The organism is Acetobacterium paludosum (genome assembly GCF_008086595.1).
Classification (GTDB): Bacteria; Bacillota; Clostridia; order Eubacteriales; family Eubacteriaceae; genus Acetobacterium; species Acetobacterium paludosum.
Window position 1 is genome coordinate 57,672 of the sequence record NZ_RXYA01000011.1, and the last position, 104,858, is coordinate 162,529.

Here is a 104,858-nt window from a genome sequence, read left to right on the forward strand (position 1 = left end):
TAGAACGAGATGAATTTCGAGATGAATTTTTAGAGACAAATCATGTCAATCACAAAATAAATATGAACAGTAAAAAGAAGAAGACCTTTAGAATGAGAGGCTCAGCGGTTGTAGCCAGTGTTTTTTTAATGTTGGCAGGTGCAGGAGTTGTTGATGCACAAACCCGAGCTTATGAAATTTTATATAATGGTAACAGCATTGGTTATGTTGACAGTCCGGCGGTTTTAGAAACGGCACTCAACAGTATTGGTGAAGCTAACAGTGGCAATAGCGATGTAAATCTTGGTGATTATGAAATACGGGTAGCCCGATTTGTTGATTGTATGACAACCGAAGAAATTGCACAGGCAATTGCGGGAACAAAAACGAATAAGACTGTGCAGGTTGCTCAATCGGTAAATTACAATCAAACACCAGTTAATCAGGCGGCTGAAACTCCGGTAGCTGAAACTCCGGTCGTGGAAAATCCGACCGTGGAAGCACCAACCGTGGAAACACCAGCCGTGGCAACTCCGACCGTGGTAGTAGCCCCGACAGCTGAAACAGCGACAGTGGCAGTTGCGGCAGCCGAAACCCCAGCAGTGGTAGCACCGGCAACAGAAACCCCGACCGTGGAAAGAAAGTCGGCTGAAATTTCAGTAGCAGAAGTTACCCCGGCAGAAGAAACTCCGGTAGCGGAAACACCAGCCGTGCAGACGCCAGCCGTGGAATCTCCAGTAGTGGAAACCCCAGCAATACAGACCCCGGCAGTAGAAACGCCAGCCGTGGAATCTCCAGTAGTGGAAACCCCGGCAGTGGAGACCCCGACAGTGGAAACGCCGGCAGTGGAGACCCCAGCCGTGGAAACGCCAGCAGTCGTAACGCCGCAAGCACAATTTGTTCTTCCGGCCAGTGGTCGGGTGGGCGAAATTTTCAGAGATTATGACAGCGGATACTATAGCAATCATAGTAATGGCGCAGCGGTTGATATATTAAATAGTGAAGGAACTTCCGTTCACGCAGCCGCATCCGGGACAGTTACTTTTGCCGGTTGGTATGGCGGATACGGAAATTGTGTCATGATCGATCATGACAATGGTTATTCAACCCTTTATGGACACTTTAGCGCTTTGAATGTTGCTGCAGGTCAGACCGTCGCTCAGGGACAAATCATTGGCAGTATGGGATCGACAGGATCATCGACAGCCAATCATGTTCACTTTGAAATCCTACTCAATAATGTTGCTCAGCCAATCAATAACTTTTTCAATATCAGTACCGGAGATAACGTATGACAAAGTGATATATTAATATAGACATACCGACCAATTGTTAATCAGTTGTATGCGCACAATTCGTACAGGCTATGCCTGTACGAATTGTGGCACACAACATGATGTAGCAATTGTCGGTATTATATTTAGTGAATCTAATTTATAAAAAAAGATGTCTTTAAAATGGCATCTTTTTTTTTGTAAATAAAACGTTGATTATCTTTCTAAAATATGTTATTATGTAACAAATATGTAACGATTAACAACATGAGGTAAAGATATGAATGATATTGTAAAGACAGAACGTGAAAAACGAAGAAAAAAACGGCTTCGCAAAAAACGACAAAGTACCATTGTGACGATAACACTTTTGGTTATAATAGCATCAGTTGGGGTCGTAAATGCGCAGACACAAGGTTATCAAGTATTTTATCATGGCGAAAGTCTTGGTTATGTACAAACAGCCAGTGTCTTTGAATCGGCAGTGGACCATATTCAGAATAGCTTGGGTGAGTCCTATAACAACAAGAATATCCTTCTTGGCGATGGCTTTAAGCTTGTTCCGGCGAGACTGGATAATCCCATGGATTTTGATGCCTGGGTCCAGGTCTTGAGTAATAAAGGTATTGAGCTTTATGTAAAAGGAACAGTGATTGAGTTTAATGGTCAGGAAGTCGGTACAATGACATCTTCAGATGAAGCTCAGCGTGTGATTGAAACTTTTCAGAGTTTATACACGGTTGACTCAAGCAAAAACGGATTTAATTGTATTGAAAAAACAGTGCTGCTTTCTGAAACAAAAGATTTCGCAACCATACTGAAAAGTATAAAAGCATTAAAAAAATAAATATAAAACCAGAGAAGCACGCTTTGCGTGTTTCTCTGGTTTTAAGGAGAAAGCGGTAATGAGTACGCAAACAGAAAAAGCCATGGATTTGGCGGTTAACTACTTGTCATATAAATCCCGGACCTGCTTTGAAATGGTGACCTATCTTAAGAAAAAAAATATTGAGGATGCTGTAATCGCGCATGTCATGGGAAAACTCCGGGAGTATCGTTATGTGGATGATGAAATTTATCTTAAAAATTATGTGGAAAACAATCGTCAACTGACTTATTATGGCACCAAGCGAATATATCAGGATCTTAGAAAACGCGGCATCAGTGATGAGTTATTGCTCACCTTAGCGGATCTTTATCCAGAAGATACCGAGTATCGATGCTGTTTGCTGGTGGCGACGAAAAATCTGAAGCTTTTAAAAGGAAAAACAGTTTTAGAAAAGCGAAAAAAAATATACGATAAACTGGCCCGGATGGGATATCCGATGGATATGACAATTGATGTGATTAAAGAACTGGATTTAGAAGAAGAACCGATCGCATTATCGGAAGCTGAAATTGAATTTGAAGAAAAAAAAATCCGGGAAAAATTAAATTGCGATTATGAAAAATATGAGCGACAACATAAAAAAAAGGGCTTCCTCGGTAGAGATTTGGAAAATCGGATCATTAAGAGTTTGATGGGTCGAAAATATCCCTATGAAATGATAAGAGCAAAACTGGATCAGATGAAAGAAGACTAACCAATAAAGGCCAACATTTATCAGAATGATAATGTTGGCCTTTATTGTGGAAATTTATCACGTTTCCGGGACTTCTGTTTTTATAGTCCTAATCGTTTGATCAGATAGGGGAGCGCTCTTTCAAAGCAAACACCGTATCGCTTTTCCTGGTTGAGTGCGACGGTCTTGATGATACATTCTCGCGTATAATCAACGGCGATTTGGAGCGAATCCTTTAGGCTGAAATCATTTAAGATGCCGGCTAACAGGGTACTGCCAAAAATGTCACCGGTGCCGTGAAAATTATCGTGGATACGTTCGTTAAAAGCGTAGTCAAAGGTATTGGCTTCCGAGTCATAGGCAACAGCCCCAAGTTTTGTATCCGCAAAGGAAATGCCGGTTAAAACCACTTTTTTCGAACCCAGCTGAGAAAGACTGACCAATAAATTTTCGACGTAGGATTGATTGTAGCCTTCACCAATATATGGTTCCTCCAAAAGAAAAGCCGCCTCGGTGAGGTTTGGAACAATGATGTCGGCCTTGGCGCAAAGCCGGGTCATCCCGTGTGCCATTTCTTTGGAGTAGATGGAATACAGTTCACCATTGTCGCCCATCACCGGGTCGACCAGAGTGAGGGTGCTGTCAGTTTGAAAGGTGTCAAAAAGGCTGCCAACCAAATCAATTTGCTCATAGGATCCTAAGAATCCGCTGTATAACGCATCAAATTCCAAATTGAGAGATTCCCAGTGATTGGCAATCGGGGTGATATCGGCAGTTAAATCGCGGTAGGTGAAATGCTCGAAACCGCCGGTATGGGTTGATAAAACAGCTGTTGGCAAAATACTGGTGTCAAATCCAGCTGCTGATATAATCGGCAGGGCAACCGTCAGGGAGCATCTCCCGACACATGAAATATCATGAATGGCGGCGACTCGTTTTTGTTTTTCTATCATTAAATTCTCCTTGCTATGAATTATCTTCTTGATTTTCAAATACTCTTATTATAAGATAAAGGTGAACCCATTAAAAGAATCAGTTTTACACAATATGTTAGGATCAAACAAGGAGAGCCGATGATTACGATACCGTTTAAAAATGAAGGACAGTTCCTTTATGAGGAAATATATGAATTCCTGAAAAATGAAATTATTCTGGGCAATTTAAAAAACAGTGAGAAATTACCGTCCAAACGGAATATGGCCAGTCATCTGGCAGTGAGTGTTAATACGGTTGATGCGGCTTATGGCCAATTAGTAGCTGAAGGTTATGTGGAGGCTGTTCCTAAAAAAGGATATTACGTCTGTGAAATTGATACTTATCTGCAGAATGAAAAAAGAGCCGTCTCGAAAAATAAAGTTGAGACTGAAAAAAATGAGATCGATGGTATCGATTTTTCTCCGAATATGATTGATCAACGGATTTTTCCATATGATGCGTTTAGAAAAATATTTAAAGCAACTTTTAATGAATATGATCTGAATTTATTGAACAAACCGGATATTCAGGGAGAACCTGAATTAAGAAAAGCTTTGGTAAATTTATTGTACCGTTCCAGAGGGGTGGTTTGTACGGCAGACCAGATCGTTATCGGTTCTGGTACCGACCATCTGCTGCAAACCCTGGATCTGCTTTGGGGAAACAGTAAAGAAATTATTCTGGAAAATCCGGTCTATCTTAAAGCCTATAATATTTTTGAAAAAATGGGAAATAAAGTCATCTCAGTGGATATTGACAAAAAGGGGATTCGCATCGAGCCGTTAAAGAATCATAAAAATGTAGCCATTTACGTGACACCGTCGCATCAATTCCCGTTGGGAATCAGTATGCCGATTGATCGTCGAATCAAACTACTCAATTTTGCAAATAAAGAAGAGCAGATCTATATTATCGAAGATGATTACGACAGCGAATTTCGTTATAATGAAAAACCATTACCGTCATTGCAAAGTATCGACAAGAATGGGAAAGTCATTTATATCGGTACTTTTTCAAAATCAATTGCACCTTCGATGAGAATCAGTTACATGGTTTTGCCGGATTCGCTACTAAAGACGTATTTGGAAATTGCCGATCAAATCAGTTCTCCGGTTTCAAGTCTTGAACAAAGGATGATTGCGGCCTTTATTTCAGGCGGCTTTTTCGAAAAACATGTCAATAAAATGCGTAAGGTGTATAAGGAAAAACGCATTACCCTGATGGATGCGCTGGGCCAATTGGGTGATCAGGTTAAGATCACCGGAGAAAATGCCGGGCATCATCTGCTGATCCAATTAAACAAGGGGTTAAGTGAGAAAGAAATGTGTGAACGCGCCCTGGCTTTGGGCGTCAAGGTCTATCCGGTGTCACCCTATTTTATTCATGGGGTTTCAAAGAAATTTGAAAGCATGGTTTTATTGGGCTACGGCTCGTTAACGGCAGAGCAGATTTATGAGGGCATCAATTTGTTAAAAAAAGCATGGGAATTGTAATAATATGTTATAATAATTAATTGCATAGAATTGTGAGAATATGAGATTAAAAATAAAGAAACAAGAGGTAAGAATGAATAAAAAACCAGAACTGCTTGCACCTGCCGGAACCATGGATGCCATTATTGCTGCTGTAAACGGCGGAGCAGATGCGGTGTATTTTGGTGGAAAAGCCTTTAATGCTCGTCGTAATGCCGAAAACATGACGGAAGATGAAATCAGAACGGCCGTGGCGCTTTGTCATTACCGTGGGGTAAAGGTGTATGTCACACTTAATATATTAATAAAAAACAGCGAATTTGAGGCGCTTATCAAGACCCTTAATTTTTTGAAAAATCTCCATGTCGACGGGCTGATTGTCCAGGATATGGGAGTGATTTATTTAATCAAACATTATTTTCCGGAGTTTAAACTGCAAACCAGCACCCAGGCCTCGGTTTATGGGCTGGAAGGCGTGTTGTTTTTTCAGGAACAGGGTTTTTCCCGCGTCGTACTGCCCCGAGAAATGCCATTAACTCAAGTGGCTGAAATTAAAAAAAAGGCGCAGATCGAATTAAAAATATTCTGTCACGGCGCCCTGTGCTACGCTTATTCGGGACAATGTTTAATGAGCAGTATGATCGGAGGACGAAGCGGCAATCGGGGACTTTGTGCCCAGCCCTGCCGGAAAACCTATCAGCTTTTCGATGAACAAGACAGGCTAATCAATGAGGGCTATTTATTAAGCCCGAAGGATTTAAAAACCCTGGAGGAGATGGAGGCGATTGTCGCCGCTGGTGTGGATGCGCTAAAAATTGAAGGCCGGATGAAAACTCCGGAGTATGTTTATGGGATTACCCGGGCTTATCGGGAGCGGATTAATGAGGTCTTTGGTGAGAAACCCGAAAAAACCATCAATGACCAGGCGGTTATGCAGGTTTTTAACCGGGATTTTACCCGCGGTCATTTGTTCAATGAAGCGGATATCTTGAATCCTCAGGTTGGTAAAAATAGAGGCGTTTTGATTGGCCGGGTCATGGCCATGCCAAAATCACAAAACAGCAGAAATTACGGGGCTTATCCTCATTTAGCGCTCAGTTTGAATCAGGATGCCGAGCTTTCGCTGGGGGATGGCTTATCTTTTGGCGAAGACGGTAAAATCGGGACGAAGGTGGATGGAATTTTCACTTTGGATGGCAGTCGGCTGGAAAAGGGCCACGGTGGAGAAACCATTGCCATTCCCTGTCGCTACGGGGTTTCGCCGGGAACCTTACTGTACAAGAATTTTGATAAGGGCTTAATGGATCAGCTGCATCAATGGGGTTCGGTGCCGGTGAATTTGCCGGAGGCGGTTGTGGATTTCAAGCTGACGATAAAGGCGGAGCTGCCAGTGAAAATCGTTGCCGCATCCCAGGGGATTGAGGTATCTTATACGGCGGATTTTGAGCCGGAAATACCGCTGCGAAAGCCGTTGGATGAAGCCCTCATCAGCGAACAGATTTCACGCCTTGGCGCAACGGATTTTGCACTGGGAACAATCGTAATTGATATGGATACAAATCTGTTTTTATCTCGAAGTCAGCTGAATTTGCTCCGAAAAGAAGTTATTGGAAAGCTGGCGGCTAAAATCACAGCGGCGTCTGAAACGAGTGCCGACGACTTGATTACGATCGTTCCGCTGGAAAAAGAACTGCATGGCAATCAAAAATCGCTTGATAATGAAACCGGCAGGAAGCGAATTTCGCTGGAATTCAGAGAAATGCCGTCACGCGAGTGGCTGTCGCAACTGACCAATCTTGGTGTTGCTGAGGTGGTAATGCCATTGCTGGGAGAAGGCGCTACTGAAATGGCGGCTTTTTCAAAAGAATGTGGCTTAAACGTTTTGCTGAAAACACCCAAAATAATGGATGATGCCGGCTCGCAAAAAGTGCGGCGATTATCGAATCAGGATATTAAACATGACGGGTTTCTGATTGGAAATTATGAAGCCCTGCAACTGCTGAAAAATCGGTCCGATTATTTGGAAGCGGATCAGTCATTTAACCTGTTTAATACCCTGGCGGCACGGGCATTAAAAGAATGGCAGGTCAAGGGCGGGGTTTTGTCTCCGGAACTGGATGAAATACAATTAAAGGAAATTTCAGAGTATTCGGATCTTGCCATGGTGTTGCCGGTTTATGGCACGCAGGAGTTGATGGTGAGCAAAAAATGCCTGTTCAACTGTGCCAACTGTCCGGAGAAAACCAAAGGAACAACCGGCCTTTGTCAGATGGAAATGACTGGAAATCTCGAGGATGAGCGCGGCGGATATTTCCCGGTAAAACGCGATAATCAGGGGCTTATTCACATCTATAACCGGGATACACTGTTCTTACGAGAAGAAATTCTGGATTTGCGGGGGGTGGATACCTGGCGGATTTACCACCGCAACGAAGCACTGGAAACTATGAAAACCATCATCAATTATTACCGCCGGGATATTTATGAAAAGCATTGGGGTCTTCCGGAAGGGTTAAGTACCGCAGGGACGACCCGAGGAAGTTTTAAACGAGGAGTGAAATAAGGACATGGATCAAAGAAGTCTTAAAGTCTTAGAATATCATAAAATTTTAAAAAGTCTGATGGAAAATTGTGTGACCCAGGGGGGGAAAGAGCAAGTTGAGGAGTTACGGCCCCTGGAAACCTTACCCGCGGTGAATCGCGGCCTTGATTTAACCAATGAAAGCCTGGGCATGATTCTGCGAAATGGGAGACCGCCGTTAGCGGATGTGCCAAACACCAGTGATTATGTCAAACGCGCGGTCATTGGCTCGATGCTTTCGATGAAGGAACTTCTTTCCATTGCCACCTTGCTGCACATTGCCAGGGATATGGACGATTACTATCATGGCGATACCCAAATGGACAGCCTGATTTTATTGAAAGAGCTTTTTGAGTCCCTGGAAACCTGTGAAGAACTGGAAAAAGAAATCAACCGAAAAATATTAGGCCCCGAGGAAATGGCCGACACGGCTTCCCGAGAACTCGCCCGAATCCGTCGGGAAATGCAGTTTAAAAACAATCGGATCAGTGAAAAGCTTAACCATATGGTGAGCTCAACGGCCTATGAAAAAATTCTTCAGGAAAAAATTGTCACCATTCGGAACAATCGTTACGTGATTCCGGTCAAGCAAGAATACCGCAGCCAGGTTCCGGGGATTGTTTTGGATAAATCGGCCAGCGGCGCCACTTTGTATATTGAGCCGATGGCGGTAGTGGAACTGAATAATGATATCAAAATTCTGGTGGCAGAAGAGGAACAGGAAATCATCCGAATCCTCAAAGATCTGACCCAAAAGGTTGCCGACAGCCGTGATAACATTATCGGTAATTATGATGTGCTGGTGGATCTGGACTTTCAATTTGCCAAAGGGAAATACGGCTTGGCGGTTAATGGCGTCAGGGCCGCGGTGACCGAGACCGGACCGATTGAACTGTTGCGGGCAAAACATCCGCTGATTCCCGAGGATCAGGTGGTGGCATCGGATATATATTTTGACGAGTCAATCAATACCATGGTGATTACCGGACCGAACACCGGGGGGAAAACCGTTTCCTTAAAAACCATCGGGCTTTTGAATCTGATGGTACAGTCGGGACTTTTTATTCCGGTTCGGGAAGGCAGTAAAACCAGAATTTTCAAAGATATTTTCGCAGATATTGGCGATGAACAGAGTATTGAGCAGAGCTTGAGTACCTTTTCCTCCCATATGACAAATATTGTCGAAATCATGAGTAAAGCGGATCAAAACAGCCTGGTTCTTTTTGATGAATTGGGAGCCGGAACCGATCCGACGGAAGGGGCAGCCCTGGCAATATCGATTCTTAATACGTTGCATCTTCGTGGCGTGACCAGTATCTCAACGACGCATTACAGCGAACTCAAGGAGTTTGCCCTGGTGACACCGGGGGTGGTTAATGCCAGTGTGGAATTTGATGTCAGGACCTTGAGGCCAACCTATCGTCTGCTGATCGGGGTTCCGGGGAAATCCAACGCGTTTGAAATTGCCAGGCGGTTGGGGCTGGGTGATGACATTATCAAACATTCACGGGAACTCATTAAAAACGAAGCCATTCGTTTTGAAGAAACCCTGATAAAAATTGATGAAAAGCGCCGCCGAACCGAAGTGGAACACGATGCCATGATTCGTTTGAAACGAGAAACCGAAGAATTGAAACGTCAAATGGATCGGGAAATGGAACGCTTCGAGGAAGAGAAAAAGGCCTTGGTTTTAAAGGCTCAGGAAGAAGCCCTGGAGATTGTTCGAAAGACCCGCGAGGAAACGGAAGAAATTTATCGGGAAATCCGAACGATTCAGGAAACAACAATCAATACGGTTAAAGACAATAAAGAGCTTGAAGCCATTCGTAAACGCATCAAGGAAAAAGAAAAAAACATTTATCAATTTGGAAATATTCCGAAAGATTATCAGGGTCAGGCGCTGCGCATGGAAGACTTAAGCATGGGTATGAAGGTCTTTGTTATCAGCCTCCGTCGCGAAGGGGAGATTATCAATCTTTTACCCAATGAAAACAAGGCCATGGTTCAGTCGGACATGATTAAGCTCAAGGTTGATGTTAAAGACCTGACGCCTTCAACCGCGCTTGCCAAACCCGAAGAAAAAATGGTTACATACAAAAAAGTCGATCGTCATGTGATGAATACAAAACTGGATCTGCGAGGAAAAAATGGTGAGGAATCGCTATTCCTGGTTGAAAAAATGATCGGGGATGCGATGCTGTCGGGAAACAAGCAGATCGTGATTGTTCACGGCAAGGGAACCGGGCGGCTGCGCCAGATCATCCATGAATACCTCAAAGGGAATCCCTTGATCGAAGACTTCCGTTTGGGCGCCATGAATGAAGGCGGCTCCGGGGTCACGATCGTTAATCTCTAGCAAAAGATTGACATTGGATACCGCCCATAATACAATTAATAGGAAAATTTTTACGGAAGCACAATTATATTTTTTGGAGGAGTCATGATATTATCGGATAGAACCATTTATGAATATTTAGAAAAAGGGGAGCTGGTTATTGATCCGTTGGAAAAGGGTCAGGTTCAGCCGGCATCAGTGGACATTCGTTTAGGAAGCAGTTATCTGAAGCTGGATGAAAATCATTTTGAGACCATGACTTTAACGGATGAAATTAAATATGTTTCAATGGAAGCCGATGAGATCATCATCCCGTCCAACTCATTTCTATTGGCAACGACAATGGAATACATAAAACTCCCCTGTAATCTGACGGCCTTTGTAGAAGGGCGAAGCTCTGTTGGCCGGATGGGATTATTCATCCAAAATGCCGGTTGGGTTGATCCGGGCTTTGAAGGCGAAATCACGCTTGAACTTTACAATGCCAACCGGCTGCCCATTAAATTGGAAAAAGGCCGACGGATTTGTCAATTGGTATTTGCCCAAATGGATGCGGTGGCATTAAATCCGTATCACGGAAAATATCAGAAACAGCGTTCGGCGGTGGGCAGTCGCATCTTCATGGATGATGAATGCTAGCTGCTATCGTCAAAATGCAGGCCTTGGTGAATGAAGGGACAGGATTATGAAAGAAATATATTTAGATAATGCAGCAACAACCAGGGTTCATCCCCAGGTGGCGGAAAAGATGATGGATACGATGTTAAATAATTACGGGAATCCTTCATCGCTTCATCGGCTGGGAATCCGGGCAGAACAGGCGGTCAAAGAAGTTCGCGAACTTGTTGCTGCCACAATCAACTGTCAATCTCAGGATATTTATTTTACTTCTGGCGGTACCGAAGGAAATAACATGATTATCAAGGGCATTGTCGAGAATAAACAGCGCAGTCGGATGCGGATCATTACTTCAGCCACTGAACACCCCTCGGTATTGGATGTTTTTTCATTTTATGAAGAGCATCAGATTGAAGTGGTTGTTTTAGGGGTGGATGAACAGGGGCATATCGACTTGGACGAACTAAAAGCCACGATGAATGCCAGTACGATTTTAGTCAGCATTATGGGCGTGAACAATGAACTGGGCACCATCCAGGATCTCAAAGCGATTGGGAGGATTGTCAAGCAGGCAAATCCCAATTGTGTCTTTCATTCGGATTTCGTCCAGGGATATATGAAAATTCCCATTGATGTGGAGGCCTGTCAGCTGGATGCCCTGACCATGTGCAGCCATAAGATATTTGGCCCCAAAGGGGCGGGTGCGGTCTATATAAAAAAGGGCATCAATTTAAAACCGCTGCTTCGCGGTGGCGGTCAGGAAAACAATATGCGTTCCGGAACCGAAAATGTTCCCGGAATTGTTGGCTTTGGAGAGGCGATTCGGCTTCGAAAAGAGTCGTATCTGGATGAGTTGGAGGCTATTCGCGAGCTTCGCAGCCGCCTCATCAGGGGACTCGAAGATCAGGTCGAGGATATTAAAGTCAACGGCGATCCTAACGGCAGTCCGTATGTGCTAAATGTATCGTTTAACCGGGTTCGCGGTGAAGTGCTGTTGCATAGTCTGGAAGCAAAAGGTATTTATGTTTCTACCGGCTCGGCCTGTTCGTCTCATAAAAAAGAAAAACAATATGTGCTCAAAGCCATCGGGCTTTTAGAAGAATATAAAGAAGGAACCATTCGCATCAGTTTTTCAAAAGATATCACAAAAGAAGATGCCGATGAAACAGTGAGGGCCATTGCTGAAGCAGTGGCGAGCTTGCGGCTTTTGATAAAAGCGAGACGAAAAAATAAATCACAGGAGAAAAATTAATGGAACATGTTATTCTGGTTCGATATGGCGAAATTGCCTTAAAAGGACTGAATCGTAATTATTTTATAGAATTATTGGCAAAAAATATCCGCAACACGCTTTGGTGTGTGCCTTCGGCAAAGGTGAAAAAAATTCAGGGGCGAATTATCGTCAATGTGGAAGAAGAAGATCTTAAACTGGGTATGGAACGGATTCAAAAAGTATTCGGCATCGTCTCCGTCAGCCCGGCGATTGTGATTGACAGCGACATGAAAGTGATTGAGGAAAATGCCATTGAGCAGGTCCGATCAGCTGAAGGAATCAAAACCTTTAAAATCACCGCTAAACGCGGCGATAAAACCTTTCCGATTAAATCACCGGATTTGAATTATCGTCTGGGAGAAACGGTTCTTGACGCCGTCGAAGGCATTTCGGTCGACATCCATGACCCAGATTTGAATCTCTGGGTCGAAGTCCGAGAAAAAACCTATATGTATCATGAATTTCTTAAGTGCAACGGCGGCCTGCCGGTTGGTTGCAGCGGCAAAGGCGCGTTGTTATTATCCGGCGGAATCGACAGTCCGGTGGCCGGTTATATGATGGCCAAACGGGGCGTCGAGGTGATTGCGGTTTATTTCCACAGTTTTCCGTTTACCAGTGACCGGGCCAAACAAAAAGTAATCGATTTGGCTAAGATCATGAGTCAGTATTGCGGCCGGATTAAATTATATGTGGTGCCCTTTACCGAGGTCCAAACCAAAATTGTGGAGCTGTGCCCGGACCGCCAGACGACGATTATTATCCGCCGGTACATGATGCGCATCGCCGAAATGATCGCTGCAAAAGAAGGGGCCAAAGCCCTGATCACCGGAGAAAGTTTGGGACAGGTGGCAAGCCAGACCATGGAAGGGCTTGGCGCCACGAATGCCGTAGCCAATCTTCCGGTTTTCAGACCGCTGATTGGTTTTGATAAATCGGATATTGTTAAAATTGCTCAAGAAATCGGTACTTTTGAAACCTCGATTTTGCCTTATGAGGATTGCTGCACGATATTTGTCCCCAAGCATCCGGAAACAAAGCCAAAGATTTCCGAAATGATTCGTTCTGAGGAAGCCATCGCTGAAATGATGGTGGATATGATGGCCACGGCGGTGGAAAACTCCGAAATTGTTAAACTGTAAAATAGTTATATGCTAAGAGTTTATTAGATATAGTCCCACAAGTATAGGAGAGGCGATCCTTAAGCATAACAGTGTAGGGGCTTAAGCATTATACAGTGTAGGGGCTTAAGCGTTACAGTGTAGGGGCGATTCCCAATCGCCCGAAGATATTTGCTTTAAAACTTACGTTCCGGGCGATCATGGATCGCCCCTACGAGCCCAAATTAACGTTAGTATCTTAAAAACAGTCTTAACCAGGCAATGATTGCCTGGTTTTTGTGTTATAATGAAGCATTCTATTGATTAAGGAAAAAGTGATGACTGATAATAAAAATAATGGCATTCGCCAAAGTTATATGAATGAACTCAATGATCTAATTGGCTATGAAATGGAAAACCAGGTGCTTCTGGATGACTATGTACTTGAAATCATGAGGCGTTTAACCCTGACAATCAAACGGGAAATATTGATTGCCACTAATGAAAAAAACCGTATTCAGTGGGTCAATGTCGGTGATGCGGCAACGGTTAGCATTGGCAATGAAGACATGGAGTACCATATAAAATCGCTGAATAAATACCGCGTGATTCATACCCATCCCGGCGGAAATCCGCGGTTATCCGCTGAGGATTTTTCAGCGGCAAAGAAACAGAGTCTCCAGTGCATTGTCGCAATTGGCGTAGATGAAGTGGTACCGCTTGGCTTTAGTATCGGGGTGCCGGTTATTGAGGAAGAGACCATGATGTATCGACAGGGACTCTTAAAAAGTCTTAAAGAACTCAAAGCCTTTCCCTTGGAGCATTATATTCTGCAAGCCAATCGGTTTATCAAAAATGATCCGAACAATCGCTTTGATGTAGAGGATGATGAAGAAAGAGCGCTTTTGATTGGGTTGGATCTGCCGGGAAATAAAGGCGTTGACCTTAAAGATTCCATGGAAGAGCTGGTTCAATTGGTTAAAACAGCGGGTGGCGTGGTGGTTGAACAGGTGTGTCAGGCAAGGAGTCAGATTGATTCCACATTTTATGTGGGCAAAGGAAAACTTCAGGAGTTGATTAAAGTTATCCAAAACAATGATATTAATTTGATTGTCGCCAATGACGAGCTTAATTCCAAGCAAATTGCCAATATTGAAGCGGCTACCGGAACGAAAACGGTCGATCGAACGACGATTATTTTGGATATCTTTGCCCGGCATGCCACCACCCGGGAAGGAAAACTGCAAGTTGAACTGGCACAGCAAAAGTATCGAATGAGTCATCTTAAAGGTTTGGGGATTGTCATGTCCCGGACCGGTGCCGGCATCGGAACCCGGGGTCCCGGTGAAAAAAAATTAGAGACGGATCGTCGCCATATCCGGAAACAGATTGATGAACTGGAAGCGAGAAATGAACGGATTAATAAAAGCAATCAGCTGAATGCCCTGCAGCGCAAAAAAAATAAGGTGAAAACGGTGAGTCTGATCGGCTATACCAACTCTGGTAAAAGCACGTTGTTCAACCGCTTAACCCAAAGTGAAGCGATAACCAGGGATGGCTTATTTATCACCCTGGATTCAACCCTTCGCAAGGTGGATCCGGAATACGGTGATTATCTGGTTTCGGATACGGTTGGCTTTATTGAAAAGCTGCCCCATGATTTAATTACCGCGTTTAAAACCACGTTAAAGGAAGTTGAAACGGCTGATTTGCTTCTTCATGTGGTGGATGTCTCCAATCATAATTATGAGGCGCAAATTCAGGTGGTTGATCAGGTGCTGACTGATATTGGCGTGGGTCATAAAAAAGTAATGATGATTTACAATAAGATCGACAAGCTTTCGCTGGCGGAACAGGAAACCTTTTTGTTGAAAAATCAGGCCGCTAAGGAGGAACTGAAACTCTATATTTCAGCTAAACAGGGTCTGGGGATTGATGCTTTGTTTGAAGCCGTCAGTACCGTTTTAATCGGTGAGAAACGTGAAATGAAGCTGCTGATTCCCTACGATGACAATAAGTCCATGGCTCTTCTTCATGAAATGAAGGTGGTGTTGGATATTGATTATCAGGGAGAAGGTAATTTGGTGACCATTGAAATGACGGATGGATTTCCCATCCATCTTTTTGAGAAGTACAAGGTTTCAGAGGTGTAGGCTTTGGAGGATTACAAAACCGTATTAATTTCAGATGAGACCGAAATAGAAATAAAAAAGTCCCGTTTTATCAATATGGTGTTTCATATTGAAAATGAAGAAGCGGTGGAAGCGACGCTAACGCAAATAAGAAAGAAGCATTACAAGGCCACGCATGTCTGTTGGGCCTATGTCCTTAACACCAACCCGAAGCGCCAGAAGTCCAGTGATGATGGGGAACCGCCCGGAACGGCGGGAAAACCGATTTTAGACATCATCAACCATCGGGAACTAAAGGATGTTTTAGTGGTGGTGGTCCGCTATTTCGGCGGCATCAAACTGGGCGGCGGTGGGCTGATTCGTGCTTATGGGGGTGGTGCCGGCGATGTGATAAACCATTGCAGCATTATCAAGAAACAGTATTCAGATCAGTTGCGGATTGTGATTCATTACCCGGCCTATGGCAGTTTAAGCAATGGCCTGTTGGAAAAAGGAATCATGCCGGCCAGTGAGGACTTTGGCGAAGAGGTGACCCTGGGTTTTCATATTGCCGTTGCTGAAACAAAGGAATTTCTGGCCCGGGTTGAGGATCAGACCAATGGAAATGTTCAGGTAATCATGGGGGAGCCAGCCTATGTGGATGTACCGGAGATCGTTATATAAATAACAATTGGTGCAACCTCTTTACAATAAATGCAACTTTATGTATAATAAGTAACTAGAATGATAAAAAGTCCTAAATTTGTATGGATACAATAATGTATTTTAATTTAAGACACCGAAGAGAAAATATCGAAGGGTTACTTTCGGTATTTTTTCTTTTTCCTAAAAATGAAGATCTGCTGTGATGAATGGAAATATGGTGGAATAAATAAGAAATATCGGTGACTTATTAAAGGTTTGTTGGTTATAATGTCAACGCTGTTATAATCGACAATTGAGATAGAGAGGAAACAACCTATGGCAAAAAACAACCGCGCGGCATTTTTGTTTAAACTGATTTTTCTGGTTTATTTGGGATGCTTATTGATGATGACCTTGTTACCGGATACCAGTAACATTACATATGAAACAACTTATAATCTCATTCCGTTTACGAGTATCGATAATTTCTTTTTTGACATAATGAAGAACGGGATTATCAACTGGGTATTCCTGGCCACCAAGCCGACGGATTTTCAGGATATTATTATGTATACTTTTACCGATTCCTTTAAAAATTTGATGGGAAATATTTTACTGTTTGTTCCTTTTGGCTTATTATATCCATTAGCCAGGAAAAAGAAAGTAAAGTTTTTCGAAGCTTTTGTGCTGATTTTAGGCACCACCTGTGCGATTGAAGTCCTGCAATATTTATTTCTGACCAGTCGTCGGGCGGATATCGATGATGTGATTCTTAATTTGATTGGTGGTTTGATTGGTTATGGAATTTACAAATGGATTGAATAGAGATGCAGTCCGTTAGGAGGAAGAATGGCTAAGAAAAAAAGTATTTTTGTTTGTCAGAACTGCGGTTATGATTCCCCAAAATGGATGGGAAAATGTCCGGAATGCAACCAATGGAATACCATGGTTGAGGAGCTTGATCTTTCAAAGCTGGCCGGGAAGGAAAACACCAGAGAACGGGGCGTGTATTCCAAACCCAAATCTTTAGCGGAAATCACTTATTCGGGAGATACCCGGTATCCCACGCAAAATGAGGAATTCGATCGGGTTCTCGGCGGCGGTATTGTTCCGGGGGGGATGATTCTGCTGGGCGGAGATCCGGGAATCGGAAAATCCACGTTGCTTTTGCAAACAACCGAAGCCCTGGGAAATCAGGGCTATAAGATTTTGTATATTTCAGGAGAAGAGTCGGAACAACAATTAAAAATGCGCGGAGAACGGATGAATGTGAAATCGGAGAATATCTTTTTCCTTTCTGAAATTAACATTCCCTATCTCTTGACTATTATTCTGGAAGAGCGGCCGGACATTGTCATTATCGATTCCATTCAGACCATGTACAGTCCAGATATTTCTTCGGCCCCCGGCAGTGTCAGCCAGATCCGGGAAAACACCGGTGCGCTGATGCAGCTGGCGAAGAAGGATAATATTTCCATGATTCTGGTGGGTCATGTCACCAAGGAGGGGAACATTGCCGGCCCTCGGGTTTTAGAACATATGGTGGATACGGTGCTTTATTTTGAGGGTGAGAAATACCACACCTATCGGATCCTCCGGGGCGAGAAAAACCGCTTTGGTTCCACCAATGAGATCGGTATTTTTGAAATGACTGAAAGCGGCCTTCAGCCGGTGGCGAACCCTTCAGAAATGATGCTGGACAGCCGCCCCGAGAACACCTGCGGCTCAGTGGTCGTGCCTTGTATGGAGGGCAGTCGGCCCTTACTCATTGAGCTTCAGGGACTCATCTCCCCCTGTGGATTTGGAAATCCCCGCCGGATGTCTACGGGAATGGACTGCAACCGCATGGTTTTACTGATGGCGATTATGGAAAAGCGTCTGGGTATTCAGATGCAGTCTGTGGATGCCTACATCAACGTCGTTGGCGGTATAAAAATTGATGAGCCGGCCCTGGATCTCGGCGTCATAGCGGTTCTTTATTCCAGTTTGAGAAATTTTCAAATACCGGCTGATTTAATGATTCTCGGCGAGGTCGGCCTGACCGGTGAGGTTAGAAACATTCAGAACATGGAGAAGCGGTTGATTGAGGGAAAAAAGCTGGGTTTTAAGCGATGTATTATTCCCAAGGGAAATCAAAAGGGCTTGAATTTCCATGAGATGGAAATTTTCCCGGTGGATAATATCCGATCGGCGCTGGATAGCTTGCTTTAAAAGAGACGCGGCACGGTCTATCAGTTGCCAACAAAAATTTATCCTTTGATTTCAAGCGGTAATCGTGTATAATGGAATTGTCCCAAAGTGATCGTCACATACTTTATTTTTGAACCTACATCATTTTAGAGGGAGTCTGATTGTTCGCTATCAGATGTCGGGCCGCATAATATCAGCGGAAGGCAGAAGCTAGAGACAAGACACCCACCTGGCCACGGCTAGGGCGTCAAAAATAGAGGACGTCACAATGGGACAAGCACCTAAGGGTGCTTTTTTTGGTTGAATTATTTTTTTGTTTTGGTACAATAGATGGGATATGCATAATTGGTATGAGATAAAAACAAGAATTTGAAGGAGAGCGGATGTACGAATATATAATGGGAAGCTTAGAGGAACAGGCGCTGGATTATGTGGTCATTGATTTGAATCACATGGGATATAAAATAAAAGTATCCGCCAATACACAAAATGAGCTGCCATGTCTGCATTCGGAGGTGAAGCTGTTTCTTCATCAGGTTATTAAAGAGGATGAAATGGCTCTTTATGGTTTTGCAACAACGGATGAACGGGAAATATTCCGGACCATGATTGGCATTTCCGGCATTGGGCCGAAGGCAGCAATCGGACTTTTATCCCAGTTCAGCAGTAATGAGCTGATCAGCCATATTATCAATAATGATCCTAAAGCGATTTCAAAAGCGCCGGGAATTGGTTTAAAAACGGCCAATCGGATTATTTTGGAGCTGAAGGATCGCTATAAGGATTTTGCGGGAGTGGATTTTAAAGCCGTCAATCCTCGTGAAATAAACGATACCGCAACCCAGGCGATAAATGGACTGGTGGGATTGGGGTATAGTGTTTCTGAAGCTTCGGAAATGGTGTCAAGGGCTTATGTTCCGGATTGCGGGCTTGAAGATTTAATAAAGAGTGCGCTCCGGTCCACTAATCCGTTGAAGGGACGGTAATACATGAAAGAACGTATCATTACCTCTGATTTTATTGAATTAGATGTAGAAATTGAAAAAAATTTAAGACCCCAGGGCATGGACGAATATATCGGCCAGGAACGCGTCAAAAAGCAGATGGGTATTTTCATTAAAGCGGCTCAAAAAAGGAAAGAAAGTCTGGATCATGTGCTGCTTTACGGACCGCCCGGTCTGGGAAAAACAACGCTGGCCAATATTATCGCCCGGGAGATGGGCGTGGGAATTAAAACGACTTCCGGTCCGGCCATTGAAAAGGCCGGGGACTTAGCGGCAATTCTGACCAGTTTAAAGGAAGGTGATATCCTTTTTATTGACGAAATTCATCGGTTGCAACGATCGGTTGAAGAGGTACTGTATCCGGCCATGGAGGATTTTGCGCTGGATATTGTGATTGGAAAAGGGCCGGGGGCCCAATCCATCCGGTTGGAGCTGCCGCCCTTTACCTTAATTGGAGCCACTACCCGGGTAGGGTTGCTGACCTCGCCGCTGCGTGATCGATTTGGCATGATTCAGCGGTTGGAACTTTATAATCCCGTCGAGTTAACGACGATTATCAGGCGTTCAGCCAGAATTCTCGGTATTGAAATGGACGAAGCAGGGGCGGTAGAACTGGCCATTCGGTCTCGGGGAACGCCGCGAATTGCCAATCGTCTGTTGAAAAGGGTCAGAGACTATTGTGAAATAGAAGGCCGGGGTATTATTGATTTACAAACAACGAAGGAAGCCCTCGATCTTTTTGAAGTGGACGCGGTTGGTCTGGATCAGATTGACCGGATCATGCTGATGACGATTGTTGAAAAATTCGACGGCGGCCCGGTCGGGCTTGATACCCTGGCGGCGGCCATTGGCGAAGAAAAAAACACCATTGAGGAAGTATACGAACCCTATTTGATTCAATTGGGCTTTCTTTCAAAGACGCCCAGAGGCCGAGTGGTTACCAGCCGCGGTTATAACCATTTAGGCGTAGAGGTGCTGATGAGTGATTCATCAGAGCTGCAACAGATTAAATTAAAATTTTATGACAGCGAGGAAGAAAACGATGAATAAATCAGATTTCTATTACGATCTGCCAGATGAGCTTATTGCCCAACATCCTTTGGAGAAACGGGATAATTCTCGATTGATGGTGCTTAATCGCCAGAAAAAGACAATTGAAGATCGAAATTTTTTTGATCTTATCGAGTATTTACAACCGGGAGATTTGCTGGTGATGAATAATACCAAGGTTTTGCCGGGAAGGCTTTTTGGGCATCGTGAAGATACCGGCGGCAAGATTGAAATTCTGCTGTTAAGACATCTCGCGGATAAAGACTGGGAAATCATGGTGAAGCCGGGAAAAAGAGCCAAGGTCGGCGCAAGGATTGTTTTTAGTCCCGAACTGACGGGCGAAATTACCGGGACCACCCAGGGCGGCCTGCGGGTGATCACTTTTGAATATTCCGGGATATTTAAAGAGATTATTGACGAGATCGGGTTAATGCCGGTTCCGCCCTATATTCATGAAACCCTAAAGGATAATAATCGTTATCAGACGGTTTATGCCAAGCGTGAAGGTTCTTCAGCGGCGCCCACAGCGGGTCTGCATTTCACCCCGGATCTGCTTCAGAAGATCGAAAAAATGGGCGTTAATATTGCCGAAGTAACGCTTCATGTGGGAATCGGGACCTTTCGTCCGGTAAAATGTGATGTGATTGAAGAACATCATATGCATGAAGAATATTTTGAGGTATCGGAAGAAACCGCCCAGGCTATTAAGCGTACGAAAAAAAATGGCGGACGGATTATTGCGGTGGGGACGACTTCAGTCAGAACCTTGGAAAGCAATGCTCAGCTTCATGAGGGAACAGTGGAAGCCTATGCCGGCGTCACGGATATCTTTATTTATCCCGGCTACGAATGGAAAGTGGTCGATGCCGTCATTACCAATTTTCATCTGCCGGAGTCCACCTTATTGATGCTGGTGTCGGCTTTTTACAATCGCGAAGAGATTATGAAAGCGTATCAGACCGCGATTGATCTGAAATATCGCTTTTTCAGCTTTGGTGATGCCATGTTTATCGAATAAGAAAACAGATTATTAAACATTAGGAGAAAAGAATGAGTGAATTTCGTTATGAACTGATTAAAGAGTGCAAAGACACCGGGGCCCGGGTGGGGAAAATACATACGCCGCATGGAGTTATCAATACGCCGATTTTTATGCCGGTGGGAACACAGGCGACGGTGAAATCACTTTCATCGGAGGACTTGGTCGAAATGGACGCAAATATTATTTTAGGGAATACCTATCATTTGTATTTAAGACCGGGACAGGAGATTATGAAAAAAGCCGGCGGACTCCATCAATTTATGAATTGGAATCGTCCGATATTAACGGATAGCGGGGGATTCCAGGTTTTTTCTTTAAATGAATTAAGAAAGATCACGGAAGACGGTGTTGAATTTATTTCACATTTAGATGGATCCAAACATTTCATGACCCCAGAAAAAGCCATCGATATGCAAAACACCATTGGCGGGGATATTATTATGTGTTTTGATGAATGTGCTCCGGCGGGGGCTGATTATGAATACACAAAAAAATCCATGGAAATGACATCGCGATGGGCAAAAAGGTGCAGTGATGCTCATAAGCGTCCGGAAGATCAAGCCTTGTTTGGGATTGTTCAAGGGGGAATGTTTGAGGACTTACGGGCTCAAAGCGTGAAGGATCTCACGGAAATCGGTTTTCCGGGGTATTCCATTGGCGGTCTTAGTGTGGGAGAATCCAAGGCGGTGATGTATCACATCCTGGATGTCACGACGCCGCTGCTGCCTAAAGATAAACCCCGTTATTTAATGGGCGTAGGGTCTTTAGATGCCCTTTTTGAGGGCACCGTTCGGGGGATCGATATGTTCGACTGTGTGCTCCAAAGCCGTATTGCCAGAAATGGTACCGCCCTTACTAGTCATGGCAAGGTGGTGGTTCGCAATGCGACTTATAAGGAAGATTTTTCACCGGTTGATCCGGAGTGTGATTGTTTCGTTTGCCGAAACTATACCCGGGCTTATATCCGACATTTGATTAAAACCAATGAAATTTTAGGAGCCAGGTTATTGACATATCACAATTTATACTTTACACTTAGAACAATGGAGAAGATTCGACAGGCGATTATGGATGATCATTTATTGGCCTATAAAGAAGCTTTCTTTGAAAAATATGGCATTGCTGAATAAAAATTAAGGAGAATGAATATGGATTATACCATGATTCTTCCTCTGGCGTTAGTACTCGTATTCTTTTATTTCTTTATTCTTAGACCACAACAGAAACAACAAAAAGAAGTTAAAAATATGCGTTCAAGTATGAAACCCGGGGATGAAATTATTACGATTGGTGGATTTTATGGTATTGTTTACGCGATTGGTGAAGAAAATGTAACCATCGAGTTATTGCCTGATTACAATAAAGCGCTGATTACAAAGTCTGCTATTTCTAAAATAGTGAGCGTTGGAGATGCGGTAGAAAAGGAAGAAGAGGTTTTTGAAGAGCTTGATGAAGAGCTTGACGGAGACCAAAAAGTAGTCGATGCCGAATATGAAGAAATCGATGCTGAAAACACTAAAAAAGACGAAAAATAAATTTTGAATCATTAGAAGGGAGTGAACAAATTGAAACACATTAAAATCATTAAAGAGGGTAAACTCACTGATGTAAAAAACCGAGGATGTGGCGAATGTCAAACTTCCTGCCAGTCAGCTTGTAAGACTTCCTGTACCGTGGGAAACCAAAAATGCAAACAAACGACTGAGAAATAATAACAAAAGCCTGAGGGGCTATCTCGTAAGAGATGGCCCTTTTCTTTTGATAAGGAGAAAAATGATACATAAATACAAACTTAACGGACTGAATATTGTTTTGGATGTGGATACCAGCGGCGTGCTGACGGTTGATGACTTAACCTATGAATTATTGGATGGTTATGGAGAAAAGAGCGATGATGAATTAATCAAAGCATTCGGTGAACGATACCCAGCTGCAGAAATAGGCGAATGTCTGGCAGAAATAAAGACATTGAAAGAAGAAGGCATTTTATTTAAAGAAGTAAAATATAAAAAAAACAACTATGCCAATGGCGATCTGATTAAGGCTTTGTGTCTTCATATTGCCCATGACTGCAACCTTAAATGCACGTATTGTTTTGCGGCGCAGGGCGATTTTGACGGCGAAAAAATGCTGATGTCGTTGGAAGTTGGCAAGAAAGCTATCGATTTTATCGTTGCCCAATCAAAAAACAGAGAAAACCTGGAGATCGACTTTTTTGGCGGAGAGCCGCTGATGAATTTAGATGTGGTTAAGGAATTAGTTGTTTATGGTAATGAAATGGCTGAAAAAAATCATAAGAAATTCAAATACACGATGACCACCAATGGGGTATTGCTTAATGAAGAAACCCGGGAATACCTGAATGAAACCATGGACAATATTGTACTGAGTCTTGACGGTCGTAAGGAAGTCAATGACCACATGCGTCAAACCGTTAACGATAAAGGTTCGTATGACATCATCATCAATAACATCAAGGCCATGGCCGAGATGCGCGGCGACAAAGATCATTATGTTCGGGGAACCTATACTCATCACAACCTGGATTTTTCCAGAGATGTGCAATTTTTGGCAGAAGAAGGTTTTAAAAGCATTTCAGTAGAGCCGGTGGTTTCAGAAGCTTCAAAAGACTATGCCATAACTGAAGAAGATCTGCCGGAAATATTTGCGGAATATGATAAGCTGGCATTATCCTATTTAAAACGTCATCAAGACGGACTTCACTATAATTTCTTCCATTTCAATGTAGATTTGGATCATGGCCCGTGTGTCTATAAACGTCTTTCCGGCTGCGGGGCCGGAAGAGACTATGTGGCAGTAACGCCGGAAGGGGACGTCTACCCATGTCATCAATTTGTCGGAAATGAAGCGTTTAAAATGGGCGATGTATTTCAGGGCATAACCAACAATGAAATTAGAAACGAGTTTGAGGCCGGAAATCTGCTGGAAAAGGAAGCCTGTACCCAGTGCTGGTGCAAATATTTCTGCGGCGGTGGATGTCATGCCAATGCCTATAATTTCAACGGTACCATTATGAAACCGCATCATGTCAGTTGTGAAATTGAACGGCGACGCGTTGAAAATGCCATCATGATTTCAATTATTGAAAGTGGCGAACCGGCATAAACCGGTTAGTTTAAACCCTCGGAGGGTTGACTGATTTGAAATAAAAACTACCAAAAAAAGGCGGAAGTAAATACTGGGGGACAATCGTAACAGCAGCTGTCCTCCGAACGATTTTAGAACCCTTAGCTTGAACATTTTTGACAAGTCGTATTATTTATGATAAATTATACCTATCTACAAAAACAATAAAACTTCAAAATCAATCTACAGCAAATGAACTGATTTTAAATTCTCATCATCCAAAACTCAAATTCATTTATTATTATCCACGGAGGCAACTAATTTGGAAAAGAAATCTTTAGAGGATTCAACCGTTGTTGAATTACGCAAACAGGCAGAGCATCTGGGTATCGAAAAAACCAGCCGATTAAAAAAAATTGAGCTGATTGAGGCAATAGAAGAGAAACTGAACCCGGAGTCGGATTTAGAGATAGCTTCTGATACCAATCTGGAATTAAAGGAAGACGAGCCATCACCAGAAGTGAAAAACATAAACAAAAAACAACCCCAGCCGATTCGTCGCAATACCAATGATTCCGCCAATAATGGCAATGGGGGACGTTCACCTTATTATAAAATAAAAGACTCCATGGATAATGTGGTGGTTGAGGAAGGAATCTTAGAAATCGTTCCTGAGGGTTTTGGTTTTGTGAAAAATGCCGAAATGTCGACAAATGAAGAATTTGTGTATATTTCCGCTTCGCAAATACAGAAATTCAAATTAAAAAATGGCGACCTGCTCAGCGGCAAGGTCCGCCCCCCTAAGCCGGGCGAAAAGTATTCGGCGATGCTCTTTTTGGAAAAGGTCAACGGGACAAAAACAGCGGATATTATCCAAAAAATCAACAGCATGTTGTACGTGGATGATAAAAAGGATTTGGACCGATTCAAGAGTTCCCAGGAAGGTATTTTGGATGTAAACCCGGATGGATTTGGGTTTTTGCGAACCAATCATTATTTATCCGGCGATCATGATATTTATGTTGCGGCAAACCAGATCAGGCGCTTTAACCTGCGTACCGGGGATAAAATTGTCGGAAAAATAAAAATGACCGGGGAAAATGAAAAATTCGATGCCTTGCTTTACGTTGAAAAGGTAAATGGCGATATCCCGGAAAAAATTGCGAACCGGCCCAAGTTTGAACGGCTCACCCCGATTTTTCCAGAAGAACGGATCACGTTGGAAACGAATCAGGATGTGATATCAACCCGCATGATTGATCTTTTTTCACCGATGGGAAAGGGCCAGCGGGGATTGATTGTGGCACCTCCTAAAGCCGGTAAAACCATTCTGCTGAAAGAAATCGCCACGGGGATTACGACGAATCATCCCGATATTGAACTGATTATATTGCTGGTGGATGAGCGACCGGAAGAAGTCACGGATATGAAACGCTCCATTGATGCGGATATCGTTTATTCGACGTTTGACCAGCCCCCTGAAAATCATATCAAAGCGGCTGAAATTGTTTTGGAGCGTGGCAAGCGTTTGGTTGAACAGGGAAAAGATGTGGTCATTCTTGTCGACAGCCTGACCCGCCTGACCCGGGGAAACAACCTGGTGGTATCACCTTCAGGAAGAACGCTGTCGGGTGGGCTTGATCCGGAAGCACTATTTTTCCCGAAAAAGTTTTTTGGCTCGGCCAGAAATATTGAAGAGGGTGGGAGTTTGACTATTCTCGCGACGGCGCTTGTTGATACGGGAAGTCGAATGGATGATATTATTTTTGAAGAATTCAAAGGGACTGGCAATATGGAACTTCATCTGGAACGGGATTTGGCTGAACGACGGATTTTCCCGGCGATTAACTTAAATCGGTCAGGGACCCGTCGCGAGGAAAAACTGCTTTCCGATGAAGAACTAAAGGTAAGTTTCCATATCCGAAAATTGTATAAGGGCACAACCGTTTATGATCTGACCGACAAGATTATTTCGATTCTGGAAAGAACAAAAGACAATAAAGCGTTTATAAAAAAATATATTGATAAATTTAACGCACAAAATATTTGATCTTTTAAGAATTGTCTGATATAATGGCTCGGTTGATATAATAACGACGGACAATTAAATAAATAAGAAACGAGGTGGATTCGATGAAAGAAGGCATTCATCCAAATTACAACAAAGCGATAGTTAAGTGTGCATGTGGAAACACATTTGAAACTGGTTCAGTTAAACCGGAATTAAAAGTAGAGATTTGTTCTGCTTGTCACCCCTTTTTCACTGGGAAACAAAAGCTTATTGATACTGGTGGACGTGTTGATCGATTCAATAAAAGATTTGGTTTAAAAGACGAGTCAGCAGAGTAAATAGAAAGTCGGTAAAAGTCGGTTCTTGTAACCGGCTTTTTTCTTGTGTGAAAGCAATACCGGGTATTCGCTTAAGACAAAATTTAAAGAACGATTAGAGTTGAGGTAAGCCAATGGAGATAAGAGAGATGTTGGATAGCGGTCGGCAGGCTCTTAATCAGGCCGAAATTGCAAATCCTGGTTTGGAAGCAGAAATAATTTTAAGCGGTGTTTTAAACTGCGACCGCGTATATTTTTATGCACACCCTTATGAAACGGTAGACTCAATTAAAGAAGAAGCTTATTTTAAAGCCATAAAAAGACGGTGTCAAGATGAGCCGGTTGCCTATATATTAGGGAAAAAAGAATTTATGGGAATGGATTTTTTAGTCAATCAGGATGTTTTAATTCCCCGACCAGATACCGAACCGATGGTGGAATATCTCATCAAACGTTTGAATTCTGACTATCCGAATGGCGCAAAAATTCTGGATTTATGTACCGGCAGCGGAGCCATTGGCATTTCGCTTAAAAAAAATGTCTCTCAGGGAATGGTCGCCCTCAGTGATTTTTCAAAGAAAGCACTTTCGGTCGCAAAGGCCAATGCGGACCACCTGGTGGAAGGCAACCTTGTTTTATATGAAGGAGACCTGTTTAAGGCGATTCCTGAAGGGGAAAAATTTGATCTGATTGTATCGAATCCACCGTACATAAAAAGGACCGATATGGACGGTCTGGCGCCGGATATTTTGCAATATGAGCCTCATATGGCTTTGGACGGCGGCGTCTCAGGTTTAGATTTTTACGAGCGTATTATCGAAGCGGCCGGTCAGTATTTGAGACGGCCGGGATTACTGGCACTGGAAATTGGGGATGAACAAATGGAACCAGTTTTTAATTTATTAACCCGGCATGGTTATGTTCAAATAGAGAAAATCTTTGATCTTGCCGGCCATGTGCGAAGCTTAATCGGAAAAACGACCGAAAAATAATGATAAAAGACAATAATAACAGGGCAATATTCATAAATAGAGATGACGTCTTTAGAAAATTGTGATAAAATAAAAGAGCATAATATGAAAAAAATAATTAACAGACGCATAGCGGAGGTAAGATATGGTATCGGCAGGTGATTTTAAAAAAGGTGTTACGTTTGAAATGGATGGAAACACTTTTACGATTATTGAGTTCCAACACGTAAAACCCGGAAAAGGCGCAGCTTTTGTTCGAACAAAGATTCGAAATGTTATTTCTGGAGCAGTGGTTGAAAAAACATTTAACCCAACAGAAAAATATCCTAAAGCTCAGGTTGAAACAAGAGAAATGCAGTATCTATATGAAGACGGCGGCTTGTATTATTTCATGGATGGCGAAACTTATGAACAGATTCCATTGAATTTTGCCCAGGTTGAAGACGCCTTGAAGTATTTAAAAGAAAATGATAATGCCACCGTTCGTTCGCTTAAAGGCATTGCTTTTTCGGTTGAACCACCAAACTTTGTAGAATTAAAAATTGAAAAAACAGATCCCGGCTTCAAAGGTGATACAGCAACCGGTGGAAATAAGCCGGCAACTGTTGAAACAGGAGCAGTTATTATGGTTCCCCTTTTCGTAGAACAGGGTGATGTTATTCGAATCGATACCCGAACGGGTGATTATATGGAAAGGGTATAAAAATGAAATATATTAATGAAAAAGTCGCTTACACCAAAGGCTTGGTGGATGGTTTAGAATTGGATCAAACCTCAAATGAGGGAAAAGTTCTGGTCCAGGTCCTGGATATTCTTGAAGACATCGTCGATGCTTTAGACGGTATCACCGAAGCTCAGGAAGAACTGGAAGAATATGTTGAAATGGTTGATGATGATCTGTCAGATTTAGAAGATTTCGTTCTTGATGAAGACGGCATTTTTGATGATGACGATGAGGACTATGAGTTTGATGATGAGGATTACTACGAAGTGATTTGTCCAGAATGCGGGAATGTTTATATCACGGAGTTTGAAGCGTTTGAAAGCAATTCAGTTGTCTGTCCGGATTGCGGAGCTCCATTTGTACTTGATGAAGAAGTCAACTGCTGTGGTGAAGATGGTTGTGATTGTCACCAGGAAGTTTAATGAGTTTAGGTAGAGAAGATGAAAAAGGAAATGATAAATATGCAGTCCCCCGATATTAACGACGAAATGATTTGTTCGATTGTCAGCCTTGCAGCTACCGGCGTTAATGGTGTGGAACGTATTTCATTAAAAATTACTGATGAAATCATGGATAAATTATCTCTAACTACCACCATTAAAGGAGTCAAAATTGGCCGTGAACCTGAAGGGTTGACGATTTGGGTTTATTTGATTACCGAACCGGGCGTTGACATTGTAAAAGTTTCAAACGAGGTTCAGAATAAAATCAAAGGTGCGGTTGAATCAATGGCAGATTTACAGGTAGTTGCGGTTAATGTAAGAATTGAAGGTTCTGGTATTTAGGAGTTGTTTCAAGACTCAAGATTGTCCGTCCTTGTGATTATCCTTGATATGAATGAGCTGAGAGTGGACACTGCTTAGGTGTCCGCTTCAAGGCGTCTCAACGGATATTCAGCAATGCCGGACAATCGATCAGAGTTTTGCAATGGCTCCTTTATTAAGTTGTCAGACATTCAAATTAACCCCAAGAAGGAGAACACATGAGTCGAAAAAAAGAAAGGGAATATGCTTTAAAAGGTATATTTCAACTAGACTTTCACACAGAACCAGGAGATTTTTCTGATAGTATTGCCTATTTTATAGAAGATAATGCCCTGGATCTTGATTATGGAAAAACTTTAATCGATGCAACTGAATCTCATCTTGCTGAGATTGATGAGATTTTAGATGAATATTTAAAAAGCACATGGAAAATTGACAGAATTCCGAAGGTCGAAAAATCAATCTTACGGATGGCGATTTGCGAATTGCTCTTTATGGAAGAAAAAGTTCCCTTTGAAGTAGTCATTAACGAGGCGATTGAACTTACTAAAAAATTTGGGGATGAGGACGGAAAAAACTACGTCAATGGTATTTTGAATAAAATTGTTAAGGATAGACAACATGTGTGCCCTTAGTCTTGGAATTGATACCAGTAACTATACTACTTCGGTTGCCTTAGTTGACGAAAAAGAAAACATTATTTATAAAAAGGGCATCCTATTGGAAGTGAAGTCAGGAGAAAGAGGACTTCGTCAATCGGATGCTCTTTTTCAGCACGTAAATAATTTGCCGCTTTTACTAAAAGAACTGGCAAGGGGAAGAGAAATAGCAGTCATCTGTTACTCACAACGGCCCCGACCTTTGCCTGATTCTTATATGCCTGTTTTCAGAGCCGGCGAATCCCTGGCAAAATCGTTAGCCGCGGTTTTAAACGTGAAGCTGTTAGGCGTCAGTCATCAAGAAGACCATATCCGTGCGGCGATCTATGGAAGCGGGTCACCGATATTGGAAGATTCGTTTTGTGCGGTTCATTTTTCCGGCGGGACATCGGAGCTTCTTTTGGTGAACAAAGAAAAAATTGGTTATCGTTGCGAGATTATCGCTAAAACACTGGACTTAAATGCCGGGCAATTAGTCGATCGTATTGGCGTGCTCATGGGGTGTGATTTTCCCGCCGGCAGGGCGGTTGAAAAACTTGCAGAAAAGGCGATGCTTCAAAAGCAGGAAAATAATTGCATCATTTCAACTTCAATGGCAGGTTCGGATTTTCATTTTTCAGGACAGGAAAACCAGGTGGCAAATTATTTAAAAAGCGGTGTTGACAAAAGTGTCGTTGCCTACCATTTGCTGAAAGCCATTGCTAAAACCCTATCAAAATCGATTGTGCAGCTGCAAAAAAAACATGCCTTTCATTCGGTTTTGTTTTCCGGCGGAGTGATGTCCAACCAGATTATAAAAGCATGCATCATCAAAGAATTGGCGCAATCCGGAATTCGGCTGTGTTTTTCACCCGGGGAGTACGCAAGAGACAATGCGATCGGAAATGCCTTAATGGGCATGGATTATTTTAAAACACTAGGGGGTGAAATCCGTGACAAGTGCTAGAATACTCAGCGTTTCTGAAGTGAATCAATATCTTAAAACCTTATTGGAATCGAACAGTCTCTTGAAAAATCTCACGATTCAGGGAGAGCTTTCCAATGTTAAACGGGCAGCTTCCGGTCATCTGTATTTTTCGCTAAAAGATGCAACCAGCAAAATTGATTGCGTGATGTTTAAAAATGCGGCACTGGGACTGAAATTTATTCCCAAGGAAGGGCAGCAGGTAACACTGCGGGGAAGCCTGGGGGTTTATCTGCCCAGCGGACAATATCAGATTACGGTAAGGTCAATGGAGCCTCAGGGGGTAGGCGACCTTTTTCAGGCATACCTGGCCCTAAAGAGCGAACTGGAAGCCCAAGGATATTTTGATCAGGAGCGAAAAAAGAAACTTCCAGAAATCATCAGCCGCGTCGGGATTGTTACCTCACCAACCGGCGCGGCGATTAAGGACATGATCGCGATCATAAAAAGGCGGAATCCTCTGATCGATATTGTCATCTATCCGAGTCTTGTTCAAGGGGACGAAGCCCCTAAAAACATCATTCAGGGTATTCGGATGTTTAATGAGCGGCAATCTGTGGATGTAATCGTCATCGGTCGGGGCGGTGGGTCGATTGAAGACCTCTGGGCTTTCAATGATAAGAATCTGGCCAGGGCGATTTTAGAATCCGAGCTGCCGGTTATATCCGCAGTTGGTCATGAAATAGATTATACCATTTCAGATTTTGTTTCCGATCTTCGGGCCCCCACTCCTTCTGGGGCAGCTGAACTGGTGGCGGAGGAAACGATGAGCATGACCCGGGCCCTGGTACAGCTTAAAAGGCGATTAATTCAGTCGCTGGAAACGAAAATAGTGTCAAACCGGGAGCAGCTGGGGCGCATGAAAAAAGAGTTATTGCGTTTTCATCCCCGGGAACGAATTGGGGATATGCGGCTGCATTTAGATGTCATCCAGGAACGGATGTTACGTTCAGTGAAAGGTCGTTTAAAAAATGACCGGCTCCAAATAAAAAACATTGAAATGCGTCTGGGCTTGATGAATCCGATGAATGTACTAAAAAAGGGTTATGTCCGGGTCACTGATAACCAGGGGTTATCGATTGGTTCAGTCGCTGGATTGAAGGTGGATCAACGCATTATGCTGCATTTTATTGATGGTGAAGTTGATGCTGAGATTCGATCGATTAAGGAGAATTAATAATGGCGGTAAAAAAACTAAAAAGCAAAATAAGTCGTTTGGAAACCATTGCTGAATTGCTTGAGGATGATAATCAGGAGATTGAAGCATCGATGAAACTTTTTGAAGAAGGCATGAAGCTGATCAAAGAATGCAATGGGGATTTGGATACGTTGGAGGGGAAAATTACAATCATGATTGATGGGGAAGAAAAGGATTTTGAAGGGAGCGCTGAGTAGTGAATGATTTTAAAGCTGACTTTAAGACCAAAGGCCTTAAAATCAATCAACATCTGGAAAAAGCGTTTCAGCAAAGTATTGATGCTCCGGAAGTAATCATCGAAGCGATGAAGTACAGTCTTTTCGCTGGTGGGAAACGGTTGCGTCCGATTTTAATGATTGAAACTTGCCGGGCATTAGAAGGCGATGTGAATGTCATTATGCCATTGGCGTTAGGGATGGAAATGCTTCACACCTATTCTTTGATTCATGATGATTTACCAGCGATGGATAATGACGATCTGAGACGGGGAAAGCCGACCAATCACAAGATGTTTGGGGAAGCGACGGCTATTTTAGCCGGCGACGGGTTGCTGAACTTTGGGGTAGAAACGATGCTGCAGGGCACCAAAGGGCTATCCGGTGAAAGGCTGAGCAATTATATTGGCGCCATGAAAATCATCATGAGTGCATCGGGAATCAATGGGATGATTGGCGGACAAGTGGCTGATATGCTAAGTGAAGAACGGGTGATCAGTCTGGAGGAAATGGATTATATTCATTTGCATAAAACCTCGGCACTGCTAGAAGCCTGTGTCCAAAGCGGTTGTATTATTGCCAGGGCGGAACCGGCAACCCAGGGCCGATTAATCAGTTACAGTCAACGAATTGGTCTGGCCTTTCAAATTGTGGATGATATCCTGGATATCGAAGGCAATGAAGAAGAGTTGGGAAAACCGGTTGGCAGTGATGAAAAAAATCACAAATCGACATTTGTATCTTTGTACGGCATGGAAGCTTCTAAATTAAAGGTTGCTGAACTTGAGCACGAAGCTGTAGGGATGCTTAAACCGATTGGCGTCAATACGAATTTTCTTGAAAAATTAGCGCGCTATATTTGTCAACGGCAAAAATAGTGTGTTATAATTAAAGTTCAGGTGGCGCAGTATTCTAGTCGGCACTGTCAATCTTCAGGGCGGGCCTAAAAATCCGTCGAAGGGCATATCGATGAAGTCCCTTGTTTTTGCCTTTGACGCCCAGTTGAGGGCTGATTCAGGGGGTTAAGGAGGATGGGGCGATCTGCAATGGCATGCGGGCGTTGACCCTGCCTCCGTGGAGACCTGTTAATTCAGGAGTAACCTGTGAATGTGTTGAATTTTTCGATACTGAAGCAGTGTAGCCTGCCTTGAGTGGATTAGGTGGATGGATGGACAGTTTCATAAGCTTTAGGGCCCAAAGTTTTGGAATATTGCTGCCCGAAACCTAATCTGCAAAAGAGGCTAAGGATTGATGTGTGCTGTTGAGGAAAACTCCTAGGCTGCTCGTCAGAGGTATTATTAGGATTATGGTGCACACTCAGTGGTAATTCAGTCCTGTAGTTGGCGACACTACAGAGTGTACATAAAGGGAAACCGCTGGAACGGCGACGTTTCAGCCGTACATTGGGAAATCCTGCTGGACCTAAGTCGCAAAGTTTACTAATAATACTGCCACCTGAATAAGTAATTATTTAAGGAATTATGATGTTTCATAGTTCCTTTTATTGTATAATGATGTATAAATAGTCATCGTATCAGGGAGCAATTTATGAAAAAAAAGATTTCAAAAAAAGAACTAAAAGAGAAACGGCACCGCAGGTGGGTGCTGATTATTACCCTTTCGACATTTTTTCTGACCATGCTTTTTAGTTACATTTCAGATTTTTTGCTTTCCAATACGCCTATTTTTGTTGCTTTTATAATTTTATTCTTAATTGTTTTATTGGGAATCCTTGCGGATATTATTGGCGTTGCAGTGACTGCTGTAAGTCTGGAGCCTTTTAATGCCATGGCATCAAAAAGAATAAAGGGCGCAAAAACTTCGGTTGATTTGGTTAAAAATGCTTCGCGGGTTTCTAACTTCTGTAACGACGTTATCGGGGATATTTGCGGGATTGTCAGCGGCGCGACGACCATTACCATTGTGATCCAACTGGGAACCCACTACCCGTTATTAAACGTGGCGGTGATAACTTTAATACTCAGCAGTGTGGTTGCCTGCATAACCGTTGGCGGAAAAGCTTTGGGAAAAGACCTGGCTATGAAAAATGGAACAGCAATCATACATGGAATATCGAGTCTGATTGCCAGTTTTAAAATAACTTTTAGAGGAAAAGAATAAGAATAAATATAAAAAAATATGAGATATTATGAAAAGAGGAAAATTTGAAAGAACGTTTAGATAAATTATTGGTGAGCCAGGAACTGTTTGAAACCCGGGAACGGGCAAAGAAAGCGATTATGGCAGGGCTTGTACAGGTAGACGGAGAAATTAAGGATAAAGCCGGTGATCTTGTTGATACCGCGGCAACGATTCTTATAAAAGGCGGCGATATGCCCTATGTCAGCCGCGGCGGATTGAAGCTGGAAAAAGGATTGGCTGTTTTTGGTATGGCAGTGACGGAAAAAACATTGATTGATATCGGATCTTCCACCGGAGGTTTTACCGATTGTCTGCTTCAAAATGGGGCGAAGAAGGTTTATTCAGTCGACGTTGGTTATGGTCAGTTAGACTGGCGCTTGAGAAATGATCCCCGGGTTGTTTCGATGGAGCGAACAAATTTCAGATATCTTACGGCGGAAACAATCTCAGAAATGGTGGATGGCACCGTAATGGATGTATCATTTATTTCAATTACCAAGCTGATTCCCGCTATCAAAACATTTATGAAACCTGGCGCCCAGGGAATTTGGTTGATTAAACCGCAGTTTGAGGCGGGCCGGAATCGGGTGGGAAATGGCGTCATCAGAGATAAAAAAATTCATTCAGAGATCCTGCTTGAAGTATTGAGTTCGATTGAAAACCAGGGCTTTACGGTAAAAGGACTCGATTTTTCGCCGATTCAGGGACCGAAAGGAAATATTGAATTCCTTGTCTATGTGGAAAACACGGAACCGGATGAAGGGGGAAACTGGAGTCAGACAGTTGAACTGATTGTTGCAGCTGCTCATGAAAGTTGCAAAAAAAAGAAGAAACCGATTGATGAATAGGAAGTGATGATTGGTGAACAAAGATATAAGTGAGATTGGTATCTATCTGAACATGGAAAAGCCGGATAGTAAAGCTCTGGCGGAACGTTGCATCGCCTATTTGATTAATCTTGGCTTTAAGATTGCCTTGCTGGAAGGGCAGATTCAGGTTCAACACGAGTTGATTCATTATTATGCAAGCAGTGTTTTTTATAAAAAACCGGATTGCATTATTGTACTTGGCGGAGATGGAACGCTGTTGTACGTTGCCCGAAGAACCTGTTATTACAGCGTGCCGATTTTCGGAATCAATCTCGGAAAGTTAGGCTTCTTAACAGAGGGCGAAGCCGCCCACTACGAGGAGGCACTAAGAAATCTCACGACTGGTCATTATTCGATTGAGGAACGGATGATGTTGGACTGCATTATTACCAGGAAAAATTCAATCCCCCATGATTATATCGCGCTAAACGATGTTCTGGTAAAAAGTCGCGGCTCCCGGATGATGGAGATTAGGGCATCTGCCAACGGATCGACCATCGATATATTCCGAGCGGATGGCGTGATCGTTTCAACACCAACCGGTTCCACCGGGTATTCATTGGCGGCTGGGGGCCCATTGGTTTCCCCACGGGCCAATGTGATGATACTCAACCCGATTTGTCCCCATCGTCTTCATGATCGGGCCTATATACTGCCGGAAGACGAGGTGGTTACCTTAGAGTTTGGAGAACGGGAACAAGACCTTGTCGTCACACTGGATGGTCAAACGACCGTTTCCATTACCCCCGAGGATAAGGTTCAGGTTCAAAAATCTTCTTACTGCACCCGCTTGATTCGTCTCAACGAAATGAGCAGTTATGAACGCTTGAGAATTAAACTGATGAGTGATATCGAAGAATAATTAAAGATGAGTAGGAGGCAAACTGAGATGAAAGTATCGCGGCAATTAAAAATTATTGAAATTATCGAAAACAATTTAATAGAAACCCAGGAAGATCTGGCCCAGGCTCTGAAAAATTTGGGATTTACCGTAACCCAGGCGACGATTTCCAGAGATATTAAGGAGTTGAAATTAATCAAGGTCATGAGCCATGATGGCATCCAGCATTATGCACCGCTTAAAGATATTGGCAGTATCTATAATGAACGGGTCAATGCTGTTTTTAAGGAGTCCGTTTTAACCATTGATTATGTTGAAAACACGATTGTCTTGAGAACCCTGCCGGCCATGGCACAAGCCGCTGCCCTTGCGATTGATTCGTTGGAGTGGTCTGAAATTGTGGGAACGATTGCCGGGGACGATACCATTTTCGTTTTAATCCGTAATCGTGATATGATGGCTGAAATTGTCGGGAAATTTAAAAAGTTGATGAAATAAGGGAGGGCTCTATGCTGAGAAATCTCGTTGTAAAAAATTATGCGCTGATTGATCATTTAGCAGTTGATTTTAATCAGGGTCTGAATGTGATCACCGGGGAAACCGGTGCTGGAAAATCGATTGTGATTGATGCGTTAACCCTGGTATTGGGAAATCGCGGAAATAAAAATAATATTCGTCAAGGTGAAAACAAGATGACGGTGCAAGGGCTTTTTGACATTAGCGAACAAAAGAAGCTGATTGAAAAGTGCGAAACATTTGGCGTTCCCATTGAAGAGGGGCAGTTGGTTTTAACCCGGGAGCTTGATGATCATGGACGAAATGTCTGTCGCGCCAACGGGCTGATCATAACTGTTTCGCAGCTGAAAAATATTGGCGACGACCTGATGGATATTCATGGCCAGCATGAGCACCAATCCCTATTTAAACGTGAAAACCATCGTCAGCTTTTAGATGCTTTTGGGGGCGAGAGCAATGCAAAATATCGCGAACAGATAGCAGCGTATGCAAAGGTGATTAAAGAAATCAGAAGTCAAATAGATGAATTGAAAATAAATGAACGGGAATTGGAACGAGAAAAAGAAAACCTCCAGTTTGAAATAGCAGAAATAGAAAGCGCTGGTTTGGAAACCGGAGAAGATGACCGGCTGGCAGAAGAAAAAAAAATTTTAGAAAATAAAGAACGGCTTTTTTCGAATGTCAGTCGGGCTTATGAGTTGCTTCAGGGTGAAACAATAGATCAGAATTCAATCCTTGATGCAATGGGAATGTTACAGGAAAACATTTCGGAAACGGCTAAAATTGACAGCAGCTTTGAAGAAAAGCTTGAACGCATCAACGGGTTGTTTAGCGAGGTCGAAAGTCTTTCTTTTGAAATCCGATCCTATTTAGACGATATTGAATATAATCTGGGGGATTTGGATGAAATTGAAGCCCGCCTCGGAATTATTGACAAACTCAAGCGTAAGTACGGGACTGACATCAGCGAAATACTGGCTTATGCTGATGACATAAAAAATCGATTAAAGGGCTTGCTGAATCGGGATGAAAACCTTCAATCTTATTATCAGGAGTTAAGCAAACTGCAGGAAAAGTATCAAAAAGTCAGTCAATTACTTTATGATTTACGGGTAAAATCAGGGAAATCATTAAAAAAAGCCCTGGAAAAAGAACTGCGCGAGCTGGCCATGGAAAAGGTCCAGGTCGAAATTTCAATCGAACATGACATCGGGCGGTTTGCTTCCAATGGACAAGATACGGTGGAGTTCTTAATTTCCGTAAATCCGGGACAACCGCCGAAGCCTTTAGGGAAAGTTGCATCCGGTGGGGAAATATCACGAATTATGTTGAGTATCAAAAGCATCTTTGGCGGACTGGATGCTATCGAAACCATGGTATTTGATGAAATCGACACCGGCATCAGCGGAAGAACGGCTCAGGTCGTGGCAGAAAAGATTCAGGCACTGACGGTGACTCCTCCCAATGGTCGCCAAATTATTTGTATTACCCACCTACCACAGATCGCAGCCATGGCCGATCAGCATTTTATGGTTGAAAAACGGAACGTGGGAGATACCGTGGATGTTCAATTCGTATCATTGGATGAAAAGGGTAAAAAAGAGGAGCTTTCCCGAATGCTTGGCGGGGCAGAGGTTACTCAAAAAACATGGGATCATGCTCAGGAGATGCTGGAATTAAGCCAAAAAGCAAAAAAAACAAAAAAAATGAAAGAGAACAAAATATTGTCTTAACATTTTAGGCATTATTGGATAAAATAAAGATTGTTAAAAATTTATTTAAGTTAAGGAGATATAAATTGGAAAGAAAAGTACCTATTGGGTTATCAAACAAACACATTCATTTATCACAGACAGATTTAGAGGCGTTATTTGGCAAAGGTTACCAATTAACACCAATGAAAGATTTATCACAACCCGGACAATTCGCTTGTGAAGAAAAGGTTGATGTTGTTGGACCTAAAGGAAAACAAACAATGCGTATTCTTGGACCAGTGCGACCTGAAACACAGATTGAGGTTTCAATTGGCGATGGTTTTGTATTAGGGCTTAAGGTTCCGATTCGAAATTCAGGCGATATTGACGGTACACCTGGTGTAAAAATTGTCGGACCGGCAGGAGAAATTGAAATTGGAAAAGGCGTTCTTGTTGCAGGACGACATATTCATATGAGTCCTGATGAAGCGAAAACTTACAATTTGAAGGATAAAGATGTTGTTTCGGTTAAATTAGACGGCCCACGTGGTTTAACTTTTGATAACGTGTTAGTACGTGTTAATCCTAATTACCTTTTAGATATGCATATTGACGTTGAAGAAGGAAATGCAGCGGGAGCTAAAAACGGTCAAACGGCAACCATTCTTTAATCATGATTGCACCTGATCCCATTGCGTTTTCCGTATTTGGACTTAAAGTGCACTGGTATGGTATTCTAATTGCCAGTGCTTTGCTTATCGGATTGTTAATTGCCATAAAACGCGCACCTAAATATGGAATCGACCCAGATACTATTTTGGATTTTTTTCTTTTTATGACACCAGCAATAGTCATTGGCGCCCGTCTTTATTATGTTGTTTTCAATTATGCGTATTATGTAGATCACCCGGGCGAAATCATTGCCACCTGGGATGGCGGTCTTGCCATTCACGGCGGGATCATTGCCGGAGTCATTGTGGCGATTATTTTATGTCGGGTAAAAAAGATCCGTTTTATGACCTTTGCCGATGCGGTGATAGTGGGTTTGCCTTTAGGGCAGGCTATCGGGCGATGGGGGAATTTCTTTAATCAGGAGGCTTATGGTACCCAAACAAATCTGCCATGGGCAATTACGGTTAATGATGCAGCGCTTGGAATGATTCGGGTCCATCCCACTTTTTTATATGAATCAATCTGGGATTTGCTCGTTTTTGGCTGCCTCTTTTTTTATGAGCGTAAATTAAAAAAGGCTGATGGAGAACTGCTATTTGTTTACCTTGGTTTATATTCGATTGGTCGTTTTTTCATCGAAGGTTTGAGAACCGACAGCCTGATGTTTTTAGGGCTCCGAACGGCGCAGCTTATCAGTTTACTTTTGGTTATTGTTGCCGGTATCGGACTCTGCTATCTTCGGAAAAATGAAAATCGATTTCCCAATTCATTAAAAATAAATAAATAGATATTAATAGTAATTAGTAAAAAGGGGGAGCGTAAGCTCTTTCTTTTTATGCTTTTTTGGCTGATTGGCAGTCGCAAAATGAGCAAAATAATGTTTATTATGTGAGTTTTGGCATTCCCCGGTATTGGATGGCCTCTGCTAAATGAGATACGTTAATATTTTCAGCATTGTCTAAATCCGCGATGGTTCGCGATAATTTCAGGATCCGGTGATAGCCTCTGGCACTGAGGTTCATCTTGGTGTAGACTTTTTCCATGAGTTTTTGCTCGGCAGTACCAAGTGTACAAAAACGTTCCATAAGTCTTGGGGTTAGCTGGGCATTGTAAAAAATATCGAGATCCCGGTACCGTTCATTCTGTCGTCCCCGGGCAGCATCTACCCGTTTTTTGATAACCTGGGAGGTTTCGCCTTTGGGCTTGGTTTGAAGTTCATCATAGGTTGTATTGGGAACTTCCACAAAAATATCCAGTCGATCCATCAGGGGACCGGAAATTTTCCCCTGGTAATTTTTGATTTGCTGAGGGGTGCAGATACACTCATGGGATGGATCAGACAAAAAACCACAAGGACAGGGATTCATCGAACTGATGAGGGTAAAACAGGCGGGAAAGGTAAGGGCGGCATTGACCCGGGAGATGCTGACCTCCTGATCCTCCATGGGCTGACGCAAAACCTCAAGCGCTGATTTTTGAAATTCAGGGAGTTCATCCAAAAAAAGAACGCCTAAATGAGCAAGCGATACTTCTCCGGGTTTGGGAATGCGCCCGCCACCCACTAAGGCAGCTTTAGAAATGGTGTGATGAGGGGACCGAAAGGGACGTTGATTGATAATGGCATTATTTTTTAACAAACCTGAAATGCTGTGTATTTTTGTGATTTCAAGGGCTTCATCCAGGGTGAGATCAGGAAGAATAGAGGGAAAACCCTTGGCCAACATCGTCTTGCCAGATCCCGGTGCTCCTGTCATCAAGACGTTGTGGCTGCCGGCGGCAGCAATTTCCAAAGCTCGTTTGGCCTGATCCTGGCCGCGAATATCTGAAAAATCAATGCCGTAACTATCTATCTTTTGAGTGAGAAGACGGTTTAGATCAACTTTAAATGGTGCAATGATCAATTCGCCCTTGATCAATGCAATGGCTTCATTCAGGTCTCTTAGAGGAAAAACATCAACACCTTGGACAACCGCAGCTTCATAACGGTTGTTATAAGGAATAAGAATATTTTGAATGCCGGCTTCTTTTGCGGCCAAAATCATGGGAAGAACACCGGTGACACATCTAATTTCGCCGCTGAGGGATAATTCCCCAACAACGAGGTAATTATCCGATTGATCCCAGGTCAGTTGATCGGAGGCGTTTAAGATACCCAGGGCAATGGCCAGGTCAAAGGCAGGACCTTCTTTTTTTAGATCTGCAGGGGCCAGGTTAATGGTAATGCGCTCCATGGGATATTTAAAACCGTTGTTTTTGATGGCCGAAAAAACGCGGTCTTTGGATTCCTTTATGCCGGTATCGGGAAGACCGACTAATGAATAAGAAGGCAATCCTCGGGAAATATCAATTTCAACGGTGACAATAACGCCATTTACACCTAATAATCCGCTACTTTTTATCTGTGATAACATTTACAGTTTACCTCCGCTATATTAAGAGCATTATACAGGAAATAAAAAGAAAAACATAGCGAAAAAAATAAATTGATATGATATGATCATATTAAGAAATTAGGGAGGTGCTAATGGAAAAAACGAATAAAGGAATTTTGTATGTCGTGATAGCGATGGTTCTATTTAGCACTGGCGGTTTGTTTATCAAGCTCATCGATGCTAATGCGTATACGATTACCTTTGGTCGAGCATTGATTGCAGGACTTATTTTTTTGCCTTTTATTCAGTGGCAGAAAATCAAACTTTCAAAGGCGTATGTGGCACTTGTTTTTGCTTATTGTTACGTCTGTATTGTATTTGTGATCACAACCAAAATAACGACAGCTGCCAATGCTATTATTTTACAGTGCACAGCACCTTTATGGCTATACCTTTTCTATCTGATTAAGGGAAAGAAAATAAAAAGTCGTGAATTCATTCCCCGTGCATTTATTTTTCTGGGTATTATTGTCATCCTCAGCGCATCCGGGGGAGGCAATATTTTTGGCGATTTACTGGCACTGTCAAACGGGATCGCCTATGCCGTGGTTCAGTATTTTATGGAAAGAGATTACCCCATTTCGGATCGATCGATCATTGGAATCAATAATATTGTTTTATGTCTGTTGATTCTGGTGCTAATGCCTAATAGTCTTGATTTTTCAGGATTGTCTATTCAGGGATGGTCGGGACTGATTTTTCTGGGGGTGTTCCAAATTGGTGTTTCTTATCTCGTCTTTTTAAAAGGCGTTCGATTGATATCGGCTTTTAAAGCTTCGATTGTATCGTTGCTGGAGCCGGTACTAAACCCGATCCTGGTGTTCGTTTTTGTCGGTGAAATGCCATCAGTAGGATCTTTAATCGGGTTTGCAGTCATATTATTTGGCATCATTTTGACGGTGATCCCTAGTAAGTTGGGTGAGGGTATTGAAGAATAAGAATAGCAAAAGCAGTGTTATATTTACACATAACACTGCTTTTGTGATCCTAAAAGCCTATTTTTTTTAATAAATGATTAGAAAATAAAATTGCTAATTATTCATCTTGTGGCTGTGGCATGTTTCCAGTTTTTGGAAATGGATCAATGAATAAAAATATCGCACCTGCTACTGTAGCCATGATCATAGCGGCAAACATAGGTCCTTCAATAGCGTTGCCAGTAATGCTTCCGATCAAAGCGATCCAGTAAGTTGTTATAAAAGCAAAAGCGTTCATAATTGCGAGTACAATGGAAACACAAATTGGGACAGCTTGGGGTTCGGAAACCATACCGATAATCATCATGACTGCTGGAAATAGAGTAGAGAAGCCAATGCCGACCAATGCGGTTCCAATTGTTACCATGATAATATTGCCAGTAAACAGAACGAGAACATAACCAAGTGTAAAGGCAAATAATCCAAATGAAATAGTAAAACGTTTAGCTATTTTGAAAATATTGCTAAAGATCACACCTGCGATAATACCGCCGACGGTAAAGAATGACAGGACAATTGCGGCAACAGCTGGTCCGCCTAAATTGTGGTTAGCTAAAAATGTTGACATACCCATTAATAAGGGATAGTCTAGCAACATAACACAACCGAAAAGGATTGAAATGAGCCAAACAGAACTTTTTATTTTTACTTTTTGTTTCGTAACACCGATGGGCTGTTCAATTTTATTTGGTTCCGGCAGGAAGAAAATAACTAATAACAGGGATATAATACCAAAAGCATGTGCATAAAAAGCATAATTCCAGGAAATGCCAGCCAGTAATCCACCGGCAAACTGAAGGATAACACCACCGACATTCATGAGGATCGTGCCAAGCCCCATCATTTTTGCTCTTGGATTGTCATCGTAAAGGCCGATAATAAGTGCATTTCCGATTGGGGACATGATACCAAGACCGATACCAAACACGGCTCTTTCAATTAAAATAACGGTAAAGTCATTTGCAAATGCTGGTGCGATACCACCTATTAAGAACAATAGTATACCGATAATTGAAAGTGTTTTGAATTTTACTTTGTTACCGGCAATTGCACCGGCAATAAGCGTAGCTGGAATACACAGCAAAGATGGCAAGGTTGAAGTCAAATAGATTGTTGAAACCGACAAATTTGGAAATGCCTGCATGATGCTGTTCAGGGCCGGAGTGATGGTCCCAACACCCATTGTCAGAAAGAATAAGGACAAAATTGCGACTGCTGACAGGGTTGAATTCTTTTGAGCCATAAAATAATACCTCCTAAAAATAAAATTTATTTATCATGTATATTTATTTACATACATGTATAAACCATGAATTAATAAAAATAATTATTGGGGTTGGTGTTCAAAGTTGGCTGTCAAATTGAGATAGTAACGATTACAACAAAAACTGACAACTTCGAACACCAAGAGAATATCTAATTACTTAATGTCGTCAATGTGAAATACAATAGCATTTCTTCAACAAGACCAAAGGATTCTTTAACAGCTGTAATAAATTCACTGCTTTTCATAATTCCTCCATTCATTTCATTGAAATTCTGAACAATTGAAAAAATTGATTTGATTAAACCCAGTAATATTATAAAAATAATAGTTAACTTAGATTAATATTAGTCATATTTAATTTAACTCGATAATAGCACGAAATAAAGTGATTGTCCATAAATATTTATAAAAAAAGTTATATTACGAAAATAATAGTATATAACTTGTAATGATAATCGATTAATATTGATTAATTGAGCATTTTACTATTAGAATGATATCATCAATTATTTGACCGATTACTGAAAGGTTATATATGTTTAATAATAAATTATGTAATGTGCGAAAAAAAGCCGCTGAATAATGTTTATACATTATTCAGCGGCTGCAGATAAAATTATTGAAGATTTTAATGGTTATAGAATAACAAAATTTTTCTCGATGCGAATACTGATTTTCTTTTCGATTTCATAGGATTCATCAATTACCTGGGCAATAATATTTTTGTCAAGGCTCATTGTTGTAAGCAATTGATCAAGGGTGGCATTGGCAAAATCGAGTGAGGAACAGTCAATCAGACCGGCATCATAGGCGAGATTGGTGGCGGCAGAAGCACCCATGTTTGTATAAGTAATAAAGGCAATTTCAAATTCACTGAAATGTAAACCACAGCTTTCAGCAAGGGTACGATAAAAATTGGTCATAACACTCTCTTGATTATAAATGATGTTTTCACTTAATATATCGTAATAAAAGCGACTGAAATTCTTATTGGTTCGCATGTTATAATTAATCATCCGTATTTCAACGGCGGTCTGCAATAACAGAGTGGTATCAATATCAGCCGCATCTATTTTTTCTTTGACCCGTGTCTTGATGGCGGACATGAATTCATTATATACTTCAATTCCCAAACCGCCCTTTGATCCGAAATAATAGTTAATCAGACCAACATTGGCACCAGAGGCTTTGGCAATTTTGATACAGGTTGTATCGGTATAACCACTTTCATAAAACAAGGCTTTGGAAGCCTCATATATTTTTTCTTTTGTTTCTTTGCCCGCTTTATATTTTCCCATAATTTCAACTTTCTTTTCTATCAATAAAATTAATTTCAATTGTGCATACAAATACAAGATGAGTTTATCATATTCTGTCATTAAAAACAAGCTAGGATATGAAAAAATTTGTATGGACATAAAATTCTTCCTATGTTAAAATTTAGTAGATTACAATTTAGTAAATTAGTAATCTACTAAAAATAATTTATGAAAATGAGGTAGAAGTAAAAAATGAAAATTCCGACAGCATTAAAACATAAACCCGTTATTGTTTCAGAGGATTACGATAAAATTGACGGAAGAGATTGTCAATCAGATGCAAAGGGTTTGTCGGTAGGCTTGGCCCAATGGAATGATCGGGGCAAGGTTGATGTATCTGCAAAAATATGGCGCTATACCGGTGAGAAATGGTCAAGACAATCAGAAGAAATGCCATTGCATCGAGTGATTGATCTGGCGATTTTCGTATGTCGGACAAAGCTGTATTTTAGGGAAGCCTACCGGTATGAGAAACTTTATGATGAAAATGAAGCTCAAATTGATCGGATCCCTCTTCAAGGGGGGGCGATGGACGTTTCGGTTTGTCTGGATAATCCGTTTTTGGATGAGGACATTAAATTGGTTTCAGCAGCTCTGGCAAAGGATGATGAATTGCTTGGTGAAAGATTGGCGCGTTTAGCGGCAATTCTGAGAGAAATGGGGTACTAATGAAAAAGAGTCAATCAAAAAAAGAAATCATTGCTGCGTACAAAGAACAAAAACAAACTGGCGGTATATTTGTAATTCGCAATTTGAAGACCGGCAAATTGTTTTTAGATGCAACACCCAATATCCAGGGAATGGCTAACCGCTTTGAGTTTTCTCGAAAGACAGGGTCCTGCGTCAGTCAGAAACTTCAAAATGACTGGTTGATTTATGGCGGTGAGAATTTTGTGTTTGAAATTTTAGAAAAGTTAGATATGAACGAAGATCAAAGCAGAAAAGAATTTAAAGAAGATCTTGAAACGCTAAAGTCGTTATGGCTTGAGAAATATGATGATGAGAGCTGTTGCTAGTTGGTATTTTTGTGGAAAACAGAAGGGACTATGAAATGCTGCAAGAGAGACAATCATTTATTATCTATGCAAAGAGAGAGGGGACCTCTCTCTTTGCATAGTAACTAGTTAGTAATTAGTTGTATCAGTTTTGTTTCAACCACTCCCGATTAAAGGCTATGGCTTGCTCAACCCGTGCTTTGGCAGGGCCGCCAATAATATTTCGCTGGTTAACACAGACGGTTAGATCAATGGCCTCATAGATGGTTTCATCAAAAACAGGAGAAACGCTTTTATATTCTTCCAGAGTGAGTTCATCCAGACTTTTTTTATGTTCTAATCCGTAAAATACCAGTTTCCCAATGATTTCATGGGCATCGCGGAAGGCAATACCGTGTTTAACAAGCCAGTCGGCGGCATCGGTAGCGTTTGAAAATCCACCGGCAGCTGCTGTTTTCATGACTGTTTTATTGACGGTCATGGTTTTAACCATTTTGGCAAAGGTGATGACGCATATTTTGATGGTGTCGTAGGCATCAAAGACGGGTTCTTTATCCTCTTGCATGTCTTTATTGTAGGCCAGAGGAATTCCCTTCATGGTGGTCAGAAAGCCCATTAAATCACCATAAACACGGCCCGTTTTGCCCCGGACCAATTCAGCGATATCGGGATTTTTCTTTTGGGGCATGATGCTGCTGCCGGTACTGAAGGCATCGTCAAGGGTGACAAAGTTAAACTCACTGCTGCACCATAAAATAATTTCTTCGGAAAAACGGCTAAGATGCATCATCAATACAGCGGCTGCTTCAAGAAAATCAACACAAAAATCCCGGTCGGAAACACCGTCCAGACTGTTTAATGAAACTGCGGAAAAGTCCAGCTCAGCGGCAACAGACTCCCGATCTAAAGGGTAGGTGGTGGTTGCCAAAGCACCTGAACCTAAGGGCAGGGTATCAGCCATCGCTCTTACTTGTTCCATTCGGATCATATCACGTTTGAACATTTCAACATAAGCCATTAAATGGTGAGCAAAGGTAATCGGTTGGGCCCGTTGGAGATGGGTATAGCCCGGCATAATGGTATCGGTATGTTCCTGGGCTAAATCCAAAAGAGTGGCTGCCAGTTTACCAATGAGTGATTTGCTGTCTTTCGCAATATCTTTGACATAAAGACGCATATCCGTGGCTACCTGATCATTGCGGCTGCGGCCGGTATGAAGCTTCTTTCCAATGTCGCCGATACGTTCGGTGAGAATGGCTTCCACATTCATATGAATATCTTCCATTTCGACCGAAAATTCAATCGTGCCGGCCTCAATATCCAATAATATTTCTTCAAGCGTTTGGATGATTAGTTTGGATTCACGGGGATCAATAATATTTTGTTTCCCGAGCATCCGGGCATGGGCAATGCTTCCTGTGATATCCTGCTTATAAAGGCGTTGATCAAAGGAAATAGACGAGTTAAAATCATCGGTTAAAAGGTCGGTTTTTTTTGAAAACCGACCTCCCCACATTTTTTTCATTATTATTTATTCCCCTTTTTTTCTTCTTCACGGCTCAGTCGCATCAAGGCACGCACTTTTAGCGGCAAACCAAAGAGATGAATGAAGCCTTCAGCATCTTTATGATCGTAAAGGTCGCCAGTCGTGAAACTGGCAATTTCAGCATTGTATAATGAGTAAGGCGAAGTAACGCCAACAAGGATAATATTGCCTTTATATAGTTTTAATTTAACATTCCCGGTAACGGTTTTTTGAGTTTCGTCAACAAAGGCGGTGAGGGCCTCGCGAAGTGGCGTAAACCATTCACCATTGTAGGCAAGCTCTGCAAATTTAACCGCTGCCTGTTGTTTAAAACCATAGGTTTGACGATCCAGACACATGTGTTCCAATTCGCCATGAGCGTCATAAAGGATGGTACCGCCTGGAGTTTCATAGATTCCGCGAGATTTCATACCAACCACACGATTTTCAATTAAATCAACGACGCCGATGCCGTGTCGTCCGCCAATGACATTTAATTTTTCCAGTAATTTTCGGGCACTTAAAGCTTCGCCGTTTAATTTAATCGGAACGCCTTGTTCAAAATCCAAACTGAGAATTTCGGCTTGATCAGGAGTCTCTTCAAGTGGGGTTGTCATTTGTAATAGCTTTTTATATTGTGGTTCTAATGAAGGATCTTCAAGTTCAAGACCTTCATGACTCATATGCAGAATATTTTTGTCACGGCTGTAGCTGTTGCTAATGGTCATCGGGACTTTAATATCATGAAGGATACAATAATCCATCGCATCTTCGCGAGATTTAATATCCCAAATTCGCCAAGGCGCGATTATTTTTAATTGCGGGGCAAGTGCTCCGATTGATAATTCGAAACGAACCTGGTCATTTCCTTTACCGGTGGCGCCATGACAAATTGCTTCGGCGCCTTCCAGCTCTGCATATTTTACCAGAACCTTTGCGATTAAAGGACGTGCCAGGGAAGTTCCCAATAAATATTTCTTTTCATAAATTGCATCGGCCTTAAGAGCTGGCCAGACATAGTCTTCAACAAATTCATCGGTGACATCTTCAATATATAATTTGCTGGCGCCGGAAGCGAGAGCCCGTTCTTCCAAACCATCTAATTCGGTTCCCTGACCAACATCGACGCATACGGCAATAACTTCATAGTCATAGGTGTTTTTAAGCCATGGTATAATGGTTGTGGTATCTAATCCACCGGAATAGGCAAGAATTACTTTTTTCTTCAATTTTATATCCTCCTGAAAATCATTTGTTTATATATTTATTTTTAATACATGAATGATTATACAATCAATTGGGGTGAAAATCAAGTATAAATTCAAAAATATTAAAAATAATTTTATAAATATGCAAAAATAACGCTTGATTATTCATGAAAGGTCCGGTATAATACAAAAATAAATTAATTGTAATAATTTCATAAACAAACAGACAATCACCTATTATTTTGATAGAATGAATAATAGCAGAAGTAATTCTGGTTGGAATGCTTGAGGTTGTAGACAAACACTTTGCCTGATAACCATACCGACCACTGACTAATCGTTGTCGTTATGGTGGGTAATCAACAGTCTGAAGCATTCTTATTAGAAGTTTTAGAGAGGATAAAAAAATGATTAAAGCATCTGTTATCGGTGGAACCGGTTATGCAGGACAGGAACTCATTCGAATCTTAATGAGGCATCCTGAGGTGGAGATAGTGACGGTTGGGTCCAGAAGTTATGCGGGACAAAAATTCAGTGATATTTACGGAAACTATGAGAACATTATGAATCATGTCTGTGAAGTCGCCGATATTAAAGAATTGGCAGAAAAGTCGGATGTCGTTTTTTTGGCATTGCCTCATGGTATTGCATCTAAAATGGTTACTGAAGAAATATTGATGCAAACAAAAATTATTGATTTAGGAGCTGATTTCCGGCTTAAAGATATTGATATATATGAAGACTGGTATAATACCGAACACCATAATAAGTCATTATTAAAAGAGGCTGTTTATGGATTGTGTGAATTGCATCGTGATGATATCAGAGATGCTCGTTTAATTGCCAATCCGGGCTGTTATACAACTTGCAGTATCCTGAGTCTGGCACCGCTTGTAAAAAATGATCTGATTGATATCAACAGTATTATTATTGATGCGAAATCGGGGGTTACTGGTGCGGGCAGAGGAATGGTTCAGACGTCAATGTATTCAGAATGCAATGAATCCATCAAGGCTTATAAGATCGGGGAACATCGACATACCCCAGAAATCGAACAGGAACTGGGCTTGTTTAACGGTAAAAATTTTAATCTTCTGTTTACACCCCACCTTGTCCCGATGAATCGGGGGATTCTGGCTTTATCTTATGCGACCTTAACAAAGTCAATCGCTATAAATGAGCTTCAGGAACTTTACAAAGATTTCTATAAAGATGAATACTTTGTGCGTTTAACCGGAGATCGAATGCCGGAAACGCGATGGGTTAAGGGGTCGAATTATTGTGATATTGGCTTAAAGATTGATACGCGAACCAATCATGTAGTGATTGTCGGTGCCATTGACAATTTGATAAAGGGAGCGGCCGGTCAGGCAGTTCAAAATATGAATATTGTTTTTGATTTAGATGAAAAAACAGGAATCGACTTTATTGCCGATTTCCCGATTTAAATAGGAGTTAAGACATGAAAATAATTAAAACAGGTGGGGTAACAACACCCCGTGGGTTTAAAGCTGGTGGCACAAATTGTGGGATCAAAGCAAATGAAAAAAGTGATTTGGCGATCATCTATTCTGAAGTGCCAGGTGGGACGGCTATATTGACGACCACTAATGAAGTAAAAGCAGCACCAATTCTTTGGTGCAAGGATGTTATCGCCAATCCGTACAAGCAGGCAGTCGTTGTTAACAGTGGGAATGCCAATGCCTGCACCGGACAAGCAGGCATAACGGCAGTGGCAGCGACGGCAAAAAAAATGGCGGAGGCTCTGGGTCTTAAACCGGAAGATGTTCTGGTGGCATCCACAGGCGTTATTGGCGTGGCATTACCGGTTGAAAAAATTCTATCCGGGATTGATGTGTTGGTACCAAAAATTGGGAACACCAGTGAAGATGGCCGATTGGCAGCGAATGCCATTCTGACAACCGATACAGGGGTAAAAACCATTGGGGTTGAAGTCGAAATTCAAGGCAAACTGGTGAAAATTGGGGGTATGGCCAAAGGATCCGGCATGATTCATCCCAATATGGCCACGATGCTTTCTTTTGTAACCACCGATGTGAACATTGAACCGGCGCTGCTTCAAAAGTTGTTAAAAGAGACGACCATTGATACCTATAACATGATTTCCGTGGATGGGGATACCAGTACCAATGATATGGTAACGGTTATGTCAAACGGAATGGCTGGAAATGACAAGCTGGAGGAAGCCACTACTGATTATGAAATCTTTAAGGAAGCCTTTGTGTTTGTCCATAAAACGCTGGCAAAAAAAATCATTCGCGATGGTGAAGGCGCGACAAAATTTATTGAAGTAGAAGTTTACGGAACCAAAACAAAGAATGAGGCAAGAATTTTAGCAAAAGCGGTGATCACTTCAAACCTTGTTAAAACAGCTTTGTTTGGTGAAGATGCAAACTGGGGCCGGGTGCTTTGTGCTTTGGGCTATTCTGGGGTTGAATTTGATCCGTTAAAAGTATCTTTGATTTTTTCGAGTCAGGCGGGTATGATTACGCTTTTAAAAGATGGTGTGCCGATTGCTTTTAAAGAAGATGAAGCAAAAAAAGTCTTATCTGAAACAGACATTAATATTTCTGTTGATCTTAAGGATGGAGATGAGAAGGCAGTGGCCTGGGGTTGCGATTTATCCTATGAGTATGTTAAGATAAACGGCGACTATCGAAGCTAAAAAAATATAGAAGGAAGTATTAAATGGAAAAATATATTGAAAAGGCGAATGTTCTGATTGAAGCCTTGCCTTATATCCAGAAATTCAAAAAGAAAACAATGGTCATCAAGTATGGCGGTAGTTTCATGTATGATGAGGCGATTAAACAATCAGTAATGGACGATATAGCACTGATGCGTTTGGTTGGGATTCGGGTGATCCTTATTCATGGCGGAGGTAAAGATATATCCAGCATGTTAAGTGATCTTGATATTGAAACCGAGTTTGTGGATGGACTGCGAATCACGAATGAAAAAGTGGTGGAAGTTGCCGAAATGGTGTTATCGGGAAAGATTAATAAGGAAATTGTTCAACTTCTCCAGAATCGGGAAATCAGCGCGGTTGGTCTTTCCGGTAAAGACGGTGGGATGATCAAGGTTAAGAAGAAATTTGTCAACAATCTTGATATTGGTTTTGTTGGCGAGATTGAAAAGGTGGATAGCCGAATTTTAAGTACTTTATTAAAGGACGATTACTTGCCGGTCATCGCTCCGATTGGTACGGATGAAACCGGACAAAGTTATAACATTAATGCGGACCATGTCGCTTATGCCATTGCTAAAGCAGTAAAGGCTGAAAAATTAATCTATTTAACGGATACCGATGGGGTCTATATGGATTTTGAAAATCCGGACTCGATTATTCGTCGCCTTTCTGCTGACAGTGTGCCAAAACTCATCGAAGAAGGTGTTATTTCCGGGGGGATGATTCCGAAAGTACAAAACAGTGTGGATGCCATCAATGGCGGCGTTAATTCGGTTCATATTTTAGACGGAAAGGTTCAGCATTCTTTGCTCCTCGAACTCTTTACAGCAGCCGGTGTTGGAACGATGATTCGTCGTTCGATAATTTAGGAGGAAAAAATGGATTTAATTACACGTGGAAATAATGTGATCATGGAAACTTATAAACGTTTTCCATTGGTTTTCGATAAAGGTCAGGGATGTGTACTGACGGATATAAACGGGAAAGAATACCTTGATTTTATGGGCGGTATCGCAGTTAACGCTCTTGGCTATGCTCACCCGGGGCTGATGGATGCAATGAAAACGCAAATGGAAAAACTGGTTCATGTTTCTAATTTGTACTGGACTGAACCCGGGATTGAGTTGGCTGAACTATTGACAAAAGAAAGCGGCTTGGATAAGGTTTTCTTTTGCAACAGCGGCGCAGAGGCCTGTGAGGCGGCATTAAAACTTTGCCGTATTTATGGAAAACTGAAAAAGCATCAGAATGCCGTAGAAATTATTGCCATGGATCAGTCTTTTCACGGACGAACCTACGGCGCAATCAGCGCGACTGGTCAAAAAAAATATCAGGCGAATCTGGAACCGTTGCTGCCGGAAATTTATCATGTGCCCTTTAATGATATTGAAGCATTAAAGGCTCAGATTAATCCGAATATCTGTGGAATCATTCTGGAACCCATTCAAGGTGAAGGCGGGATTCATCCAGCCGATCCGGAATATTTAAAAGCAGTACGAAAAATCTGTGACCAAGAAAATATTGTGTTGATTTTTGATGAGGTACAGACCGGGATTGGCCGTTCCGGAAAATTGTTTGCCTATCAGCAATATGGCGTGGTTCCGGATGTTGTCACCATGGCTAAAGGATTAGGCGGCGGTGTGCCCATCGGCGGTATTATTGCTAAAAATCACGTTGCTGAGGTCTTTACACCAGGAACCCATGCGGCCACTTTTGGGGGCAATCCATTTGTTTGCGCAACCGGCAAATATGTAATTGAAACTTTGACGGCGCCGGGATTCTTTGAATCGGTTGCTGAAAAGGGCGCGTATTTAAAATCCCAATTAGAAGCATTAAAAAAAGAACATCCTTCAATCAAAGATGTTCGCGGGATGGGACTGATGATCGGAGCTGAGGTTGATGGCGATCTGGGAGTCATTGTTGCAAAGGCGATGGACAAGGGACTATTGGTTATAACGGCTGGATCAAATGCGATTCGCTTTGTTCCACCGCTCATCATTACTAAGGAACAAATTGATCAGGCCGTGCAGATTTTTTCAGAATGTTTGTAAGTTAAAACAGCGTCAAAATTTTATTTGTTTCATCGGGGCGATCCACAATCGCCCCGATGATTTTATAGTTAATCTTTTTTCAGCAGTATCGACACGTTGGTTCCCTGGTTGAGTTCGCTGGTGATAATGAGCTCGCCCCGATGGATGGTGACAATGCTGTCAATAATCGACAGCCCCAAACCAGTGCCGCCGGTTGCTCGGGAACGATCATGGTTTATCCGATAGAAACGTTCTTTAATCTTGGCAAGTTCATTATTTGGAATACCGCAACCCGAATCGGAAACGGTAATTTCGGTTGTCTTTTCATCGTGAACTTTACAGATCAGCGTGATGGTCCCTCCTGCTTCCGTGTACTTTCGGCTGTTATCTATGAGACCGCGGATGGCTTGAATCAGTAATCCTTCATTTCCGTGAACAAATGCATGTTCACATGTTTTCAGCTCATAATTATGGTCGGGATCGATCATGGGCCACTGATAGTATATTTTTTCTAAAATTAGAGAAATATCTAGAACTTTAAAATCAGTACTATAATAATTGTTTTCAATTCGAGTGATGAGCAGCAGGTCTTCAACCATTTTATTCATACCCTGGATTTCATCTCGAATGGCTTCAATGGATTCATCACGAAGCTGCGGATCATTTTTACCCCAGTCCGCTAAGATATCAATATAACCCTGAATGACGGTTAGGGGTATGCGTAATTCATGAGAAGCATCGGATACAAAACGTTTTTGGTTGTTGAATGCAGACTCTAATTTCTGGATCATTTGATTCAAGGAGACAATCAATTGATCAAGTTCATCCTTATTTCCGGTTTCTTCAATGCGGATGTTTAAATTATTTTCAGTTATATTTTTTGCGGTTTCAGATATTTCAATGAGGGGTTTTAAGGTATGCTTGGTACCATAAATACCAATGATGATAATCGCTATTAAACCTAAGATACTGATGGAGACCATCAAAACGAATAAAGTGGTCATAAAAACATAGCTATCATGAAGATTTTTTACGATTTGAATATAAATGATATTTCCGTCTTCAAGGACGTAGTAAGATCCGACATAATAGTATTGCGTCTGATTATAACGCAGAGAATTCACTGAAATTGGCTGATTCTTATTTTGGTCATTAAAGCTGAATTCAAAAAAATGAAAATTATATTGATCCAGATTATCGGCGGTGAGAAGGTCATTTAATATCTCTGAGGATTGATAGATATGTTCGGCATTATCCGAAAGTCGGTAGGCAATCAGAGAATTGTCTTTGACATAGGGGTATAATTTTTCTGAAATTACTTCCAGTCGCTTGTCTGTCGGAAGACTGAGAAGCAGCGACCTGTTTTCATCGATGGTGTTAATGACATAATCATTAAAACGAATCATGGTCGACTGGCTTTCATTTAAAATAAGCTGCTGAGCGAAAAAGAATACCATTACAAAAGAAAGGGTCAGGACCGATGTCAGAGCAAGAATAAAAAAGTAAACGATCCGATGATAGATCTTCAATGGCTTTTTCCGGCCCGGAATATTTAAGTTATCGAACCACATAGCCGCGACCTCTTATTGTTTGGATGCGTTTTTCATTATAATTCCGGTCGATTTTATCCCGCAGGTATTTAATGTAGACATCAACAATATTATCACCACCTTCATAATCAAAACCCCAAACATTGTCCAGAATCTGTTCCCGTGATTGAACCAAATCATGATTCAGTACAAGATAATACAAAAGATCGAATTCAGTTCGAGAAAGATCAATCTCTTTAGAGTTGCGGATTACGCGAAAGTTATCGAGATCGATCTCGATATCCTTAAATATGATATGTGTTTTTATTAAATTGTCATGAGTGCTTTTGCGTATATTCGCTTTGATACGGGCAAGCAGTTCGTCAAAATTAAACGGTTTTGTAACATAATCATCAGCTCCAAGTTCAAAACCTTTTACAACATCTTGGGTACCATCTTTGGCAGTCAAAAAAATAACCGGAATTTGATTATTCTGAGATTTTATATAATGAAGAACTTCATACCCGGATGCTTCGGGAAGCATAATATCCAGGAGGATTAGATCAAAAGCAGGGTATTGATTAAATGTTTCAATGCCTTCACGGCCAGTAAAAGCTTTGGTCGTTTTAAACCCGGCATGATTTAACTGAAGTTCAATGATTCGACATATTTTTTTATCATCTTCGATAATAAGTATTTCTTTCATAGCAACCTCCTAATTAATTAAAATCATATCATATTTTATTGATTTTATATAGCTTTAAGATTTCAGAATTATAATTAAAACATATGACTTATGATTTAAATTCAAAAACGTGGAAGGAGTCGCTTTATGCGTATATTATTTGTAGAGGACGAAAAAAAGATAACTGATGCTCTCCAGGAACTATGCAGGATACAAAATATTGATTGCGATATTGCCAATGATGGTGAAGAAGGTTTGTTATTTGCTCTTAACCCTATTTATGATGTGATCGTTTTGGATATCATGCTGCCAATAAAAAGTGGCATTGAAATTCTTCAGCAAATCAGGGATCAGGGTATTAATACCCCGGTATTGATGTTGACGGCAAAAGGAACCATTGATGATAAGGTAAAGGGATTGGATATGGGAGCGGATGATTATTTGATCAAACCTTTTTCGGCAAAAGAACTCTTTGCTCGGATTCGTGCTTTGGGACGTCGTCCGGATCATGGCATCAAGGGAGAAACGATTGTTTTTGAAGATGTGAGTTTCAATACCAAGAAAAACATTTTGCAGACAACGGATAAGGAATTTAAGCTTTCGGTTAAAGAAGCGAAGATCTTGGAAATGCTTTTGAAACGACCGAACCAGGTATTTACCCGGGAACAGATTTTAGATCGGGTTTGGGGATTTGACAAGGAAGTCAATGAGAATAATATTGAGATTTATGTTCATAATCTGCGAAAGAAGATTATCGATACTGAGGTCAAAATTGACACAATTCGAGGGGTTGGTTATACACTTGGGAAAAAATAAGTTGGGGTACTAAGTCTCATGTTTAAAGAAATTAAACGAAAAATCACACTGTTTAACACCCTGATTCTAGTTGTTTTTATGTTTGTGTTTATTTTACTCTTGGGCTTTCTTGTAAAATGGAGTCTTAATCTTACCGGTGAAATATATTTAACCAATGTTGGAAAAGAGATCATTGAAAACAATGGTGAATCAGACCCGCCTCAGGTAAATTCAGTTGATTCCGTTCATGATAAGGTGGGATATCAATTTATTTTGTGGGATAGCAGCCACACTGTAAAATCGATGAAAGTAAATGACCGAAATTTAATTATGTCGGGTTATGAGTTGGTGATTCAGGAAAATCAGGCGTCTCAATTTAATACAATGGTTTCGGATGATGTCGAATATCGGGTCTATACTCTTTCGTATTCAAAAGATTCTAATGATTATGTGCTGCAGATTTTTCAACAGATTACCACGGAAAAGTCAATGGTTGCCTACATTATTTTTTTCTTGTTATTAATCGGGGTCGGCTCCATTGTCGTATTAATTCCCCTGAGTTATTTTCTGGCAGGAAAATCGCTGCAACCCATTAAGGAGACTTTTGAAGATCAAAAAAAGTTTATTGCAAATGCTTCTCATGAGTTGCGAACCCCTCTTACGGTCATTCAAACGAATGTGGAGGTATTAAAGCTTAAGGAAGATGAACAGATAAAAGACAACATGAAATGGCTGAACAACATCGGCAGTGAAAGTGAGACAATGGCCAAACTCATTTCTGATTTATTGTTATTAGCACAAGCGGAAAATCAAAGTCTTTCCGTTGAGAAGGAACTGTTTGATTTATCTTCTTTGTGTCATCAAATGGTTGTGCTTATGACAGAATTGGCAAATGAAAAAGAAATTGAGCTAGGCGAGAATATTACCCCGGATATACACTATCGCGGCGATGAAGAACGACTTAAACAGGCGGTGCGAATATTAGTCGATAACGCTATTAAATATACACCAATAGGCGGTAAAGTACAATTGTGCATAACTCAAGGCAAACGAAATATTGTCATTGCAGTTAAAGATACCGGAGTCGGACTGACGGAAGAAGAAAAGGCAAAAGTATTTAGTCGTTTCTATCGGGTGGACGATGCCCGAAACCGGGAAACCGGTGGTTATGGACTCGGCTTAAACATCGCGGATTACATTGTAAAAAAACATGGCGGTAAAATAAAAATAGAATCGGTTCCCAATGAAGGCAGTACCTTTTCGATTCTCTTACCACGCACAAATATAAAACAGGATACCAAAAAAAATAACCATAATAACTATCGAATCGATTCATTTTTATAAAAATCAAAAGTTCAAGTATTTAACTGTTTTTAAGGAGACTGGAATTTCCAGTAAGGATTCTTTAAAAATTGGTTGAGTAATTGAACTTTTTTTATGTGGAACAACGCGATAACATTTAGTTTGTAAAAAGATAAAATTAAGAATCAAAATAGATCATATAATTTTTTAACTTAAAAATTTATTATCTTGCTGTGACGATATGCTATAATAAACATGATCTTATAGAATGGAAATGGGTAACTAAGAATGTGCGAAGAAGAGAAAAAGAAAAAAGGCTGGTTTTCTAAAGCCTGGAAGAACTATTCAAATGCTTTTTTTCTGATTTTAATAATTGGTGTCACAGCTATCATTATATTTACCCAAGTTGACCTGGTAGAATTTCAGAAGACACTCAAACAAACAAAGGGTGAATTCTTACTTTTGGGGATTGGCTGTGTTTTTCTTTATTGGTTTCTAGAGGCCTATATGTTATTAAAACTCATGAGGCAGGAAAATTCAAATGAAAAATTTTCATTTGCCTTTACGCTGACCATGGTTGGTCAATATTACAATCTTCTTGATCCCAGTTCAAGTGGCGGGCAACCGATTCAGCTGTATGAAATGTCGAAAAAAAAATACGGCCTTGGAACAGGCACGGCTGTTCTTGTTCAAAAATATGCTTTGTATCAGATTACAATTACTTTTCTGGCAATCATAGCGATTGTCTTTTGTACGACGGAGCTCAACCAGAGTCTGGATGCCGTTAAGTGGCTGATTGCTTTTGGTCTGGTTTTAAATGTAGCCGCGATTGTTTTTATCGGCATTCTTGTGTTTAATCCAAATGCGGCAAGGGGGATTTTACTAAGCTGTGTAAAAATTCTTCTAAAATTGCGCATCCTTAAAAATTCTGAAAAACAGTGTAAAAAAATTGATCATTTTGTGGGAGAATACAAGCTGGCTGTTGAAGGTCTGAAAGATAAAAAAAAAGAAACTCTGCAATTATTTTTTGTTTCGATCATACAGATGATGGCTTTCTATTCGGTTGGCTATTTCGTGTACTTGTCTTTGGGATTAAACAGCGTTAATGCCGTAACAATTATTTCTCTTCAAGCGATCCTTTATGTAGCAGTGGCCTTTGTACCAACGCCTGGTGCAGTCGGAGGAGCTGAAGCAGGCTTTTTACTGATATTTGGACCTATTTACGGGGCGGTAAATGCCCCGGTAGCAATGATTCTTTGGCGAATGATCACTTTTTATTTTATTCTTGTCTTTGGCGGTGTTTATTTATCCATTCATTCCATTAAAATGGGAAAGGAAAAAGTGAATGCCATTGGTGAAGAATTATCTGGCGAAGTTGATTATTTAATCGAAGAAAACAAAAAAAAACAGTGAAAAAAATATTGTTTGATATTTCTGGACAAAACTAGATTGCATGGTAAATGATTCATCATTTCATACCAAAACTTTGTCTTGGAGACTATTGATACTGCTAGTATCTTCACGACTTTTTTTACACTTTGTCTGCAGTTTTGAGGAAATACGCTTCTTGTATTTCCTTTTGGTTTGTCTAGCGCCCATATAAAAAATGAAAGGACTATTTAATGAACATTATTCTTTATCAACCAGAAATACCACAAAATACGGGAAATATTTCCCGAACTTGCGCTTTAACTGAGACCACGCTCCATCTTATTAAACCCTTGGGATTTTCCCTCGATGAGAAGCATTTGAAACGGGCCGGTTTAGATTATTGGGATCTTTTGGATTTGCACGTCTATGAATCTTTTGATGATTTTATTAAAAAAAATCCGGATGCAAAATTGTATCTGCTCACGACAAAGGCAGAAAAATATTATGATAATATCGATTATGATGAAAATGCCTTCTTGATGTTTGGGAAAGAAACGGCTGGGCTGCCAAGCGAAATTCATGAAGCATATCCTGAAAATCGTTTTAGAATACCCATGAAGAATCATGAAAAAGCCCGTTCGCTTAATCTTTCCAATGCGGTAAGTATTGTTCTATTTGAAGCGTTAAGACAACATCAATTCAAGGGACTTATTTAACACTGAAAATTTATGAAAATAATTGAAAATCACATTACTTTACTGTAACAGTGTGATATAATTAACAGAATTATATAAAATAGAATGATATAAAAAGGATCATTTTCAAGGAGAACTTAGTGAAAACAATTCAAACCAAAAAAATCATTGATACCGTTGCTGAAATGTGTATTGAAGCCAATACGTTTTTATCGGAAGATATGCTTGAAAGCTTACGTACAGCAGAATCATCAGAAGAATCTGAAAACGGGAAAGAGATTCTTAAAACGATGTTGGATAATTTTGAGGTGGCTAAAAGAAGAACCATCCCCATTTGTCAGGACACGGGAATGGTTGTGATGTTTGTATCTTTTGGACAAGATTTGATGATTGCAGATGGCAGTCTTGAAGATGCCCTTCAAGCGGGGGTAGCAAAAGGGTACGAAGAAGGATATCTTCGCAAATCGGTGGTCGCAGATCCCTTCATCCGCACAAATACAAACAACAATACACCGGCGGTGATTCATTACAAGGTTGTTCCTGGGGATCAGCTAAAAATAAAAATATTACCAAAGGGATTTGGGAGTGAAAATACCAGTGCGCTTAAAATGTTAAAGCCATCAGATGGGATGGCTGGAGTTCGGGATTTTGTCATTAAAACCGTTGAAGCCGGAAGTCCTAATGCTTGCGCACCAATCGTGGTTGGTGTAGGCGTAGGAGGAACGATGGAAAAAGCCGCATTGATGGCAAAAGAAGCGTTGGGACGTCCTTTGTGGATGCGTAATCCATTGGACCATGTTGCTGCTCTTGAAGACTATCTGTTGGAAGCCTGTAATAATTTGGGAATCGGTCCCATGGGCTTAGGTGGCGTTAATACTGTGCTGGGGGTAAATGTGGAAGTCTTCCCAACTCATATCGCCGGATTACCGGTAGCGGTAAATATTTCCTGCTATGTTAACCGACATGTAGAAAGGGAGTTGTAAGATGACTGTTATTAATATTAAAACTCCGATGAGTAAAGAGGACCGTAAAAAGCTAAAAGCGGGGGATCATGTTCAAATATCAGGTACTATCTATACCGGACGTGATGCGGCACACAAGAGGATGATTGAGGCACTAAAAAAAGGCTCGCCGTTGCCGGTAGATTTTACCGATCAATTAATTTATTATGTGGGACCTAGTCCGGCAAAACCGGGAGAAATTATCGGATCGGCCGGACCGACCACCAGCGGGCGGATGGATGCCTACACACCGGAGCTTCTGGAAAAGGGACTTGGTGGGATGATTGGCAAGGGCAATCGAAGTGAGAAGGTTATCAACAGTATGATGAATCATGCGGCCATATATTTTGGCTGTGTCGGCGGTGCTGGGGCGTTATTGCAAAGCTGCATCAAATCGGTCGAAATTTTAGCATATGAAGATCTCGGTACCGAAGCTATTCGGAAAATTGAAGTAGAAAATTTTCCGGCGATTGTCGTAATCGATACTCAGGGAAATAACTTATATGAAACCGAAAGAAAAAAATATTTGAAATAAATTTTGGATTTTGCAGGAGGAATGAAAATGAAAAAAGCGGAAATGGTAATTCAAACGTCTTTGAGAAAAGGGGGCACTGACCCCATTTTCAAAATTGCCGGAGAAGCCGAAAAGCGAGTCAAAGAATTTGGACCGGAAGCGGTTATCAATTCAACCATCGGGGCATTAATGGATGATAATGGCGAGCTTGTAACCTTTAAAGCTGTATATGACACCCTTAAATCGTTGCCAAACAACATGATCGCCAATTATTCTGGATTAGCCGGGCAGCCGGAATTTTTAGAAAAAATAGTCGATGCATGTTTCAAAGCATATAAACCTGAAGGGTTTATTCGTGCAGTGGCAACGCCAGGGGGAACCGGTGCCATTCGCCATGCATTCTGTAATTATACTGAATTAGGAGATGCCATTCTGCTGACTGATTGGCGCTGGTCCGCTTATGAAACCATTGCCGATGATAATCACCGAAAAATCGCAACTTTCCCACTTTACAATGAAAAGGGCGGCTTTAATCTGGAAGGTTACAAGAAAAGTGTCTTGGAATTATTACAAAAGCAAAAAAGAGTTTTAACCGTATTAAATACGCCGGCTCACAATCCAACCGGTTATACCATTTCCAATGAAGAGTGGAAAGAAATTAAAGCATTTATTATCGAAACGGCTGAAGCACAACCAGAGTCTAAAATTATTTTACTGGTTGACCTGGCCTATATCGATTTTGCGGGTAAAGCGGATGAAGCCCGAAAATTTATGAAAATACTGACGGGAATGCCCCATAATGTGCTAACATTATATGCCTATACCTGTTCAAAGAGTTATACCATGTATGGATTGAGAAATGGTGCCATTATTTGTGTGGCACCGACAGCAGAAATTGCAACAGAATTTGCAAACTCCTGTACCTATTCCAATCGTGGCAACTGGTCAAATGGAACACGTGGTGCCATGGAAACCATTACTCGAATTTTCAGTGATGAGGAACTTTATAATCAGGCAATGGCGGAACAGAGCTTTTACAAGTGTATTTTAAGAAGACGTGCTGATGCTTTTGTTGAAGAGGCAAATAAAATTGGTTTAAAGATGGTTACTTATTGTGACGGCTTTTTTATCAGTCTTCCTTGTGATCACCCTAAAGAAGTGAGTGATCGTCTGATGGAGAAGAATACTTTTGTAGTGCCTTTGGGAAAAGGCCTTCGATTCGCTCCATGTGCTGTGTCGGAAGAGAAATGTCGTCGTGCACCACAACTTATATTACAGGCGATGAAAGAAGTGGGAGACGGTTGTTAAGGTTTCAGGATTCCTGTTTAAAAATTGAAAGGTGAAAAAATGAAAGTTAAAATCGTTGATGTTGCTCGAGAAGCTAATGTTTCGGTTGCTACCGTGTCACGTGTTGTAAATAATATTCCTTTGGTTAATGAAGAAACCAGGGAACGGGTTTTAGAGGCCATAAAAAGAACGGGTTATAAACCCAATGCAATCGCAAGAAGTTTGAAAATTCAAAAAACAAACACCATGGGAATTATGATTCCGGATATAACCAATCCATATTATACCGAGATTGTTCGTGGAGCGGAAGATGTATGCGGGATTTATCATTACAATATTATTTTAAGTAATACTGATTTTAATCCGGAAAAAGAAATGAAAGCCCTTAATGTATTAGTTGAAAAACAATGCGATGGGATCATTTACGTCGGAAAAGATTTAAGTGAGGAAATGCAAAAAGAACTGATTGATGCTCCCAGTGAAGTTGTCCTGGGCTGCATTCCAGACAATAGCGGTTTTCTCAGCGGGGTGTTGATTAATAATGAGGCCGCAGCTTATGAACTGGCGATTGAACTCATTAAAATGGGGCATGAAAAGTTTTTGCTATTCTTTGATGAAGTTGAAGAAGGCTATATTTATAAGGAAAGAAAAAAGGGCTTTATAAAGGCATTTAAAGAAAAAAATATTGACTTTGATGATAGTCGAATTTTGGAGGCAAAATTAAGTCTGACAGGCGGCTACAGTTTGATGGAACAGGCTATTAATTCGGGAATCGAATTTACCTGTGTCTGCTGTTTTAATGATCAAATTGCTCTTGGTGCAATTCGCAAAGCAGAAGAAATGGGAAAAAAGGTGCCAGAAGACATTAGCATTTGTGGCTTTAATAACTTTTGGATTTCAGAATGGACAAAGCCCAAAATAACGACTGTTGCTCAACCTATGTACGATATCGGAGCGATTTCGATGCGGATGCTGATCAAATTATGTGAAAAAGATAGTGACCGAACTGTTAATAATGTTTATGTCCCTCATGAAGTGATTATTCGTGACTCGGTGGCTCTGATTAAGAAGTAGCAAGAACTTTATGGTTTGGATGCAAAAACATTAATTGATTTAATCTTATATAAAAGAAAACAAAAGGGGAGAATCATTGGAATCAAGCAATATAACTCGGCTTAATGTTAATGGGAAAGAGATCATTCTGATTGGAACCGCCCATGTATCAAAAAACAGTGTTACTGAAGTTCGGGAAACCATAGAAAAAGAACAGCCGGATTCAATCTGTATTGAATTAGATCAACAACGTTATGATTCGATTGAACAAAAAGATGCATGGTCCAATACTGATATCGTTCAAATAATAAAAAGCAAACGAGCAGGATTTATGTTTGTCAATATTTTGCTTTCTAATTATCAGAGAAAATTGGCTGAGCAATTTGGAATTGAATCGGGACAAGAAATGATGGAAGGCATTGCCTGTGCAAAAGAATTTGGAGCTGAACTTGTTTTGGCAGATCGCAGTATTCAGGTAACCTTTAATCGTATTTGGCGAGGGTGCAGCTTTTGGGAAAAAATCAAGGTCATTTTTTCAATTGCATTAAGTGTTGTCGATGACGAGGAAATTACTGAAGAAGATTTAGAAAACCTTAAGTCGGAAGATATGCTCACAGCGGCATTATCGGAAATGGGATCAGCGTTTAAAGGGGTAAAAGAATACCTTGTCGATGAACGGGACCAGTATTTATCGCAGAAAATTAAAAATGCACCTGGCGACAAGGTTGTTGCTGTTCTTGGTGCGGCCCATATTCCCGGAATAAAAGAAGCAATCAATAAAGACATCGATGTTTCCCAGTTAGAGTTCATTCCACCAAAATCGAAGGTTGGAAAAGTGATCGGATGGATGATTCCCATTATGCTGATTGCGATAATTGTGATCACTTTTATTGCTAATCCTGGTTCTGGATGGGAACAGGCAAAATCGTGGATTCTCTGGACCGGACTTTTGGCGGGGCTGGGAGCATTTATTGCCGGTGGTCATATTCTCTCAATATTAACCGCCATTGCGGTGGCACCTATTACAACGTTGCATCCTTTATTAGCGGCAGGATGGTTTTCAGGCATTGTTGAGGCTCATTATCGGAAGCCGAAAGTTGAAGATTTTGAATCCCTGCCTAAAGATCTTGGAAGTTTTAAAGGATTATGGCATAATAAAGTGACAAAAGTATTGATGGTCGTGGTGTTTACCAATCTTGGAAGCAGTCTGGGAACCTGGTTGGGGGGATTAAATATCATTGGGATTTTCATTAAAACTTTTTCATAAACATAGTGTTGTGCGTTTTAAAAAAACTTGTGTATATATACAAAATAATATATAATTAACCACATTAGGAAGTTTAGAAAGGAGAAAATTATGAATAAAAAATTTTTGGGTTTAACCCTTGCTGCGGTTTTGTTGTTAGTACCAGCCTTTACCGGATGTTCATCTGGAAGCAAAACAGCTTCAGAAGACTCTTTGGCGGATGGGGTATTAAGTGTTGCTGTCGATGATACGTATCTACCAATGGAGTTTAGAGATGATCAAAACGAATTAGTTGGATTTGATATTGACTTTGCGAATGCATTAGCTGATCAATTAGGGGTTAAAGTAGAGTTTAAAACAGTTTCATGGGATGGCATCTTTAATGGTTTGACGGCAAAACAATATGATGCGGTTATCTCCAGTACGAGTATTACACCGGAACGGTTAGCGTCATTCAGCATGACAGATCCCTATATTTCAAATGGTATTGTCATTGTATCCAGAAAAGATGCTGCACCTGTTACAACCTTCAAAGGACTTGAGGGAAAGACATTAGGCGCTCAGATTCAAACAACGGCTGATATCGCGGCTGGAAAATTGAAAGAACAAGAAGGCGTTAATGTCGAAATAAAAGAATATGATGGCATGCTGGATGCGTTTGCAGCACTGCAAGGCAAACAAATCGACAATGTTATTACTGACGTTGGCGTAGCTAAGTATTATGTTGCCCAAAATCCTGATTTATTTGTTGTAAGTTCTGATGTTTTGACCAATGAACCAATTGGTATTACATCTCGTTTAGACGACACGGCAACAACAAAAAAATTCAATGAAGCAATTAAAGCGCTTCAGAAAAATGGAAAATTGACTGAGATTTCCATGAAATGGTTTAATGAAGACATGACGAAAGACATTAATACAAAGCTTTCTGTTATTGAATAGAAAACGATAAAATTTAATAAGAAAATTGAATGGGACTTGTAGCAGTTACTGTGACAAGTCCTGTTCATGTATTAATATGAACAGAGGTTCATAATTTAATAATGAAGGGAAGATCAATGTGTTAAATCAAACCCAATTATGGGCAATTTTTGATGGGACAGTTGTTACCGTTGAGATTGCAATAGTAGCAATTATTTTGGGGGCGTTTTTTGGTGTCATTGTTGCACTCGGAAGACTCTCGAAAAACAAGGTGGCCAATGCAGTATCATGGTTTTATATATGGTTTTTTAGAGGAACACCTTTATTGCTTCAACTGTTTATTATTTATTTTGCTATTCCAATTATTTATCTTGATTCTACCGGGATGACTTTTAATATCAATCCGATGGTTGGTGCATTTATTGCGTTTTCTTTGAATTCTACTGCGTATCTTGCTGAGATTATTCGGGCCGCAATTGAATCCATCGATAGCGGGCAGATGGAGGCAGCAAAGGCACTGGGAATGAGTTATCGTCAGGCGATGACTAAAATTGTTATTCCACAGACATTTAAAAGACTGGTTGCGCCGGTTGGCAATGAATTTATTATGTTACTTAAAGATACGTCATTGGTATCAACAATTGCACTTTTTGATTTGTTAAGAACTGTAAAAACAATGGCAAGCTCTGATGGAAACTGGATCTATTATGTTTATGCAGCGGCAATTTATCTATTCTTAACCACCATTATTCAGGTTGCTTTTGATAAAATAGAAAAGAAACTTGGCGTTTATGAAAGACAAGGAAATTGATATGAGTATGGTAAAATTAGTGAATGTTCGTAAGTCTTTTGGAAATTTGGAAGTTCTTAAAGGCGTTGACTTAGAAATCCAACCAGGAGAAGTTGTCTGTATTATTGGTGCCAGTGGTTCTGGTAAAAGCACGATGTTACGTTGCCTAAACCATCTGGAGCGGATCACTGACGGAGAAATATATATTGAAGGTGAATTAGCAGATAAACGAGAAAACAATAAGGATCTTATGAAAATCGATCCGGTAAAGGTACAAACTCTTTGTACCGATCTTGGTATGGTTTTTCAAAATTTCAACCTTTTTCCACATCTTTCTGTTATTGATAATGTTACAATTGCGCCAATAATTGTTAAAAAAGCGGACAAAAATGAGATCGAAAAGATAGCTTTGGATTTACTGAAAGAAGTGGGTTTATCTGATAAAAAAGATGAGTATCCATCAAGACTTTCAGGGGGGCAGCAGCAACGTGTAGCCATTGCCAGAGCACTGGCAATGGATCCTAAAATAATGATGTTTGATGAACCGACTTCGGCGCTTGATCCTGAACTCGTCGGCGAGGTATTGGGAACCATGCGGCATCTTGCTGAAAAAGGAATGACAATGATTATTGTGACGCATGAAATAGGGTTTGCAAGAGAAGTTGCGGATCGGGTGATTTTTATGGATCAAGGCGTCATTTGCGAACAGGGAACACCGGAAGATGTTATTTTGAATCCAAAAGAAGAAAGAACAAAAAGCTTTCTCAATAAAATTTTATAGAATATTTGAAAAATTGTCTTATAGGCAATTTTTTTTATTTGCTTTAAAATACATAGCATGGTACAATCAGCACATGCAAACTTTTGGAGGGATCAAAATGATACAGGCAAATTATCATGTGCATTCTAATTATTGTGATGGAAAAAATAGTTTAGAAGAAATGGTTAAAGCCGGCATCGAAGCGGGTCTTAAAAGTATGGGATTATCGAGCCATATGCCATTGCCATTTTTAAATGATTGGACAATGGAAGAAGCTAATCTCGAAAATTATTTTAAAGACATTGCTAATCTTAAAAAAAAGTATGCATTATCAATTGAACTCTACTGCGGAATGGAAATCGATTATTTTATCGATCGCAAAGATATTTCTGAACTTGCAAAAAAAGTATGGCCAAGACTTGATTATACCATTATGTCCATTCACACGATCGGATCCACTTACCGTGATGACATTTCTTATATTGATGATTCTCAGGAGGATTTTGCCAAGGGAATCAGAAACTACTATAATAATCAATCACAAAAATTCATTGAGGACTATTTTAAAGCTGTTGGCAATATGGTTAAAAAGTATCAGCCTGATATTTTAGGCCATATCGACCTCATAAAAAAATACAATCAGGGCAATTTCTTTTTTAATGAGAAAGATACCTGGTATCAGGAGACGGTTAAACATTGCCTAGATGTCATTGCGATGACAAATACCCGAATGGAGATTAATACCGGGGCTAATATGCGAGTACCTGGAGTTGGACGGTATCCTTCAGATTGGATGATACCGGAAATGTGTAAACGAAACATTCCCATTACAATCGGCGGAGATACTCATTCAGTTGAAGGAATTGTAAATGAATTTAATGAAGCGGAAGCAATATTATTAAGTTGTGGATATAAGGAATATTGGATACTAAAAAAAGGCCGGTGGGAATCACAACCTTTAGGAGTGTGAAATGGATAAGCTTGATCGCAAAAAAATCCTATACATTCTCATCGTGCTTGTTTTTTTGTGCGTTTTTTGGGGATGGTACCACTTTAAAACTTCAAGCGGAGCTGAAATGAACGTATCAGGGGCTGAGAATTTAAATGATGACAGCAGCGTTTCGGGAAATGAAAAAATTATGGTTCATATTGCCGGAGCGGTCAATAAGCCAGGGGTGGTAACATTAAATCAGGATGCTCGTTTAATTGAGGCGGTCGAGGCGGTCGGGGGATTGACCGCCTCGGCTGATGTCAGTACGTTAAACCTTGCACGAAAAGTAAAAGACGAAGAAAAAATTTATATTCCAACCATTGGTGAAGTGACTGAAACCGCAGATGCCAAAGAAAATAAGAAAATAAATATCAATACAGCAAATATTGAAGAACTAAAAAGCCTTCCAGGAGTAGGCGATGTGATTGCGCAAGGAATCATTGATTATCGAGAAAAAAATGGCGGATTTAAAGAGTTGGAAGAAATAAAAAATGTGACTCGGATCGGTGATAAAGTTTATGAGGGCTTAGTTGAATCAATATCGATATGAAAAAGGTTACATTAGACATTACTAATAAAATGTTATCAGGTAGGACAAAAATATTTTATTAGTTGTTTACATTTAGATGATATGTGTTATACTTAATAAAATAAATATTAGTTTTAGAGGGGCCGAATATGGAGCTTTCAGTAAGAGAAAAGGAAATAATCGAAATTGTAAAAGAAAAACAACCCGTGAAAAGCAGCGAAATTGCAGAAATGCTAAATATCAATCGAGCAACCATCCGACCTGATTTAAAAATTCTTACCATGTTGGGGATACTTGAAGCGAAACGAAAGGTTGGTTATTATTATACCGGCCGTTCATTATTGCACATACTCGGAAGCTATATAAAAACTATTAGTGTGATGGATATTCAGACGGAACCAACAGTCGTTGAGGAGACAACCTCAATATATGATGGAATCATAACGATGTTCACGAAAAATGCTGGAACTTTATATGTTGTAGATGGTAAGTACCTCTCGGGAATTGTATCTCGCAAGGATTTTATTAAGGCAATGATTGGGAGAGAAGAGGTAGAATCGCTGCCAATTCCTTTGATTATGACGCGGATGCCAAATATTATTTATCTTGAACCGACGGAGTCAGTTTATGATGCTGCCTACAAAACCATGCTTTATGAGGTGGAATCATTGCCGATTGTAAGTAAGGAACTTGATGAAAAAGGCAATCAACGATTAGTCCTTGTCGGTAAGGTATCGCGAACAAATATCACCCGGTATGTGGTGAATATGGGAGATAATACAGAGTGATGGGTAGTTAGATGAAAAATATTGTAATTTTCGTGGTTTCAGATACACTAAGCGAAATTGGTGAATTGCTGGTTAAAGCAGGTAAAAGCTGCTTTGAAAGTTCGATTCGAGAAGTACGATTTCATCCTTTTATTAATGACAAAAAAAGTATTGATTATTTATTGGAGTTAGCAAAAAAAGAAAACGGATTAGTCGTTTATACCTTTAATTCTCCGGAACTAAAAAGCTATATGGAAACTGAAGCCAGATGTTGGAGCATTCCGATTTATGATGTTCTGGGATCATTGGTGGAAACGCTAAGAGGCATTACCGGGGAAGAGCCAACACATAATTTTAAACCGACTCCGGAACTGGATGATCACTATTTTAAAAAGGTTGAAGCGATTGAGTTTGCGGTAAAATATGATGACGGAAAAAATACGTCGCATCTAGATGAAGCCGACATTATTTTGATTGGGGTGTCACGCACATCCAAAACGCCGATTAGTATTTATTTGGCAAACAATAATTTTAAGGTTGCAAATATTCCTTTGATGCCTGAAGTTGAACCACCGAAGGAATTATTTGAAATATCAAATAAGAAAATATTTGGACTCATACTGGATCCAAAGCACCTTGTGGACATTCGTACCGAACGTTTAAAGGCAATGGGCCTCACCGGGACATCAAATTATGGAAGCAATGAAAGAGTCATGATGGAGTTAGAAAAAGCACAACAGCTTTTTGATAAATTAGGATGTATGGTCATTGACGTTACATCAAAAGCAATTGAAGAAATTGCAGCGATTATACTTGCAAATATAATGAGGAGGTAGACAAAATGTCAAAAAAATGGGTTTATTTGTTTGAAGAAGGCAATGCAAACATGAAAGAGTTACTGGGGGGGAAAGGTGCAGGTTTAGCCGAGATGACCAACATCGGGTTACCGGTTCCGCAGGGCTTCACAGTAACGACGGAAGCATGTACTGAGTATTACAACCAAAATAAGAAACTTTCCGATGAAATCATCGATCAGATTAATAATAACCTGGTAATTTTAGAATCAAAATGCGAGAAAAAATTTGGTAATGCAGAGAATCCATTATTGGTGTCTGTTCGTTCTGGTGCAAAATTCTCCATGCCGGGGATGATGGATACCATTCTCAACCTTGGTCTTAATGATGAAACGGTGGCAGGAATTGCAAAGTCAACGAACAATGAACGCTTTGCTTTTGATAGCTATCGTCGTTTTATACAAATGTTTGGTGATGTTGTTCAGGAAATCAGCAAAGATAAATTTGATATAATTTTAGATGATGCTAAAGAAAAAAATGGCTATAAAGACGATACGCAGTTAACCGCAGAGGATTTAAAAGCGGTTGTTGCAGCCTATAAAAAAATTGTCAAAGAAGAAACGGGAAAAGATTTTCCGTTAGATCCAAAAGAACAGTTGCTAATGGCGATTGAAGCAGTTTTTAGATCCTGGAATAATAATCGCGCCATCAGTTATCGAAATATGAATGATATACCTCATGACATTGGAACAGCTGTCAACGTTCAATCGATGGTTTATGGTAACATGGGTGATGATTGCGGGACTGGCGTAGCATTTACCAGAAACCCAGCCACCGGACAAAAGAAACTGTTTGGTGAGTTCTTAATTAATGCTCAAGGAGAAGATGTTGTTGCCGGAATCCGCACACCAAAAAATATTGATGACCTTAAAGACATCATGCCGGCGGTTTATAAGCAATTCCATGAAACCGCAGAATTATTGGAAAATCATTACAAAGATATGCAGGATATCGAGTTCACGATTGAAAAGAGCAAACTTTATATGCTTCAAACACGAACCGGTAAAAGAACGGCTGCAGCGGCTCTTTGTGCGGCTGTTGATATGGTTGAAGAGGGCCTTATCACTAAAGAAGAAGCCATTTTACGTTTAGATCCGTTATCATTGGATCAGTTGCTTCATCCAACCTTTGAAGAAGCCGCATTAAAAGCAGCAGCACTTTTAGGAACCGGTCTTCCGGCATCGCCAGGGGCTGCCATGGGTAAAATTTATTTTACCGCCGAAGCTGTTTGTGCCGCTGCTGCTAATGGCGAAGAAACGCTATTAGTAAGAAAAGAAACTTCACCGGAAGACATAGAAGGCATGAATGCCGCAAACGGGATTTTAACCGCCCGCGGCGGAATGACTTCACACGCTGCTGTTGTAGCCAGAGGCATGGGAAAATGTTGCGTTGCCGGATGTGAAGCGATCAAAGTGGATGAAGCGGCAAAACGATTTGTTGTTGGCGGACAAATTTTTAATGAAGGTGACTATATTTCTTTAAATGGCAGTACTGGAAAAGTATACCAGGGCAGTATTAAAACTGTGACACCAGAACTTTCAGGACATTTTGGAAAAATCATGGAATGGGCAGATGAATTCAGAACGCTTGGTGTTCGGACAAATGCTGATACACCTCGTGATGCTACAGTTGCAGTTCGCTTTGGGGCTGAGGGCGTCGGTCTTTGCCGTACTGAGCACATGTTTTTTGATGAAGCCCGTCTTCCAAGTGTGCGACGCATGATTCTTTCAGATACGAAAGAATTAAGAGAAAAAGCACTCGCTGAAATTCTGCCGATGCAAAAAGAAGATTTTATCGGCATTTATAAAGCACTCGAAGGTCGTCCGGTTACCGTTCGTTTATTAGATCCGCCACTGCATGAGTTCCTTCCAACTGAGGACAAAGATATTGAAGCTTTGGCCCAAGATATGGGGCTCAATAAAGAAGATATGTTAACCGTTATTAATGGATTGGAAGAATTTAATCCGATGCTTGGTCATCGTGGTTGTCGTTTAGCGATCACTTATCCGGAAATTGCTGAGATGCAAACAAGAGCCATTATGGAAGCAGCTATTGAAGTAAAAGAAGCCTGCGGATTTAATATCGTTCCCGAAATCATGATTCCGCTGGTTGGAATCAATGAAGAGTTGACCTATTTGGACAAAGTTGTTCGAAATACGGCAGAAATTGTCAAAGCAGAGAAAAAATCAGATATTAAGTATCTAATTGGAACAATGATTGAAATCCCCAGAGCAACCCTTATCGCTGATAAGATTGCCGAAACTGCAGAATTCTTCTCGTTCGGGACCAATGATCTTACCCAGATGACTTATGGTTTCTCACGTGATGATGCCGGAAAATTCATTACCGATTATAAAGATAAAGGTATTTTACCAAATGACCCATTCCAAAGCATTGATGTTGAAGGCGTTGGAAAATTGGTGGAAATGGGTGTCACCTTAGGTCGTAAAACAAAACCAGATCTAAAAATCGGTGTTTGCGGAGAACATGGAGGAGATCCTAAATCCATTTACTTCTTCCATAAAGCGGGACTAAGTTATGTATCTTGTTCACCATTCCGGGTGCCAATTGCCCGCTTAGCAGCAGCGCAGGCAGCACTTGATCATCGCGAAAATGATAAATAATAAATAATTTCCAGAATTAAAAAAACGCCTGATTAATGTTGAATTCAACATCAATCAGGCGTTTTAAAATACGAAATAAACGACTAAACTATTTGCATTTTTGAGGGGATGTATGTCTTTCTTTAAATCCTTCCATGTCATCGAGAGGATTATAGACCTTAAGTGACATCTTATCAAGATCAAAATCAAATTCAAAAGTACTGTCTTTTTTTAAATCTTCTAATACATCAACAATCACGTTGCCATCATTAATGTCATTCATTGGAATGATAGCGATTCCCTTATCATCGAAACTGGCGGCTTTTACTTTTTCTTGAATTAATTCAATAACTTTCTTCTTTTCCATAAAAACACCTCTTTCTTAACAGTATTTTGTAATTTAGATTCATTATACTCTTCAAAAAGGATTTTGTCCACAAGTATAATGTGGCAGCGGTCCTGAGATCTCATTTTTATAATCGCAAATAAAAATTTTCTTATGTGAACTTTCTTGAATGTCATAATCAGTGCGAAAAATTTTAAATTCTATCACACAAATTAAAATTATACAACAGACAAAAGTATATATAGGTGTAAACGATAAATAAGCAGCGAAAACCAAAAAACTAGCTATTGGATATGATGAATGGATCTGATATATAATAAAGCCATAAAAAGATTGTTAAAAAAACAACAAGGAGAAAAAAATGGCAAAATTAAATGAACAAGAGTTTCAAGCATATCTGAAACAGGTTAGAGCATTGGCAGAAGGTCCGTTTGAAGAAATTCAGAAAGAGGTTGAAGTTACGAATAAGTTCCCACAGGAATTCTTCGACTTATCAATCAAAAACAATTTATATCGATTCAGTTTACCTGAACAATATGGTGGTTGGGGAATGGATGAATTGCAAATCCTTCAAGTACAGGAAGAATTCAGTCGTGGTCCTGGGGGAATGCGTATGCATCTTCACTATGCAGCAGATATGAACTGGCGGATTCTTGACGATTTTGGAAATAAAGAATTAAAAGACGAGTACATGAGTCAATTTGCAGATAAATCAGTATTTACATGTTTTGCATTAACAGAAGAAACTGGTGGAACTGGAGCAGATTTACATACAATGGCAGTCAAAGATGGAGATGACTATATCTTAAACGGGGAAAAATTCCTGATCTCTCATACCGACTGTTGTGAGTTCGCTTATGTTTTTGCAGTTACTGATCCGAATGCTGACAAAGATAAAAGACTATCTGGTTTCTTTGTTCCTGTTAATACACCAGGTTATGAAATTGTACCAATGCCTCATATGATGGGTTGTCGTGGAGCTGGGCATGCTGGTTTGAAATTCACAAATATGAGACTTAATAAAAAATATCTCTTAGGTGAAGAAGGCGACGGCTTGAAAATTGCAATGCATTCCTTGTCAGTATCGCGAGCACATATTGGTATAAGTAACCTTGGAATGGCACAAAGAATGTTGGAAATGACGATTGCAAGAGCAAAAGACCGCGTAACTTTTGGAAAACCATTAGTAGCAAGACAAGCCATTCAACAAAGTATTGCTGATATGGGAACTGAAATTCACGCCTGTCGATTAATGGTTTATGATTTTGCAAAAGACTTTGAAGCTGGTAAAGATATTGAAATGAAAGCAGCTATGTGTAAACTTCACAGCATCAACACCGTTAAACTGGTTTCAGACTATATGCTTGAAATCTTTGGTGGTATCGGATACTTTGAAGATTGTGTATACGGCCCTGTTGAACGGTTATATCGAGATTGTCGAGCAATGTGGTTAGAAGAAGGACCAAGAACGGTTCAACGTTTAACAGCATCCAGAAAACTAATTGCCAGCGGCGGCGTCATAGAGATTAGCTAAGAAATTACAATGACTCATAGAGATAGCCTTTCGAATAGATTCGAAGGGCTATCTTTACAAATAGAAAAAAAAGGAGAAAAATATGGAACCTTTAAAAGGTGTAAAAGTCGTTGACTTAACAACTTATTTAGCGGCTCCTACCACCGTTCGGGTGATGGGGGAATGGGGTGCCGATTTAATTAAAGTGGAAGCCCCAAAAGGCGATCCTGCCAGAGAACAAGGTGCGGTTTTTAACATGCCTTTTACTGATGATGAGAACCTGGCGTTTGACGTTGCAAATATGGACAAACGATTTATTACCATCAACTTGAAAACCGAACGTGGGATGGAAGTTATGCATAAGCTGTTATTGGAAGCAGATGTATTTGTAACCAATACTAGAACCAAAGGCTTAGTCAAACTGGGGTTGGATTATGAAACTCTTAAAGAAAAATTTCCACGACTTATTTTTGCCCAGGTTACAGGCTATGGCGAAAAAGGCCCGGACAAAGATAAACCGGGCTTTGATGCAACCTGTTATATGGCAAGAGGCGGTGTTTTAGGTACAACTGTAGATAAAGGCGGATCTCCCATGAATCCACCGAATGGGTTTGGCGATTTTCAGGTTTCCATCGCTCTTTTAGCAGGAATTTGCGGGGCTCTTTACAATCGGGAAAAAACAGGAAATGGAGAAAAGGTAACCGTTTGTCTTCAACATGCGGCATCATTTATGCTCAGTGTCGCGATGATTTCAGCTCAGTACGGCAACCAATATCCAAAGAGCCGCAGGGAAGTGGTCAACCCATTTAATAATTGTTATCGAACCCGGGACGAAAAATGGGTAATCATGTGCTGTCCGGAATATGATCGTGATTACAATAAGATCATGGCTTTATTAAAACTTGATGATATGGTGGATAATTCTAAATACATCAATTGCGCAAAGCTAAATGCAAATAGACTGAACAGTGACGTCATTGACAAACTTGATGGCGCGATTGCACAAATTAATCGTGTGGACTTGGTAAAAATGCTTTCAGAAAATGAATTGCCCTGCGAAGCTGCCAACGAGCCGTTGGATGTCTATGAAGATGAACAGGTTTGGGCAAATAATATTCTAGCCAAAGTCGATTATCCTTCTGGGAAGCGAATGGTTCCTACCAATCCGATTATTTTCGAATCGATGCCGGAACCACGGCTGGAAACCTGTAAATCCCAGGGAGCTCACACTCAGGAAATCATGAAAGAACTTGGCTACAATGATGCCCAGATTAATGAATCCATCGATCAGGGAGCAGTAACCGGATTAAAACTTCTAAAAAAATAAAGGAGGGTTGAAATAGATGAGTTTATTATATACCGAAGAACAAAAAGCACTGATTGCACTTGTAAAAGATATGGCAGAAAACGAAATCAAGCCATATGTTCAGGAATTGGATGAAAAAGGTGAATGTCCAGGAGAGTTATTCAAATGGGCTTTTGATATGGGGCTGCATATGCTGGAAATTCCGGAAGAATTTGGGGGAACCGGTTTAAGTTATGAAACCACAGCCATGATTTTTGAGGAATTGGCAAAAGTTGATGCCGGTTATGCCATTACATTTGTAACCACATTTGTAGCTTTAAGAAATGTAATCCTTTCAGGTTCACCGGAACAGGGAAAATACTTTGCAGATATTATTGGAAAAGGCAACTTTGCCGCATTTGCATTAACCGAACCTAACGCCGGATCTGATCCTGCCGCACTTCGAGGAACGGCCGTTAAAGATGGGGATGACTACATTTTGAATGCAACCAAGACCTTTATTACCAACGGTGAGATAGCTGCCCTATTTGTAGGGTTCTTTAAAACCGATGTAAAAGCTGGTCATAAAGGTATTTCAGCCTTTATTATTGATGCGGATGCACCAGGAATAACCATTGGTCAACATGAAAACAAAATGGGCCTGCGACTTTCAAATACAACAGATGTTACTTTTGAAAATGTTAGAGTACCAGCTTCCAGCATGGTTGGAGCAGAAGGTTCCGGTTTTAAACTGGCTTTAAATGCCTTAAACTTATCAAGAGCGTTTGTTGCTACTCTGGCAGTTGGCATTATGCAACGCGCTCTGGATGAATCAGTAAAATATGCAAAAGAAAGAAAACAATTTGGGAAACCCATTATCAAGTTCCAGATGGTTCAGCAGATGCTTGCCGATATGGCGATAAAAACTGAAGCATCCCGAGTGCTTGTGAATAACACCATGCGAATGATGGATAACGGCAGTTTGGTTCGAAAAGAAGGATCGATTACTAAAACTTTTGTATCTGATTGTGCTCAGGAAGTGACTTCCAATGCGGTTCAAATTTTTGGTGGGTATGGGTACAGCAAGGAATACCCAGTCGAAAAACTGATGCGGGATTGCAAGGTGTTTCAAATTTTTGAAGGCGCCAATCAAATCCAGAGAATGACCATAGCAAACGAATTAGACAGAGAATACAAGTAAGGAGGAGCGGAAATGAATATTGTTGTTTGTGTAAAACAGGTTCCGGATACAACCGAAATCAAAATTGATCCGATAAAAAATACATTGATTCGTCAAGGTGTTCCCAGTATTATGAACCCATTTGATAAGAATGCATTAGAAGAGGCGATTCAGTTAAAAGAACAGTATAGCGGTTCGGTTACGGTCATTTCCATGGGCCCGGAACAAGCTAAGGCAACTCTAAGAGAAGCCCTTTCCATGGGTGCGGACAAAGCTTATTTAGTTACGGATCGTGCTTTTGGGGGATCAGATACCTATGCGACCAGTTATATTTTGTCCAAGGTGATTGAAAAGCTGGGACCATTTGATGTGATTTTGGGTGGAAAACAGGCCATTGACGGAGATACGGGACAAACAGCACCTAGTATTGCAGAACATCTGGGAATTGCCAGACTGACCCATATACGGAGTATGAAAATCGACGGAAATAAGTGCGTTGTGGAAAGGGAAATTGAAGAAGGAATAGAGATTGTAGAAGCAAAATTACCGATTCTATGTACCGCAACAAAGGAAACAAACAAACCGAGATACGCCACAATTAAAGGTAAAATTGACTCGCTGAAAGCGGATATTGAAAATATTACATTGGCCGACCTACCCAATATGGATATCACAAAAATTGGATTAAAGGGATCGCCAACCCGAGTTAAATCAACTTTTATACCAGAGCGAAAATCAAGCTGTGAAATGCTTGAGAGCGTTAACCCCCGGGAAACGGCGAAAGTGCTGTTTGGCAAACTGGCAGAAGCGAAAATACTATAAGAAGGAGGGACATAATATGGATTTGAAACAATATCAGGATGTGTGGGTATTTATCGATTGTTTCCAGGGACATCCCAAAGATGTTGGTTATGAATTATTAGGGCAAGGCAGATTATTAGCGGAGGCATTAAAACAAAAATGTTGTGCCGTTATCATCGGCGAAAATGTTGATGAAGCGATTAAAGGAGCGACTGAATACGGAGCAGACATCATTTACGTGGTACGCGGAGAGGAATATGCAAACTATTCAGCCGATGCCTATGGTCATGCATTTTTAGAACTGTGCGAAAAATATCATCCTAATACGATCCTCATCGGTGCTACAGCAAATGGAAGAGACTTGGGATCTAAACTTGCGATTCGCTTGAAAACAGGATTAACGGCGGATTGTACAGCATTAAGCGTGGAAGAAGATACTGGGAATGTGGTTTGGGAAAGACCAGCTTTTGGGGGGAATCTTTATGCCCGAATTCTATGTAGTGAAACGCGACCACAAATGGGAACAGTAAGACCGGGGGCTTTTAAAAAACCGCAGAAATGTCAGAATAAACTTTCAGTGATGATTCGAGAAGATATTCGAACCAAACAAGAAGATATTTTAACAAAGGTGATCGATTTTATTAAAGCAAAAGATGAATCTGGTATTAAACTGGAAGAAGCTGAGTATATTGTAGCCGGTGGCAGAGGATTAAAAGGAGCAGAAAATTTTACCATGCTTAAGGAACTGGCAGATCTTCTAGGGGGAAGTGTTGGTGCATCCCGAGCAGCAGTGGATGCTGGATGGATACCTCAAAGTAAACAGGTTGGTCAGACCGGAAAAACCGTTACCCCAAAAGTTTATATTGCCTGCGGTATTTCAGGAGCAGTGCAACATTTAGCAGGTATGACCGAATCAGATACCATTATTGCCATTAACAAGGATGCTTCTGCACCAATTTTTGAAGTGGCTGATTATGGAATTGTGGGAGATGTATTTGAAATGGTACCGGCCATGATTAAGGAAATGCGTATTGCAAAGAATTTAGAACAATAGAATTTTATAGGTAATTGAAAAAGTACGGTGAGTTTTGGTATTTGTTTAAAAAAATACCAGAGCAAAGTAGTTTTATCTTTTTAGATTTATCAATGGTCAAATAAAATTCTAATATGAAAGGGGATTCTCATGAGTGATGGAAAAAAAACTAACGTAAGATGGGCTGTGGCAGTTGTTCTGGCGCTTTCATTTATGGTTATGTTTATGGGAAGAACAGTCTTCTCAGTTTCAGGGAAATCGATTATGGAGGCATATGGCTGGTCTTCCGCACAGTTTGGTTATGCTTCAACGGCATTTTTTATTGGTTATATGATTACAATGGTCCCATCAGGATCAATCGCCGATAAATATGGAGCAACAAAGGTGCTCATTATCAGCTTACTACTCTCAGGGGTATTTACATTCTTTACTCCGATTATCGGGGTTACCATGTTCTTGATGATATTAGTTCGTATTCTTGAGGGTGCTTCGCAGGGATGTATCGTTCCCGGTGCCATGTCAAATTTAGGAAAATGGTTTCCTAAAAGAGAATTTGGGGTTGCTTCTGCATTAGTTCAGGCAGGTTGTCCATTGGGTTCAGCACTTAATATGTATATTGCAGCAGCGATGCTGCCACTGATTGGATGGAAAAATTTATTCTATATCTACGCAATAATCTTTCCGGTATGGTGTATTATCTGGGTTCTGGTAGGAAAATCGTCTCCCAAAGAACATAAAAAGGTTAATCAGAAAGAAATTGAGTGGATTCAGCAGAGACCTGAAGGTCAGGAAAATATAAAACCGGTCGTCCTTACAAAAGCGGATATTTTTAAAACTCCGGCCGTATGGTTAATGTGTTTATCTTATGGGTGTGCGGTTTATATGTACTTTTTTGCGACGACTTGGCTTCCAAATTATTTCACCATCGGGCGTGGAATGAGTATCAGTGCTGGTGCAACGCCATTTATTGTCGGTTTTTTCGCTTATTTTGTGGGCGGATTTATCGCAGATGGGGCTTCCAAAAAATTTGGGGATAAGATCGGTCGAAAACTCGTTCAGGTTATTGGCATGATTGGCGCGGCAGTGTTGATTTTTGTTGGAGCAAATGCGACTGATCCAACATTAGTTATTGCTGCGGTATCATTATCATATGGCTTCCTGTGCTTGACAATGGGCGGTTACTTTTCCGTACCGGCATCCATTTGTCCGGCCAATGTGGGCGTATACTCGGGATTAGCTGGGATTATTGGTGCAGTAGCTGGGGTTCTTGCACCAACAGTAACGGGATTGGTTGTTGATGCAGGATTAAATGCTGGTGCCAGCAATGCTGTAGCTTATGGTTATGCATTGTGGGTTTGTGCAGCAGTATGTATCGTCGGTTCTATTCTTGCTTTGGTGGCAAAAATTGAACCGATAAAATCACAGAATATTTAATCTGCAGAACTTAAATTAGGAATAACTGGGAGGCAGTACTGGTGTTAAGTGTGTCAAGCTAAGAGCGTACCGATTAATTTTCGGTATGATTTAAAAGTTGGTAGTTTGTTAATGCTCTCATCAGTACTGATTTTGAAACGGTTGTTTTATAGGCACTCTTTTTAAATAAAAAGGGGATGAAGGAAGAATGAAAATAAATGAACATCAAAAAGAATTATATGAAGAATCAGGCTACTGGGGTAAAGAAACACTGTTGGATTATTGGAGTGCGTCGGTAGCAAATAATGGCGAACGTGAATTTGTTGTAGATGATCAGGGAGATCGTTTTACATACAAAGAGGTGGATGATCAGGCAAATGCTATTGCAACTTATATGAAAAAGATTAAAATTAGACCCAGTGATGTTGTTTCTTTCCAGGTGCCTGTTTGGAGTGAATTTGTTTTAATTACCATTGCCTGTTTAAAAGTTGGTGCAGTTATTAATCCGATTGGGTTGTGTTATACCGGAAAAGAGCTGGAATATCTCTTGAATTTGTCCCAAAGCAAAATTTTCTTTTGTCCAACCTGGTATCACAAAACAAACTACGAAGAAATGATTCAATGTTCAAGAAAAAAGATCCGTTGTCTTAAACATTTGGTGTTATTGGATAATCAGAAGGAAAAGTTTACCAAGTCCATCACTTTAAAAGAAATTCTAAGTGAAAAAGCAGCCTTAAAAAATAATAGTGATCTTGTAAAAAAAGCAAAGAGTAATGATGTTGCCGCCATTCTTTATACATCTGGAACTACTGGAGGCGTCAAGGGTGTTATGTTGACGCATAACAATATTATTTTTAGTGAGAAGTATTTCAACAAAGCTCTGAAATTGACAAAGGATGACATTATATTTATGCCGGCTCCGCTGAATCACGCCACGGGTTTTCATCATGGGATCATTGCGCCGATGTTAATAGGTGGGAAAGTAGTGTTACAGAGTAAGTTTGAAAGTCAGCAGGCCATTAAACTGATCAATCTTGAAAGATGCACTTATTCCATGGGCTCCACGCCATTTATCTATGACATTTTAAAAGATATAAAAAACGGAAATGAACAACTGAACACACTCAAATTTTATCTTTGTGGAGGAGCACCCATACCTGGTGATATGGTGGAGTGTGCATCTAAATATGGAATAAAATTGTGTGAAGTTTATGGCTCCACTGAAAGTGTTCCTCACGTGTTCGTTAGGCCGGAAGAAACACTAGAACTAATGGGGACCACATCGGGAAGGCCGATGGAAGGTATCGAAGTTCGAATTGTGGATGAGAAAAGACAGGCTGTTACGCCAGGAACCATTGGTGAAGAAGCATCAAGAGGACCGAATGTTTTTGTAGGTTATTTGAATGACAAATTGGCTACTGAAAAAGATTTGGACGATGAAGGCTGGTTTTACAGTGGCGACTTATGCGTGGCAGATGAAAAAGAGAATATCAAGGTAATCGGTCGTAAAAAAGATATTATTGTTAGAGGGGGAGAAAACCTTAACACAAATTATATCAGCGATTATGTTTCAAAACATCCTGATGTTTTAGATCAGGCAGTCATTGCAATGCCAGATGAACGCCTTGGAGAACGAATTTGTGTTTATGTTGTATTGAAAAAGGGAAAAGAATTTTTGGACCTAAACGAGCTTTTGGATTACATGCAAAAGAAAAAAATACCGAAACGCTATTGGCCGGAACGATTGGAAATAATTGATAAAATTCCAAGAACAGATAGTGGAAAAGTAAAGAAAAATCAACTGCGAGATGATTTAGAAAAACGGATGCAAGTATTGGGGGAATTGGATTGCAAGAAAAAAAATTTGGCATAAAAAGATCAAGAGCAACTACAAAACCAAAGGCTGGATATTTTGAGGTTGCCTTTTATCAATGCGAAAATTGCAAAAGCATCTTTCAGAGTATCACGACAACAATCCAAGATGGTCTCATTTGTTGTAATAAAGAAATGGAAAGACTAAAGACAAAAGATCCTTCAGAAATTGCAAACAGTGTTTTGATCAATTATCGAATTGTTGGTGGATATAATGATAATGCAATTGAAGTAACCTGGGAAATACTCAAGAAAAAGGATGCCATTGAGTGGATTTATATTAAAACGTTTACAGGCGGGCAAATTAAATACATCACAAAACAAAGCAAGACATCTGTTATATTTGCTCTAGCAGATGAAGACGCGTATGTGTATTGTGATGAAGATCCTTGTTTGGAATGTACCTTTCGGTGTAAACGCGGGTTTGAAATATATATATATTTGAATAAAAGCGGATTAATTAAAATACCCATGGATAGAATGCAGGCAAACTGGTAACTTATCAAGGTAAATTGCACTCGTTTTCAAGTACATAAGAAATAAAAGCATTTACATGCAATGTATGGTAACTATCTTTATTATAGACCATATAAATAAGTCGAGCATCAAGGGGAATATCCAGTTTAATTATTTTCAAACCGCTAAATTGGTATAAAAATGGAGTTTTAGCAGTAATTGCTGCATTGTCAGTATTGGATATCACGCCGCCAATGGAGATTTCATCATCATAAGCATAGAGTGCTTTAAGATGGTTTGTTTTGAGGTATTTACTGATTGTCTTTCCAATGGGCAAAGATTGACGGTAAGTAATCAAGGGATAACCGGAAAGCTCTTTTAGGCAGATTGAATCTTTTTCTGCCAGGGGGTGATTGTTATTCACCAGTAAAATGAGTTCCTGAGCCATAATAGGGTGAAATTCCAGATTTTGTTTATTTTCAATATAGGAGCAAAAACCAACATCATATTTTTCGGATTCGATACCTTCAATCACATCCAGAGTCATACCCTGAAAGATATTGAATTTTGTTTTCGAATCAACATTTTTCAGGTAATCATTAATAGCCACTGGGAGAAAATCGCCGATGAGCGTTGGAATACATCCTAAATCAATAACCCCGCCATATGAACCGGATTTTTCTCTTGCTTTTTCAATACCCTTCTCCAGTTCGGTTAGAGCGGAACAAACATATTGATAAAATCCTTTGCCATATTTGGTTAGCTTAATATTTCGCCCATGATGTTGAAACAGGGCAATGCCGAGCTCTTCTTCAAGGGAAGAAATAGAACCGCTCAAACTAGGTTGGGTTATAAATAATTCTCTTGATGCTTGGGTGTAATGTTCTAATTCAGCTAATTTTTTAAAATAATATAGTTGGTTAAGATTCATAAGGGTTCTCCAATAGATAGAAGTTTAATCATAAAAATCATGTGTTAAAGTGGTAAGAATCAGGTGATGAAAAAGAATATATAAATATTAAACAAATATAATCTTTAATAACATAATATCATAAATATGTAAAGTAATCCAGATAAAATGACAAGTAATTTAAACGTTTAATTAAATGTAAATAAAAAATATTAAGGAGAATTATGATGAGTCCGAATATCGGAAATAAAAGATGGAAGATAGTGTTTCTGCTGACTGTGTGTTATATGGTTTTGTATATGGATCGCTCATGTATGTCAATGGCTGGTCCCTCTATGATGAAATATTTCAATTGGACGGCAACTCAATTTGGTTTAGTTTCCACTGCTTTTTTCATCGGTTATGCCTGTACTCAAATACTGGGGGGATGGTTGGCGGATCATTTTGGTGGCGGTAAAATTGTTATGTTCGGAGCAATATGGTGGTCCGTATTTGTTTTTATCACGCCGTTTGGTGCAACACTTGGTCTGATGATTGCTATCCGCATTTTTATGGGAATGGGAGAAGGCGTTTCCTTACCCGCAATGTCCACGATTATTGCACAATGGATTCCTAAAAAAGAGTCGGGATTAGCTTGGGGATTAAGTATTATGGGGGTTTCCATTGGGATTGCTTTGGCCATGCCAATTTCAGCCTGGATTATCAATGTCTGGGGCTGGGAAATGGTATTTCATTCGTTTGCTTTTCTTGCTCCAATTTGGGTAATAATCTGGTGGAAACTCGGAAAAAATAAACCCGAAGATCATCCCACAATTACCAAAGAAGAAATCAGATATATTAGATCAGACCAAGGCGTTCAGTTAGACGAAAGTGGCCAGGTTGTCAATTTAACATCAAAGGATATATTTTCCACACCGTCGGTATGGACGGGTGCCATTTCATTTTTCTGCACCAATTATCTATTTTATTTGTTTATGACCTGGTTGCCAACGTATTTTGTCAAGGGTCGTGGGTTTGAAATGGGTACGAGCGCAATCTATACCATGATGCCCTATATTGTGGCAACATTTACTTATCCGTTGGGTGGTTGGTTGGCTGATAAAGCGGCGAAAAAATTTGGGCATAATATGGGAAGAAAACTGTTCCCTTTATTGGGGATGATCGGAGCCGGTATTTTATTAGTACTGGGATCTCAGGCGCCAACGCCTGTTGCTGCAGTTGCCTTTATATCGGCATCAAATGGATTACTCTGTTTGACAATGGGTGGATATTATTCCATGCCAATCGTTTTTTCACCAAAAAATGCCGGAAAAATTACCGGTCTTTACGCAACATGCGCAACCATTGGGGGAATAGTAGCTCCGTTATTGACAGGGATTGTTGTTGATAATTATGGATATAATTATGCACTATATTTAGGAGCGGGTATATCGATACTGGGAGCTGTTATTTTATTGACGAGTCAAGTTAAACCCATTATTCCCATTGCTGAAAGAAACCGATAAGAAAAACGCATTAAAAAGACTGCTTTCGAACTCATTTTTCAGTACTAAAGATAGGAGAGGTCTTCGATACTAAGTCCAATGGAGAGAAATTTTCCATGGGCTTTTTTTCATCTCTCATACTTTCTGGTTTCGTCCCATAGTAAAATAGACTCTTCTTTGCGAATGATTTTTTTCTATTTCCCATCTGATTTTCTTGAATGCCTAATCATTTGTGTAAAATATTTTACCTTTCAGAGGTGATGCGGCAAATCTTAATGAAACTTTATTTTTGTTTAAATTATAAAATAAAGGCTATTTAAAAAAGGATAATATGATTTTATTGAGAATAAGAACTATAGAGGAGCTATCAAGGGGATAACTTCATTAGTAAAAAATAAGGAAAACATTAATGACAACATATTATTCAGATGAAGCAATCCAAGCGGTTGTAGAAGCAAATGACATCGTTGAGGTTGTTTCAGGTTATATGACCTTAAAACGTGTTGGCAATTCATATAAGGGAAAATGTCCGTTTCATAATGAAAAAACGGCATCATTTACGGTGTCTATCGAAAAACAATTATATCATTGTTTTGGATGCGGTGTTGGTGGAAACGTGATTACTTTTATTATGGAAATGGAAAAACTTCCTTTTGTGGATGCAATTAAATTTTTAGCGGCAAGAGTAAATTTGATTCTACCTGAAAAACAAAACGCATTAGAAGATCAGCAGGCATATGAGAAAAAGAAACGGCTTTATGATTTACATAGAGATGCGGCAAACTACTATTATAAATGTTTGAAAACCAACCAACAGGGACTGGCATACCTGTTCAAGCGTGGCATTAGTCGGGAAACCATTAAGAATTTTGGCTTGGGTTACGCAACCGCAGATTGGGATCATTTATTGGGTTATCTAAAAACAAAAGGTTATAGTATTGAAGAAATGATGGGATCAGGATTGGTATTGGCTTCTGAGAATAAGCATTATTATGACCGCTTTCGAAATCGGATTATGTTTCCAATCATTAATCCAAGAGGGCAGATTGTTGGTTTTGGAGGCCGGTTGATGTCAGGTGAGGACAAGGGTCCCAAATACTTAAATTCCCCAGAGACAATGATTTTTTCTAAAAGTTATGAATTGTATAATTTAAATCATTGCAAAAATTATTTAGACAATGGACAAATATTGATTGTCGAAGGGTACATGGATGTTATTTCGCTGTATGAAAAAGGAATAAAGAATACCGTCGCCGCATTAGGTACGGCGTTTACAGCCTTTCATGGGAAAATTCTTGAGCGTTATGCCAATGAAGTCATTATTACTTTTGATGGTGATAGTGCTGGAGCTAAAGCGACTGAAAAGGCAATGAATATCTTGAAAAATACCAATTTAAATGTTAAAATAGTAATCTTGCCGGAGAATGAAGATCCGGACTCTTATGTTCAAAAATATGGCTTTGATGGTTTTAATGATTTTGTCTCAAAAGCGTTGACGATTGTTGAATATCAGCTGGAATTACTGAAAAAAATGAACGATCTTTCGCAAACCGATGGACGGTTGAATTATGGAAATGAAGCCATAAAAGTATTAAGAAATCTTGCTACTTCAGTAGAGCTTGATTATTATAGTAAAATGGTTGCAAAAGAAACCGGTATCAATCAAGAAGTGATTCGTCGGGAGGTTATTCGGTCAAAAACAAATACCAACAATAATCAAACAGTGGAGATAAATGTCAACAAAAAAGAGTCGGCAGATCAAAAGATTCCAAAAGCATATAAAAAAGCGCAAGAATTAGTCATTCAATATTGTTTGAAATCACCAGAATCCATTTCGGAGCTTCCCTTGGAATATTTAACAGATGACTTTTATCAAAGGTTGCTGGCAAGTGCTTCAGAAAGAAAAAAAGCAAATGGCAAAATTGAAATAAATCAATTAATGGCTCATTTTGATGACTCTGAAGAAATTCAAAAAATTGTTGAGTTGATGATGAATGAGAAGGAAGTTTCCCAGATTGATTACCAGGATGCCCGGGAAATAATGAAGCGTTTTTATAATAAAGCGCAACTCAGTAAGCTTTCGGAACAAATAAAAAGAGCAACGACTAATGGCAACGATGATGAGGTGGCAAAGCTTACCAATCAATTAATTGAAATAAAGAAAATGATGAAGGATAACGGGAGGCACTAAGATGAAAGAAGAATTAAAAGAAAGCATAGATGTCGATGATGATGGCAATGAAATCGAAAAAATCGCCATCGAAAAAATGCCTGAGGTTCAACAGCTTTTAAAGCGCGGCAAGACAAAGGGAAATTTAAATAACCACGATTTCGAAGAAATTCTAGAAAAAGTAGAGTTGGATCCAGAAGAAATTGATTCAATATATCTGTTTCTTCAGAGAGAAGGAATTGAAATTGCTTTTTCTGATCTTGAACTCGAGGCTCTGGAAGCGGCTGAACTTGAAGAAGAAAATCAAAAAGAAATTGAATTAGCCGATTCAGTCAGTGTGAATGATCCGGTACGTCTTTACCTGAAAGAAATTGGCAAGGTGGCATTATTAACTGGTGACGAAGAAATGGCTTTGGCAAAACGTATGGAAGCCGGGGATGATAGTGCAAAAAAAGAACTGGCGGAGGCAAATCTTCGTTTGGTTGTCAGTATTGCAAAACGTTATGTCGGTCGTGGTATGTCCTTTTTGGATTTGATTCAAGAAGGAAATCTGGGACTGATTAAAGCGGTCGAAAAATTTGACTATACCAAAGGTTTTAAATTTAGTACCTACGCAACCTGGTGGATACGTCAGGCTATCACCCGAGCTATCGCCGATCAAGCGAGAACCATTCGGATTCCGGTCCACATGGTTGAAACCATCAATAAACTGATTCGTGTTTCACGACAGCTGCTTCAGGAGTATGGAAGAGAACCAACCCCTGCTGAAATTGGCAAAGAAATGGGCTTCACTGAAGAGAAAGTCCGAGAAATCCAAAAGATTGCTCAAGATCCGGTTTCATTGGAAACACCAATTGGGGAGGAAGAGGACAGTCATCTTGGCGATTTTATTCCGGATGAAGATGCCCCGGCTCCAGCAGAAGCAGCATCCTACGCCTTGTTGAAAGAACAACTCATTGAAGTGCTGAACACATTGACAGAGCGAGAAGAAAAAGTACTGCGTTTGCGATTTGGTTTGGATGACGGGCGAGCTCGGACATTAGAAGAAGTTGGCAAAGAATTTAATGTAACCAGAGAGCGGATTCGCCAAATTGAAGCTAAAGCTTTAAGGAAATTAAGGCATCCCAGTCGAAGTAAGAAGCTAAAGGATTATTTAACGTAAAATGAACAATAAATTAAGTCCACGTTTGAAAGTGATTGCGGATTGTGTTGCTGGGGTAAAAACCATGGCGGATATCGGTACTGATCATGGTTATTTGCCAGTTTCACTGGTCGAAAAGAATTTAGTATCAACAGCGATAGCCAGCGATACAAATGAAAAGCCGTTAGCAAAAGCAAAGAAAATCATCAAAGAGCATGGATTTGAAAAACGCATTGAGACCCGACTTGGTTCGGGTCTTTCTGTGCTTAAACCGGGTGAGGTTGAGGTCTTTGTTATGGCGGGAATGGGGGGGCTCCTCATTTGCGATTTGCTGGAAGCTGAGCGAGACGTTGCAAAAAAAACACCCAGAATGATCCTTCAGCCCATGAATAATCAGGCCGCACTGCGACGGTATTTAGAGGGAAATCATTACAAAATCATTAGCGAAGAATTAGCCCGGGAAGATGAACGAATTTATGAAGTGATGGTCGTTGAGCACGGAATAATGGTTTTTAACAATCCATTGGAATACGATTTAGGCTATCATTTTATGCAAAACAAACATCCATTATTGAAGGATCTAATCAATCGCAAGATTAGTCTGGAAGAAAATATTGTGAAAAATACCCGTGGAAAAGAGACTCCTTTTGCAAAAAAACAATTCGGAGACAGTAGTCGATATATTCAGAAATTAAATGAGGTGAAAAAATGTCTGTAAAGCTAAGTGATGTTATCAGATCAATCGAAACGGTCGCACCCAAAAATCTGGCCGAAGATTGGGATAATGTTGGTCTTCAGGTGGGAGCAAGTAAACAAGTCATTGAACGTATTTTAATAACCTTGGATGTAACCGTTGATGTGGTTGCAGAAGCTGTGGATAAGAAAGCTGATTTAATTATTGCTCATCATCCTTTTATTTTTAATGGGTTAAAAACATTATCAGCAGACTATCAAAAAGGACAAATAATCACTCAGCTGATTAAAAATGACATTGCCCTTTATGTTGCCCATACCAATCTGGATAAAGCAGAAAATGGCCTGAATGATTATTTGGCACATCTCCTGGGCTTGAAAAGTATTCAAACACTGGATCCATCAGACCCGAAAAGCTATTTTAAACTTGTCGTCTATGCTCCGGCAGAGGCAACCGATAAAATAATCGATGTCTTTGGAAAGAATGGCGCAGGATCCATTGGTGATTATGATTATTGTACCTATCGTTCATCTGGCATTGGAACGTTTCGGCCGCTTCAAGGAGCAAATCCCTTTATCGGCGAAGTTGATGCGATTACAAGTGTTGATGAAGATCGCATTGAGGCCATTGTGCCGGAAGAGTTATTAAAACAGCTCATACTACAATTGAAAAAGAATCATCCGTATGAAGAAATGGCATATGATATCATTCCCCTTGAAAACGGCAAATTCATCAATCAAAACGGATTAGGCAAAATCGGCAGATTAGAAAATCCGCTGAAATCGCAAGACTTTATTGATCATGTCAAAAAAATCTTGAATCTTCCGAGTCTCAGAGGGGCGGGGGTCATACCGGAAACGATTCGACGGGTTGCTCTTTGTTCAGGATCCGGTGCGGATATGATTGGCCTGGCCAAAGCGAAAAAAGCCGATGTTCTGATCACCGGGGATTTAAAGCATCATGACGGACAGCGAGCATTGGAAAATAATTTCTGGGTGTTGGATGCAGGACATTTTGGAACGGAAAAGTGTGTTGCTGAATGTTTTAAAGCGATCATTAAAGCGGGTTTAAAGGAAAATTGCCCTGAAATGATCATAGCAGAGGCTTCAAAAGACTTTATTATAAATTATTAGAACTTTATATTGAAATTTAGTGACAAAAAAGGTATACTATAGTGATTTAGTAAGTCAGATAGTCGCACCCGGGTAACTCCGGTTGAGGAAAGTCCGAGCTCCACAGAGCATGGTGCCGGGTAACGCCCGGTGGAGGCAACTCTAAGGCCAGTGCAACAGAAAGTATACCGCCAGCAATGGTAAGGATGAAAGGGTGAGGTAAGAGCTCACCAGCGATGTGGTGACATATCGGCTATGTAAACCCCACCTGGAGCAAGACCAAGAACGGACTTTAAAAGACGGTTGCTCGTCGTTGTCCTATGGTAGGTCGCTAGAATTTATTGGCAACAATAAATCGAGATAGATGACTATTTAAACAGAACTCGGCTTATAGACTTAGTAAATCATAATTGTCAATTAAGGGCTATCGTAAAAATTTGCGGTAGTCTTTTTGCGTATGAATGAGAAAAGTGCTGTTTAAAGAGATAAATCTTTTTAATAACACTTTTCTTTGGAATATTAGGAAATATTTGATATAATGATGTAAATTATTGCAACGTTTGGAGAATAGATTTTGGATAAAAGCGAAAATAAAAATATAGTATTAGCTATTGATTGCGGAACCAGAGGGATTAGAGGGATTCTTTTTGATGACTGCGGAAATGAACTGGGAAAAAGCGAGAAGATTTTTGACGGCTACTATTCAAAATGCTTTCAATGGAAGGAAGCACCACCAGAAATGTTCTGGGATGGTTTGGTTGAAGTTGTCAACAATCTCAACCAGAAAACCCCGGTTCTTTTTAATGCCATTCAGGGGATGACCGTGTCATGCCAGCGCGATATCATTACCGTTGTGGATGAAAATGGCGAACCCCTGCGTGATTTTATCAGTTGGTTGGATCGGCGCGAGTTGGATGAGTCGCTGCCTTTTGCACGCCCTTATACCCTGCTGTTTAAAATGATCGGTTTTAATGATTCGGCAAAATCGTTCAGTAGGATCACCCATGCCAATTGGATAAAAGTTAATGAACCGAAAATTTGGGAAAAAACCAGTAAAGTTGTTTTTCTATCTACCTATCTTTTAACAAAATTAACAGGGAAAGTGATGGATAGTCGATCATCGATCGCCGGACATGTTCCTTTTGATACAAAGCGGAAGGAATGGTGCAAAAAAAATGATGTCAAATATCAAATCATAAAAATTGAACCGGAAAAATGCTTTGATTTGGTGAATTCCTGTGAAATTATTGGTCAACTGACAGCAGCGGCTGCGCAAATGACTGGGCTGCCCGTCGGACTGGCCATTGTGGCATCGGGAACGGATAAAGGTTGTGAAACAGTCGGGGTGGGGGCATTAACACCGGAAATTGCCAGCGTTTCCCTGGGAACCCAATCAACAGTAGAAATATCCACAACAAAGTATGTTGAATTATATCCGTTCTATCCGTCTTTTACAGCGGTTGATCAAGATGCATATAATCCCGAGGTGACAATTTACCATGGGTTCTGGATGGTGAATTGGTATGTTAAAGAATTTCTCGATCGGGTAGATCCCGAAGAACTCCATCCCCTTCTTGAAGAATATTTAAAAGAGACACCGGTGGGCGCAAATGGACTTGTTCACCAGCCCTATTGGGGGATGGAAGCTTTTCGTCCGGAAGCAAAAGGTTCCTTCATTGGCTTTACTGAAGGTCACACGAAGAAGCATATTTACAGGGCAATCGTTGAGGGCTTGGGATATGGTTTGTTGGAAGGGCTTGAATTAATCGAATCAAAAACAAAAATTTCGGTACAGGCCATCGGCCTTTCCGGCGGCGGATCCCGTAGTGATGGTGTTACCCAAATTATGGCTGATATCTTTAATCGCCCGGTGTATCGGGTACAAACATTTGAAACAACGGGATTAGGTGCAGCGATGGCAACGTTTGTTGGTTTAGGACGATATCAAACCATTTCCGAAGCCAGCGACCAGATGATTCATCGGTCAAAGGTGTTTTTGCCGGAGCCAACGAATGTAATGAAATATTCAGGAATTTATAATAAAATATATAAGAAACTATATGGTCGTGTAAAACCATTGTATCAGGCATATAATAAAATGAGCAATGTTGCTGACGTATTGGAAGAAGAGGTCACAAAATTTAATGAAAAACAATTATAAAATGGGAATTGATATTGGTTCAACCACGATTAAAGTGGTAATAATCAATGAAAAAAATGAAATCATCTACGAGGTATACCGCCGACATCTATCGAATATTAAAATAACAATCGTTGATTTATTAAAAGAAACCTATGAAAAAGTTGGCGATTTACAGACAAAAGTATCGGTAACAGGGTCTGGCGGGTTAATGATTTCGCAGTGGTTGGGAATACCTTTTGTACAAGAGGTTGTCGCGAGTACACTAGCCGTTGAACGCTGTATTCCACGGACTGAGGTTGCCATCGAACTGGGTGGAGAAGATGCAAAGATAACCTTTTTTAAAGGCACCGTTGAACAGCGGATGAATGGTACCTGTGCCGGAGGGACTGGGGCATTTATTGATCAAATGGCCACTTTACTTAAAACAGATGCCGAAGGGCTTAATGAATTAGCCAAAAATCACGCCATGATTTATCCGATTGCCTCCCGATGCGGTGTTTTTGCAAAAACAGATGTGCAGCCCCTTATTAATGAAGGGGCGGCAAAAGCGGATATCGCCGCATCGATTTTACAGTCGGTTGTCAACCAGACGATCAGCGGTTTGGCATGCGGCCATCCCATCAAAGGAAATGTAGCTTTTTTAGGAGGACCGCTGTATTTTATGTCGGAATTGCGACAGCGCTTTATCGAAACGCTAAAGCTGACCGAAGATCAAATTATTTTTCCAGACAAATCAAATTTATTTGTGGCGATCGGCGCGGCCTATTCAGCGGAAAAAGAAAAAACAGTTGATTTTAAAGATCTGGTTACCGCCGTGGGAAGTTTGGACTCGGTTTCTGAAAATGAAGTGGGTCGGTTGGATCCGTTGTTTAAAAACCAGCAGGAACTGGACAAATTCAGGGATCGGCATAATAAAAATAAAGTAACAAGAAACGATCTAAAAAGCCATACCGGATGCTGCTTTTTAGGGATTGATGTGGGATCAACCACCACCAAAGCGGTCCTGATTAATATCGATGGAGAGCTGCTGTATAGCTACTATGGCGGGAATGAAGGCAGTCCCCTGGCGCAATCCATCAAGATTTTAAAAGAAATCTATAAAGTCCTTCCCGCCGATGTTTACATTGGCAAGTCCACGGTAACGGGTTATGGGGAAAGCTTGATTAAGCAGGCCCTTAAGGTAGACATTGGCGAAATTGAAACCATCGCTCATTATAAAGGAGCCCGCTATTTTAGACCTAAAGTTGACTTTATCCTGGATATCGGCGGTCAGGACATGAAATGCATGCGGATAAAAAATGGAACCATCGACAGCATTATTCTTAATGAAGCCTGTTCATCAGGCTGTGGTTCTTTTCTGGAAACTTTCGCAAAATCTCTGGGATTGGAGATGGATGCTTTCGTCGAAGCGGCATTGAAGGCAAAGAACCCGGTTGATCTGGGAACGCGTTGCACGGTTTTCATGAACTCCAAAGTTAAACAGGCCCAAAAAGAAGGGGCGGAAGTGGGCGATATATCAGCTGGCCTATCCTATTCGGTGATCAGAAATGCTCTGCAGAAAGTCATAAAAATTCACAATCCCAAAGAGCTGGGCGAACACATCATCGTACAGGGGGGAACGTTTAACAACCAGGCAGTCCTTCGTACCTTCGAAAAGATTACCGAGAAAGAAGTAACACGTCCTGATATTGCCGGGTTGATGGGAGCTTTCGGATGCGCTCTGATTGCCAGAGAAAACTATACAACCGGAGATCGAAGCGGAATCCTAAGCATCGAGGCGTTGGATGATTTTGAGGTTGAAGTCAGTCACCGACGATGTGGCGGATGCAGCAATAATTGTCTTTTAACCATCAACAAGTTTAACGACCGCAGCCGTCACATAACCGGGAACCGTTGTGAAATCGGAGAAGGCGGCTCTAAAAAGAACAAAGATCTGCCAAATCTTTATCAGTATAAATATAAACGTATTTTTAATTATGAGTCCCTGCCTGTTGAGAAAGCATCCCGGGGCGTTATCGGCATTCCCAGAGCATTAAATCTTTATGAAAATTATCCATTTTGGCATACGTTTTTTACTAGTTTAGGATATCGAGTGGTGCTGTCGCCAGAATCTAATCGAAAAATATATGAAAAAGGAATGGAGAGTATTCCATCAGAATCTGTTTGTTATCCGGCAAAGCTGGTTCACGGACACATTCAGAGCTTAATGGATCAGGGTATTAAACTGATCTTCTATCCCTGTATTCCTTATGAAGAAAAAGAATTTAAGGATGTTGACAACTGGTATAATTGTCCCATTGTCATGTCATATCCGGAAACCATTAAGCACAATCAGGACGACATTCGCAAAGAGGGCATGACTTTCTTAAATCCCTTCCTTCCGTTTGACAATGATCAGCGCTTAGAAGAACGTCTGGCAGAAATATTTAAAGAATATGGTGTCAGTCCGGCAGAAATTGCTGCGGCGATGGCGGCCGCGACGAAGGAAAAAGAGGCTTGCCGCAGGGATGTTGAAAAAAAGGGCGAAGAAACCGTCGCCTATCTTAAAGAAACCGGCCAAAAAGGAATTGTTTTGGCGGGGAGACCTTATCATGTTGATCCGGAAGTGAATCATGGACTTGACAATATTATTACCGGTCTGGATATGGCGGTGCTGACAGAAGATTCAATTGCCCATCTTTATAATAAAAAAGAGGAAGAATCGTTCAGGGTTCTGGATCAGTGGAAATACCATAGTCGACTTTATAAAGCGGCCGAGGTGGTCAATCAATGTGATTTTTTAGAGCTGGTTCAGTTGACGTCCTTTGGGTGTGGACTGGATGCAGTGACATCAGAGCAAACACAGGAAATTCTTGAAAGTCATGGAAATATCTATACGCTGCTTAAAATTGATGAGGTTAATAATCTTGGTGCGATTCGAATTCGGATGCGGTCTTTAAAGGCCGCCATGATTGAACGGGATAAAAGCAATATTACGGTGCCCAACAAACCGTTAAAAAAGCGCGTCGTTTTTACCAAAGCGATGAAAAAAAATCACACTTTGCTGGTCCCCCAGATGTCGCCGATTCACTTCGATTTTATGGAAGATGCGATGAGAAGCCAGGGGTATAACGTTGAGGTGATGCCCAGCGTCGACAATGCCGCGATTGATGAAGGCCTGACGTATGTCAATAACGATGCCTGCTACCCGACCATTATTACCACAGGTCAGATTATGGCCGCCTTAAAATCGGGTAAATATGATCTGGACAATGTATCCGTATTGATGTCTCAAACCGGCGGACCGTGCCGGGCCTCCAATTATGTTGCTTTTATCAGGAAAGCACTTGAATCGGCGGGAATGTCACAAATACCGGTTATTTCTATCAGCGCCATTGGACTTGAAAGTAATCCGGGCTTCAAACTGACCTTGCCCCTGCTTTCGCGAATGCTGATTGGGATTGTCTATGGGGATTTGATGCAGAGAGTGACCAGTGCCACAAGACCTTATGAACGGCACCCGGGTTCGACTGAAGAGCTGTATCAATCCTGGCGGAAAAAAATTAAGGGAAACGTGAGAAATGCAAGTCTTCGCGAATTTAAGGGAAACGTTCAGCAAATTGTCAAAGAATTTGATGCCTTGCCCCGAATTGATAAGAAAATTCCAAAGGTCGCGATTGTTGGAGAGATTCTGGTTAAATACCACCCGACAGCGAACAATAATCTTCAGAAAGTGCTCGAAGATGAGGGCGCAGAAGTGATTATGCCGGATATGATGGATTTCTTCCTGTACTGTTGTTATAATCAGGTTTATAAATATGAAGAACTTTCGGGAAAGAAAAAGTCGATGTTGGTTGCCAAGTTGGCAATAAAACTGTTGGAGCGGACCAGAAAGAATATGAAAAACGCATTGCGAGAGAGTACTCACTTCCATCCGCCGTCAACCATTGAAAAGAAAGCCAATAAAGCGAAGGAGCTGATCTCCCTTGGAAATCAGGGCGGAGAAGGTTGGTTCTTAACCGCGGAGATGATGGAGCTTATCGAGGATGGGGTAGAAAATATCGTTTGTGTTCAACCATTCGCCTGTCTTCCCAATCATGTTATGGGAAAGGGAATGATTAAACCCATTCGTCAAAAATATCCTCGCTCGAATATTGCCCCCATTGACTATGATCCGGGAGCAAGTGAAGTAAATCAGCTCAATCGGATTAAGCTGATGATGGGAACTGCGATGAAGAATTTAAATCGAACCGATTAAATTAAAAGACTGGCTTTATCGCCGGTCTTTTTTACGTAAAAAAGCAAAAAAAAGAACCGCTTCAATAGAAACAGCTCGTTTTTCTAAATGAAAAAGGGGAGTAATTCATTTAGAGATAAAGGATTATTTGTGATATCTTCATTATATGGAGTGACAAAGAAGAATACAATCATTATTTTTTATATAACGTTTTCAGAAATTTTGAAAAGGTTTCAATTTAACCCAAAATTTACATCTGAGAAAATTTGGGTGTGATATAATTCTTTTATAAAAAATAAAGGAGTAGTCATGAAAAAAATTCTTATTATCGAAGACGAGTTAAATATATATGAACTGATTAAATTTAATCTAAAAACGCATGGATTTGATGTGGATGGGGTTCAGGATGGTGGAATAGCCATAGAAAAAATACTTGATTATCTGCCGGATCTGATTATTTTAGATCTGATGCTGCCGGGAAAAGATGGGATTAGCATTTGCCGTGAAATTCGAGCGAATTCCGTAATTTCATATATTCCCGTCATTATGCTGACAGCCAAGAGTGAAGAGTTTGATAAAGTTCTAGGCCTCGAGATCGGTGCGGATGATTACATTACCAAACCATTTGGAATCAAGGAATTATGTGCACGAGTAAAGGCGGTATTAAGACGTACCGAAATATTACTTTCAAAAGAAGAGGAAGAAATCCGTATCGGAGATTTGCTGATTGAGCCAAAAGCTTTTATCGTCTATAAAAATGGTGAAAAACTAGCGCTGACTTTAAAAGAATATGAATTATTGGTGTTTTTAGCAAAACACCGTGGTCAGGTGCTGACCAGGGATCAATTATTGGATCAAATATGGGGATATGATTATTACGGCGAAACAAGAACAGTGGATGTGCACATTCGTTATTTAAGAAAGAAAATCGAAGATTCAGCGGAAGAAGGTCGGAAATATATCGAAACTGTCCGGGGGGTAGGTTACCGATTTGTCGAAGAATAGAGGCAAAAAATGAAAAAACGTTTATCTATTTCACTCATCCTTATTATTGTAGCCAGTATTGTAATTAGCAGTATATTCATTATTATCGGTTACAGCCAGAGATGTTATTCAGATACGGAGAAGAGCATAAAAGAAAGCAGCAATTATATTGTCAATTATATATTGCCAACTTTTTTAGAAACAGAAAATTCTAAAGCATTAGATGATTACGTCAGCAGTACAAAAATGCGCATAACGATTACTAATATTCAGGGCGATGTTACTTATGAATCGACACCGGGATTGGAGGATGAAGTCAATCACATAAGCCGTCCGGAAATTGTCGGGGCAATGGCAGGTAATACAACGACAGAAATCCGATATTCAAATACCCTTAAGGTTAAAATGATTTATGTAGCAACGCCTTATTATGATGCAAACAATACGATTGAAGGCGTATTGCGAGTTGCAATGCCAGTTAGTTCCATAAATACTGTTATTTTTGAGATGGTAGAAAAGATAATTTTGATTATTATGATGACGATTTTTACAACAACTTTAGTCATCCCCTATTTAATCAATCGGGAATTGAAACCTTTGGATGAGGCATCAGCATTTGCTAGAAAAATAGCATCAGGGAAATATGGGCAGCAGCTGACGATGATTCGTAAAGATAAAATCGGAGAATTGGTAGAATCTTTAAATCAAATGTCTTTACAGCTGAATGATTCATTCTCAGAAATGAATCGAAAAAATGCCGAGCTTACTTCCATTCTGTCAAGTATGAATCATGGAATTATAGCGATTGACGAGAAAAACAAAATTATTCATCTTAACGATGCAGCCCGAAAAATACTCGATATTTCTAAAGAAGAAAAGGTAGTTAAAAAAAATATCCTTGAGGTATATCGTGAATCTTTTATTCTGGAACTCATGGAACATCTCAAAAATGAAGAATGTGAAAGAATGAGTTTTGAATCACGCATTCATCCAGACCAGATCGTCAGAGTATATATTAACCGGATTGTCGAAAACAATAAGTTTTCAAACGGACATATTATCATTTTAGAAGATATTACATTGTTAAAAAGCTTGGAAAATATGCGACGTGATTTTATTGCAAATGTATCACACGAACTGAAAACACCAATTACGACGATTAAGGGTTTTATTGAAACGATTCAAGTCAACAAAATAGATGATCCAGAGACATTGGATCATTTTTATTCAATTATATCCGAAGAAAGTGATCGCCTTAGCCGCCTCGTGAGCGATATCCTGGTGCTATCGCAACTTGAAAATAAAAGTGGATTTGAAAAGAAGGCCGAGTGTTTGCGATTGGACCAGGAAATTGCCCAAATTTTTGATATTCTAAAACTCAGCGCCGAGGAAAAAAAAATTTCGATGAGGTTGTTCTGTGAAAAACCAATAACGCTTAGCTTTATGCCGGACGAATTCCGACAAATGATGATTAATCTGATTGACAATGCGATAAAATATTCAGAACCACAAAAAGCAATTGAAGTGATTTTGACTCAAGACGATGAAGAAGTGAGAATTGAAGTTCGCGATCAAGGCTATGGGATTCCGACGAAAGATATTGACCGGATTTTTGAACGCTTTTATCGTGTTGATAAAAGTCGCTCAAAAGAAAAAGGAGGCACCGGTTTGGGCCTCGCAATTGTGAAACATATCATCTATAACAATCATGGGAAAATTGAAGTCAACAGTAAATTGGGTAAAGGTACGACATTCATCATTCATTTGCCAAAAACTAGGAATTGAGGCGTTTGAAAATTGTCGTCTTATCGAGAAGTCGCATCAGTTCCCGGGCGGTGATCCCGATAAATAACCCGGTGGGAATAGCAAGAAACATTAAAATAAGAAAGTATAACATCAGACTACTTGTCTGAACGACAATCGATGCGACGATGACCTGCCCCAGGTTATGAGAGATGGCACCAAAAATACTGGTTAGAATTAGTGAAAAGCCATCCTTGGTAAAGTGTAGGATCAGAGCCATCACGAATAGACTTAAAAGGCCGCCGCCGAGGCTGTAAACAATTGAAAAACCACCGCCAAACAAAAACCCGGATAAAAGAACGCGGGCGACCACCACCAGTAAGGTCAGGGGCCATCCCAGGGTGAGCAGCGATACTAAAGTGATGATATTGGGCAAGCCGATCTTGGCACCGGGAATCGGAAGCGGCAAAGGGATTAGGCTTTCTACATAGCTTAGGATTAAAGCCATTGAAACATATAAACTCAGAATAACGAGACGATAAGCTTTCGAATTCATCAGGGATTACCGGTAACGACTTCAACAACTAGTTTGTGGGGAAGACATACAATGGTTTCCCCGGGACTTGATATTGGGTAGGTTTTGACACAAATTTTATCGGGACAATCCGCGTCAGTCATTTTAGCCTTACCATTAGAAATGGTTAGGGTGTTGTATCCGCCGGATGGAGTGTAGAATGTTTCGGTATGATCTTCTGAAAGAGGAAGAATGGTGACGACTTCTCCCTGACTGGTGACCCGTACGTAAAGCGGTTGATTGGTGGCATTGATAATATAATAAAGGGCAATCCCCCCTAAGCTGATTACAAGCAAAATGGTTATGACAATAAATTCCTTTTTTTTCATGGTTACCTCTTCTGATATTAGATACGATGGTATAAAAATGAAAACGCAATTTTATAAAAATTATCCGCAAGGTTTATTTTATATGAAAAAACATAAATGGTAAAGGGATTACCATTTTTTTATGTTTTTTTTTTAATACTTTGGTATAATACATTTACTTGTTATGAATGGGAGGAATGTATGAGCAGAATAAAAATAACAGAGAATAGCTTTAAATTGACAGGTTTAGTAATGGTGATGTTTCTAATGATGACACTTCTATCTGGGTGCAGCCAAAATGATACGGTGACTCGAAGTGATTTTTTACTTGATACTTTTGTAAGCATTACCCTATATGGAGAATCTGATGACTCTTTATTGGACAAACCCTTTGAAAAAATTAAAGAGCTCAATGTTACCCTGGCACAATCAGATGCAGCAAGTGACTTGACTTTGATTAATGAAAATGCCGGGATACAACCTGTTCCAGTTTCGGAAGGTACCTATAAGATTATTGAAAAGGGCATTTTTTATTCAACAATTTCGGGTGGTTATTTTGATGCGACGGCAGGTCCTCTTATTGATTTATGGGGCATTCATGAACCAGAAATAAAAGAAGCACCATCCCCAGACTTGATTGCTGAAGCTCAGAAAAAAATCGACTATACGAAAATTGTGCTGAACCCGTCAGAACAGACGGTATATTTAACCGATCCGGGGATGGAACTCAATCTGGGTTCGGTTTCAAAAGGATACATTGCCGATGCCGTTATGGCGGTCATTAAAGATGAAGGTATCAAACACGCCATCGTTAATTTAGGCGGAAATGTCCTGGTTATGGGTGGAAAAGCAGATGGAAAAGCGTTTGGCGTTGGGGTAGAAGATCCCAACAATCCCGGAAATGGATATATCGGGGTGGTTTCGTTAAAAGATGGCTCCGTTGTGACATCTGGAGATTATCAGCGATATTTTACTGATGCGGCAGGGAAACGCTATCACCATATTCTTGATCCTTTTACCGGTTATCCATCCGAATCGGGGTTGACACAGGTAACGGTGGTTACAGACCAATCGATTGATGGGGATGGTTTAACAACAACATTATTTTTGTTGGGATTAGACAAGGGTTTGGCTTTGGTGGAGAAAATGGACGGAGTTGAGGCTATTTTTGTGACGAAAGATAATCAGATCATTGCAACCAAGGGACTCAAGGATATCTTTTCTTTTGATGAAGCAAACTATGGAAGCACCTATACTTATAAGTTACTGGAATAAATCGGTAAGCAAAGGATTGAATCATACAGAGCACTTGACGATTAGATGTGGATATTAAGAAAGGAAGCAAATGCAATATCAGAAACTGTTAGAGATGTATGAAAATGAGGCAATACGCTTGCGAAGAGAACTTCATCAAATTCCGGAAGAGGGCTTTAATTTATTTAAAACTCAGGCATATATTCTCAATTATTTAAGGGACCTGGGCTATGAACCAGAAAAAGTATGTGATACTGGCGTTGTTTTATATATCAGAGGAGACGATGAAAATAATACAATTGCATTTCGAGCTGATATGGATGCTTTGTGCATTGTGGAAAAAGCAGGATATGATTATAGTTCTAAACATATCGGAAAGATGCACGCCTGCGGCCATGACGGACACATGACCATGAATCTGCTGCTGGCAAAATACTTATCAGATCATCCTGATGAGAAAAAAAGAAGTGTCTTGTTGATTTTTCAACCAGCCGAAGAGGGCCCCGGTGGTGCTAAGCCAATGATTGCGGTGGGAATATTGAAAAAATACGATGTTAAAGCTATTTTTGGGTATCATCTATTCCCTTTTGTTAAGGAGGGGATCCTCAGCACAAAGGCTGGAGCGATGATGGCAGAGAACAGTGAATTTTATATTACTGTGCATGGGGTTAGCGGACACGCTGCGAAACCCCATATTGCTCGGGATGCCATTGTGGCAAGCGCTTCTCTGATCACATGTATACAAAGTATCATCAGCCGAAATTCAGATCCAATGGAAAGTGCCGTTATTTCGATTGGTTTATTAAATGGCGGGACCCGAGTAAATGTCGTTGCCGAAGAGGTTAAACTTGGCGGGACAATCCGTTCTTTTAGCAAGGAAAATCACAGTATGATTCACCGACGATTGGCTGAAATTGTAAAAGGCATGGAATTAGCTTATGGCTGTACTATTGAACTGGAATTTGTGGATATGTATCCACCGGTAATCAATAATTCCGAGCTATACAAGATATTCTTAGAACTTTGTGAACCATCAGAATGTGAAAAAATCAAGAAAATCATGCTTTCAGAAGATTTTGCCTTTTTTCAAAAAGAAATACCGGGATTGTTTATTGGCCTGGGTACCGGAAATCCCAGCAAAGGATTTGATCATGATTTGCATAAAGCGGAGTTTAACTTTGATGAAAAAGTGTTGTTGAAAGGCCTTGAAATATCGCTTAAATTTATAAAATATTCAAATAAATATTAATAGGAGGATTCTATTTATGTATGATGAATTTGCACAGGTATACGATGAACTGATGACGGGTATAGATTATCCAAATTGGTCTGATTATATTCATCGACTATTTTTCAATGGAAAACGGGAATTTAAATCGATCTTGGAATTTGGGTGTGGAACCGGAAATATTACCTGTAATTTAGCTAAAAAAGGATTTGACATCACGGCAGTTGATTTGTCAGAGGGAATGTTGAGTGTTGCCGATGAAAAGGCCGATCGAATGGGGTTAAAGAACATCCGGTTTTATTTGGGAGATATGAGTAATTTTCAAATCAATCAGACGTTTGATGCGGTTATCTCATGTTGTGACAGTGTTAATTATTTGCCCGATCTTGAAGCGCTGCAAAGCTTTTTTCTGTGCAGTTATGATTGTCTGGAAAGTGAGGGGTTATTACTGTTTGACGTCAATACCAGTTCAAAATATAAAGAAGTGATTGCGAACAATACTTTTGTATATGATCTTGATGACATCTTTTGTGTATGGGAAAATGAGCCAGACTTTAAGAACAACGAAATGCATTTTAACCTTACTTTTTTTGAAAAGAATCAAGATGGTACATATAATCGACATGAAGAAACACAGGTGCAATATTTTTACACAATTGAAGATATTCACCGCTGTTTGATCAATGTAGGATTTAAAAATATAAAGTACTATGATTTCGGAACTTTTCTGCCAGGAAGTAACGAAGGAGACCGGATACAAGTTGTTGCAGAAAAAAAGTAATATAAACTTAAGAGAAAAGGATTGACAAATTGATTTGTCTGCCGTATAATATTGCTTGTATCTCAATTGATGGTCGCATAGCTCAGCTGGGAGAGCACCTGCCTTACAAGCAGGGGGTCATAGGTTCGAGCCCTATTGCGACCACCATTTTACAAGTAACTAACAAGACGGCCTGGTAGTTCAGTTGGTTAGAATGCCAGCCTGTCACGCTGGAGGTCAAGGGTTCGAACCCCTTTCAGGTCGCCATTTTCTTTTAGTGCTAGTACACTTTAGAGATAACAATTCAACTTGATAATAATTAAATCGCTACCCCGAGGCTGATAGGATAAACCTGAGTTTGGGTTATTCACCATGGAGTAGTTAAGTCATGTAACGGACTTTAAACGTTTAACACATTATTACTTGCCCAGATAGCTCAGTCGGTATAAGTAGAGAACCCAAATCTTTGATTTGGTGTGAATCACTTAGTTAGGCAGACAAAATGTATTGCCGAAACGGTTGAAGACAAACAGAAAGATATTATTACTTGCCCAGATAGCTCAGTCGGTATAAGCAGAGAACCCAAATCTTTGATTTGGTGTGAATCGCTTAGTTAGGCAGACAAATATGTTGCCGAAACGATTGAAGACAAACAGAAAGATATTATTACTTGCCCAGATAGCTCAGTCGGTAGAGCAGAGGACTGAAAATCCTCGTGTCGGTGGTTCAATTCCGCCTCTGGGCACCACTTTAGCGGAAGTGGCTCAGTGGTAGAGCATCGCCTTGCCAAGGCGAGGGTCGCGAGTTCAAATCTCGTCTTCCGCTCCAATTTTTAATTTAATAAGGCGCCATAGCCAAGCGGTAAGGCAAAGGTCTGCAACACCTCCATCCCCAGTTCGATTCTGGGTGGCGCCTCCAAAAAAACTTTTTAAAAGAACTTGACAACTTAGGAAAACGACGATATAATGTACAAGCTTCGTAAGAACGGAGCGGCGGTCATAGAAAAGAGAATAGTACCATAAAACCTGTAAAACAGCCAAAACATTCGCAAGAATGCAGAAGGCTAAAATAGAAACAGAGAGATGCACTCTATAAAACATCAGCTCGCAAGAGGATAAAATTGAGTTATTCATGAGACAGATATGAAAGCCGAAAGGCTCGAATACAAACTTTTATTGAGAGTTTGATCCTGGCTCAGGACGAACGCTGGCGGTATGCTTAACACATGCA

Annotated in this window: 94 protein-coding genes, 5 tRNA genes and 2 other RNA genes (1 of these 101 only partly in view); 89 read left to right on the plus strand and 12 right to left on the minus strand. The window is 40.5% G+C overall.

Annotation, left to right across the window (positions count from 1 at the left end; translation table 11 throughout):
- The 3 genes from FZC41_RS11735 to FZC41_RS11745 form a co-directional block, all read left to right on the plus strand.
- On the plus strand, positions 1 to 1,274 hold the 3' portion of the coding sequence (locus tag FZC41_RS11735; protein WP_148567602.1) for a M23 family metallopeptidase. It extends 79 nt beyond the left edge of the window; 1,274 of the gene's 1,353 nt are visible here — the last part of the coding sequence; its start codon lies off the left edge, out of view; the stop codon is at positions 1,272 to 1,274.
- A 259-nt stretch (positions 1,275 to 1,533) separates the two neighbouring features.
- On the plus strand, positions 1,534 to 2,100 hold the full coding sequence (locus tag FZC41_RS11740) for a hypothetical protein (RefSeq protein ID WP_148567603.1): 567 nt from the start codon (positions 1,534 to 1,536) through the stop codon (positions 2,098 to 2,100).
- Between the two features lie 58 nt (positions 2,101 to 2,158).
- A complete protein-coding gene (locus FZC41_RS11745; protein WP_148567604.1) occupies positions 2,159 to 2,836 on the plus strand; it encodes a regulatory protein RecX in 678 nt (225 codons plus the stop codon).
- Between the two features lie 80 nt (positions 2,837 to 2,916).
- Here FZC41_RS11745 and FZC41_RS11750 read toward each other — a convergent pair whose 3' ends face one another.
- Positions 2,917 to 3,765 (minus strand): pyridoxamine kinase, encoded by an 849-nt coding sequence (locus FZC41_RS11750; RefSeq protein ID WP_148567692.1) that lies wholly within the window; start codon positions 3,763 to 3,765, stop codon positions 2,917 to 2,919.
- A 123-nt stretch (positions 3,766 to 3,888) separates the two neighbouring features.
- Here FZC41_RS11750 and pdxR point away from each other — a divergent pair, with 123 nt between their 5' ends.
- The 36 genes from pdxR (at position 3,889) to lgt (ending at position 39,639) form a co-directional block, all read left to right on the plus strand.
- The gene (pdxR, locus tag FZC41_RS11755) at positions 3,889 to 5,283 is read left to right on the plus strand and encodes a MocR-like pyridoxine biosynthesis transcription factor PdxR (protein ID WP_148567605.1); all 1,395 of its coding nucleotides are present in this window, start codon (positions 3,889 to 3,891) and stop codon (positions 5,281 to 5,283) included.
- A gap of 73 nt (positions 5,284 to 5,356) precedes the next feature.
- Positions 5,357 to 7,825: a U32 family peptidase gene (locus tag FZC41_RS11760; RefSeq protein ID WP_170253974.1), complete on the plus strand. Its 2,469-nt coding sequence runs from the start codon at positions 5,357 to 5,359 to the stop codon at positions 7,823 to 7,825.
- Between the two features lie 4 nt (positions 7,826 to 7,829).
- The gene (locus FZC41_RS11765; RefSeq protein ID WP_148567607.1) at positions 7,830 to 10,199 is read left to right on the plus strand and encodes an endonuclease MutS2; all 2,370 of its coding nucleotides are present in this window, start codon (positions 7,830 to 7,832) and stop codon (positions 10,197 to 10,199) included.
- 84 nt (positions 10,200 to 10,283) lie between these two features.
- Complete coding sequence (gene dcd / locus FZC41_RS11770) at positions 10,284 to 10,817, plus strand: dCTP deaminase (RefSeq protein ID WP_148567608.1); 534 nt, start codon at positions 10,284 to 10,286, stop codon at positions 10,815 to 10,817.
- A gap of 46 nt (positions 10,818 to 10,863) precedes the next feature.
- The gene (locus FZC41_RS11775) at positions 10,864 to 12,048 is read left to right on the plus strand and encodes a cysteine desulfurase family protein (RefSeq protein WP_148567609.1); all 1,185 of its coding nucleotides are present in this window, start codon (positions 10,864 to 10,866) and stop codon (positions 12,046 to 12,048) included.
- On the plus strand, positions 12,048 to 13,208 hold the full coding sequence (gene thiI, locus FZC41_RS11780; protein WP_148567610.1) for a tRNA uracil 4-sulfurtransferase ThiI: 1,161 nt from the start codon (positions 12,048 to 12,050) through the stop codon (positions 13,206 to 13,208). The genes FZC41_RS11775 and thiI overlap by 1 nt, the downstream gene beginning before the upstream one ends.
- A gap of 296 nt (positions 13,209 to 13,504) precedes the next feature.
- A complete protein-coding gene (gene hflX / locus FZC41_RS11785; RefSeq protein WP_148567611.1) occupies positions 13,505 to 15,319 on the plus strand; it encodes a GTPase HflX in 1,815 nt (604 codons plus the stop codon).
- A 3-nt stretch (positions 15,320 to 15,322) separates the two neighbouring features.
- Positions 15,323 to 15,961: a YigZ family protein gene (locus FZC41_RS11790; RefSeq protein ID WP_148567612.1), complete on the plus strand. Its 639-nt coding sequence runs from the start codon at positions 15,323 to 15,325 to the stop codon at positions 15,959 to 15,961.
- 297 nt (positions 15,962 to 16,258) lie between these two features.
- Positions 16,259 to 16,747, plus strand: a complete 489-nt coding sequence (locus FZC41_RS11795; protein WP_148567613.1) for a VanZ family protein — start codon at positions 16,259 to 16,261, stop codon at positions 16,745 to 16,747.
- 24 nt (positions 16,748 to 16,771) lie between these two features.
- Positions 16,772 to 18,133, plus strand: coding sequence for a DNA repair protein RadA (radA, locus tag FZC41_RS11800; protein WP_148567614.1), 1,362 nt, complete (start codon positions 16,772 to 16,774; stop codon positions 18,131 to 18,133).
- A gap of 76 nt (positions 18,134 to 18,209) precedes the next feature.
- Positions 18,210 to 18,391, plus strand: a non-coding RNA gene (gene ssrS / locus FZC41_RS11805) — 6S RNA.
- Positions 18,392 to 18,495: 104 nt separating this feature from the next.
- Entirely contained in the window at positions 18,496 to 19,098 is a 603-nt protein-coding gene (gene ruvA, locus FZC41_RS11810) for a Holliday junction branch migration protein RuvA (protein WP_148567615.1), read from the plus strand.
- 3 nt (positions 19,099 to 19,101) lie between these two features.
- Positions 19,102 to 20,166 carry a Holliday junction branch migration DNA helicase RuvB gene (ruvB, locus tag FZC41_RS11815; RefSeq protein ID WP_148567616.1) on the plus strand — a complete coding sequence of 355 codons (1,065 nt, stop codon included), beginning with the start codon at positions 19,102 to 19,104 and terminating at the stop codon, positions 20,164 to 20,166.
- Positions 20,159 to 21,184 (plus strand): tRNA preQ1(34) S-adenosylmethionine ribosyltransferase-isomerase QueA, encoded by a 1,026-nt coding sequence (queA, locus tag FZC41_RS11820; protein WP_148567617.1) that lies wholly within the window; start codon positions 20,159 to 20,161, stop codon positions 21,182 to 21,184. Before ruvB ends, queA begins: the two co-directional genes overlap by 8 nt.
- A gap of 32 nt (positions 21,185 to 21,216) precedes the next feature.
- Positions 21,217 to 22,338, plus strand: a complete 1,122-nt coding sequence (gene tgt, locus FZC41_RS11825; RefSeq protein ID WP_148567618.1) for a tRNA guanosine(34) transglycosylase Tgt — start codon at positions 21,217 to 21,219, stop codon at positions 22,336 to 22,338.
- An 18-nt stretch (positions 22,339 to 22,356) separates the two neighbouring features.
- Positions 22,357 to 22,743: a preprotein translocase subunit YajC gene (gene yajC, locus FZC41_RS11830; RefSeq protein WP_148567619.1), complete on the plus strand. Its 387-nt coding sequence runs from the start codon at positions 22,357 to 22,359 to the stop codon at positions 22,741 to 22,743.
- 30 nt (positions 22,744 to 22,773) lie between these two features.
- A complete protein-coding gene (scfA, locus tag FZC41_RS11835; RefSeq protein ID WP_083837856.1) occupies positions 22,774 to 22,920 on the plus strand; it encodes a six-cysteine ranthipeptide SCIFF in 147 nt (48 codons plus the stop codon).
- A 61-nt stretch (positions 22,921 to 22,981) separates the two neighbouring features.
- Positions 22,982 to 24,334, plus strand: coding sequence for a thioether cross-link-forming SCIFF peptide maturase (gene scfB, locus FZC41_RS11840; protein WP_148567620.1), 1,353 nt, complete (start codon positions 22,982 to 22,984; stop codon positions 24,332 to 24,334).
- Between the two features lie 283 nt (positions 24,335 to 24,617).
- Positions 24,618 to 26,345: a transcription termination factor Rho gene (gene rho, locus FZC41_RS11845; protein WP_148567621.1), complete on the plus strand. Its 1,728-nt coding sequence runs from the start codon at positions 24,618 to 24,620 to the stop codon at positions 26,343 to 26,345.
- Between the two features lie 83 nt (positions 26,346 to 26,428).
- Positions 26,429 to 26,644 carry a 50S ribosomal protein L31 gene (rpmE, locus tag FZC41_RS11850; protein ID WP_148567622.1) on the plus strand — a complete coding sequence of 72 codons (216 nt, stop codon included), beginning with the start codon at positions 26,429 to 26,431 and terminating at the stop codon, positions 26,642 to 26,644.
- Between the two features lie 113 nt (positions 26,645 to 26,757).
- Complete coding sequence (prmC, locus tag FZC41_RS11855; RefSeq protein WP_148567623.1) at positions 26,758 to 27,615, plus strand: peptide chain release factor N(5)-glutamine methyltransferase; 858 nt, start codon at positions 26,758 to 26,760, stop codon at positions 27,613 to 27,615.
- Between the two features lie 124 nt (positions 27,616 to 27,739).
- Positions 27,740 to 28,297, plus strand: coding sequence for an elongation factor P (gene efp / locus FZC41_RS11860; protein WP_148567624.1), 558 nt, complete (start codon positions 27,740 to 27,742; stop codon positions 28,295 to 28,297).
- A 2-nt stretch (positions 28,298 to 28,299) separates the two neighbouring features.
- Positions 28,300 to 28,740, plus strand: coding sequence for a CD1247 N-terminal domain-containing protein (locus FZC41_RS11865; RefSeq protein WP_148567625.1), 441 nt, complete (start codon positions 28,300 to 28,302; stop codon positions 28,738 to 28,740).
- An 18-nt stretch (positions 28,741 to 28,758) separates the two neighbouring features.
- Positions 28,759 to 29,103 (plus strand): Asp23/Gls24 family envelope stress response protein, encoded by a 345-nt coding sequence (locus FZC41_RS11870; protein WP_148567626.1) that lies wholly within the window; start codon positions 28,759 to 28,761, stop codon positions 29,101 to 29,103.
- A 197-nt stretch (positions 29,104 to 29,300) separates the two neighbouring features.
- Entirely contained in the window at positions 29,301 to 29,717 is a 417-nt protein-coding gene (nusB, locus tag FZC41_RS11875; RefSeq protein WP_148567627.1) for a transcription antitermination factor NusB, read from the plus strand.
- The gene (locus FZC41_RS11880; protein ID WP_148567628.1) at positions 29,704 to 30,687 is read left to right on the plus strand and encodes a Kae1-like domain-containing protein; all 984 of its coding nucleotides are present in this window, start codon (positions 29,704 to 29,706) and stop codon (positions 30,685 to 30,687) included. The genes nusB and FZC41_RS11880 overlap by 14 nt, the downstream gene beginning before the upstream one ends.
- On the plus strand, positions 30,674 to 31,882 hold the full coding sequence (gene xseA / locus FZC41_RS11885) for an exodeoxyribonuclease VII large subunit (protein ID WP_170253975.1): 1,209 nt from the start codon (positions 30,674 to 30,676) through the stop codon (positions 31,880 to 31,882). The genes FZC41_RS11880 and xseA overlap by 14 nt, the downstream gene beginning before the upstream one ends.
- Before the next feature lie 2 nt (positions 31,883 to 31,884).
- Complete coding sequence (gene xseB, locus FZC41_RS11890; protein ID WP_148567630.1) at positions 31,885 to 32,100, plus strand: exodeoxyribonuclease VII small subunit; 216 nt, start codon at positions 31,885 to 31,887, stop codon at positions 32,098 to 32,100.
- Positions 32,100 to 32,996 carry a polyprenyl synthetase family protein gene (locus FZC41_RS11895; protein ID WP_243136711.1) on the plus strand — a complete coding sequence of 299 codons (897 nt, stop codon included), beginning with the start codon at positions 32,100 to 32,102 and terminating at the stop codon, positions 32,994 to 32,996. The genes xseB and FZC41_RS11895 overlap by 1 nt, the downstream gene beginning before the upstream one ends.
- Before the next feature lie 670 nt (positions 32,997 to 33,666).
- Positions 33,667 to 34,239 (plus strand): hypothetical protein, encoded by a 573-nt coding sequence (locus FZC41_RS11900; protein ID WP_148567631.1) that lies wholly within the window; start codon positions 33,667 to 33,669, stop codon positions 34,237 to 34,239.
- 44 nt (positions 34,240 to 34,283) lie between these two features.
- Positions 34,284 to 35,108 carry a TlyA family RNA methyltransferase gene (locus FZC41_RS11905; protein WP_148567632.1) on the plus strand — a complete coding sequence of 275 codons (825 nt, stop codon included), beginning with the start codon at positions 34,284 to 34,286 and terminating at the stop codon, positions 35,106 to 35,108.
- A 13-nt stretch (positions 35,109 to 35,121) separates the two neighbouring features.
- Positions 35,122 to 35,991: an NAD(+)/NADH kinase gene (locus tag FZC41_RS11910; RefSeq protein ID WP_243136712.1), complete on the plus strand. Its 870-nt coding sequence runs from the start codon at positions 35,122 to 35,124 to the stop codon at positions 35,989 to 35,991.
- A gap of 27 nt (positions 35,992 to 36,018) precedes the next feature.
- Positions 36,019 to 36,468, plus strand: a complete 450-nt coding sequence (locus tag FZC41_RS11915; protein ID WP_148567633.1) for an arginine repressor — start codon at positions 36,019 to 36,021, stop codon at positions 36,466 to 36,468.
- An 11-nt stretch (positions 36,469 to 36,479) separates the two neighbouring features.
- Positions 36,480 to 38,219 (plus strand): DNA repair protein RecN, encoded by a 1,740-nt coding sequence (gene recN, locus FZC41_RS11920; RefSeq protein WP_148567634.1) that lies wholly within the window; start codon positions 36,480 to 36,482, stop codon positions 38,217 to 38,219.
- 65 nt (positions 38,220 to 38,284) lie between these two features.
- Positions 38,285 to 38,851 (plus strand): phosphate propanoyltransferase, encoded by a 567-nt coding sequence (gene pduL, locus FZC41_RS11925; protein WP_148567635.1) that lies wholly within the window; start codon positions 38,285 to 38,287, stop codon positions 38,849 to 38,851.
- 2 nt (positions 38,852 to 38,853) lie between these two features.
- On the plus strand, positions 38,854 to 39,639 hold the full coding sequence (lgt, locus tag FZC41_RS11930; protein WP_148567636.1) for a prolipoprotein diacylglyceryl transferase: 786 nt from the start codon (positions 38,854 to 38,856) through the stop codon (positions 39,637 to 39,639).
- 97 nt (positions 39,640 to 39,736) lie between these two features.
- Here lgt and FZC41_RS11935 read toward each other — a convergent pair whose 3' ends face one another.
- Complete coding sequence (locus FZC41_RS11935; RefSeq protein ID WP_148567637.1) at positions 39,737 to 41,263, minus strand: YifB family Mg chelatase-like AAA ATPase; 1,527 nt, start codon at positions 41,261 to 41,263, stop codon at positions 39,737 to 39,739.
- A 113-nt stretch (positions 41,264 to 41,376) separates the two neighbouring features.
- Between FZC41_RS11935 and FZC41_RS11940 the strand changes: the two genes are divergently transcribed.
- Positions 41,377 to 42,222: a DMT family transporter gene (locus FZC41_RS11940; protein ID WP_148567638.1), complete on the plus strand. Its 846-nt coding sequence runs from the start codon at positions 41,377 to 41,379 to the stop codon at positions 42,220 to 42,222.
- 97 nt (positions 42,223 to 42,319) lie between these two features.
- Here the strand turns inward: FZC41_RS11940 and FZC41_RS11945 are convergent, their stop codons facing one another.
- Together FZC41_RS11945 and FZC41_RS11950 are read right to left on the minus strand one after the other, a co-directional pair.
- Complete coding sequence (locus FZC41_RS11945) at positions 42,320 to 43,504, minus strand: MFS transporter (RefSeq protein ID WP_148567639.1); 1,185 nt, start codon at positions 43,502 to 43,504, stop codon at positions 42,320 to 42,322.
- Positions 43,505 to 44,163: 659 nt separating this feature from the next.
- Positions 44,164 to 44,946 (minus strand): TetR/AcrR family transcriptional regulator, encoded by a 783-nt coding sequence (locus FZC41_RS11950; protein WP_148567640.1) that lies wholly within the window; start codon positions 44,944 to 44,946, stop codon positions 44,164 to 44,166.
- A 93-nt stretch (positions 44,947 to 45,039) separates the two neighbouring features.
- Here FZC41_RS11950 and FZC41_RS11955 point away from each other — a divergent pair, with 93 nt between their 5' ends.
- Complete coding sequence (locus FZC41_RS11955; protein ID WP_148567641.1) at positions 45,040 to 45,516, plus strand: DUF6530 family protein; 477 nt, start codon at positions 45,040 to 45,042, stop codon at positions 45,514 to 45,516.
- Complete coding sequence (locus FZC41_RS11960; protein ID WP_148567642.1) at positions 45,516 to 45,863, plus strand: GIY-YIG nuclease family protein; 348 nt, start codon at positions 45,516 to 45,518, stop codon at positions 45,861 to 45,863. Before FZC41_RS11955 ends, FZC41_RS11960 begins: the two co-directional genes overlap by 1 nt.
- Positions 45,864 to 45,987: 124 nt before the next feature.
- Here the strand turns inward: FZC41_RS11960 and argH are convergent, their stop codons facing one another.
- Both argH and FZC41_RS11970 read right to left on the minus strand, forming a co-directional pair.
- Positions 45,988 to 47,367: an argininosuccinate lyase gene (gene argH, locus FZC41_RS11965; protein WP_148567643.1), complete on the minus strand. Its 1,380-nt coding sequence runs from the start codon at positions 47,365 to 47,367 to the stop codon at positions 45,988 to 45,990.
- 2 nt (positions 47,368 to 47,369) lie between these two features.
- The gene (locus tag FZC41_RS11970; RefSeq protein WP_148567644.1) at positions 47,370 to 48,596 is read right to left on the minus strand and encodes an argininosuccinate synthase; all 1,227 of its coding nucleotides are present in this window, start codon (positions 48,594 to 48,596) and stop codon (positions 47,370 to 47,372) included.
- Positions 48,597 to 48,982: 386 nt separating this feature from the next.
- Here FZC41_RS11970 and argC point away from each other — a divergent pair, with 386 nt between their 5' ends.
- From argC to FZC41_RS11990, 4 genes are read left to right on the plus strand one after another with little or no spacing between them, the layout of a single operon-like run.
- The gene (gene argC, locus FZC41_RS11975; RefSeq protein WP_148567645.1) at positions 48,983 to 50,023 is read left to right on the plus strand and encodes an N-acetyl-gamma-glutamyl-phosphate reductase; all 1,041 of its coding nucleotides are present in this window, start codon (positions 48,983 to 48,985) and stop codon (positions 50,021 to 50,023) included.
- A 14-nt stretch (positions 50,024 to 50,037) separates the two neighbouring features.
- Positions 50,038 to 51,261: a bifunctional glutamate N-acetyltransferase/amino-acid acetyltransferase ArgJ gene (gene argJ / locus FZC41_RS11980; RefSeq protein ID WP_148567646.1), complete on the plus strand. Its 1,224-nt coding sequence runs from the start codon at positions 50,038 to 50,040 to the stop codon at positions 51,259 to 51,261.
- Between the two features lie 23 nt (positions 51,262 to 51,284).
- A complete protein-coding gene (gene argB / locus FZC41_RS11985; protein WP_148567647.1) occupies positions 51,285 to 52,154 on the plus strand; it encodes an acetylglutamate kinase in 870 nt (289 codons plus the stop codon).
- A 9-nt stretch (positions 52,155 to 52,163) separates the two neighbouring features.
- A complete protein-coding gene (locus tag FZC41_RS11990) occupies positions 52,164 to 53,336 on the plus strand; it encodes an acetylornithine transaminase (protein ID WP_148567648.1) in 1,173 nt (390 codons plus the stop codon).
- Between the two features lie 68 nt (positions 53,337 to 53,404).
- Here the strand turns inward: FZC41_RS11990 and FZC41_RS11995 are convergent, their stop codons facing one another.
- Positions 53,405 to 54,886 carry an ATP-binding protein gene (locus tag FZC41_RS11995; RefSeq protein WP_148567649.1) on the minus strand — a complete coding sequence of 494 codons (1,482 nt, stop codon included), beginning with the start codon at positions 54,884 to 54,886 and terminating at the stop codon, positions 53,405 to 53,407.
- Positions 54,873 to 55,550, minus strand: coding sequence for a response regulator transcription factor (locus FZC41_RS12000; RefSeq protein WP_148567650.1), 678 nt, complete (start codon positions 55,548 to 55,550; stop codon positions 54,873 to 54,875). The genes FZC41_RS11995 and FZC41_RS12000 overlap by 14 nt, the downstream gene beginning before the upstream one ends.
- A 126-nt stretch (positions 55,551 to 55,676) precedes the next feature.
- Between FZC41_RS12000 and FZC41_RS12005 the strand changes: the two genes are divergently transcribed.
- The 17 genes from FZC41_RS12005 to ppdK all read left to right on the plus strand — a co-directional run bounded on the left by FZC41_RS12005 (position 55,677) and on the right by ppdK (position 73,029).
- Positions 55,677 to 56,345, plus strand: a complete 669-nt coding sequence (locus FZC41_RS12005) for a response regulator transcription factor (protein ID WP_148567651.1) — start codon at positions 55,677 to 55,679, stop codon at positions 56,343 to 56,345.
- An 18-nt stretch (positions 56,346 to 56,363) separates the two neighbouring features.
- The gene (locus tag FZC41_RS12010) at positions 56,364 to 57,668 is read left to right on the plus strand and encodes a sensor histidine kinase (RefSeq protein WP_148567652.1); all 1,305 of its coding nucleotides are present in this window, start codon (positions 56,364 to 56,366) and stop codon (positions 57,666 to 57,668) included.
- A 246-nt stretch (positions 57,669 to 57,914) separates the two neighbouring features.
- Positions 57,915 to 59,039 (plus strand): lysylphosphatidylglycerol synthase transmembrane domain-containing protein, encoded by a 1,125-nt coding sequence (locus FZC41_RS12015; protein ID WP_148567653.1) that lies wholly within the window; start codon positions 57,915 to 57,917, stop codon positions 59,037 to 59,039.
- 209 nt (positions 59,040 to 59,248) lie between these two features.
- A complete protein-coding gene (gene trmL, locus FZC41_RS12020) occupies positions 59,249 to 59,713 on the plus strand; it encodes a tRNA (uridine(34)/cytosine(34)/5-carboxymethylaminomethyluridine(34)-2'-O)-methyltransferase TrmL (protein ID WP_148567654.1) in 465 nt (154 codons plus the stop codon).
- 119 nt (positions 59,714 to 59,832) lie between these two features.
- Positions 59,833 to 60,675 (plus strand): fumarate hydratase, encoded by an 843-nt coding sequence (locus tag FZC41_RS12025; protein ID WP_148567655.1) that lies wholly within the window; start codon positions 59,833 to 59,835, stop codon positions 60,673 to 60,675.
- Between the two features lies 1 nt (position 60,676).
- Positions 60,677 to 61,228 (plus strand): Fe-S-containing hydro-lyase, encoded by a 552-nt coding sequence (locus FZC41_RS12030; RefSeq protein WP_148567656.1) that lies wholly within the window; start codon positions 60,677 to 60,679, stop codon positions 61,226 to 61,228.
- Positions 61,229 to 61,255: 27 nt separating this feature from the next.
- Positions 61,256 to 62,515: a pyridoxal phosphate-dependent aminotransferase gene (locus tag FZC41_RS12035; RefSeq protein WP_148567657.1), complete on the plus strand. Its 1,260-nt coding sequence runs from the start codon at positions 61,256 to 61,258 to the stop codon at positions 62,513 to 62,515.
- A gap of 39 nt (positions 62,516 to 62,554) precedes the next feature.
- On the plus strand, positions 62,555 to 63,568 hold the full coding sequence (locus FZC41_RS12040) for a LacI family DNA-binding transcriptional regulator (RefSeq protein ID WP_148567658.1): 1,014 nt from the start codon (positions 62,555 to 62,557) through the stop codon (positions 63,566 to 63,568).
- A gap of 76 nt (positions 63,569 to 63,644) precedes the next feature.
- Entirely contained in the window at positions 63,645 to 64,814 is a 1,170-nt protein-coding gene (locus FZC41_RS12045; protein WP_148567659.1) for a TraB/GumN family protein, read from the plus strand.
- A 90-nt stretch (positions 64,815 to 64,904) separates the two neighbouring features.
- Positions 64,905 to 65,735 carry an ABC transporter substrate-binding protein gene (locus tag FZC41_RS12050; protein WP_148567660.1) on the plus strand — a complete coding sequence of 277 codons (831 nt, stop codon included), beginning with the start codon at positions 64,905 to 64,907 and terminating at the stop codon, positions 65,733 to 65,735.
- Positions 65,736 to 65,853: 118 nt separating this feature from the next.
- Complete coding sequence (locus FZC41_RS12055; protein WP_148567661.1) at positions 65,854 to 66,525, plus strand: amino acid ABC transporter permease; 672 nt, start codon at positions 65,854 to 65,856, stop codon at positions 66,523 to 66,525.
- 1 nt (position 66,526) lies between these two features.
- Positions 66,527 to 67,285 carry an amino acid ABC transporter ATP-binding protein gene (locus FZC41_RS12060; RefSeq protein ID WP_279235182.1) on the plus strand — a complete coding sequence of 253 codons (759 nt, stop codon included), beginning with the start codon at positions 66,527 to 66,529 and terminating at the stop codon, positions 67,283 to 67,285.
- Positions 67,286 to 67,382: 97 nt separating this feature from the next.
- Entirely contained in the window at positions 67,383 to 68,234 is an 852-nt protein-coding gene (gene hisJ, locus FZC41_RS12065; protein WP_170253977.1) for a histidinol-phosphatase HisJ, read from the plus strand.
- Between the two features lies 1 nt (position 68,235).
- A complete protein-coding gene (locus tag FZC41_RS12070; RefSeq protein ID WP_148567663.1) occupies positions 68,236 to 68,805 on the plus strand; it encodes a helix-hairpin-helix domain-containing protein in 570 nt (189 codons plus the stop codon).
- 128 nt (positions 68,806 to 68,933) lie between these two features.
- On the plus strand, positions 68,934 to 69,572 hold the full coding sequence (locus FZC41_RS12075) for a helix-turn-helix transcriptional regulator (RefSeq protein ID WP_148567664.1): 639 nt from the start codon (positions 68,934 to 68,936) through the stop codon (positions 69,570 to 69,572).
- An 11-nt stretch (positions 69,573 to 69,583) separates the two neighbouring features.
- Complete coding sequence (locus FZC41_RS12080; RefSeq protein WP_148567665.1) at positions 69,584 to 70,387, plus strand: pyruvate, water dikinase regulatory protein; 804 nt, start codon at positions 69,584 to 69,586, stop codon at positions 70,385 to 70,387.
- Positions 70,388 to 70,392: 5 nt separating this feature from the next.
- Positions 70,393 to 73,029: a pyruvate, phosphate dikinase gene (gene ppdK / locus FZC41_RS12085; RefSeq protein ID WP_148567666.1), complete on the plus strand. Its 2,637-nt coding sequence runs from the start codon at positions 70,393 to 70,395 to the stop codon at positions 73,027 to 73,029.
- Between the two features lie 88 nt (positions 73,030 to 73,117).
- Here the strand turns inward: ppdK and FZC41_RS12090 are convergent, their stop codons facing one another.
- Positions 73,118 to 73,375 carry a hypothetical protein gene (locus FZC41_RS12090; protein ID WP_148567667.1) on the minus strand — a complete coding sequence of 86 codons (258 nt, stop codon included), beginning with the start codon at positions 73,373 to 73,375 and terminating at the stop codon, positions 73,118 to 73,120.
- Between the two features lie 340 nt (positions 73,376 to 73,715).
- Here FZC41_RS12090 and FZC41_RS12095 point away from each other — a divergent pair, with 340 nt between their 5' ends.
- From FZC41_RS12095 to FZC41_RS12130, 8 genes are all read left to right on the plus strand, one after another.
- On the plus strand, positions 73,716 to 74,888 hold the full coding sequence (locus FZC41_RS12095) for an acyl-CoA dehydrogenase family protein (protein ID WP_148567668.1): 1,173 nt from the start codon (positions 73,716 to 73,718) through the stop codon (positions 74,886 to 74,888).
- An 82-nt stretch (positions 74,889 to 74,970) separates the two neighbouring features.
- Entirely contained in the window at positions 74,971 to 76,194 is a 1,224-nt protein-coding gene (locus FZC41_RS12100) for a CaiB/BaiF CoA transferase family protein (RefSeq protein ID WP_148567669.1), read from the plus strand.
- Between the two features lie 16 nt (positions 76,195 to 76,210).
- Complete coding sequence (locus tag FZC41_RS12105) at positions 76,211 to 77,353, plus strand: acyl-CoA dehydrogenase family protein (RefSeq protein ID WP_148567670.1); 1,143 nt, start codon at positions 76,211 to 76,213, stop codon at positions 77,351 to 77,353.
- Positions 77,354 to 77,365: 12 nt separating this feature from the next.
- Positions 77,366 to 78,154 (plus strand): electron transfer flavoprotein subunit beta/FixA family protein, encoded by a 789-nt coding sequence (locus tag FZC41_RS12110; RefSeq protein ID WP_148567671.1) that lies wholly within the window; start codon positions 77,366 to 77,368, stop codon positions 78,152 to 78,154.
- Between the two features lie 16 nt (positions 78,155 to 78,170).
- Positions 78,171 to 79,187: an electron transfer flavoprotein subunit alpha/FixB family protein gene (locus tag FZC41_RS12115; RefSeq protein ID WP_148567672.1), complete on the plus strand. Its 1,017-nt coding sequence runs from the start codon at positions 78,171 to 78,173 to the stop codon at positions 79,185 to 79,187.
- Positions 79,188 to 79,316: 129 nt separating this feature from the next.
- Entirely contained in the window at positions 79,317 to 80,600 is a 1,284-nt protein-coding gene (locus tag FZC41_RS12120; protein ID WP_148567673.1) for an MFS transporter, read from the plus strand.
- Positions 80,601 to 80,787: 187 nt separating this feature from the next.
- A complete protein-coding gene (fadK, locus tag FZC41_RS12125) occupies positions 80,788 to 82,452 on the plus strand; it encodes a medium-chain fatty-acid--CoA ligase (protein ID WP_148567674.1) in 1,665 nt (554 codons plus the stop codon).
- Positions 82,428 to 82,949 carry a hypothetical protein gene (locus FZC41_RS12130; RefSeq protein WP_148567675.1) on the plus strand — a complete coding sequence of 174 codons (522 nt, stop codon included), beginning with the start codon at positions 82,428 to 82,430 and terminating at the stop codon, positions 82,947 to 82,949. The genes fadK and FZC41_RS12130 overlap by 25 nt, the downstream gene beginning before the upstream one ends.
- Positions 82,950 to 82,953: 4 nt before the next feature.
- On the opposite strand, the gene FZC41_RS12135 is transcribed toward FZC41_RS12130, so the two are convergent.
- Positions 82,954 to 83,838, minus strand: a complete 885-nt coding sequence (locus tag FZC41_RS12135; RefSeq protein ID WP_148567676.1) for a LysR family transcriptional regulator — start codon at positions 83,836 to 83,838, stop codon at positions 82,954 to 82,956.
- Positions 83,839 to 84,041: 203 nt separating this feature from the next.
- Between FZC41_RS12135 and FZC41_RS12140 the strand changes: the two genes are divergently transcribed.
- The 10 genes from FZC41_RS12140 (at position 84,042) to FZC41_RS12185 (ending at position 99,546) form a co-directional block, all read left to right on the plus strand.
- Positions 84,042 to 85,322, plus strand: a complete 1,281-nt coding sequence (locus tag FZC41_RS12140; RefSeq protein WP_205737075.1) for an MFS transporter — start codon at positions 84,042 to 84,044, stop codon at positions 85,320 to 85,322.
- A gap of 388 nt (positions 85,323 to 85,710) precedes the next feature.
- Positions 85,711 to 87,492 carry a DNA primase gene (gene dnaG / locus FZC41_RS12145; protein ID WP_148567678.1) on the plus strand — a complete coding sequence of 594 codons (1,782 nt, stop codon included), beginning with the start codon at positions 85,711 to 85,713 and terminating at the stop codon, positions 87,490 to 87,492.
- Between the two features lies 1 nt (position 87,493).
- The gene (rpoD, locus tag FZC41_RS12150; protein WP_420534736.1) at positions 87,494 to 88,633 is read left to right on the plus strand and encodes an RNA polymerase sigma factor RpoD; all 1,140 of its coding nucleotides are present in this window, start codon (positions 87,494 to 87,496) and stop codon (positions 88,631 to 88,633) included.
- A 1-nt stretch (position 88,634) separates the two neighbouring features.
- A complete protein-coding gene (locus FZC41_RS12155; protein ID WP_148567679.1) occupies positions 88,635 to 89,330 on the plus strand; it encodes a tRNA (adenine(22)-N(1))-methyltransferase in 696 nt (231 codons plus the stop codon).
- Positions 89,321 to 90,439, plus strand: a complete 1,119-nt coding sequence (locus tag FZC41_RS12160; RefSeq protein ID WP_148567680.1) for a Nif3-like dinuclear metal center hexameric protein — start codon at positions 89,321 to 89,323, stop codon at positions 90,437 to 90,439. Before FZC41_RS12155 ends, FZC41_RS12160 begins: the two co-directional genes overlap by 10 nt.
- Positions 90,440 to 90,485: 46 nt before the next feature.
- Positions 90,486 to 90,825, plus strand: an RNA gene (rnpB, locus tag FZC41_RS12165) — RNase P RNA component class A.
- Between the two features lie 167 nt (positions 90,826 to 90,992).
- Positions 90,993 to 92,579, plus strand: a complete 1,587-nt coding sequence (locus FZC41_RS12170; protein ID WP_148567681.1) for an FGGY-family carbohydrate kinase — start codon at positions 90,993 to 90,995, stop codon at positions 92,577 to 92,579.
- The gene (locus FZC41_RS12175) at positions 92,563 to 96,798 is read left to right on the plus strand and encodes a 2-hydroxyacyl-CoA dehydratase (RefSeq protein ID WP_148567682.1); all 4,236 of its coding nucleotides are present in this window, start codon (positions 92,563 to 92,565) and stop codon (positions 96,796 to 96,798) included. Before FZC41_RS12170 ends, FZC41_RS12175 begins: the two co-directional genes overlap by 17 nt.
- A gap of 288 nt (positions 96,799 to 97,086) precedes the next feature.
- Positions 97,087 to 97,782 carry a response regulator transcription factor gene (locus FZC41_RS12180; protein WP_148567683.1) on the plus strand — a complete coding sequence of 232 codons (696 nt, stop codon included), beginning with the start codon at positions 97,087 to 97,089 and terminating at the stop codon, positions 97,780 to 97,782.
- 9 nt (positions 97,783 to 97,791) lie between these two features.
- Positions 97,792 to 99,546 carry an ATP-binding protein gene (locus tag FZC41_RS12185; RefSeq protein WP_148567684.1) on the plus strand — a complete coding sequence of 585 codons (1,755 nt, stop codon included), beginning with the start codon at positions 97,792 to 97,794 and terminating at the stop codon, positions 99,544 to 99,546.
- Here the strand turns inward: FZC41_RS12185 and FZC41_RS12190 are convergent.
- On the minus strand, positions 99,536 to 100,060 hold the full coding sequence (locus FZC41_RS12190; protein WP_148567685.1) for a Gx transporter family protein: 525 nt from the start codon (positions 100,058 to 100,060) through the stop codon (positions 99,536 to 99,538). The two genes, FZC41_RS12185 and FZC41_RS12190, sit on opposite strands and share 11 nt — an antisense overlap.
- Complete coding sequence (locus FZC41_RS12195; protein WP_148567686.1) at positions 100,060 to 100,407, minus strand: NusG domain II-containing protein; 348 nt, start codon at positions 100,405 to 100,407, stop codon at positions 100,060 to 100,062. The genes FZC41_RS12190 and FZC41_RS12195 overlap by 1 nt, the downstream gene beginning before the upstream one ends.
- 180 nt (positions 100,408 to 100,587) lie before the next feature.
- Here FZC41_RS12195 and FZC41_RS12200 point away from each other — a divergent pair, with 180 nt between their 5' ends.
- The 8 genes from FZC41_RS12200 (at position 100,588) to FZC41_RS12235 (ending at position 104,546) form a co-directional block, all read left to right on the plus strand.
- On the plus strand, positions 100,588 to 101,661 hold the full coding sequence (locus FZC41_RS12200) for an FAD:protein FMN transferase (RefSeq protein ID WP_148567687.1): 1,074 nt from the start codon (positions 100,588 to 100,590) through the stop codon (positions 101,659 to 101,661).
- 70 nt (positions 101,662 to 101,731) lie between these two features.
- A complete protein-coding gene (locus FZC41_RS12205) occupies positions 101,732 to 102,889 on the plus strand; it encodes a M20 metallopeptidase family protein (RefSeq protein ID WP_148567688.1) in 1,158 nt (385 codons plus the stop codon).
- A gap of 16 nt (positions 102,890 to 102,905) precedes the next feature.
- Positions 102,906 to 103,649 (plus strand): class I SAM-dependent DNA methyltransferase, encoded by a 744-nt coding sequence (locus tag FZC41_RS12210; RefSeq protein WP_148567689.1) that lies wholly within the window; start codon positions 102,906 to 102,908, stop codon positions 103,647 to 103,649.
- 71 nt (positions 103,650 to 103,720) lie between these two features.
- A tRNA-Val gene (locus tag FZC41_RS12215) sits at positions 103,721 to 103,796 on the plus strand.
- Between the two features lie 22 nt (positions 103,797 to 103,818).
- A tRNA-Asp gene (locus FZC41_RS12220) sits at positions 103,819 to 103,895 on the plus strand.
- A gap of 405 nt (positions 103,896 to 104,300) precedes the next feature.
- Positions 104,301 to 104,376, plus strand: a tRNA-Phe gene (locus FZC41_RS12225).
- A gap of 5 nt (positions 104,377 to 104,381) precedes the next feature.
- Positions 104,382 to 104,456, plus strand: a tRNA-Gly gene (locus FZC41_RS12230).
- A gap of 16 nt (positions 104,457 to 104,472) precedes the next feature.
- A tRNA-Cys gene (locus FZC41_RS12235) sits at positions 104,473 to 104,546 on the plus strand.
- Positions 104,547 to 104,858 lie beyond the last annotated feature (312 nt).

Excerpts from the sequence above, each read along its gene's own strand:
- FZC41_RS11740 (WP_148567603.1), top strand. The coding sequence starts at position 1,534 with ATGAATGATATTGTAAAGACAGAACGTGAAAAACGAAGAAAAAAACGG.
- FZC41_RS11745 (WP_148567604.1), top strand. The coding sequence starts at position 2,159 with ATGAGTACGCAAACAGAAAAAGCCATGGATTTGGCGGTTAACTACTTG.
- pdxR (WP_148567605.1), top strand. The coding sequence starts at position 3,889 with ATGATTACGATACCGTTTAAAAATGAAGGACAGTTCCTTTATGAGGAA.
- FZC41_RS11760 (WP_170253974.1), top strand. The coding sequence starts at position 5,357 with ATGAATAAAAAACCAGAACTGCTTGCACCTGCCGGAACCATGGATGCC.
- FZC41_RS11765 (WP_148567607.1), top strand. The coding sequence starts at position 7,830 with ATGGATCAAAGAAGTCTTAAAGTCTTAGAATATCATAAAATTTTAAAA.
- dcd (WP_148567608.1), top strand. The coding sequence starts at position 10,284 with ATGATATTATCGGATAGAACCATTTATGAATATTTAGAAAAAGGGGAG.
- FZC41_RS11775 (WP_148567609.1), top strand. The coding sequence starts at position 10,864 with ATGAAAGAAATATATTTAGATAATGCAGCAACAACCAGGGTTCATCCC.
- thiI (WP_148567610.1), top strand. The coding sequence starts at position 12,048 with ATGGAACATGTTATTCTGGTTCGATATGGCGAAATTGCCTTAAAAGGA.
- hflX (WP_148567611.1), top strand. The coding sequence starts at position 13,505 with ATGACTGATAATAAAAATAATGGCATTCGCCAAAGTTATATGAATGAA.
- FZC41_RS11795 (WP_148567613.1), top strand. The coding sequence starts at position 16,259 with ATGGCAAAAAACAACCGCGCGGCATTTTTGTTTAAACTGATTTTTCTG.
- radA (WP_148567614.1), top strand. The coding sequence starts at position 16,772 with ATGGCTAAGAAAAAAAGTATTTTTGTTTGTCAGAACTGCGGTTATGAT.
- ruvA (WP_148567615.1), top strand. The coding sequence starts at position 18,496 with ATGTACGAATATATAATGGGAAGCTTAGAGGAACAGGCGCTGGATTAT.
- ruvB (WP_148567616.1), top strand. The coding sequence starts at position 19,102 with ATGAAAGAACGTATCATTACCTCTGATTTTATTGAATTAGATGTAGAA.
- queA (WP_148567617.1), top strand. The coding sequence starts at position 20,159 with ATGAATAAATCAGATTTCTATTACGATCTGCCAGATGAGCTTATTGCC.
- tgt (WP_148567618.1), top strand. The coding sequence starts at position 21,217 with ATGAGTGAATTTCGTTATGAACTGATTAAAGAGTGCAAAGACACCGGG.
- yajC (WP_148567619.1), top strand. The coding sequence starts at position 22,357 with ATGGATTATACCATGATTCTTCCTCTGGCGTTAGTACTCGTATTCTTT.
- scfB (WP_148567620.1), top strand. The coding sequence starts at position 22,982 with ATGATACATAAATACAAACTTAACGGACTGAATATTGTTTTGGATGTG.
- rpmE (WP_148567622.1), top strand. The coding sequence starts at position 26,429 with ATGAAAGAAGGCATTCATCCAAATTACAACAAAGCGATAGTTAAGTGT.
- prmC (WP_148567623.1), top strand. The coding sequence starts at position 26,758 with ATGGAGATAAGAGAGATGTTGGATAGCGGTCGGCAGGCTCTTAATCAG.
- efp (WP_148567624.1), top strand. The coding sequence starts at position 27,740 with ATGGTATCGGCAGGTGATTTTAAAAAAGGTGTTACGTTTGAAATGGAT.
- FZC41_RS11865 (WP_148567625.1), top strand. The coding sequence starts at position 28,300 with ATGAAATATATTAATGAAAAAGTCGCTTACACCAAAGGCTTGGTGGAT.
- FZC41_RS11870 (WP_148567626.1), top strand. The coding sequence starts at position 28,759 with ATGAAAAAGGAAATGATAAATATGCAGTCCCCCGATATTAACGACGAA.
- nusB (WP_148567627.1), top strand. The coding sequence starts at position 29,301 with ATGAGTCGAAAAAAAGAAAGGGAATATGCTTTAAAAGGTATATTTCAA.
- FZC41_RS11880 (WP_148567628.1), top strand. The coding sequence starts at position 29,704 with ATGTGTGCCCTTAGTCTTGGAATTGATACCAGTAACTATACTACTTCG.
- xseB (WP_148567630.1), top strand. The coding sequence starts at position 31,885 with ATGGCGGTAAAAAAACTAAAAAGCAAAATAAGTCGTTTGGAAACCATT.
- FZC41_RS11900 (WP_148567631.1), top strand. The coding sequence starts at position 33,667 with ATGAAAAAAAAGATTTCAAAAAAAGAACTAAAAGAGAAACGGCACCGC.
- FZC41_RS11915 (WP_148567633.1), top strand. The coding sequence starts at position 36,019 with ATGAAAGTATCGCGGCAATTAAAAATTATTGAAATTATCGAAAACAAT.
- recN (WP_148567634.1), top strand. The coding sequence starts at position 36,480 with ATGCTGAGAAATCTCGTTGTAAAAAATTATGCGCTGATTGATCATTTA.
- lgt (WP_148567636.1), top strand. The coding sequence starts at position 38,854 with ATGATTGCACCTGATCCCATTGCGTTTTCCGTATTTGGACTTAAAGTG.
- FZC41_RS11935 (WP_148567637.1), bottom strand. The coding sequence starts at position 41,263 with ATGTTATCACAGATAAAAAGTAGCGGATTATTAGGTGTAAATGGCGTT.
- FZC41_RS11940 (WP_148567638.1), top strand. The coding sequence starts at position 41,377 with ATGGAAAAAACGAATAAAGGAATTTTGTATGTCGTGATAGCGATGGTT.
- FZC41_RS11945 (WP_148567639.1), bottom strand. The coding sequence starts at position 43,504 with ATGGCTCAAAAGAATTCAACCCTGTCAGCAGTCGCAATTTTGTCCTTA.
- FZC41_RS11950 (WP_148567640.1), bottom strand. The coding sequence starts at position 44,946 with ATGTCCATACAAATTTTTTCATATCCTAGCTTGTTTTTAATGACAGAA.
- FZC41_RS11955 (WP_148567641.1), top strand. The coding sequence starts at position 45,040 with ATGAAAATTCCGACAGCATTAAAACATAAACCCGTTATTGTTTCAGAG.
- FZC41_RS11960 (WP_148567642.1), top strand. The coding sequence starts at position 45,516 with ATGAAAAAGAGTCAATCAAAAAAAGAAATCATTGCTGCGTACAAAGAA.
- argH (WP_148567643.1), bottom strand. The coding sequence starts at position 47,367 with ATGAAAAAAATGTGGGGAGGTCGGTTTTCAAAAAAAACCGACCTTTTA.
- argC (WP_148567645.1), top strand. The coding sequence starts at position 48,983 with ATGATTAAAGCATCTGTTATCGGTGGAACCGGTTATGCAGGACAGGAA.
- argJ (WP_148567646.1), top strand. The coding sequence starts at position 50,038 with ATGAAAATAATTAAAACAGGTGGGGTAACAACACCCCGTGGGTTTAAA.
- argB (WP_148567647.1), top strand. The coding sequence starts at position 51,285 with ATGGAAAAATATATTGAAAAGGCGAATGTTCTGATTGAAGCCTTGCCT.
- FZC41_RS11990 (WP_148567648.1), top strand. The coding sequence starts at position 52,164 with ATGGATTTAATTACACGTGGAAATAATGTGATCATGGAAACTTATAAA.
- FZC41_RS11995 (WP_148567649.1), bottom strand. The coding sequence starts at position 54,886 with ATGTGGTTCGATAACTTAAATATTCCGGGCCGGAAAAAGCCATTGAAG.
- FZC41_RS12000 (WP_148567650.1), bottom strand. The coding sequence starts at position 55,550 with ATGAAAGAAATACTTATTATCGAAGATGATAAAAAAATATGTCGAATC.
- FZC41_RS12005 (WP_148567651.1), top strand. The coding sequence starts at position 55,677 with ATGCGTATATTATTTGTAGAGGACGAAAAAAAGATAACTGATGCTCTC.
- FZC41_RS12010 (WP_148567652.1), top strand. The coding sequence starts at position 56,364 with ATGTTTAAAGAAATTAAACGAAAAATCACACTGTTTAACACCCTGATT.
- FZC41_RS12015 (WP_148567653.1), top strand. The coding sequence starts at position 57,915 with ATGTGCGAAGAAGAGAAAAAGAAAAAAGGCTGGTTTTCTAAAGCCTGG.
- trmL (WP_148567654.1), top strand. The coding sequence starts at position 59,249 with ATGAACATTATTCTTTATCAACCAGAAATACCACAAAATACGGGAAAT.
- FZC41_RS12030 (WP_148567656.1), top strand. The coding sequence starts at position 60,677 with ATGACTGTTATTAATATTAAAACTCCGATGAGTAAAGAGGACCGTAAA.
- FZC41_RS12035 (WP_148567657.1), top strand. The coding sequence starts at position 61,256 with ATGAAAAAAGCGGAAATGGTAATTCAAACGTCTTTGAGAAAAGGGGGC.
- FZC41_RS12040 (WP_148567658.1), top strand. The coding sequence starts at position 62,555 with ATGAAAGTTAAAATCGTTGATGTTGCTCGAGAAGCTAATGTTTCGGTT.
- FZC41_RS12050 (WP_148567660.1), top strand. The coding sequence starts at position 64,905 with ATGAATAAAAAATTTTTGGGTTTAACCCTTGCTGCGGTTTTGTTGTTA.
- FZC41_RS12060 (WP_279235182.1), top strand. The coding sequence starts at position 66,527 with ATGAGTATGGTAAAATTAGTGAATGTTCGTAAGTCTTTTGGAAATTTG.
- hisJ (WP_170253977.1), top strand. The coding sequence starts at position 67,383 with ATGATACAGGCAAATTATCATGTGCATTCTAATTATTGTGATGGAAAA.
- FZC41_RS12070 (WP_148567663.1), top strand. The coding sequence starts at position 68,236 with ATGGATAAGCTTGATCGCAAAAAAATCCTATACATTCTCATCGTGCTT.
- FZC41_RS12075 (WP_148567664.1), top strand. The coding sequence starts at position 68,934 with ATGGAGCTTTCAGTAAGAGAAAAGGAAATAATCGAAATTGTAAAAGAA.
- FZC41_RS12080 (WP_148567665.1), top strand. The coding sequence starts at position 69,584 with ATGAAAAATATTGTAATTTTCGTGGTTTCAGATACACTAAGCGAAATT.
- ppdK (WP_148567666.1), top strand. The coding sequence starts at position 70,393 with ATGTCAAAAAAATGGGTTTATTTGTTTGAAGAAGGCAATGCAAACATG.
- FZC41_RS12090 (WP_148567667.1), bottom strand. The coding sequence starts at position 73,375 with ATGGAAAAGAAGAAAGTTATTGAATTAATTCAAGAAAAAGTAAAAGCC.
- FZC41_RS12095 (WP_148567668.1), top strand. The coding sequence starts at position 73,716 with ATGGCAAAATTAAATGAACAAGAGTTTCAAGCATATCTGAAACAGGTT.
- FZC41_RS12100 (WP_148567669.1), top strand. The coding sequence starts at position 74,971 with ATGGAACCTTTAAAAGGTGTAAAAGTCGTTGACTTAACAACTTATTTA.
- FZC41_RS12105 (WP_148567670.1), top strand. The coding sequence starts at position 76,211 with ATGAGTTTATTATATACCGAAGAACAAAAAGCACTGATTGCACTTGTA.
- FZC41_RS12110 (WP_148567671.1), top strand. The coding sequence starts at position 77,366 with ATGAATATTGTTGTTTGTGTAAAACAGGTTCCGGATACAACCGAAATC.
- FZC41_RS12115 (WP_148567672.1), top strand. The coding sequence starts at position 78,171 with ATGGATTTGAAACAATATCAGGATGTGTGGGTATTTATCGATTGTTTC.
- FZC41_RS12120 (WP_148567673.1), top strand. The coding sequence starts at position 79,317 with ATGAGTGATGGAAAAAAAACTAACGTAAGATGGGCTGTGGCAGTTGTT.
- fadK (WP_148567674.1), top strand. The coding sequence starts at position 80,788 with ATGAAAATAAATGAACATCAAAAAGAATTATATGAAGAATCAGGCTAC.
- FZC41_RS12135 (WP_148567676.1), bottom strand. The coding sequence starts at position 83,838 with ATGAATCTTAACCAACTATATTATTTTAAAAAATTAGCTGAATTAGAA.
- FZC41_RS12140 (WP_205737075.1), top strand. The coding sequence starts at position 84,042 with ATGATGAGTCCGAATATCGGAAATAAAAGATGGAAGATAGTGTTTCTG.
- dnaG (WP_148567678.1), top strand. The coding sequence starts at position 85,711 with ATGACAACATATTATTCAGATGAAGCAATCCAAGCGGTTGTAGAAGCA.
- rpoD (WP_420534736.1), top strand. The coding sequence starts at position 87,494 with ATGAAAGAAGAATTAAAAGAAAGCATAGATGTCGATGATGATGGCAAT.
- FZC41_RS12155 (WP_148567679.1), top strand. The coding sequence starts at position 88,635 with ATGAACAATAAATTAAGTCCACGTTTGAAAGTGATTGCGGATTGTGTT.
- FZC41_RS12160 (WP_148567680.1), top strand. The coding sequence starts at position 89,321 with ATGTCTGTAAAGCTAAGTGATGTTATCAGATCAATCGAAACGGTCGCA.
- FZC41_RS12175 (WP_148567682.1), top strand. The coding sequence starts at position 92,563 with ATGAAAAACAATTATAAAATGGGAATTGATATTGGTTCAACCACGATT.
- FZC41_RS12180 (WP_148567683.1), top strand. The coding sequence starts at position 97,087 with ATGAAAAAAATTCTTATTATCGAAGACGAGTTAAATATATATGAACTG.
- FZC41_RS12185 (WP_148567684.1), top strand. The coding sequence starts at position 97,792 with ATGAAAAAACGTTTATCTATTTCACTCATCCTTATTATTGTAGCCAGT.
- FZC41_RS12190 (WP_148567685.1), bottom strand. The coding sequence starts at position 100,060 with ATGAATTCGAAAGCTTATCGTCTCGTTATTCTGAGTTTATATGTTTCA.
- FZC41_RS12195 (WP_148567686.1), bottom strand. The coding sequence starts at position 100,407 with ATGAAAAAAAAGGAATTTATTGTCATAACCATTTTGCTTGTAATCAGC.
- FZC41_RS12200 (WP_148567687.1), top strand. The coding sequence starts at position 100,588 with ATGAGCAGAATAAAAATAACAGAGAATAGCTTTAAATTGACAGGTTTA.
- FZC41_RS12205 (WP_148567688.1), top strand. The coding sequence starts at position 101,732 with ATGCAATATCAGAAACTGTTAGAGATGTATGAAAATGAGGCAATACGC.
- FZC41_RS12210 (WP_148567689.1), top strand. The coding sequence starts at position 102,906 with ATGTATGATGAATTTGCACAGGTATACGATGAACTGATGACGGGTATA.